Below are 83664 nucleotides of genomic sequence, written 5' to 3'. Positions count from 1 at the left end.
CTAGAAAGGACGATTTTTTTGTGCATTTTTTTTAAAAAGTGAAAAAATGAGGGGCTCCAAAAAGTCAGTTACCCTGACTTTTTGGACAGCCCCTTATTTTCTCCCTTCTTTTCCAACAGATACAGCAAATGTCTCCAGCGGCATGGATTCTGATTTTTGTTCTCCATACTTTCTGACATTGACCGTCTCATTTTCTGCTTCTTGATCACCGACAACGACCATGTACGGGATTTTTTGCATTTGTGCCTCACGAATTTTATAGCCGATTTTTTCATCCCGAATATCGACTTCAACACGCAAGCCTTCTTGCTGAAGACGCTGTTCTACTGTTTTGGCATAATCAAGATGCACTTCCGGCGAAACAGGGATGACTTTCACTTGCACAGGTGCAAGCCAAGTTGGGAAGGCGCCTTTATATTCCTCAATTAAGAAGGCAACAAACCGTTCCATCGTTGAAACAACTCCGCGGTGAATAACAACTGGCCGATGATGTTTGCCGTCTTCGCCAACATATGTTAAATCAAGCCGTTCCGGAAGGAGAAAATCTAGCTGAACAGTCGATAATGTTTCATCTTTTCCTAAAGCCGTCCGCACTTGTACATCCAATTTCGGTCCGTAAAATGCCGCTTCACCTTCCGCTTCATAATAATCCAGCCCGAGTTCGTCCATTGCGGCTTTCAGCATCGACTGGGCCTTTTCCCACATTTCATCATCATCATAATATTTTTCTTTATCCTCAGGATCGCGGTAAGATAATCGGAACGAATAATCTTTTATACCAAAATCCTCGTATACCTCTTCAATAAGGCGGACAACTCGGATGAATTCGTCTTTAATTTGATCCGGCCGCACGAAAATATGCGCATCGTTCAACGTCATCCCGCGAACACGCTGCAGCCCTGTCAATGCCCCTGACATTTCGTATCTGTGCATTGTTCCAAGTTCTGCAATGCGGATCGGCAATTCCCGATAGCTGTGAATTTCATTTTTGTAAATCATCATATGATGCGGGCAGTTCATCGGACGCAATACAAGCTCTTCGTTATCCATCTTCATTGGCGGAAACATATCATCTTGATAATGGTCCCAATGGCCGGAAGCTTTATAAAGATCGACGCTGCCGAGAACAGGTGTGTATACATGCTGGTATCCGAGTTTAATTTCTTTATCAACAATATAGCGTTCGATAATCCGGCGGATAGTTGCACCTTTTGGCAGCCAAAGCGGCAAGCCTTGTCCAACCTTTTGAGAAGTGGTAAACAGGTTTAATTCTTTTCCAAGCTTGCGATGATCCCGCTCTTTCGCTTCTTCAAGCATGCGGAGATGTTCTTTAAGCTCTTCTTTTGTAAAAAATGCTGTACCGTATATGCGTTGAAGCATTTTGTTTTTGCTGTCTCCACGCCAGTAGGCGCCGGCTACGCTGAGCAATTTAAATTCCTTTATTTTTCCGGTAGAAGGAACGTGGACTCCTCGGCATAGATCGAAAAATTCTCCTTGCTCATATATGGAAATGATTTCGCCTTCCGGAATATCATCGATAAGCTCAAGCTTTAAATGGTCGCCGATTTCCTCATACATTTTTTTTGCTTCATCGCGGCTTACTTCTTTACGAATAACCGGCAAATTTTCGCCGACAATTTTTTTCATTTCTTTTTCGATTTTAGGCAAATCTTCGTGAGAGATCGTTTCATCCATATCGATATCATAATAAAAACCGTTTTCAATGACGGGCCCAACTCCCAATTTTACATTTGGGTAAAGCCGTTTAATCGCTTGCGCCATTAAATGTGCTGTACTATGTCGTAAAATTTCTAACGCTTCTTTTGTATCAGGCGTCAAAATTTCAATCTGGCCGTCTTGTTCAATCGGGGTTTTTAAGTCAATAAGCTTTCCATTTATTTTACCTGCAATGGCTTTTTTCTTTAATCCAGGGCTGATGGATGCAGCGATTTCTTCCGTTGTTGTTCCGTACGGAAATTCTTTTACAGAACCGTCTGGAAAAGTAATTTTAATGGCTTCTTTCATCTTCTTTCCTCCTTTGTTTTTTCTCTTGCAAAAATAAACACCCGTCCCTAAAAGAAGGGACGAGTGTTGTATGTAAAACCCGTGGTTCCACCCTAGTTCCCGCTCAAAACTTTGAGCGGCTCATTTTGATAACGGAGCAATCCGCCAGCTATTACTTGGCAAAAGCCGTTCACAGCTGAAGTTTAGAGGTGGTAAGAGCATTACACGAGTTAGGAAGGTTTCAGCCTGTGCCTTCCCTCTCTTTGAACTGTGATAATACTCCCGTGTCCTCATCATAACCTTTTCGTGATGAATGATTTCAACCGTATTATAGACTGATTCGCCACCAAAAATCAAGGAGTACTGAAAGAAACTTATCGTTTTTGAAAGCTAGCCCTTGGAAAAAATCGAACCCGTTCCTGAAAGATGTTTTGGATCGTTTGAATCATTGCTTCCTCCTGTTGATCGGAGTATATATAAATTTCTAAAGGAGCAATGGATACAAGCGGGGCCAGCAAATGGGAATCAATATACATCGGGTGGCGATAAATAAATTCCCGATCAATCCACTTTTTCAATTCCAGCTCTTTTATTTCGATGAACTTTTCATTAAACACTTGAAAGGAAGTATCATGCAAAATATGAATCGTTGATAATTTCGGTTTTTTATTGAGAACATATTCCCGCAAGCTTTGAATAAAATTTTGGTATTCCTGCTCCATTTTATACTCTTCAATGGAGAAACCGACATATTCCGAAAGTCTTGATAAATAATCAGACAAGCGGAATTGAATAAATGATTCTATAGAAAAAGATTGGTTTGGCCGAAGGAAATTCGTTAAAGCAGAAATAATTAAGTTTTCTCTCGGCTCAAAATGTTTGATCATTGGAATTTCCGCCCGCTCTCCTTCCAAGATCGATTGAGCAATATGTAAAATTTGCTGTTTTTCATCTTCATCCTCAAAATAAAATTGTTTTTCAATTATAAAAAGAAGGAGACGGGGCTCTTTCACATTTAGAAAAAAATCAACAAATGATGGTACGAGCACATCAGATATAAATGTTTCCCAATCATCTGTTTCACATGTTAATACTGTGCCGTTCAGCAAGGCTGCTTGGAAATCAAAGTTTTCCTTCTCTGTATTAAGCAATTGATGCAGATAAGAAGCTTCTTTTTCCGTTTGAAAAGTTATTTCCAGCAAAAAAAGATCCCCCCCTTTATATAGCAAGTCCTGTTTCTATATATATGGGGGGATGGCATTATTTAGAAGTGTTTGCTGTCCAGCGGTTATTCTTGTCTGCGATTTTTTCCTTTCAATTCCACGGGAATGGCCAAAAAACGAATCCTTTCCATAATTCTTTTTGCCTTTAGCTGTTCTATTTCGCCTTTTTGTGAATAAGTCAGGTGGTGTTCCAATTCGCTAAAATTAAAGTTGGATGTAAAAAAGGTCGGTAAATTTTCAAGCATGCGGAATTGGAGAATCGAGCCTAAAATGTCGTCTCTCATCCAGCTCGACATCGATTCAGCACCAATATCATCAAGCATTAATACCGGAATTTTTTTAACCGCATCAATCTTTTCATTCAGTGAATGATCTTGAAGAGCGCTTTTTAACTCCCTGACAAACTCCGGAACATATACAAGCATGGAAGGAACGCCTTTTTCCGCCAGCTCATTCGCGATCGCTCCAAGAATAAATGTCTTTCCCACGCCGAAGGAACCGTATAAATACAATCCTTTTAACCGATCATTCTGACCGTATTGCTCAACAAAATCTTGCACGAGAGACACTGCCTTCAAACGGTTCGGTTCGTTTAAATCAATATCCTCAAGGTGTGCATTGAGGATTTCCTTTGGTACATACATGCATTTAATGAGCGATTCTTGTTTTTTTCGAGCATCATATGCTTCTTTTCTCGGGCATTTATCATATTTCAGGTCGATTGTTTTTCTTTCAATAATTAATGTAGGGTGATATCCTTTTAAAATATTTTTGCACTCATCTAAATTTCGGCATTCACGGCAAAACTTGCTCTGCGTTACAAATTCATACAGTTTGCCTAAGCTGCGGTCAATCATATGTTCATCGATTTGATTTTTATGCTTTTCTAAAAATAACCTGACATCTTTGTCCGATTTTATTTGCTGTTTCAAGTTCAAATACGTTTCCCGAAACCCTTTGCTGTTCATGAATTGTTTTAAATGATTTTGCAGGGATTCCATCTTCCTCCCTCCTTTCACCTAGTCCTTCTGTTTATTTTTATATTTTTTAATCCGCTCCTGCAGCTTTTGTTTTTCTTTTTCAAACGCTTCCGGATCGATGTTTTCTACCTGTTGATTTTCGTTTTCCAAAAGCCATGAAGGGAGTTTTTCTTTTCGAACGATTTTTTTGCTGACAGTCTTCTTATCCTTTGTTTCCGCCCAGGTTAAATATTTCTTATGTTCTTTTTTCGCCACATCCACTGCATCCTTCACAGTTTTAATTCCTAATCGAGCCCAGTGGCTGGCAATTTTCTCAACATACGCTCTTGACAATCTCATATTTGTTTTTAGCAGGACATAATAAATTAAAACGTTGACAACTCCGGGAAGCAGCTTTTGCTGAAACATGACATCTTCAATAATTTTCAAATCCGCTGCGGACGGTTCAATCCCGCCTGAAATATCTTTTAGAAACTGTCTTGGAGAGATGGATTCAAGCTGTCGAATTAATTCCTTATCTTTTGACTGTTCAATTTCTTCGTCTTTCACCCGCTGATTCAAAGGCTGAAGCCTATCAACAAGCTCTGGAAGACGGTTACCGTGATTCAGCTTATACCAATCCCTCGCCCATTTTCGCAGCTCGTCTAAATTAATTTGCTCATCATGATCCAAAGAACGGATGACCAGATTTTTCATTTCAATTGGATCAATTCCATAAACATATGCTAATTTCTCAACAGCTTCCTTAACCGCAGGCGTGATCGCTTTTTTGGGCACAATATGCTCTGATAAACCGGCATAAAACAATTGAAAATCAAAGGACTGGTTTTGAATCGAAATCGGTTTCCCAGGCGCATGATCAAAAAGCTCCTGATCGTTTTCCTCAGGTTCCATTGCAATATTGGCTGAAAGCTCAGATGGGTGGATCGATTGGTATACTTCATGAAATGATCTTGTCACATCTTTGGCGTTGCTATCAACCGATTTATCGGAAAAATAGCTTTTCAATCTTTGGTACACCGTTTTTCCAACTCTGTTATATAAATATATGTTCAACATTCCATCATAAAAAAATTGTTTGGGGGAAAGAGGTCGTTGAAGTTCATAAATATATTTTTTCGGTTCGCTTTCATCGACAAGGTATGTTTTTAAAAGACCTATTCCTTCTAATTTCAAACGGTCATGATAAATTTCATTTAATGGGGATTGAGTAACAGCCATTAAAAAATGGTGGGTCGATTCCGTCCCCCAAAGACGGTTTTGTTCAAGCTCGCTCCAAAGCGTCATGTATAAGTTTAACGTTCTTGGCCCGATTAAGGGCTGGTACAGTAATGTAAGAACTTTTCGGTCAAATTCATGAATCAAACTGCTCGTACATTTCACAACGTAGCGATCAACAGGCAGCAGCTCTTTCCAGTGATGATGTCCAATCATTTTTTCAAAACCTTCCCAAATAGCATGTCATAATCTCGCAGCTCTTTATGAACGTTCTTTTTTGATCAGTTCTTTCAATTCCTCAATAAAGACATTTATATCTTTAAATTGCCTGTAAACAGAAGCAAATCGAACGTATGCGACTTCATCAATTTCGGCTAGTCTGTCCATCACCATTTCGCCGATCGTTTCGCTTGATATTTCCGATGTACCTAGATTTCTTAGTTCTTTTTCAATATCATGCGCAGCATCTTCCAATTTTTTTAAAGAAACCGGTCTTTTCTCACAAGCTTTAATCATCCCGCGCAAAACTTTTTCCCTGCTGAACTCTTCTCGTGTTCCTTCCTTTTTCACAACGATGAGCGGAATTTCTTCCACTTTTTCAAACGTTGTGAACCGATATTGACATTCCTCACATTCCCTTCGCCTCCGAATTGATCTCCCTTCATCGACTGGACGCGAATCTAAAACACGTGTTCCAAAATGGTGGCAGGAAGGGCATTTCATATCACCAGCTCCAATCTTTTTAACTAAATCAAAAAAGCTCTACCTACATCTTATTAAATAGCATTGGATCAGACAAGAAACTTTCAAGTTCTTGTATTTTTGTTATAGATAATTCGACTGAATGAAATGGATTTCTGTCAGTCCGGTCCAATCAAATGATGTTCGAACCGCCAAACAGTGATGGCAGCCATGCCAATAAAAGATTTTTTATTTTTGCATCACTACAATGAATGATTTTAAAAACATCAAAGCCTCTTTTTCATAACGGCTTTGAAGGGGGTAGAATAACTCGGTCCTTTGAGGCCACAAATAAGATGCCTCTAAATACCATTCAATATGAAATATTATTCTTTATTATAATATAAAAAGAGGTGCAGTAAAAAGCTGACACCTCTTTGCATTTCCATTCAAATTTTATTCTGTTTTCACTTTAAAGTGCTTTTGCTTGACCCTGTTTGATTTGAACAGGACCCATACCGCGAGGAATTTCAATATTTTCGCGCGTTTGAGCACCTAAAGCTTCAGAAATGTAATCCGCTGCAATATTTGGATTTAAATCACCGCAAGTGTACACATCAATGCTAGCATATCCATGCTCTGGAAAACTATGAATTGTTAGGTGTGACTCTGAAATGATCACAACTCCGCTTACACCCTGAGGCGCAAACTTATGAAACGCAACCTCCCGGATTTCAGCACCTGATTTTAATGCTGCATTTACAAACGTTTTTTCAATAAATTCCAAGTCATTCAACTTATCAAAGTCGCATCCCCACAGCTCAGAGATAACGTGACGTCCCATTGTTTCCATAGCCATGGATCCCCCTTTATAAATTTTTATGAATTCTTCGCACTCTGGTATGTTTAACTACCACGGGGGAAAGTTAGTCCAAAGAGGTCCTAACCCTTTAAGTAGCCACATTACCTTGCGTTTAAGAAGTTCACGAAAAATAGTATATATGGTTTGATTTGTTTTTGCAACATACTTTGTCAAAAATTTTGCGCTGAAAAAAGTATCCAAACAAAAAGAAGAAGAGGGTCAATCTTTGTAAAGATCAACCCTCCCATCATTTTATACAGCTGCGGCCAATTTATTCAATTTGCTTGCTACAAGTTTTGCTAAATCCACAACGCGGCAAGAGTAGCCCCATTCATTATCATACCATGCAAGCACTTTTACCTTTCTTGTTCCCATAACCATTGTCGTTAAACCGTCGACAATAGCAGAGTGCGGGTTTGTGTTGTAGTCAACTGATACGAGCGGTTCTGAAGAAAAATCTAATATCCCCTTCAGCTTTCCTTGAGAAGCTTGGATAAACGCTTCATTTACCTCTTCAACGGTCACATCGCGTTTTAGATCTACAACAAAGTCTACGAGGGAGACGTTTGGTGTAGGCACTCTTAATGCAAGACCGTGCAATTTTCCTTTTAATTGCGGTAAAACTAAACCGATCGCTTTTGCTGCACCGGTAGTTGTCGGAATGATTGATTGGGCGCACGCTCGCGCTCTTCTTAAATCTTTATGCGGATTATCAATATTTCTTTGATCGTTCGTATATGCGTGGACAGTAGTCATTAAACCATATTCAATGCCAAACTGTTCATCAAGAACTTTTGCAACAGGCGCTAGACAGTTTGTTGTGCAAGAAGCATTCGAAATAATGACATGGTTGTCAGGATCATATTGTTCTTCGTTTACACCGATAACAATCGTTACATCTTCATTTTTTCCAGGTGCTGTTAAAATAACTTTCTTCGCCCCTGCCTCAACATGCATCATCGCTTTTTCACGGGAGTTAAATTTTCCTGTCGCTTCAATCACTATGTCCACATCTAGATCTTTCCAGGGAAGTTCAATAGGATTTCGATTGTTCAAAAGAAGCACTTTATGGCCATTTACAATTAAATGATCTTCTTTTGGAATGACTTCTCCTTCAAATTTCCCATGGTTTGTATCGTATTTAATTAAATGAGCCAATGTTTCTGCTGGATAGCTTGCATTGATTGCTACGATATTCAAATCTCCTTCTAAAATTGCTTTTCTGAATACCATTCGGCCAATTCGGCCGAAACCGTTAATGGCAACCTTAGCACTCATGTGAATATCCCCTTCCGGCATTATGTTACACTTTTTATCTCCTATTCTGTTAATTAGTATATCATATTTATAAAATAACGAAACAATTATTTTAATCGTTTCTTAAAAAAATATATACTAAAAATAAAAAAAACCGCTCTATTTGCGAGCGGATTAACCAATTCCCCAATTCATGAGAATGTTTTCCAATTGCTGTTCCGTTTCTTCTAATGTTCCATCATTGTTGATCACTGCATCGGCAAATTTTACTTTTTCTTTCAAAGGCATTTGTGCATTGATGCGTGATAAAGCTTCTTTCTTCGAAAAATTATTCCTTTTCATTAATCGTTCCAGTTGATTTTTTTCTCCCGTATAAACAACAATCACTTTATCCACTAAATGCTTCAAATTGCTTTCAAATAGAAGGGGAATATCAAGAACTACTGCTTTCGCACCTTCTGAGATCAATTGTTCCTGTCGCCTTTTCATTTCCAGCCTGACCTCAGGATGTACAATACTGTTTAGCTTCTCCCGCTTATCTTCGTTTTGAAATACAATGGAGCCTAATCGAGCTCGGTTGATCGTTAAGTCTTCGTTTAATATTTCCTTTCCGAAAGCATTTACGATCTCTGTATATGCTTTTTTGCCGACTTCTACCACTTCTCTTGCAATTAGATCTGCGTCAATAACTGGAATGCCTCTTTTTTTAAGCATTTCAGACACAGTGCTTTTTCCACTTGCTATGCCTCCAGTTAATCCAATAATCATTGTCATATCATCATTCTCCTTTATCCTTACATGGCCCAAACACCGATCATTATTAATAATAAACCCGGGATAAATGAAAACTTTTCAAAAAACGAATAGGATGAAGCAAATCGGCCGGATTTCATTCCAATATAAACAAACATCGTGCTCATACAAGTGACGAAAATAGCTGTTAAAAAAGGTTCATACCCTGCTAAAGCCGCACCGATTCCTGCTCCGAATGAATCGAGCGAAAGAGCGATCCCAAGCAGCAAAGCTTCCACGCCTGTAATCTCGCCAGATCGATCCATATCAACTGCAGCAGGCTTTTTCAATATATGAATGACAATGCCTAACGATTTTAATTCCATATTTAAAATCGTTTTTTCACTCTTTTCCTCATCTTTCTCATCCTCTGATTCATTGTTGCGGAAAAAGGAATATAACACAAACATGCCAAGCAAAATGAAAATAGCTCCGCCAAGCCTATCCGTAAAATAGGGAGGAAGAACACTTTGAGCTATTTGTCCGGCCATCATCGCAGCGAGCAACACAATCGCCGAACAGCATGAAATAGTGATAATCGATTTAATTGGAATTTTTACTTTACGCAAACCGAACGCTAAGCCAACAGAAAAACTATCAAGACTGACTGCCAACGCCAATATTAAAACCGATCCGATTTCCGTCATTTTATCAAATGCCCCTTCTTTCCTTTTATTGCTAACATAGTAATATGAAAACCGCCTAAAATGTGTTCGCTTCAGAAGGTGGCATAAATCTTTCTACACTTGGCAAGATGAACAAAAATGTGTGCCTCTTCCCCCAATTTTTATTTTTTGGATAGGGCTTCCGCAAATTTTACATTGTTCTTTTTCTCTTGCATAGACAAATAAGTCCAGTTGAAACATCCCGATTTGCCCTTGTGAATTGACGTAGGATCGGACAGTACTTCCTCCTTTTTCAACTGCTTCCTTCAGCGTTTGAATAATTTCCCGATGCAATATTTTCACTTTTTCCGCTGTCAAATCTTTTGCCAGCCGCTCCGGATGAATGCCTGATCGAAACAATACTTCATCAACGTAAATGTTTCCTAATCCCGCCACTATTTTTTGGTCAAGCAAAACCGTCTTGATGTTTCTAGAGGTAGACTGAAGCTTGCTCATAAGTCTTTCAGCAGTAAATTGTTCCGAAAAAGGCTCCATCCCTAACTGGGACAAAGGAGGATGCTTCTCCTCCTCGCCCTTTTGATACAGATGCATAGTGCCAAATTTGCGAACATCCCGATATCTTAATTCCGTTTCATCTTGAAAGCGAAAAATGACATGTGTGTGAGGTTCAATGGGCTTTATTTTTGGATACAGTCCATATCTTCCTTCCATTCGTAAATGTGATACAAGAACATATCGATCTAAATAAAATTTCAAAAATTTCCCTCTTCTTCCGATTTCATTGATTGTTTCCCCTTTCAAAACGCGGCAAAACTGCTCTGCGTCTTCGGGACGTTTGATGATTTTCGGCCATGATACGATAACTTCATCGATGACTTTTCCTATGACAAGCTCCCTTAATGTTTTTCGAATCGTTTCTACTTCAGGAAGCTCAGGCATTATGTTCACCCCTTATCTCCACTCGAAAAAGGCGGGGGAGCTTCCCTTTCCGCCTTTTTCAAATTATTTCGCTTCATACCACGTAGAACCGTAAGAATAATCAACCTTTAACGGCACTTTTAGCTGAATGGCATTTTCCATTACTTCCGGAACAAGCTTTTCTAAAATTTCAATTTCATCCTTTGGCGCTTCAAACACCAATTCGTCATGAACTTGAAGCAGCAGCCTCGTTTGCAAATTTCGTTTTTCAATTTCTTGCGCCATATCGATCATCGCTTTTTTGATAATATCCGCTGCACTTCCTTGAATCGGAGTATTCATGGCTGTTCGCTCGGCAAAACTTCTGATATTGAAATTTCTGCTCGTAATTTCCGGAATATATCTCCGACGCTGCATTAGTGTCGTTACATAGCCTTTTTGCTTCGCCTCTTGGATTATGCCATCCATATATTCTTTAACACCTTTATAAATTTCAAAATATTTTTTAATAAATTCACCAGCTTCTTTTCGGGTAATTCCTAAGTTTTGCGACAATCCGTAATCGCTGATTCCGTAAACAATCCCGAAATTAACTGCTTTTGCCTGTCTTCTCATGTTGGAGGTCACTTTATCTTCTTCGACATGGAACACATCGATCGCCGTTTTTGTATGAATATCAAGATCTTGTTTAAACGCTTCAATCAATTTTTCATCTCCAGATATATGCGCAAGCACTCGCAGTTCAATCTGGGAATAGTCCGCTGCAAAAATGACCCAATCTTTTTCAGAAGGGATAAATGCTTGACGAATTTTGCGGCCTTCCTCAAGGCGAATCGGAATGTTTTGCAAATTCGGGTCTGTGGAGCTTAATCTTCCGGTTTGCGTTAATGCTTGATTAAATCGGGTGTGGATTTTATGCGTATCACGATGGACAACCTTCAGCAGCCCTTCAATATACGTCGATTGAAGCTTTCCGAGCTGCCGGTAATGCAAAATTTTCTCCACAATTTCGTGCTGTCCTCTCAATTTTTCTAAAACGTCCGCAGAGGTCGAATACCCCGTTTTGGTCTTTTTCAAAACCGGTAGATTGAGCTTTTCAAATAAAATCGGCCCAAGCTGCTTCGGAGAATTAATGTTAAATGACACTCCAGCTAGACGATGAATATCCTTTTCTAATTGCTTCAGCTGTTCATCAAGCTCTTTTCCCATTTCTTTCAGACGGTTGACGTCTATCTTTACTCCTGTTGTTTCCATGTCAGATAAAATGGCTGACAGCGGAAGCTCCAATTCGCTGAATAAATGAAATTGTTCATTTTCTTCTAATTCTTGTATTAATAATTCTTCCAGCTCATAAATGGCTAACGCTTTTCTGGCAAGATGTTCGCCTAAAATGTCTTCATCAGGGATATGACGTTTAGCGCCTTTTCCGTAAATCACTTCATCCTTTTGAACTAAATGTTTATTTTTTGCCTTTGCAAGCTCGGCTATGTCGTCAATCGTTTCAGACGGGTTTAAAATGTATGAGGCAATGAGAACATCAAACTCAATACCTGCTAAATCAATGTTTCGCCAGCGCAGCGCCACAATTGATTTTTTCGCATCATACACCACTTTCCGCTTTGTTTCATCCTTCACCCATTCTATGAACTCTTTTGAATGTAGCGCAATTTCGGCTGGAATATAAAAACATCCATTTTCGTTTGCGATAGAAAACCCGATGATTTCTCCAGTATGATAATTTTCATCAATGATTTCCACTAAAAGAGCTGCCTTCTCTGATAAAACCTTGTCTGACAGCTTTTCAACTTTTTCGAACTTAATCGTCGGCATTTCATCCGCTTCTTCATTCTCATGCTCTCCCATTTTGTCTAGGAGCGATTGGAAGCCTAGATCCTTAAAAATTTTCACTACTTTTTCTTTGTCATAGCCTTTATACTCAAGGTCTTGAATTTTTATTTCGACAGGAGCTTCACAATGAATTGTCGCAAGCTGTTTGCTCATTAATGCTTGCTCTTTATAGTTTTGTAAGTTTTCCTTTAATTTTTTTCCATTTACTTCTTCAATCGAATTTAAAATATTTTCGACTGTCTCAAACTGTTTCAGCAATTTAATCGCGGTTTTCTCTCCAACGCCGGGCACACCTGGGATATTATCTGATTGATCGCCCATCAATCCTTTCAAATCAATAATTTGTGCCGGGCTTAGCCCATACTTCTCTTGAATCGATTCAGGCGTGTGCGGTTCAACATCCGTAATTCCTTTTTTCGTGATGGAAACGGTCGTTTTTTCAGTTGCCAGCTGTGTTAAATCCTTATCTCCGGAAATAATTTTCACTTCAAAATCTTGCTTCTCAGCTTGTCTCGCAACTGTTCCAATAATATCATCAGCCTCATAATTTTCGAGTTCATATGTTGTAATTTTGTAGGCATCAAGCAAATCCCGTATAAATGGTAGCTGCTCCGACAATTCAGGCGGGGTTTTTTGCCGAGTTCCTTTATATTCTTTAAAAGTTTTATGCCGGAACGTTGTTTTCCCTGCATCAAATGCAACAAGGATATGTGTCGGTTTTTCTTCCTCCAGTATTTTTAACAGCATATTTGTAAAGCCGTAAATTGCATTCGTATAAATCCCCTTATCATTATTTAAAAGCGGCAAAGCGAAAAACGCTCTGTAAGCAATACTGTTTCCATCAATTAAAACTAGCTTCTTTGTCACTACTACTAGCCTCCTTCAACTAAAAAAGCCATGCCTTCCTTCTATTCTACCATTACTTTCAGCAGAAGAAAAAACATGGCTTATCGATTTTATTCTGTTTCTCCCATTAATATTTTGGCGTATGGAGAATCGAACGGGAGAACGATGACTGTTTCACCGTCGATTGTTTTCTTGTAGGATTGAAGTGTTCTATATAATTCATAAAATTTAGGATCTTTTGAATAAGCCTGGTTATAGAGCTTCGCCGCCTCCGCCTCTCCACGACCGCGGATGGTTTCAGCTTGAGCTTCAGCTTTTGCCAGCATTTCTTTTACTTGTCTGTCCGTTTCAGCAACAATTCGATTTTTCTCTGCATCCCCCATCGATAAATATTCTTGGGCTTTTGATTCCCGCTCTGATATCATCCTAGTAAATACCGATTTTTCATTTGCTTCCGGCAAATCCGTCCGTTTAATTCTTACATCAACCACCTTAATGCCGAAATGATTTTGTTCAAGCAGGTTATTAACAATATTTGTGATTTTGTCATTGAGGCTCCCGCGGGAAGACTTTTCATCATTAATAATTTCATCATAATTCAGTTTTCCAAGCTCCGATCTCACAGTGGAAAAGATAAATTCCGACATTTTTGCCTCTGCATTGACAACTGTTCTTGCATTGGCGATCATCTCTTTCGGATCTTCGATTCTCCAAACCGCATAGTTGTCAATTAATATTCGTTTTTTATCCTTTGTATTGATTTCCGCTTCCTCCACATCATACGTTAATTGATGCTTTGGAAGACTTTCAACTGTTTGTATGAAAGGAATTTTTAAATGGAGGCCAGGCTTCTCTATAATTTTTACAACTTCGCCAAATTGGCGAACGACTTTATATTCATTTTCTTTCACAACAAAAACGTTGCTGAATAAAAATAGCAAACACGCAAATAAACCGGCTATAACAGACCCTAGGCGTATGTATTTCTTCCATTCAAAATTAATTTTCTTTTCATTCTTGTCCATTGTTTTCACCTCTTTTTTGCGTGTTCTCGCTCGATTGATCAGCTTTTTGCTGACTTTGCTGATCATTAGGCAGCACTTGCTGCATAGGCTGAACAGGAAAATACTTCATTGTATTTCCATCATCCTTCATAATGTAAATTTGCGCATTTGGCAGCACGCTGTCTATCGTTTCTAAAATTAGACGTTTTTCTGTGATTTCTTTTGAATTTTTGTATTCATTGTATAAAGAATTAAATAGTGCGACTTCCCCTTTCGCTTGTTCAATTCTGGACGCTCTGTCACCTTCAGCTTTGGAGATGATTGCATCGCGCTCTCCTTCTGCCTCTTTTGTTCGTTTATTCCTATATTTATTGGCTTCGTTTATTTTCGTATTCATCATTTCTCTTGCATCCGTAACGTTTGTAAACGCCTTTCGAACTTCTTCGTTCGGCAAATCAACATCCTGCAATTTGACCGCAATGATTGAAATGCCAATATCATACTTTTTCATCAACGAGCTTAATAATTCTTGCACTTGAGCTTCAATTTCCACTTTTCCGCTCGTTAAAGCATTGTCAATTTTTGTGCTTCCAATAATGCTTCTTAACGAAGCAGATGTTGCATCCCGCAAAATTTCCTTTGGATTTTCTGCATTGAACAAATATTTTGCCGGATTCGTTATTTTCCATTGAACGACCATATCTGCTAACACAATGTTTTCGTCGCCTGTAATCATTTTTGTTTCCTTTGGAAAAGATTCAACTTTTCCATCTTTCTCTTTATATCCAAATTGTAAACTGAATGTTTCTTTGGATAGTTTTTTTACCGATTGAATCGGCCATGGCCATTTAAAATGAAGCCCAGGCTCAGTTATACCCTCTTCCACTTTTCCAAATGTAGTAATAACCGCTTGTTCCGACTCGTCTACAGTATACCAGGAAGTAATCGCAGCAAGACCGAGAATGCTGATCAGAAAAATAAATCCAATAATTGTTAATAATCTTCTTATGCTTACCATTATATCCCCCCATCTCTCTCTATTTATTATTTCATACGAAAAAAGTACGATTTTGTTTCATTTAAAAAACGCAGCCATAAAAAAAAGACGGAAACGTAATTGTTTCCATCTGCAAATGGGCTCCTTGGATGAAGGGGTTTTCGAATGCCATTTTAACAATCAAATGTTAACTTAGCATAAATTGGATGTAAATCTTATGTTAAACTATTCATTGTATCTTTGAAAAGTCACAGTAAAAGTCGTTCCAACACCAACGGTGCTTTTGACTGTCAAATTTGCTTGGTGGGCTTCTACTAAATGTTTTACGATCGCAAGCCCTAAACCAGTTCCACCTGAGTTTCTGCTTCTAGCTTTATCAACTCTATAAAAACGCTCAAAAATTCTAGGAATTTCCTCTTCTCTAATTCCAATTCCGGTGTCTTGAACAGAAATGGCTACTTCATCATGTCCAGCCTTAACAGAAAGGGTCACTTTTCCGCCAGCTGGCGTATACATAATTCCGTTGCTGGCTAAGTTTATAAAAATTTGCTTCAGCCGATGAGGATCGCCTTCAATAAAAACAGGCTCGTCTGGAACATCCAATATAAAATCAATATTTTTTTCTTTCGCTTTTCTATCTAGCAAATGATGAATTTCTTTTAAAAACTCGTTTACATTGCATTTTCTAAGCTCCAGCTGAAAGCCCTGCTGCTCGATTTTTGATAAATCTAATAAATCTTGAATTAAAGATTGCATTCGTTCGCTTTCTTTTAAAATGATGGATAAAAAAAAATGCAATGTTTGTTCATCTTTCATGGCGCCATCCAGCAATGTTTCAGAAAACCCTTTGATGGAGGTGATCGGTGTTTTTAATTCATGAGATACATTTGCTACAAAATCTTTTCGTATTTGTTCAAGCTTTTTCAATTCGGTAATATCGTGAAAAACAAGAACGACGCCTTTCCATACTTCACTTTTTCCAATGATCGGAGCACCGTAAACTTCAAAATGCTTTCTTTCGATGTTAACAGGAAGCATAATATGCTTTCTTATATTTGATTCCGTCAAAAAAATTTCTTCGACCATTTGAATAATTTCTTTATATGCGATCGCTTCTTGGTAAGATTTATATAAATAATCCTCTTGATTAATTTGAAAAATTTCTTTAAAGGCTTTATTCATCAGGCTAATATAGCCACGTTCATCGATGAAAAGAAGACCGCTTCCCATGTTTTCAATCAATGTTTGCAGCCTTTCCTGGTGCAATTCCTGGGTTCTTGTCATGTCTTGAAGGTTGCGTGCCAAAATGTTGATGGATTTGCTTAACATACTCGTTTCGTCGCCTGATGAATTTTCATATGTTCTCGCTTTGTAATTTCCTTTTGCAAGCTCCATCGCCACTTCTGTCGCCGATTCGATCGGTTTCGTATACTGCTTCATAATGCGGGTGCCAAAAATTAAAATGATCGTTAATGCCGCAATAAGACTCCCTATAATGAAAAACCAAATTTCTTTATTCATCGCTTCGAAATATTTGATGGAAGTCCCGAAAACTAAAAATCCCTTTCGTTCATCTTGTTGAAAGATGGGAATACCGTAAAATAACAAATCAGCTTGATCGAGATCTAGGCGAAATCCTTCCTTTGCATTTCGGTGGTTGGTCAAGATCAGTTCTGATAACCTTTCGTCGCTTTGATGAAAGCTAGGACCTGTTTTAAAAACGATGTTTCCGTCCATATCCATAAAAAGAAGGAGTGAGTTTAACTTTTCGCTCATTTCCTCCATTTTATGCTTCATTTCGGTAGAACCGATCTTTTCATTCTCAATGACCAGCTTGATCAACTCGGCTTCTTTTTTAAATTGCTTCTCATAATTGATGAAGTAAAACGATTGAAATAATTGTCCTAAAATAAATCCAAAACCAAGCAGAACAGTAATAATTAATGCTGTAAACGCAAGAAGCAGTTTTGAACGGAACTTACTCATTTAGCTTTGGATCCTCCAGTTTGTAGCCTAGACCTCTGATCGTTTTAATATATTCAGGCTTTTTCGTATTCCGTTCAATTTTTTCTCTTAGATGGCTGATATGAACATCCACAATTCTTGTATCACCGGCAAAATCATAATTCCAAACAGCGCTTAATAACTGATCCCTTGTCAAAACTCGGCCTTTATGTTTCGCAAGATAAAGAAGCAGTTCAAACTCTTTCGGTGTAAAGTCAAGTCTTTCTTGTTCAAAATAAGCTTCATATCGTTCAGGCATAATTTTTAAATCACCGATAATAATGTTGTTTTCTTCCGCTTCTTTTTTTACATGCATGTGAGCATCTTCTGATCTGACACGCCGCAGGATTGCTTTTACCCGAGCGATAATTTCTCTTGGACTGAACGGTTTTGTCATGTAATCGTCCGCACCTAACTCAAGCCCAAGCACCTTATCAAATTCATCATCTTTTGCCGTAAGCATTAAAATGGGCGTCATCACTTTGCGCTGTCTAAGCTGTTTACAAATTTCCATACCATCTATACTCGGGAGCATTAAATCAAGCACAATTAAATCCGGTGCATCTGTAATTGCTTTTTCAAATCCTTCGCTTCCATCCTGAGCAGTAATGACTTCATAGCCTGCTTGTTCAAGATTATACTGAAGAAGAGTGACAATCGATTGTTCATCATCCACTACTAATATTTTTTTACTCATAAAATCCTCCAATAATTTTCTCCTACTGTTCTTATTATTCTTTATTATTATTATAGTCCACGAAGCAGAAAGAACCAATACAAGAAAAGCTGCTTTCAGAAGATTTTAAAGAATCGATAGAAACATGATGGAGCGGTTTTGAAGCGGAAATTGAAAAAGCGGACGAATTTTCTATGCAAACTCTCTTTTTTCTTTTATAAGAAAAAGGAGGAACATAACATGTCCTCCTTTTTCGATCATGCACTATATTAATGCTTTCATAACATTTCTTACAGATTCTGCAGATTTTTCCAAAGCTGATTTTTCTTCATCCGTCAGTTCAAGCTCAATAATTTGCTCTAAGCCATTGCCTCCAAGAATTGTTGGAACGCCTAAATAAATACCTTCAAAACCGTACTCTCCTTCTAAATATGCAATGGCAGGCAATACGCGGCGCTGATCTTTAACAATCGCTTCCACCATTTCTACAAGAGATGCGGCTGGTGCGTAGTATGCGCTTCCGTTTCCAAGCAGGTTAACAATTTCTCCCCCGCCTTTTCTAGTTCTTTCAACAATCGCATCCAAGCGCTCTTTCGGGATTAATTTTTCTAACGGAATGCCCCCTGCGTATGAATAGCGAACTAATGGCACCATATCATCTCCGTGGCCGCCTAACACAAATCCTGTAATGTCTTTGACTGATAAATTCAATTCTTGAGCAACAAATGTGCGGAATCTTGCGGTATCTAAAACTCCAGATTGACCGATGACGCGGTGTTTTGGAAATCCGGATTCTTTATAAACAGTGTAAGTCATTGCATCAACCGGATTTGTCAGCACAATGATAATGGAATTTGGGGAATATTTTACAACTTCTTTTGTGACGCTTTTCATTACTTTTTGGTTGGTCTGCACTAAATCGTCTCGACTCATTCCAGGTTTTCTTGCAATTCCTGCCGTGATCACAACAATATCGGAATCAGCCGTTTCCTCATAGTTTGATGTTCCGATAATGTTCGCATCAAATCCAAGAACAGGGCTTGATTCAAGCATGTCCAACGCTTTCCCTTTTGTCGGATTCTCTGCTTGCGGAATGTCAACGAGCACAACATCTCCCAGCTCTTTTTTTGCCAGCAAAAAAGCTGTTGTCGCACCAGTAAATCCAGCACCAATGACAGAAATTTTCTTTCTTTTAATCGCCATTTCAAGCATCCATCCTCTCTTTTATGTAAGTGATTTTTCAAAAATGAATCTAAATGGAGAGCTACTTCGTAAAGAAGCAGCTCTCAGTTCTTTGTTTAACCCATGTTTTTAATCAATTCATTGCCGAATTCAGAGCATTTTACTTCCGTAGCTCCGTCCATGAGGCGTGCAAAGTCATAGGTGACAACTTTTGAAGCGATCGTTTTTTCCATTGCTTGAATGATTAAATCAGCTGCTTCTTTCCAGCCTAGATGTTCGAGCATAAGCACTCCAGAAAGAATTACGGAAGATGGATTCACTTTATCAAGTCCGGCGTATTTTGGTGCTGTACCGTGTGTTGCTTCAAAAATCGCATGCCCTGTCTCGTAGTTAATGTTTGCTCCTGGAGCAATACCGATTCCGCCTACTTGTGCAGCCAAAGCATCCGAAATGTAGTCTCCATTTAAATTCATCGTTGCTACTACATCAAACTCGCGCGGACGAGTAAGAATTTGCTGTAGGAAAATATCTGCAATTGCATCTTTAATAATAATTTTTCCAGCTTTTTCTGCTTCTTCTTGCGCTTTGTTAGCCGCTTCTTTTCCTTCTTTTTCAACAATGCGGTCATACTCAGCCCATGTGAATACTTTATCGCCAAACTCTTGCTCAGCCAATTCATATCCCCAATTTTTAAACGCGCCTTCTGTAAATTTCATAATGTTCCCTTTATGAACAAGGGTGACAGATTTTCTTCCGTGTTCAATTGCATAGTTAATGGCCGCACGGACAAGCCGTTTCGTTCCTTCTTCAGAAATAGGCTTAATGCCGATTCCGGACGTTTCAGGGAAACGGATTTTGTTTACTCCCAGCTCTTTTTGTAAAAATTCAATGACTTTTTTTACTTCTTCTGTCCCTTTTGCATACTCTATGCCGGCATAGATGTCTTCGGTATTTTCACGGAAAATTACCATGTCTGTATCTTGAGGACGTTTTACAGGGGAAGGAACTCCATTGAAATAACGGACAGGTCTTAAGCACACAAATAAATCCAGCTCTTGGCGAAGAGCAACGTTTAAAGAACGGATTCCTCCACCTACAGGAGTTGTTAACGGACCTTTGATCGCAATCATATACTCGCGTATCACATCAAGCGTTTCTTGAGGAAGCCATTCCCCAGTCTCTTTAAAAGCTTTTTCACCAGCAAGCACTTCTTTCCAAACGATTTTCTTTTCGCCATTGTATGCTTTTTCTACAGCTGCTTCCAGCACTTTTGACGCAGCTCTCCAAATATCAGGACCAGTGCCGTCTCCTTCAATAAACGGAATTATAGGATCATTTGGAACGTTTAAAGTACCATTTGTCATTGTAATTTTTTGACCTTCTGCCACAATCATTACCTCCTAAATATGTATTCTCTATTTGTGTATAAAAGCATGGCCATGCTTAACAGGGAAGAAAAAGGAATCCCTTTTCTATTTTACCTGTTAGCTGCGCTTTTCGATAGGGATAAATACTTGTTTTTCTGGTCCTGTATATTCCGCACGAGGACGAATCAATCGATTGTTTTCATATTGCTCTAAAATATGGGCTAACCATCCAGATGTGCGGCTTATTGCAAAAATCGGCGTAAATAAATCATGATCAATACCTAAGCAATGGTATACAGACGCTGAATAAAAATCAACATTCGGCGGTAAAGATTTTTCAGATGTTACGATTTCCTCAATTTTAGTTGACATTTCATACCATTTCGTTTCACCGGTGATTTCTGTTAGTCTGCGGGACATTTCTTTTAAATGTTTGGCACGAGGATCCCCTTTGCGATAAACTCGATGACCAAATCCCATAATTTTTTCTTTGTTTGCTAATTTTTCGCGAATGTAAGATTCTACATTTTCAGGTTCACCAATTTCTGTTAACATTCGCATAACGCGTTCGTTCGCACCGCCATGCAACGGTCCTTTCAATGCTCCAATTGCCGCAGTAATTCCGGAATAAATGTCCGAAAGCGTTGCCACACATACTCTTGCAGTAAATGTCGAAGCATTCAATTCATGGTCTGCATGAAGGACGAGCGCTTTGTTGAAGGCTTCAATGGAAGTTTGATCAGGTTCTTCACCTTTTAACATATATAAGAAATTAGCGGCAAAGCCTAAATCTGTTCTCGGTTGAACAGGCTCCAATCCTTTGCGGATGCGGGCAAAAGCAGCGACAATTGTAGAAATTTTCGCCTGCAATCGAATTGCTTTTCGATAATTTGCCTCATCAGACATGTTGTCCGCTTCTTCGTCATACAATCCAAGCAAAGATACAGCTGTTCTCAAAGCTGCCATCGGATGTACTTTATCAATCGGATAAGTTTTAAAATGTTCTAATATTTCATTCGGTATCGACGCATTCTCAGCAAGCTGCTTTCTTAATTCCTCTAATTGCTCCTTATTCGGAAGCTTTCGATGCCAAAGCAGGTAAACAACTTCTTCAAAGCTTGCGTTTTGAGCTAAATCGTCAATATTGTAACCAACATATGTCAATGTATCATCAATAATAGAACTTATTGATGAAGTTGTGGCTACCACGCCCTCTAGTCCACGCGTTGCTGTCATGGCTATCTCCCCTTTACATAAAAATTTTGAACTGCAATTCAAATAGAAATAAACAAAATTCATAAAACTTTCATTTTTTCACAAAAAGAAAATGCTTTCATTTCTTTTGTGAAATATTTTTTATCAGTGAAATGATCACCAAACATATGAATTAAAAAATACACCTCTATTATAAACAATTATCAGACTTTTGTGAATCAGATAAATAAGATATTTTTTACGGAATTCTTTTTTTTAATAAAAAAATCTTATAGAATTGAATAAGAATTACTTATTTCAGCATAATAAATCTTTTATTGAATTATGGCCGAATAATATGGATCGTATGTTTATCAATCCATTTTTTTATGAATTGAATAAGAAAAGGCTTTACCCAATTTCTTGTGATTGGAAATAAAAGAAACAAACCGACGATATCCGAAATAAATCCCGGCGTCAATAGCATGATTCCTCCGACTAAAATAGCCATTGCATCCAAAATGGCATTGCTTGGAATGCGCCCATATTGAATTTCCTTTTGAAGATTTCGCACAGCCTGAATTCCTTGTTTTTTCGCCAAATAAGCCCCAACAAAGCCTGTTAAGATAATCAATAGCACAGTCGGAAGCACCCCGATCGTCTTTCCAGATAAAAGCAAAACCCCTATTTCACAAGCCGGTGCAACAATAAAAAAAATCAATAATGTTCGCATATGCTATCTCCTCCATATATAAAATACCCGTTCCCTACTCTTTACTATACAAAAGAGAGATGTAAAATACTCGTTTCTTAATCTTTACTATACAAAAAAAGAGAAGGAACTGAAATCCTTCTCCTTTCAATCAAAATTATAGAACGCTCGCATGTCCTTTATATATCATCCCTTGTATTGCATCCACAGTGACTTCCATACCATCCTTCAAAATTTCTGTTGCATTTTCTACCCCGACAATGACTGGAATGCCAAGGCTCAAACCGACTACGGCCGCATGGCACGTTAAGCCGCCTTCTTCCGTAACAAGTGCAGCTGCTTTTTCAATCGCTTCCATCATGTCTTTGTCGGTCCCATTCGTAACGAGAATTGAACCTTTCACCATTTTCTCAACAGCTTCTTTACTATTCTTTGCAACGATAACCTTTCCAAATGCCGATGCTCGTCCAATCCCTTGACCTTTTCCTAAAACATCGCCAACAACATGGACTTTCATCAGATTTGTGGAACCTGTTTCTCCTACAGGTACTCCGGCTGTAATAATCACTCGATCTCCATGTGTAATAATTCCAGTGTTTATAGATTCACGCACAGCTATGTCAAGCATTTCATCTGTTGTTGTAGCAATTTGTCCTATTGTTGGATGCACACCCCATACAAGGGCAAGCTTACGGCATACTTTACTGCTGGATGTTACTGCAATAATCGGCGCTTTTGGCCGATATTTCGAAATCATTTTGGCCGTATAGCCGCTGACTGTTGGCGTGATAATGGCCGAAACGTCCAAATTAATCGCCGTATAAGCTACTGATTGTCCAATTGCATTTGTGATCGTTGAATCAGCAACTTTCGTATGTTTCGTTAAGGCTTGGCGATAATCTAAAGCTTGTTCAACGCGGGAAGCAATTTTATGCATCGTCTCCACTGCTTCTACCGGATATAAACCGGCAGCTGTCTCGCCTGAAAGCATAATTGCATCGGTTCCATCAAAAATAGCGTTTGCTACATCGCTGGCTTCCGCCCGGGTAGGTCTTGGGTTTCGCTGCATCGAATCAAGCATTTGAGTAGCAGTAATAACAGGTTTTCCTAATTGATTGCATTTGCGAATCAGTTCCTTTTGGACAAGCGGAACATCTTCAGCGGGAATTTCTACTCCTAAATCTCCTCGAGCAACCATTAGCCCGTCGGAAACTTCCAAAATTTGATCAATATTGTCAACGCCTTCTTGATTTTCTATTTTCGGGATAATTTGAATATCGTCAGCTTGGTGCTCCTCCAGCAGTTGGCGAATTTCCAATACATCGGAAGCGCGGCGAACAAATGATGCAGCGATAAAATCGACTCCCTGCTCAATGCCAAACAAAATATCTTTTGCATCTTTCTCCGTAATTCCAGGAAGATTGACACTAACTCCAGGAACATTGACTCCTTTTTTATTTTTCAAAATTCCGCTGTTTAATACCTTCGTTTCAATTTCCTGTTTTTCTTTATCAATCTTTGTAACTTCTAAACCAATTAATCCGTCATCAAGCAATATTTTAGAACCAATGGAAACATCATTGATTAATCCTTTATATGTAACCGAAATTTTTTCTTTCGTGCCGACAACCTCTTCCATTGAAATAAGAAGGCGGGATCCTGCTTCTAATTGTATCTCTCCGTTTTCCATTGTATGCGTTCGAATCTCAGGGCCTTTTGTGTCCAATAATATTGCAACACTTTTGCCCAAGCGCTTCGCTGCCTCCCGAATGTTTTGAATTCTCGCTTTATGCTCCTCATGATCTCCATGCGAAAAATTGAGCCGTGCCACATTCATGCCGGCTTTAATTAGTTTTTCCAACATTTCGATGCTCTCGCTTGCAGGACCTATTGTACAAACAATTTTCGTTTTTCGCATAAATTGGCATACCTCCTAAACATTATGAAAACGATCCCATGTTCATACTTTATATAGAAAGTTCTTTTGAAAGCTTGTACATTGACTTATCAACCGTATGAGGCTGATCCAAAATTTCTAAAATGTCATGATCCACAAGCTGATTATTTTGGATGCCTACACATCGTCCGCCTTTACCATTAAGAAGCAGTTCCACCGCATAAGCGCCTAGTCTGCTTGCCAATACTCTATCAAATGCGGTAGGCGATCCGCCGCGTTGAATGTGGCCTAATACAGAAACACGCGTTTCAAAGTTTGTCATCTCTTTGATCTTTTGGCCTATTTCGACGCCGCTTCCCACACCTTCAGCGACAATAATAATACTATGTTTTTTCCCTCTTTCATGGCCTCGTTTTAATCGATCGATGATTTCCTCTATTTTGAAATCTGCTTCCGGAATTAAAATGGTTTCCGCACCTCCGGCAAGCCCGGACCATAAAGCGATGTCACCGGCATCCCGACCCATTACTTCTATTACGTATGTACGCTCATGGGAGGTAGCTGTATCACGAATTTTATCAATTGCCTGTATCACCGTATTAAGTGCTGTATCAAAACCGATCGTATAGTCAGTTCCAGGTATGTCATTGTCGATGGTGCCCGGCACCCCAACGCATGGATATCCATGTTCAGTCAACTTTTTTGCGCCCATGTAGGAGCCGTTTCCGCCAATAACGACAAGACCTTCAATCCCGAATTTCTTCAATTGTTCAATTCCTTTTTTTTGTCCTTCGATTGTTTTAAATTCTTCGCACCGTGCCGTATAGAGCATCGTTCCACCGCGATGAATGATGTCACCTACTGAACCAAGTTCAAGCTTTTGAATTTTTCCCGAAATAAGACCTGAGTAACCATTATAAATTCCATAAACTTCTAATCCATGAAAAATTCCTTTGCGGACAACGGCACGAATTGCAGCGTTCATACCGGGAGAATCGCCGCCGCTCGTTAAAACGCCGATTTTTTTCATAATTTCACCTCTCTTGGACTGCTCAAACAAAGCTTACATAAAATAATGATCATATTATCTGATAATCGCTGAGCATAGTAAGCTTAGAATAGTTAAATTCTTTATTATTATACACAAAAAGAAGCGATGCGAAAGATAAAAATAAAAAAATAACGTGCAGCTCCATCAAGGAGCGCACGTTACTGCGTATTTGTCACTTGTTCGTCAATAACGGCCCCAATACTATTAAATTTTTCGTACCGATGCCTGATCAGCTCTTCTCCGCTCATATTGGTCAATTCTTTTAATGAACGTTTTAAAGCCTGTTCAATGTGTTTAGCTTGCAATTGGACATCCCTATGTGCCCCGCCTTTTACTTCCGGAATGATATCATCAATAACACCAAGCTCTTTTAAATCTTGGGCAGTGATCTTCATTGTTTCTGCCGCTTTTTTAGCTAAGCCGGCATCCTTCCATAATAGGGCGGCAGCCCCTTCGGGAGAAATAACTGAATAAGTAGAATTTTCCAACATATATATATGATTTCCTACTCCTAATGCTAATGCGCCGCCGCTTCCTCCTTCTCCAATGACAATACATATAATTGGAACAGAAAAACCGGCCATTTCAAACAAATTTCTGGCAATTGCTTCACTTTGTCCCCGCTCTTCTGCAGCTTTTCCTGGGTAAGCTCCTTTTGTATCGATAAATGTAATAATAGGGCGGTTAAACTTGTTCGCCTGTTTCATAAGGCGCAATGCTTTACGGTAACCTTCAGGATGCGGCATACCAAAATTTCTTCGGATATTGTCTTTCGTATCTTTTCCTCTTTGCTGCCCGATTACCGTTACAGGGATCCCATGAAATTTTGCAACGCCTCCTACAATCGCTTCGTCATCACCAAAATATCTGTCTCCGTGGCATTCGAAAAAATTTTCAAATAACAGCTCAATATAATCAAGCGTTGTAGGGCGATTCGGGTGGCGTGCGATTTGGACGCGATTCCACGGGGAGAGGTGATCATATATTTCCTTTTCTAAATTTTTTAGTCTTGTTTCCAGCTTTTCAATTTCAGCCGACAAATCTACATCCGCTGTTTTTGTAAATTCCTTTAATTCATGAATTTTTTTCTTTAATTCTATAATCGGCTTTTCAAATTCCAGTTCTCCTACCAATCTACATCCCCCTTTGCTTGGTGTATATCCAAGAGGTTGATTAACGTATCCCGCAGTTGGTGGCGGTGCAATACAGAATCAAGCTGCCCATGCTTCAGCAGAAATTCAGCAGTTTGGAAATCTTCCGGAAGCTCTTCTCTGATCGTTTGTTCTATGATTCTGCGCCCTGCAAAACCGATTAATGCACCAGGCTCGGCAAAATTGTAGTCACCTAAAGAAGCGAAGCTAGCCGATACTCCCCCTGTAGTCGGATGGGTCATAACCGAAATAATGAGTCCGCCTTCATCGCTGAATAATTTTAAAGCAGCGCTAGTTTTCGCCATCTGCATTAAACTGAGGACGCCTTCTTGCATACGAGCACCGCCTGAAGCTGTGAAAATAATAAAGGGGATGTTTTTTTTCTTCGCTTTTTCAATTGCCCTTGTAATTTTTTCTCCAACTACCGAACCCATGCTCCCCATGCGAAAACTCGCATCCATAACGGCAATTACTACTGGAAATCCGCCGATTGTTCCTTCGCCTGTCACAACAGCTTCATTTAGCTTCGTTTTCTCTTTGTCTTTTTCTAGCTTTTCTAAATACCCTTCAAAATTAAGAGGGTTTTCAGAACGCATATCGCTGTCATATTCTAAAAAGCTGCCATGATCTAAAAGGCTGGCAATTCTTTCTCTCGCTCCCATTTGAAAATGGTAGCCGCAGTTGTTGCACACTTTTAAATTTTTTTCAATTTCTTTTGAGTACATAATCTTTTTACATTTTGGACATTTTGTCATAATACCTTCAGGAACATCATATTTTGCATGTCCGGAAGGGATCGATGCATATTTTTTCTTTTTTGAAAAAATGTTTTTTATCAAAATAGAACCTCCCTTTTTGGCTGAATAATGTCTTCATTGCAAGGGATGACACCTTCAATCAATCTTAAATCTTCCGGATCTTCTTCCTATATCTTTTGAGAGGTATTCAAATATTATAAATATATCATATTTTTCTTTCTCCCAACAGCAGAGAAGAGAGGTTTCTCATTCTTTCGCCATTTGTAGCCGCTTTTATTTTCCAATAATAGCAAGCTTTCTTGTTTTTTCCGCAACTTCTTCCGGATCTACTTTTATGCGTGCAACACCTGTTTCCATTGCCGTTTTCGCAACAGCTGCAGCAACACATGGTGCAACCCTTGGATCAAACGGCGCCGGAATAACATAATCTGGACGAAGCTCATCTTCCTTAATAAGAGAAGCAATCGCTTCAGCAGCAGCCATTTTCATCTGTTCATTTATATGTGTTGCTCTTACATCCAATGCTCCACGGAAAATCCCTGGAAATGCTAAAACGTTATTCACCTGGTTAGGGAAATCTGAACGTCCTGTTCCAATGACTTTTGCTCCAGCTTCTTTCGCATCGTCAGGCATAATTTCCGGATCTGGATTGGCCATAGCGAAAATGATCGGATTATCCGCCATTAATTTTACCATTTCTTTTGTTAGTGCTCCTGCGACTGACACACCGATAAAAACATCCGCTCCTTCGATTACATCGGCCAAAGAGCCCTCTAAGCGATCATGATTTGTATATTTAGCCACTTCAGCTTTTATGCTGTTCATTCCGTAAGGGCGTCCATCGAAAATGGCTCCTTTTGAATCGCACAAAATAATGTCACGAACACCATAGCGATATAATAATTTTATAATAGCTATTCCAGCCGCTCCTGCTCCGTTTGCGACAACTTTAATATTTGACATCTCTTTGCCGACCAGCTTCAATGCATTTAATAAACCAGCGACAGTTACAATGGCGGTTCCGTGTTGATCGTCATGGAAAATCGGAATGTTCGTTTCCTTTTTTAAACGCTCTTCAATTTCGAAGCAATTTGGTGCGGCAATATCTTCCAAGTTTATGCCGCCAAAAGTCGGCTCAAGAAGCTTTACTGTCTCAATAATTTTTTCCACATCTGTCGTATCTATACAAATCGGAAACGCATCGACACCTGCAAAGCTTTTAAATAAAACAGCTTTTCCTTCCATGACAGGGAGAGCTGCCTCCGGTCCGATGTTTCCAAGCCCTAAAACGGCTGTTCCATCAGAGACAACCGCCACCATATTCCCCTTCATCGTATACTCATACACTTTGCTTTTATCATCATAAATTGCCTTGCACGGCTCAGCCACTCCAGGAGAGTATGCTAAACTTAAATCTTTTGCATTTCTTACCGGAATTTTTGATTTTGTTTCAAGTTTTCCCTTCTGAACACTATGAATATGTAATGCTTCTTCTCTTAATGACAACCTTTATCACTCCTTAACAACATGGATAATCGTCAAAATGGAAAGACCACTTTTTAGATATTTCTAAAATATTATACATGCAATCCGTTGTAAAGAAAAAGACATGTTTATTCTCTCAAGGCGACATTCCTTTCTCCGAGCAATGCCCGCAATCGATTCAAACATTGTTCAGACGGTTGTACACCAAATGTTTCGGGAAGCTTGACCGCTTTCTTTTTTCGTTCATGGTAAATAAATACAGGTATGCTGCCTGGATAATCCTGCAATACTTTTTTTATTTCGAGAAGCTTTTGTTTCTCTGATGCTTCATCTGCAATTTTTAAAAATAAAGCACGCTGCCGTTTAAATTCCGAGATGTCTTTTACGTCTTGAATTATATATTGAACATGTTCATTTCTAATTTCCGGTTTTCCGGTCAACAAATATACATTCCCTTTCTTTATTTTTCCGCTGAACTTTGCGTATTCATTAGGAAACAAGACCGCTTCTACATCCCCGCTTTGATCGCTTATATTGAGAAAAGCCATCGCCTGGCCGCTTTTTGTGCGAATTGCCTTTACGTTCGTCACATACGCGCCCACATGAACTTTTTTTTCAATCCATTGCGATAAATCCATTAATCGAACTGCCCCCAGCTGCTTCAAAACCGAATCGTAAGGCTGAATCGGATGGCTTGATAAATAAAATCCTAATGTTTCCTTTTCGAATTTTAATTTTTCTTCAATGGTGAACGGTTCCACTTCCACATACTTTGGTTTAATCGCAGCAAGATCGTCAAGCGGAAAAACGATTTGCTCTTTTTCATCCATTTTGAACAATTCTGCATGCTCGAGCGCAACATCAATACTAGCAAGCAACGTTGCCCGATCTTGCCCAAAATCATCCATCGCACCAGAAAAAATGAGCGCTTCTATTGTTCGGCGATTGACTGCCTTTGAAGACATCCTGATACAAAAATCAAACAAATCTTCAAAAGGCTTCTTTTTTCTTTCCTTTGCAATTTCTTTCATGGCGGCAATGCCAACATTTTTAATCGAGGCAAGTCCGAATCGGATAGATCCGTTTTCCACTAAAAAAGAAAAACCGCTTTTATGAATGGACGGCGGCAGGATTGTAATTCCCATTTCTGAAGCTTCTCGAACATATTGCGCTAATTTTTCTTGATTTCCTCCGATGCTCGACATTAACGCAGCCATAAAATATAAAGGATAGTGGGCTTTTAAATAAGCAAGCTGATAGGCAATCATGCTGTAGGCAACAGCGTGGCTGCGGTTAAAACCGTAGTTGGCAAATTTAACAATGAGATCGTATACTTTATTCGCGGTTTTTTCGTCGTATCCTTTTTTTAAACAACCTATAATAAAGCGATTTCTGTTTTCATCCAAAATCGTTTTAATTTTTTTGCCGACGGCTCGTCTCAACAGGTCTGCTTCCCCTAACGAAAAACCGGCCATTTTCGCTGCGATTTCCATTATTTGCTCTTGATACACAATGACTCCGTATGTCTTTTCTAAAATAGGCTGCAAATCTTTATGCAAATATTCTACCGGCATCCGGCCGTGCTTCCGTTCGATATAGACAGGAATGTTTTCCATCGGTCCTGGACGATACAAAGCATTAACCGCAACCAAATCTTCCAAATTAGTAGGTTTTAGCTTTTGTAAAACTTTCCTCATTCCTTCTGACTCAAATTGGAACACACCTGTCGTATTTCCTTCCGATAAAAGGGAAAACGTTTTTTCATCATCATAATTTGTAAAGTGAACAGAGAGCTTTGTTCCCTCGTAACGTTCAATTAAACGTTTGATATCTTCTATTAACGTTAAATTTCGCAGACCTAAAAAATCGATTTTCAACAGCCCGATTTCTTCTAAAAAATCCATTGAATATTGTGTTAAATATATATTGTGATGACCATTTTGAATCGGAATGACTTCAGTCAGCGGATAATCGCTTAGCACCACTCCCGCAGCATGCGTCGATACATGGCGTGGCAAGCCTTCCAGCTTTAAAGCCGTTTCAAAAATTTCCTTTCCTTTTTCCATTGAATGAAGGATGTTTCGAAATGCTGCCGATTGTTCAAATGCTTCTCTTAAAGTAATTCCAAGCTTTGAAGGTATGTGCTTTGCGAGCACATCCACCTCTTTATTCGAAGCTCCAAGCGCTTTTGCCACATCTCGAATAGCAGCTTTGGCCGCAAAAGTACCGAAAGTGATGATTTGAGCCACATGCCCTTTTCCGTATTTTCGCGCAACATATTCAATCATTTCATCCCGTCTTGTATCCGGAAAATCAATATCGATATCTGGCATAGAAACACGTTCAGGATTTAAAAAACGCTCAAACAATAGATTATAGCGAATTGGATCTACATTCGTAATATCTAGTACATATGCCACTAAAGAGCCGGCTGCTGAACCGCGGCCTGGACCGGTTACAATACCTTTTTCATGCGCGTATTTCATAAAATCCCAAACGATTAAAAAATAATCGCTAAAATTCATTTTTTTTATAACAGACAGCTCATACGAAAGCCTTTTGACATACTCGTCCGAAGGGGATGTTACTTTTTTTCTTAATCCTTCAAAGCACAGCTGTTCAAGAAAATCATCGCTGCTCAATCCTCCAGAAAAGGGGTATTTAGGCAATTTTGTTTTGCCTAATTCTATTTCAACATGGCATTCGGAGGCGATCCGAACAGTATTCTCAATGGAATCAGGAAAGTTCGCGAAATTGTTTATCATTTCCGCCGGGGATTTTAAATAATATTCGCAAGCAAACGCTGCGTCTTGTTCTTCTACAGTCGTTCCGTCTTTAATCGCCAGCAAACAGCGGTGTGCAAATGCATCATCCTTTTCAACATATAAAACATCGTTCGTTGCGACAATCGGAACTTTGATCGTTTCTCTCAGCTCCGCAATTTTTTCATTTAATTGCTGCTCTTCCGGCAAGCCGTGATTTTGTAAGGATATGTAAAAAGAATTGGGATCGAGCATGCTTTGAAAAAACTCCACCGCTTTTCCTGCCTCTGCAATCTGTCCGTTTATAAGCAGCTGCTCAATCAAGCCTTGTCTGCCAGGTGTGATCACAAAAAGATCCCTGCTGTATTGTTTAAAAAAAGAAAGCGGAAGTCCTTTCGGAAACTTTGTTTGCAGCAAACTGCTTAATTTAAGCAAATTGCGGTATCCGCTGTTATTTTTAGCAAGCAAAACAAAAGGATACGGTTCGTTTTTTATGATAACGGTAGCAGTTAAACCGAAAATCGGTTTAATCCCGTGTTCTTTACAAATTTTATAAAAAGAGAGCGCTCCATACATGACATGATGGTCTGTCAAGGCTAGAGCTGTTTGACCAGTTTTTTTCGCATAGCGGACAAGCTTGTCCAATCCCGCAGCACTAGTCAGCAAACTATAGGCGCTCTTCACTTGTAGGTGAACAAAAGGCAATGAAGACCCCACCTTTTTTCAATGATTTCTTAAAACAATTATAGTCATTGTTTTCAATGAAAGACAAACTTCATACTTTTATCTTCCCATCCATATACATATAAAGAAAGAGAATAAAACAAGCCTTTTCACTGCTTGCTGAAACCGGCTATTTAGCAAGTTTATTATAATCATATTTCACCAATGAACGGAAGAAAGGATGGTGGAAGCTCAATGGAAACAGATACTTTTATTGCAACCTTTATTAAAGTGTATTTTATTGCGTTAGGAGTCATTTTCGGCGGCTCGTTAATCGGCGGTATTGGCGCATATATTACAGGCGATGCTCCTCTCACCTCCATTTTCAGAATGGCAAACAAATTGAAAATTTGGGCTCTTGTTGCAGCTATTGGAGGGACGTTTGATGCGTTTTACAGCTTTGAACGAGGGATTTTTGAAGGAGCGACAAAGGACATTGTGAAACAGATTTTGTTAATCATTTCCGCCATGGGTGGTTCTCAAACAGGCTGGCTCTTAATCTCTTGGTTCACACAGGAGCATGTTTCGCAATGAGAATCCCGCCTTATTATAAAAAGCCTTCATGGCAGCGTTTTTTTGCCGGAGTTGCCGTAGGAGCTCTTATTAGCTGGGGGTTTTTTCTATATTCCTTTGGCTATTACCAAGAAAAACAAGTAAAAATCATTTCAACGCAGCAAGAAACGATCGAACAATTAAAAAATGACATTCAAATTTGGCAGAGGGATTACAAAGAGCTAAATAAGAGAAACTTAGAATTATTGACTGTACAGGATGTCAAAATCGAAATTAAAAATGCGGAAAAATATAAGCTGGATGAATTAATGAAATATTCGATTGAAAATACGATCAAAAACGATTTAGCTGATTTAATTGCAAAAGATATTGACAGTGTTGTGAAAACAAGGCATTTAATTGCCAAAACGATTGAAAATAGAAAATATAAAATAGATGACAAAGAATACAACGCTACTGTCGTGGAGCTTGTCATTACACCGACCATTATTGTTGAAGTAGAATTGAAATTGAGCAAATAATAATGGCAACTTTTCTCCTATTATGAGGAGGGAAAAAGCGCCCTCCTTAAGATGCTTTACATAAAGCGACCAGCTCTTGAATGATTAGATCCGCAGTTTCCCAGCTGTCGATCGTAGCTCCGGCCGCAAGCGGATGGCCTCCGCCTTTAAAGCGTTTTGCAAGCTCATTGATCACGATTCCCTTCGAGCGGAATCTGACCCGAATTTCGTTGTTTTCCTCGACAAACAGCACCCACGCCTTGATCCCTTCAATATTTCCTAAAGCACCGACGAGCTGTGAAGCTTCGGAAGGAGTGACGCGGTATTCGTCCAATAGTTCTTTTGGAAGCTTTATATAAGCGGCCCCTGAATCAGTCAAAACAAAATTTTGCAGGACGTAACCGTTCAGCTTCGCCACATTAAGTTTCGTTTTATACATTTCGTCGTATATTTGCGTAAATGAAAACCCATAGTCTATAATCTCGCTTGCATATTGGAACGTTTTTTTCGTCGTATTTGAAAACAAAAATCTTCCTGTATCCCCAACAATTCCGGCATAAATGAGACTGGCTGCTTTTTTCGATAACGTTAAGCCTTGATCTTTGCCAAATAGATAAAATTCATAAATCATTTCGCTGACAGAGCTGGCAGATGTGTCTACCCAGACTATATCTCCATAAGGATCTTCATTTGGATGATGATCGATTTTGATCAATTTTTTCCCTTTATCATATCTTTGATCGCAAATTCGTTCTTGGTTAGCTGTGTCACATACGATGACGAGCGCTTCTTGATAGACGTCATCTTGAATTTCATCCATTTTGTATAAAAACGTTAAAGAAGGCTCATCGTTGCCGACTACATATATGTTTTTTTCAGGAAACGATTCTTTTAACAATTCCGCAAGCCCGCACTGAGAACCGTATGCATCAGGATCCGGCCGGACATGTCTATGTATAATAATCGTATCGAATGCTTTTATTTCATTTAAAATCTGTTGTTTCATTTCAGCTCTCCTTTATCATCATAAATGTTTTATTTCATCATTTACTAATGGTAAAATGATATACGATACTTAGATGGAGGTTGACATCATGCCTGTTTTAGCTATCCTAACGGTCATTTCTTTATCTTTTTATGTTTTTTACAAAATCAAATATTTTCGCACGAAACGTCCGATGGAAAGAAGCTGGATTTCATCTAAATCTAGCATTTCTCTAGGATTGTTTGTCTTCTTTTTCGGATTAAACCAAATGTTTTTAAACCGATCCACTGTTGCGCTCATCGTCGGTGTTGTTTTTATTATAACAGGTTGTCTGAGCATTTGGGCAGGATATAAAGCTTACAAATATTATTTGCCTTTGGCAATCAAAGAAAGCGAAAATGCCCGCTAAGAAAATTATATGGGAGAGACTGTCCTTATTTTTCAGACAGTCTTTTTTTAATTACGATCCATGATTTGCACCATTAACATAGCTTTGCCGACTAAAGTGTTTTCGTGGAATACTTCCACATCAATTTTCCCGAATTTTCGACCCACGTCTAATATTTTCGGATGAATTTCAATCATACTTTCCATTTGAACAGGTTTCAAAAAATAAATCGTCATATTCTCAACGACAAGCTCGCCTTTCTTTTTCTGTCTCAAATGATAATTGGCCGCTTCTGTAACTAGAGTTGTGAAGGCACCGTATGAAATGGTACCGAACTGGTTTGTCATTTGCGGTGTTACTTCACATTTAAAAATGTTTGATTCTTTTGCTTCATCAGAAAGATTGATCATCTGCCTCGTGATGATGTCATCAATTTTTTCACCTGTGTGCGGCTGCCGTTCAATTGAATGGAGAGCCTTTAAAACGTCCTGTCTGGAAATCATACCTGATAGGCGGCCGTTTCCGTCCACAACAGGCAATACTTCAATTCCTTCCCAAACCATTATTTGCGCAGCTGAAGCGACAGATGTTTTTCCTGTAACGGTTATCGGGCTTTTTGTCATCACTTTTTCAATGGATGTTTTTCGATCTGACGTCATAATATCCTTTGCCGTGACAATTCCAACAACCTTCAAACCTTGATCAATGACCGGGAATCGTCCGTGTCCAGTTTGCCGGTTGTATTCAAACCAGCGTTCAATCGGATCATTCGGGGTTAACGTGACAGTTTTTTCTAATGGGGTCAAAATGTCTTCCACTAACACGATTTCCTTTTTGATCAGCTGGTCATATATCGCTCTGTTTATCATCGTAGCCACTGTAAAAGTATCGTAGCTAGTTGATATTATCGGGAGCTCGAGCTCATCCGCCAGTTTTTTTACATAATCATCTGTGTCAAATCCCCCGGTTATTAAAACGGCGGCACCTGCTTCCAAAGCCGACTGCTGAGCTTTTGTCCTGTTGCCGACAATGAGCAAGTTTCCAGCACCTGTATATCTCATCATCGCTTCCAATTTCATGGCGCCGATAACGAATTTATTTAATGTTTTATGAAGACCGGCCCTGCCGCCTAACACTTGTCCGTCGACAATATTGACAACCTCCGCAAATGTCAGCTTTTCAATATTGTCTTTTTTCTTTTTTTCAATTCGAATGGTGCCGACCCTTTCGATTGTGCTGACAAAGCCTTTATTTTCCGCATCTTTAATCGCACGATAGGCAGTTCCTTCACTGACATTCATAACTTTGGCAATTTGTCTGACAGAAATTTTATCTCCGACGGGCAGAGACTCAATATAGTTCAAAATTTGTTCATGCTTTGTCGCCAATTTCTTCCCTCCTTTTAAGTTACACGATTGGCAAATTCTTCAAACATTTACTTATTTTTTCCTAAAATTTACTGTTTAACAAACAAATGCTTGGAACTCATAATACGTAAAATGAACGGCTAAAAGCCGTCCATCAACAATCTCACAGTTCGATTGTTTCTCCTGGTTTCAATAGGAGACCGACACCGTCTGGAAGCTTGGAAACAAAATCTTCAGGGTTTTGCTGGATCACTGGGAACGTGTTGTAATGAATCGGCACGACTTTTTTAGCTCGAATCCATTCTGCTGCTGTAAGAGCATCCTCCGGCCCCATTGTATAATTATCGCCAATCGGCAAAAAGGCTAAATCAATTTCATTGCGTTCTCCAATTAATTTCATATCAGAAAACAATGCTGTATCGCCTGCATGATAAATCGTTTTGTCCTCAGTTGTCAACAAAATTCCTGCTGGCATGCCAGTATACACAATGTTTTGGTTATCTTCCGTATAGCTGGAGCCATGGAAAGCCTGAGTCAGCTTTACTTTTCCAAACTCAAACTCATATGCTCCCCCGATGCTCATTCCATGGGTTTTAATCCCTTTCCAGCTCAAGTATGTAGCCAGCTCTGCAATCGCCACGACTAACGAATCATTTCTTTTTGCAATCTCAACCGTATCCCCTACATGATCATTATGGCCGTGTGTCAACAAAATGACATCTGCTTTCACATCTTCTACCTTCAAATCGGTTTGCCCGTTCCCATTAATGAACGGATCAATGATAATGTTTTTCCCATTTGTTTCAATTTGAACGATGGAATGACCGTGAAAGGAAACCTTCATAAAAAACCCCTCCTTTTTGAATCTACTTTCATTTTACTGGAAACTTATGCTTTTGAAAACGTTTTATCGTTATTGATGAAATCGATGAATGACATTAGCGGCTCCCGTCGCTTCAATTATGGCGCCTGTAATAAAATCTGACTGTTCATCGCACAAAAAGGTTATAATTCTTGCGATATCTTCCCCTGTACCTGATCTTCCAATCGGCGTGTTCACGTCAATATGTTTTCTAGCTTCTTCAATGGTCGCCTCTTTCATTTCCGCCGTAATGTTTCCTGGACAAACCATATTTGCTGTGATGCCGTTTTCCGCCTCTTCAATAGCAATCGTTTTTGTCAAAGAGACTAGTCCGGTCTTAGCCGCGCTGAACGCCGAGCGGTGAAGCCAGCCTGAAGCATCCCCGGCACCTTGGAAGCCGTAGGTAATGATTCGGCCATACTTTTGTTTCCTCATAATCGGGATTGTTCGTTTCACTAAATGAAACACCGAGCTTAAATTTCCTTCAATCATTTCATACCATTCCTGATCAGAATAATCAGCAAGCTTTTTCCTCTCAAATATATACGGACCCGCATTATTAACTAAACAGTCAATACGGCCAAAGCACTGATAAGTTTGATCAATCAGCCGAATTAAATCTTCCTTTTTCGTCACATCACATCGTATAAACAGCAAACGGTCGCGCATAGAAGCATATTTTTCCTGCAGTTGTTCAACTCCTGTTTGATTATTGTGATAACTGACCGTCACGCTGTACCCCTTTTCCAAAAATAATTCGGTCACCTTTCTTCCAAGACCTCTTGAGCCTGCCGTAACAATTGCATGGCGCACCCATCAATTCCTCCCTTTATTTACTACAATCATTTTACAATAATTTTTTAAAATGCAAAAACGGAATAGCTTCCACGATTTTTATCAGCAAGAGGTTGGAATGCAAGTGCAAGGCGGCCTTTCCATACAAAAAAGCGGGCACAATGAGTACCCGCCTGTTTCAGCTTATGCGCAGAAGACCGATTTTTCATTGAAGGTCTTGATTCAATTAAAACAAATGGAGTTGGATTTATATAATCGCCTTTGCTTTATTGATTTGCTCCTTTACTTCCTTAAATCCGGTTCCACCTAAGCTGTTTCGTTTGTTGACCGCTTCGTATGGGTTCAGAACTTCATATACATCATTTTCAAACAGAGAGGATGCTTCCTTATACTCTTCTAATGGCAAGTCAAGTAAATAGATTCCTTTTTGAATGCATTTATATACAAGTTTTCCGACTACTTCATGAGCTTCGCGGAAAGGAAGACCTTTTTTCGCCAAATAGTCAGCGAGTTCAGTAGCGTTTGAAAAATCCTGCTTCACCGATTTTTCCATCTGCTCTTTATTTACTTTCAGCGTTTCGATCATTCCCGTCATAATTTGCAAACAGCCCTCTACTGTTTTTACAGTATCGAACATGCCCTCTTTATCTTCCTGCAAGTCTTTGTTATAGGCAAGAGGGAGACCTTTTAAAACCGTAAGCAAACCGACGAGATTGCCGACGACGCGGCCGCTCTTCCCTCGAATTAATTCCGCCATATCCGGATTTTTCTTTTGTGGCATGATGCTGCTGCCGGTCGAATAAGCGTCATCCATTTCAACGAACTGGAATTCCTGCGAGCACCATAAAATTAATTCTTCGCAAAATCTTGAGAGATGAATCATCAACAGCGAGCTGTTGCTCATAAATTCAACAATAAAATCCCTGTCGCTCACCGCATCCAGGCTGTTTAAATAAACTTCATCGAAGCCTAAAAGCTCAGCCGTATATTTCCGGTCAATCGGAAAGGTTGTCCCAGCTAATGCGGCAGCGCCAAGCGGACTGATATTAATCCGTTTCAAAGACTCTGTAAATCTAGATTTGTCACGCTCAAGCATCCAAAAATAAGCCAATAAATGATGGGCGAATGAAATCGGCTGCGCCCGCTGCAAATGTGTATATCCCGGCAAAATTGTCTCAATATGCTGTTCAGCTTTGTTTACAAGCGCTTTTTGCAATTCTCTGATCAGTTCCACAATGGCTTCAACATGTTTTTTTAAGTATAGATGCATATCGGTCGCCACTTGGTCGTTGCGGCTTCTTGATGTATGCAGCTTTCCGCCGATCGGTCCGATTTCATCTATTAACATTTTTTCAATGTTTAAATGAATATCTTCATATTGAACGGAGTATTCAAGCTCCCCATTTTTTGCTTTTTCCAAAAGACGGTGCAGCCCTTTTTCAATCGCTTCTCCTTCCTCTTTTGTTAAAATGCCGCACTTGGCAAGCATTTTAACATGGGCGAGGCTCCCTTGAATGTCTTCCTCTACGAGCTGTTTGTCAAACGTGATCGACGCATTGAATTCGTCGACCCATGCTTCGGGCGTCTTTTGAAAACGGCCGCCCCAAAGTTTTTTCATATTGTCACCTTCTTGTTTTTCACGATGCTGTTCACCGCTGTTGGAAGGCCGAACAGTTTAATAAAGCCGACTGCTGCTTCATGATCAAATGAATCTTCTTGCGTGTAGGTGGCCAGCTTTTCATCATAAAGCGAGTACGGAGATTTTCTTCCTTCAACAATTGCGTGCCCTTTATACAATTTTACGCGCACTGTCCCTGTTACATATTTTTGAGTTTCTTTCAAAAATGCTTCCAATGCGCTTTTCAGCGGAGAGAACCAAAGACCGTTGTAAATAAGCTCGGCAAGCTTTTGTTCGATCAGCGGTTTAAAATGCGCTACTTCTTTAACCTGTGTTAAATCTTCCAATTCTTTATGCGCTTTGATCAATGTCATAGCCGCAGGGCATTCGTACACTTCGCGCGATTTAATGCCGACAAGTCTGTTTTCCACATGATCGATTCTGCCGACGCCATGTTTTCCAGCGAGCGCATTCAGCTTCAAAATTAGTTCATCTAACTGCATTCTTTGACCGTTCACTGCTACCGGTACGCCTTGTTCAAATTCAATTTCGATGATGTCCGCTTCATCCGGTGCATTTTCAATGGAAGAAGTCAGTTCATAGGCATCCTCAGGCGGTGCAGCCCATGGATCTTCTAAAACTCCGCATTCATTGCTTCTTCCCCATAAGTTTTGATCGATGGAATATGGGCTGTCCAGATCAATCGGAATTGGAATGTCATGCTGTTTCGCATATTCAATTTCCTCTTCACGCGACCATTTCCATTCCCGAACAGGTGCCAAAACCTCCAGCTCAGGATTTAACGCTTTTATGGAAACTTCAAAGCGCACTTGGTCGTTTCCTTTTCCGGTACAACCGTGAGCAACTGCGACAGCGCCGGTCTTTTCCGCTATTTCCACTAATTTTTTGGCAATGAGCGGTCTTGAAAGAGCGGAAACAAGAGGATATTTACCTTCATAAAGGGTGTGTGCCTGAAGGGCGATCAACGCATATTCTTCCGCAAACTCTTTTTTCGCATCTATAATATAAGATTGTACAGCACCGACTTTTAGTGCTTTTTCTTTAATAAACTCTAAATCCTTCCCTTCCCCAACGTCCAGACAGCAGGCAACGACGTCGTATCCTTTTTCTTGCAGCCACTTGATGGCGACAGATGTATCTAAACCTCCAGAATAGGCCAATACTACTTTTGGTTTTGACATGTTCATTCTCCTCTCCGATGTATACAAAATGAATAAAAATACTTTTTTATTCATAAAAATGCAATCATTAATTAAAAATGTAACAGTTTTGCTGACTTTTTTCAATAGTTTTTTTAAAAAAGCATTATTTGTTTATGATATAATTTGCATAATAAAAAATGGAGGAATGGAAATGTTTGAATATAACGAAAGATTGGGGATTCCTCTTCCTGCATTCAGCAAGCATTGGGAGGAATATCCAAATGAGGTTCAACAGCAAATTTTATCGGATTGGGAATGTATACGTGGACAAATCCCTGACCGCATTAAACATTTAGAAGCGATAATAAATAAAAAGCAAGAGCAGTTGAATGACGAAGAGGATTTTGATCTTTCGTGCAGACTAAATGAAGAAATCAGTGAGATTGCTTCCATCATCAATGATTTATGGCTTTGGTACCGGATTGATCCGCATATAACAAAAGCTTGAGAAATTATATTTTCATCTCAAGCTCATCCCTTCATAATGATGTCTATATTGATAAAATTTATGTGCAAACTCAATGGCCACTTTCATAGAACGATAGCGAATGCCGCCTCCGATCATTAAGCTTAAAATCGGTTTTCCCCGAATTGTTTTATATTTGAATGTTTGCACGGCAATGCATTTTAAGATTTGGTTTACAGTTTGATGGTTGACAAATGGTTCGTTCTGCTCATAAAAATAAGCATCATCTCCATTTTGTAATTCCTCTTTTAGTTGATTCCACGCTTCAAATTTTAAATGTTTCGGCATTAAAGAGCTGTGAAAAACCTTTAGAGACAGCATCATTTCATAAGGTGACGAAACTTCATAACCATACGCAAGAGATAATGTTTGCACAGCCCGCATATGAAAAATTATTTGCAGCACAATATCTGTACTTAGCGAAAAAACACCACCGGAAGATGCGATTCCTCCTTGAATAAAGGAATACAGCCGCTGCTTCGCCATTTCCTTCTCAGCCAATTGATAGCATTCTTCTAAAGGGAGCTTTTTTAAATCAGTGATCGTTTGAACTTGATCGGAAATAACACGTGCAAATGAGAGGATCCGCTTCCGTGTTTCTGAATAGAAGATCGAGCTTTGCAAAATCGAATGCATATGAAACAAAACGTAATCGACCTTCTCAAACATTTCTTTTTGAATATGCTCAGGAAGGTCATTCAATCTTGTTTCCAGCCATTTGTCAAATGGAAGCGTGCATTTACATGCACATTTTTCCAACTCTTCCTCCCAGCATTTCATTTGATTTTCCCAGCTTTCTTCCAAAATGGCCCCCAAAAATGCACCGCCTTTCTTTTTAAACAAATGCTCGCAAATATTCAATGATATTATATCACGGAATTGATATAACTCTTAAGAGTCGAGCATTGATAAAATCCAATCCTTTACATCTATCATCCGATTATACTTCGGCAATCGCTCTGTCCCTGAAACGATGATTGCTGCTAAAGAGTCATGCTGGTGTAAACCGCCATGACTCGCACCGCCCACATGCACTGGAGATGACCCGTACTTGAATTCAAAGCCAGGATAAGCGCTAATCATAAGAAATTGTCCTTTATGTGACAAAGCGGCTGCATGTAATCTTGCCAGCGCATCCGGATATTCCCCGTACTTAATTCGGCTTCCTTCCGTGAAAATATCCAACACTTCAATGTCTCCGTTTAAAGTCCACATACTTCCATACGGATCTTCCCATTGACCTCCTTTTTTAAACATCAGCATTCCTTCCCGCCGCCCTGAAACAACTTTTATTTTTTCCTCTTCCCGCCAAGCGATGACATCGATGCGTGCATCTGTTTTCAAAATGTTTGCAATTTCTTCAAGCGAATGGTTCGGCTGTAATAAATATACGAACGCCATGCGTTGATTGACCGCAAGTACGAGATCATCATCCTTCCGTACACCTTTTGACAGCTTGGTAATACGATATGGGCTGAGTAGCTTTTCTAAATGGATCAGAGGATTTTGATTTCTCGGGCGGACAGCCGCTTGGCCGTTATCGCCCATAATGATCCAAACATTGTTCTCCAGCGCTTCCTCCCATGAATGAAAGCTGTCTAACACTTTTTGCAATTCACGATCTGTTTTTACGATTCCTGACAGATCCTCAACTCCTTTTTTATGTATAATTTGATCCATATCAGGAAAATAGACCATTGTAAAAGGAGGCAAAGAATGATTTTTAATAAGATAAATAAGCTCCTGAGCAGAAAATCGATTATTAAAGCCAAATCTTTGCCAGAAGTGTCCATACTTTGCAAATGGGTTTTGTTTAATGAAGGAGCCGTAAGTTAACAAATCCGGTCCCTTAACAGTAAGGCTTCTATGAAAAGTAGGCAGCAAAGATAATAAAAACGGAAGCTGCATTACTTTTTCCTGACTTCCTCGATAGAGAAGTCCATTAATAGACGCGGAATTTTTCCCCTTTTTGCTCAGTTCTTCAAAAATGGTTGCGGCCTTTTTGTTTAAATGCTCATGATTTATATTGTACAGCGGATCCTTTAATGAAGTTGCGAGCCCCAGCTGTAAAAGCTCAGATGCATTTGTTCCATAATTAATAAGACGCTTTTCTTCATCATGAAACCAGACTAATCCTGGAACGTGATGCACATCTGAGTAATGCCCGGTAAGCAGACTGCTTTCCACATTGACGGACATCGTCGGAAAAGGACTGATAATTTCTGAAGCAGTACCATGCTTCATGAAAAAGGCGAAAGCCGGCGCCATTTTATTGTCTACTGCTTTTTTCAAAAAAGGGAGCATGAGAGTATCGATAATCAACAATATCACATTTTTTTTAGCCATTTTGTTCCATCCTCATCGTTTATTTGCTATTAGAATTTGTCTAGAAGGTGAAAATCATGCAAAAAACTCCGGTTTTTTAAACCGGAGCAATATTCAACGCTATTATCATTCTCATCCCCCCAATCATCACTTAAGAAATGTTGGAGGGAATGAATCATTTTAGTTCCCATGCATCGTTCATCATATAAATAGATTATTTCCACTTTTTATTGGTAAAAAAAACAACCTCCTTTCATATCCATTTCGGAATATGAAAAAAGGTTGCGTTGGTTACGAGTTCAGGTTTTGCTGTTACCTTATAAATTCGCTATTCTCATTACATCTCTTGCAATCATCACTTCTTCATTTGTCGGTATAACTAGAACTTTTACTGGTGAGTGTGGATAGTTAATAAACGCTTCTTTTCCACGTACTTTGTTTAAGGCAGGATCCCAATAAACGCCCATAAATTCCAATCCCCGCAGCACTCGTTCGCGGACAACGTCACTGTTTTCACCAATGCCGGCGGTAAAGATAATCGCATCCACACCGCACATCCGCGCCGCATAAGATCCGATATATTTATGAATGCGGTCAGCAAAAACCGCCAATGCCAATTCGGCGCGAGCATTCCCCTTCGCTGCAGCATCTTCGATATCGCGCAAATCGCTTGAGAAACCGGATATTCCTAAAAGTCCGCTCTTTTTATTTAATACATTAATAACTTCATCAGCGGTTTTACCTGTTTTTTCCATGATATATGGGATAAGCGCTGGATCAATACTTCCGGAACGAGTTCCCATCGCAACACCTTCAAGAGGCGTAAATCCCATCGATGTATCGATTGATTTTCCGCCTTCAACTGCTGCAATGCTGGCACCATTTCCTAGATGGCAGGAAATAAGCCGCAAATGCTTTAAAGGTCTTTCAAGCAATTGAGCTGCCCGTTCCGTTACATATTTATGAGACGTTCCATGGAAGCCGTATTTGCGAATTCCGTATTTTTCATAATAATCATATGGCAAACTGTATAAGTAAGATTGTTCCGGCATCGATTGGTGAAAGGCAGTATCGAACACCGCTACCGCTGGAACGTCCGGAAGCACCTTTTGGAAGGCGCGAATGCCAAGCACATTGACTGGATTATGCAAAGGCGCCAAATGAGAGAGTTCTTCAATTTTCTTTAAAGTTCCATCCGTAATAAGCGCTGAGTCACTGAAGATCTCTCCTCCATGTACAACCCTATGACCGATTCCGTCAATATCATTTAACGTCCGGATAATTCCATATTCAGTTAATTTATTTAGCACAAGCTGTACCGCTATTGAAAAATCGGTAATTTGACAACTTTCTTTCTTTTCTTCTCCGTTAACATATATCTTAAAAAATGATTGGTCCAAACCAATCCTTTCAACTACCCCTTTTGTTAAAACTTCTTCATTCGGCATTTCAAACAATTTAAACTTTAATGAAGAGCTTCCAGCATTTACAGCTAAAATCTTAGGCATGTATTTTCATTCTCTCCTTCTTTTTGTTGATGAAACTTTTTTAAAAATTCCTGCATGTGACATAGAAATTAGCAAAATATGTGAAACACCAGACTTGTCTAATTTTAAAAAGAGAGATGATCGCTCTATACATTTAAACATTGATAAAGCAACATTTCAAGTGAAAAATAAATGTTTATCTGTATACAAAAATTTCTAAAAATAAAAAGCGCTTCCATCCACTTCCTAAATGAAACGGAAAGCCACTATTCGCTAAAACCGAAGATTTCTTTTCTCTAGTTTAGTTTTTATGAAAAATAGAAGAAATAAACCGAATCCTAAAAAAAAGGCGACATGGCTGTCACCTTTTAGTGTTTTCATCTTTTCATTTATTTGTCCGGAGCCACTCATCAATTTGATCCATAATCGAAGCAAGAGCTTTTTTATTCGAAAATTTCGGTAGATCAACAAGCATAACCCGTTTGGGCGGTACAATTCCTTCTCCCTTTTTTTGCAAAATAAAGATGCTTTTTCGACTATTTTCCGATTTAAACATGGAGCGCGGGAGCTGCAACAGGCCTTGGATCACTGTATTTTCTTTTAAATATCGATTCAATTTTGGAGCTTCAGGCGTCTCAAAAAGATGGTTTGGTATAAGGAAAAACAAATAACCGCCTTCTTTTGTATAGCGGATGCTCTGCTCAATAAAAAGATGATGGGCGTAAGAATGGCCTTCATCAGCCTTCAATTCAAAATGCTTTGCGACGTCATGATCGGGATAATAGCCGACTGGCAGGTCGCACACCACCGCATCCACAGGGTCGATAAAAAGGTTTTTTAAGCTATCCTGATTATAAAAGTCAATAGAATGCTTCTGCAAATTTGCATTCACATAAGCGATTTTAACTAACAAATCATTTATATCGATTCCAATGCTTTCAACTTGCTTTGCTTCCAGTTGGTTTAAGACAGCCGAGAGTAAATTACCCGAACCTACAGCAGGGTCTAAAATCATTAAATTTTTTTCATCTTGAAAAAATTTTTGCACAAGATAGCCGAGCAATATGCAAACACTGTCAGGGGTCATTTGGTGGATTTGCTGATTATCTTCCTTTAATCCTTTTAAAACAGCGAGCTGAAAAGCTCTCCGAATTTCTTCATTTGAGTAGTGATCCAAATGAAACGTCCGGTATATATTGTTCAGTTTTTTACTTGTAATTTCGCTAATGGAATCTTGAACTGCAGTTCCGTGAAACAGGTTTTCTCCTGTATTCGCTACCGCTTCAATGTATGTACAATTCATTTCGTTTTTAATGATTTCTGCCGTCTCATTAATGAGTGAAAACAGTTTTTCAACATTTGAAAATCCTTGCATAAAGGCTTCCTCCTTTAAGCTCGTCACATCCTTTCATTTTAGCGTTTCATTGTTTTATAAGCAAGAAAAAAAGGACCTTGCATCAGGTCCTTAATTTGCTGCTTTTGCAGCTTCAATCGCCGCTTCATAGTTTGGATGATTTGTCGCCTCGCTGACATATTCTACATATGTTACATTATCGTTTGAATCAACAACAAAAACAGCGCGAGCAAGCAGACGCAATTCTTTGATTAATACTCCGTACGCCTGTCCGAAAGAAGCGTCGCGATGGTCAGATAACAATTGTACATTTTCAATTCCGTTCGCACCGCACCAACGTTTTTGCGCAAAAGGAAGATCCATGCTGATTGTTAAAATTTTAACATTATCCAGCTTGGAAGCTTCTTCATTAAAGCGGCGTGTTTGTGCATCACATACGCCAGTATCGATCGAAGGAACAACAGAAATGATTCGGACCTGCCCTTTTGTATCAGCTAAAGTAACTTCCGACAAATCATTCGCAAGCACTTTGAAATCAGGCGCTTTATCTCCAACCTTCACTTCATTTCCTAAAAGAGTTACCGGATTTCCTTTAAATGTTACGTTTGCCATTTTATCCCCTCCAAATCTATGTATAGTTTAACTATAGCTTGTTTTTGAAGACTTTTCAAAGAAAAAGTGTTTGAAAATTTCAAAAAGCTGCCAAAGCAGCTTTAAATGTCAAAATCAATTTTTTCTTTTTCATTGTTATCGTCTTGTATATGTTTTTTCTTTCGAAACAGTTCTTGAATTTTTTCTACCGTTTGAGGGGTTGCATCTAAAATTTTTTCATAAAGATGGGTATTTTCATCTAAATGAAGAATTTTGATTCCATTTGTTCCAACAATAAGAAATGCGATTGGCGTAATCGATACACCGCCTCCGCTTCCTCCGCCGAAAGGAAGTTTTCCTTTTTCACCTGTAGTGCTGCTTCCATAAGGACTGCTTGAATGTTTTTCACCTGTCGGTCCGTAAAATTCACTGCCACCTGCCGCAAATCCGAATCCCACTTTTGAAACGGTTAGTATAACACTCCCATCAGGAGTTTCAACTGGATCGCCAATTATGGTATTGACATCGATCATTTGCTGCAAGTTTTCCATTGCCGTTTTCATTAACCCTTGAATCGGATGATCGCTCATACTTTTGCCTCCTCTAAACTATGTTCATTCTTCTTGTTTTTCTTGGCAAACGGTAAGTTTCGCCATAATGCTGTTTTTGATCTCGACCATTTTACGAGACGCAATCCTGCTATGATAGCATTCCCAAGTCGGAATTGCATCATACATACAAATGTCGTTTTCAAAACCATTCGGTTGAAATTAGGAAAGATTGAAACAACTGGATAACCTATTAATGTAAAGTATCGGGAAGCGAAATAAATAATAGAGCTTTTCATCCCCCATAGTGTACCCGCCGACATTCCTGTTGAGGCAGCTTCTCCCGTTCCGATTTCAGTACGCCACTCCCATTTCACAATCCGAACCTTCTTCAGAAATTTCCGAATAATAAAGGAAAAGTGGATAACATTTTCCAATATTTCTTTAAAATTTTGCAGCTTCTCAAACAGCTCTTCAGGAGTCACTTTTTCGGACGATTTTTGAGTTGAATGTTTCGTTTCTTTTTCTTGTTTATAAACGATATTTGGACCTTCTTGATCCAGTTTTATAAAAGGGATTTTGATTGTGTAGCGAATAAGGCCGAAAAACAATAGAAATGTCACTCTTAGCCGATCGTCATATTTATCGTGTTTATATGAAAGTACAATCGTTAATTTTGTCATTGCAACTAGAAGCACAAATATCAAAAATAGGACAAAGACCATTGCAAGCCAAAATGGCATAATTTCACATCCTTTCAGTGAACCATTATCACCTCTCTATAAAAAAATAAACCTGCCTTTTCGGCAGGTCATCTTGAAAACCATTCATCATGAATAACTGTTGTATCGCTGAATAAATCGTGCAGCCCTTGTTTCTTTTTTGTAAAAGCAACGATCAAATATCCAATCCACGTAACCTTGGAGATGTACCGTCCGATCCATTCCCTGAAGAAAACATCGGTCCATGTAAGCTTATCATTTTTTAAAGATATAACACGCAGGCCAAAAACCATTTTCCCGAGCGTTTGTCCTAAAAACTTCGTCATAAGAATAAAGTAGGAAAAGAAAAACAAGGCGCTTAAAATTCGATAAGGTGAAAAAATAAAATCGCTTTTTTCCAATCCGATCAGTAAAAAAAGCGGATTGACAACAATTCGGATGACGCTTGAAACAACAATGAGGTCAAGCAAGTATGCCCAAAACCGCATCCAAAATCCCGCAAAGTGATAAGAGATGTCTGTTTGAACCTCACGCTTTTGTTCAATTTGATTTATTTCTTCAAATGTTCCATCCATGTTGGCACCTCCTACTCCGAATATAAATACATCAGGCGGGGAGAATTCGGTTGTGAAAACAATTTGTATAGTCCCTGCATTTCCAGGTCTTTAGAGATCACCTTCCCAGCCATCATGGAAAGGAACGATTCAAATCCAAAGCTCGATTTATATTTGAATACATATGGATCTGATAAGTCTAAGTCTTTTTTCATCATTTCCACCGCATCATCAAAATAGCCTAGCTCGTCAACTAAATGGAGCTGCTTCGCCTGCCGGCCGTCATAAATTCGTCCATCGGCAATTTTCCGCACTTCCCCTTCATCCATCTTTCTTCCTTGCGAGATTACGTCTACAAAGCCTTCATAAGCGTTATTCACCATTTTTTGAAGAATTTCTCTTTCCTCTTTTGTCATATCTCTTGTTGAAGAAAAAATGTCTTTATATGGACCGCTTTTGATCGTTTCTACTTTCACCCCAAAGTTTTTTGCCAATTCACTGTAGTTTATTCCTTGCATAATGACCCCTAGCGAGCCTGTCATCGTATCCGGTGCTGCAATAATTTTATCGGCAGGAGTTGAAATATAATATCCTCCTGAAGCTGCCATGGTTCCCATCGAAACATAAATCGGCTTTTTCGCCTTTTCTTTAACTTCCATTAGTTTTTTATGAATTTCTGCACTTTCCACTACTCCCCCGCCAGGAGAGTTGACTCGCAAAATTATTCCTTTTACGCTTTTATCCTCGCCGGCCTTTTCAATCAATTTCAAAAATTCTTTATGATTGTAGCCTTCACTGGCAAAAATCGATGTAACATCTTCTCCCGTATCTTGAATCACTCCATTTACTTCCAGCACCGCAATTTTTTCATCCGGCATTCCTTCTTCAAGGACTTCCTCGGAAAACTGCGATTCAAAAAAATTCTCAGACAATTTTTCTGCATTTGAAACAGCCATAGAAGTAAAGCTAATGATCATCGAAAAAACAAATAATGCTGCGGCAATTCCTAACGCAGCCCACCTTTTTCCACTCAAGATGTTTACCTCCTTGATTCAATTTCACCTTTTTTGACATGTTCCATTATAAAAATGTTAAACTATATATCATAGTGTATTTTAACATTTATTTATATAATTGTGGAGAATCTTCCAAAAAGAGGAGGTTTTTTTGATGGATCCACGCCGAAATATCTACTTCTTTTACAAACATAGCGATCACCTTGAACAGAAAATAGCTTCGTTGATTGACTTGGCGAAGCAGTATGATTTTCGTCCTGTTGAAGATTGGAGACATGCGAACATTATCGTAGCAATCGGAGGGGACGGAACATTTTTGCAAGCGGTTAGAAAAACGCAATTTCGCGACGACTGTCTGTACATAGGCATCGCAACTGAAGGGCATATCAGTTTTTATTGTGATTTCCATATAGATCAAAAAGACAAATTAGTTGAAGCTTTTCAGCTGGAAAAGGTCGAGGTAAGAAGATATCCAACCATCGATGTCACCGTCGACCATGAAGTAAAGATTTCCTGCTTAAATGAATGCAGTGTCAGATCAGCAATTATTAAAACATTTGTTCTGGATGTATTTATTGATGATATGCATTTTGAAACGTTCCGAGGCGATGGAATGATTATTGCCACTCCAACAGGGAGCACAGCCTACAATAAATCTGTGAAGGGAGCTGTCGTCGATCCGCTCATAGACTGTTTACAAGTAACTGAACTTGCATCTTTGAACAATAATCTATATCGGACGTTAGGATCCTCTTTTATTTTAAGCGGAAATCGAAAGCTTACATTAAAAGTAGTGCAGGACGGCAACGATTATCCGATTATCGGAATGGACAACGAAGCTCTAAGCATTCGTCATGTCAACCAGCTGGATATTGAATTAGGAAAGAAAAAAATTAAAACTGTTAAATTAAAAGATAATTCTTTCTGGGATAAAGTGAAAAGAACCTTTTTATAAAATGAAAATGAGCGAAAAGGATCACCTTTTCGCTCAAAAGCCAAAATATTCATTTATTGAAATGTTCCGCCACCGCCAGATAGTTGCTGCTGAGCAAAAGATACAAGCCGCTTTGTAATTTCTCCTCCAACGGAGCCGTTCGCGCGGGATGTAGTATCAGGACCTAAGTTTACACCGAATTCTGATGCGATTTCAGTTTTTAATTGCTCAAGTGCTTGTTCAGCACCAGGAACTAAAATTTGGTTAGAGTTGCTAGATCTGTTTTGAGCCATGTGTCATTCACCTCCTTGTGGATATAGAATGTGAAAAAACACATGGCTTCATGCATAAAACGAAATGGTAATTGTTTTGAACTTGTGGAATATTATAGTAAATTTTCAAAATCCTCTTCTATTTTTTCTTGTATATCATGTTTTCTTGGAAATTCAATTGTTACTGTTTCCTCAATCGCCTTCTGAATGAGAGGTTGAAAATCTACATAGCTTTCAAGCTTTAATATTTTCTCCCTTTTCGGCTTCGTTTTCGGTGAAGCTGGTGTAAAAATAGTACAGCAGTCTTCATAAGGTCTGTTTGAAATCTCAAACGTATCAATTTTTTCGGCAATTTCAATGATTTCATTTTTATCCATTGAAATTAAAGGTCTCAGTATAGGAGTTGTCGTCACTTCATTAATAGCATACATGCTCTCAAGCGTTTGGCTTGCTACCTGCCCTAGACTTTCGCCTGTTACAATGGCTAAGGCGCCTCGGTTTTTCCGAATTTCATCGGCAATTTTTAACATCATTCTTCTAGTCGATGTCATTGTATAATTTTCTAATATTTTTTGCTGAATGGTCACTTGAATTTCTGTAAACGGAACGATGTGAAGCACGATTTTGCCGCCAAATTCGGTTAATTTTTCTACGAGATCCATAACCTTTTGCTTCGCTCTTTCATTCGTATATGGAGGGCTGAAGAAATGGATCGCTTCAATCTCCAAGCCTCTTTTCATTGACAAATACCCAGCGACAGGGCTGTCAATTCCTCCAGAAAGCATCAGCATCGCCTTTCCGCTTGAACCAACCGGAAGCCCTCCCGCCCCTTTAAAATCTTTGCACATTATATATGTGGCATGCGGACGGACCTCTACGCGCACGTTTATGTCCGGATGATGAACATCTACTTTCAAACCGTCAGTATGAATAAGTATATGCCGACCAATTTCATAATTGAGTTGGTCTGAAGTTAACGGAAACGATTTATCTGCTCTTTTGGCCGACACTTTAAAAGTGTCTCCGTTTTTATACAATTGCTTGACTGCCTGTAAAGCCGTGTCCTTTATGGCTTCGATGTCGCTTTTCGTTCTGATTGCCAAACTGAAGGACTGTATGCCAAAAACTGTTTGCAATTTTTCCGCTACCTTTTCCCCGTCTTCTCCATTTAATTTGATGAAAAGACGATCTCTGTTCGCTGTATACTCTAAAGACGAAAAGGAAGACAATGCAAGTTTTATATTGTTCTTTAAATGGTTAATAAAATGTTTGCGATTTTTTCCCTTTAAAGACATTTCACCATATCTGACTAAAATATGATCATATTGCATGTTTATAACCCCATTATATTTTTTAATTTTTGTATAGATGATGGCAGGACGTCAATCAACGGCTTGACATCATCGATCGTCTGCCCAATTGAAAGGCTTATGCGGATGGCGCTTTCGGTGATGCTGCTTTTTTTGCCCATCGCCTTCAATACTTTGCTTTCTCCCTTTTTCCTTGAAGAACAAGCTGAAGTAGTGGAGACATAAATATTCTCCTCTTCAAGCATATGAACTAAAACTTCCGCTTTTATACCAGGTACAGAAAAGTTGATAATATGAGGGGCGGAAGATTCCTTTGGTGTGTTGATAATAATGCCATCTATTTTTTCAAGCTCATTTATAAGATAGTTTTTCGTATTAATCAGACGATCGATCTTCTCTTCATAGTCGTTGAATGCCAGCCTTAAACCTTTCGCTAGGGACACGTTGCCCGCTAAATTTTCGGTGCCTGATCTAATTCTTGCTTCCTGGCCACCCCCTGATAAAAGAGTGAGAATTGGTGTATTTTTTCTAATGTACAACACTCCTGTACCGTTTAGGGCATGAAATTTATGGCCAGATATTGTACATAAATCAATTCCCGCTTTTTTTATATTTAAAGGAACCTTCCCGACTCCTTGCACGTGATCGACATGATAAACGATGTTCGGATAGTTTTTAAGTATTTCGCCAATCTCTTCAATTGGCTGAATCGCTCCGATTTCATTGTTGACATGCATAACGGACACTAAGATTGTATCGTTACGTACAGCCTTTTGTATGTCAGCTGGAGACACAATGCCATTTTCATTTACAGGAATCCACGTCACTTCAAACCCGAATTCTTTTTCAAGCTGTTCAAATGCTTCGCTGACAGAAGGGTGTTCAATAACAGTCGTAATCAAATGCTTTCCTTTATGTCTTTGTGCAAAAGCCGCGCCTTTAATCGCCAAATTATTTCCTTCCGTTGCTCCAGACGTAAATATGATTTCCTGTCCGCTTACACCTAGCAAATCGGCTACTTGTTCTCTTGCTTTTGTTAAAAGTCTTTCCGCTTGAACACCCAAATGATGAAGAGATGATGGGTTCCCGAAAAACTTTTCCGCCACTTGCCGGTACGTATCAAGTACATCAGGGTAAGGCTTTGTAGTTGCACTATTATCCAAGTAAAGCATCGGTTGTATACCCCTTTGAATTATATTTTCTAACACTTTGCAATGCAATATTAACATAAGTAAATTGAAATGAAAAAGAAAAGATCATAACATAAACGGGCTCATTCAGACGAAAGCCTTTGTCCACGCACGTAAGCCGCTTTTTTTGTGAATTCAACAACGTCATCTTCGATCATCGTCGTCTTCCCGCATCCGCCGATCCCAAGCAGCGTGTAAAACTTCCGCGTTCAATCTTAAAAACTGACATCATCAAGCACGACTAACCTCGCTCAAAACGGAAGATTTCCCCTTTCTTCGTCAGTCGTTCCCCATTTCTTGAACCGCAAATAAAATTGAGATCAATCTCTTCCTCATTCCTATCAATCACTTTTAGAACACAGAGTAAAGAAATAAAAAAACTCGTTACTCCTCTAGCATTTTGCTTTAGAGAAACGAGAATTAGCTGATTTTCTCAGCTGTTCATTATGCCATAAAAAGTTGATAAAAGCATCGGCTTCTATTTTTCAAAATAACCGGACTATCGTGAATTACTTTTTAAGCAGCTCATAAAACGCCTATAGCGCAAAGCGTAATGTCGTTCCAAAAGACTGCCGGAATCCTGCCACAGCTGCCAGCAGGTGCAATAGTTTAAGCCGCTGATGATTCGCTTCTTGAATCCGTTCATTCATCATGTCCTTTAGCTGCCCTTTTTGTATGCTCCTTGCCTGCCTGAGCTAAATCGGGAAACGTCAATCCTTGAAAAAAGTTTTCATTGACTGCCTTCGTTTCTATTTCCTTTTAATGAAGGGGCTGTCTAATAAGTCGTTTTTTCGGGTTATTGACCCCTTTAATGTTTTAGAAACTTTGATATATCGGTGTTTATGATTTTTTGTTTTCGATGGGAGCTTGACTTTCTGGACAACTCCAGCGTATTACCGAATATTGCTTCAGCAACATGTTAAATGATATCCAAAGGCACTTTTTTACGAGGTTTTGGAAATGCCTCATCAAGTCTTCTTGGGTTAATTCAATAGCAGCAGCTTCAGCATTCTCCAGCACATGCTGCTCTTGCCCAGCTTTTGGAATAGCAATGACATCATTCGTGCGTATCGTCCAAGCAAGTGCAATTTGTAATGGTTTTACATTGTATTTTTTGGCAATTTCATTAACAGTTGGATCCGTCAACAACTGCTTTCTTAATGTACCTCCTTGGGCAAGGGGGCTGTACGCCATAATCGGTATATGATGTTCCCGGTGCCAAGGCAGCAGATCAAAATCAATTCCTCTCGAACCTATATGGTATAACACTTGGTTTGTCGCACAGTTTGATCCGTTGAGCGTGTTCCATAGCTCTTCCATATCGTCTGTGTCAAAATTGGAGACTCCCCATCTTAATATTTTTCCTTCTTTTCGCAGATTTTCCATACCTTCGATTGTTTCTTCTAAAGGAATGCGGCCTCGCCAATGTAAAAGATATAAATCTAAATAGTCCGTCCCCAGCCGTTTTAAGCTGTTTTCACATGCAACGGAAATCTTGTCTAGTCCTGCATTATGCGGATACACTTTAGAGACTAAAAACACATCATCTCTGCGCCCTTTGATTGCTTCGCCGACTAAGCGTTCAGAAGCGCCATTTCCGTACATCTCAGCAGTGTCAATTACTTTCATGCCCAATTCTATTCCAAGTTGTAAGGCTTTTATTTCTTTAGCTTTCTCCTGTGGCTTATCTCCCATGTACCATGTTCCTTGACCTATACATGGAACAGTCGTGCCATCAGGCAGCTTCACTACTCGTTTTTCAACATGACTTCTTATTTCCATGATTTTATTACTGTCCAATAATCCCATCCACTCTCGACCCTTTCCGTTATATTGTGAATTTCCCATTCTATAAAATTCCGCTTTCATACCTTTTCGACTTCAAAAATATGTACGTGCTTTCGAAACTTGTTTTTAGTGTTTGTTTGATTGCTATTGTTTCCCTTTTACACCTTTATAACAAATGTGGCAATGAATTACAATAAAAAAGCCCTTCACAGCGGCAAGCGCCTAGATGGGACAAATAAAAATAAGGAAAGGGCGATTCACAAAATCATCCGGCTGTGGAATTTCATTATCTTATAGATAACAAGCTCTGCAATTGCTCATGTTTGTACGAGTGGAGTTTCAATTTCTTATAGGTTTTCTCATGTTAAGTGAAAAAATATACTCTCCAAACCGACATTTCGCACAGCATTATTGCTTCAACTCCTCATAGTTAAATAAAAATGCTTACTGACTATAGTCCATATGGGAGCATGGGCAATAAAAATGCCCGTCTTTCAAACGAAGACAGGCATAAATCATAGATCTTTCAATTCATTTTCAACAAGCTTCTGTATTCTTTTCATCGCTTCCGAATCGATTTCCTCTATGGCAGCAGCCGCTTGCTCCAAAGATTTGCTGTATTCATAATTTCTGAACAACTGTTCAGCTTCTTTTAATTTTTTATCAAGGCCCGAATACGTGCTGCGGTATCGATTACCGTATTGTATTAATCTTTCGACTAAACAAACTTGGGCAATGATCTCATCTGTGTTTTCTTTTAATTGTTCGATGATGCTCACAGCATCGTTTAAATACGTTTGGACTCGATCCATATCGAGCGGAATTTCTTCAAGCGCATTGCTGACCTTTTCAAACGATTGCTGAGCAGTTTGTAATTGCTCCACGAAGCTTTCCGGAAGGCCGGGAATGTTGTTTTTTCGAATCGCCCGTTTAATCTCAGCCATCATTCGCTTTAGTTCTGCTAATTTGTCGCGCGCGTTTAATTCATCCTTTCTCAATGCCTGAAGCATCGAATGCCATTCGTTGTATTTTTCCTTTGCTTGATCAATTTGCTTATTAAAACTTTCCAGTTCCTCCTGTAAAACGGAATACGCAATATTGGAGTTCTCTATGCTTGCCAAAATATGCTTGTAATGATTTTTCAGTTGGTTCATCAGTTTATCCAACTCTTTTAGCTTGTCGACATCATCATTTGACAGCTGGTAGCTCTGCTGTACAAGACTGACTTGTTCTTTTAAATCATTTTTTTCCTCTAATAAAGATTGCAGCTTTTCCCCGGTTTTTTCCGCTTCTTGTCTTACATATTGGCTCGCATACACTTCCTTCTCAAGCATTTCGTAAATGTTATCAATCGTTTCTTTTATGGAATCAAGACCCATTTTCACGTCTTCTGTCTCTGCTTCACTTAGCTTCTTTTTCAAGCCCTGCATTTTTTCCTCAATATGCGAAATTTCTTTTTCCACTTCCAAATGCTCAAGCTTGTAGCCATCCTCGAGCAGTTTTTTATACCCTTCTTTCAATTCGGAAATCTCGTTCGGCACAATCATTTGACATTCAGTTAAAAGCTTTGGAATCTCCTCTACTTTTAATTGGAGTGCTTCAAGCTTCTGTTTTTGTTCATCCAAAATTTCCTTCGCTGTTACGTAATTTCCTGAGTTCATTTCCTCATCAAATTTTTCCATTGTATGTAACATTTCATATAACTCTTTTTCCAGCCGTTCATACGCAGTTCCAAATGTATGGCGATGGGAGAGCAGTGTTTTTTTCAACTCTTTTAGCTGTTGTTTGACTGCTTCACCTTCTGTCTTATTATTGCTTTCTGTTGCAACAAGATCGTTAATGTGCTGAACAATGCCGGCTATTTGTTCTTCTATTTCTTTTAAAACCGATTCAATATGTAATAAAACTTCTTTTGACTTTTTAAAGCGGTATTTTTCAGCATATTCCTCCGCTTCAAACAGAAGCTCTTCCACCTTCGGAAGCCTGCTAGTGACAATATCGTCCCAATCTTTTCGCCAGCGTTCAAACAATTCTTCTGTTTCTCCACTCATTATTAATTCTTTTACTTTGGACAGTTCATCTGTTATGGACTGATTCATAATGTCTATTTTCCAAGCTTCAAGACGGTCTACTTCTTTATAAATATTTTTTCGAAATCCATAACCGATTCCAAATAGAAGGAAAATCAATAAAATTAATACGATCACAACTTCCATTATGAGCCCCCTCGGTCCGTTTCACTTTCTTAAAGGGTATGTATATTTTAAACGACGTTGTCGAAAAAACTTTCAAAAGAAAATAATGTGTTCTCAATGTATTTATGATACCATGATAACGACATTTTTTGAGCAAAATTTTTAATTTTTTCACATAAATCTCGACAAACTTGAGGTGATTTCTATGAAAAAAGATGGACATGTTCACACCCCTTTTTGCCCCCACGGTACGGACGATTCATTTGAATTGTATATTGAAACTGCCATAAAAAAAGGATTTTCTGCTATAACCTTTACAGAACATGCTCCATTGCCGGAAGGGTTTGTTGATCCAACTCCCGATAAGGACAGCGCAATGCCCTTCAGTGATATCGACCGCTACTTGTCTATTTTGCTAGACTTAAAAAAACAATATAAACGCGATATCGATATTCATATCGGTTTAGAAGTAGACTATATTAACGGTTTTGAAAGAGAAACAGCGCAATTTTTGGACAAATACGGTCCTTTTCTTGATGACAGCATTTTGTCCGTACATTTTTTAAAATTAAATGGACAATATTATTGTGTAGATTTTGATGAACATACGTTTCAAAAAATGGCGGAGCTTTCAGGCGGCATCAATCATTTATACGAATTATATTATGCGACAGTATTAAAAGGGGTTGTTTCAGATCTTGGAAAGTATAAGCCGAAGCGGCTTGGACATATTACGCTAATACACAAATTTCAAAAGCTTTTCCAAGCCACATTTGATGAAAAGCCTTATATTGAACAGATTTTTGCTGAAATGAACAAAAGGGGGATGGAACTGGACGTCAACACTTCCGGTTTACGAAAAGCCTTTTGCGGAGAAATTTACCCGCCAGAGGATATTATACAAGCGGCCAAAAAACAAAGCATCCCTCTCGTTTATGGTTCTGATGCCCATAGCGCGAAGGATGTAGGCAGCGATTTTTCACTTTTTGAAAAAATGGTTTAGTCATTTGATTGTTTTTCGTTTTTCTGAAAAAGTATTTGTTCCAGCCATGAAACCAGCTGTTTACTATATTGCTTGACAAAATATTCTTCGTACGGATTAATATGTAAAACTTCATACATGTATTGAGGCTGTAAAAACGGCATATTTATTAAGCTTTTGAATTGTACTAAAAAATGGGGAATGTCTACTTGTTTAAATTGGTTCGCTCGCATCCCTCGTTCAAGCAGGTTAAGCAAATAATATTTTTCTTTCGCTAAATAAGTCATCATCACCTGGCGAATGAGAGTCGAATCAAGCGTTACTTCTCGGTGGACAAAACGGGCAAGCCGGCGGTTTTCATATTGATAGCGGAGAAGTTCTTCAACGATTGCCATAAGAGAGAGTTTTGGAGATTCTGTACATTTTTGATAGCATTGATCGATTACGTCTAAATAACCTTCATAAAACTTGGACACTAAATGTTCCAATAATCCGTTTTTTCCTTTAAAATAGTAAGAAATATGGGCGATATTTGCATTGGCCCGTTTGGCAATTTCCCTAACCGATGTTCCGGTGTAACCTTTTGTATTAAAAAGGAAAATTGCTGCATCAACGATATTTTCTTTCGTAACAGTGTTCGTTTTCGTTTGCAAGTGGATCACTCCTTTTGTTGATGGCTGTTAGAAGTTTTCTACCCGCAACGATATTTTCCTGCTATAATTTCTCGACAAAGTTCGTACTTACTTGTCATTTTGAAAAAGAAAGTGAGGAATTTCCATGTTTGTCGTCGAAAGCTATAATGGAACAAAAGAAGAAAATTATGAGCTTGTGTTAAAACAGCTTACAGCATTGATTGAAGGGGAACAAAATGTCATAGCGAATTTAGCTAATGCATCCGCCTTGTTGAATCAATTTTTGTCAGAAATCAATTGGGTTGGTTTTTATGTAAAAGACGGAGATGAGCTTGTTCTCGGACCTTTTCAGGGGCTGCCGGCATGCGTTCGAATTCCTATTGGCAAAGGTGTATGCGGAACGGCTGCTTTCGAAAAAAGAACGGTGAGAGTGGCTGATGTAAATGAGTTCCCTGGACACATCGCCTGCGACGCGCGATCACAATCGGAAATCGTTGTCCCGCTTATTAAGAACGATGAGGTAATCGGTGTGTTAGATATTGACAGCCCGATTAAAAACCGATTTGATGAAATAGACCAAAGATATTTAGAAAAATTCACGAATATTCTTACAGAATACCTTTAATAGCCTTGTTTTTCAAACGCCGGAAGTCGTGAACAGGTGGAAATGAGCATTCAACTTTTGAACCCTTTCAAATGATATAAAAAAGGGTCCCTAGTTACGATCTGTCAAACGATTTTAACAAATCAGAGCAATACCTAGGAACCCTTTATGCTCTTTCTTGGTCTAAAACCGATACTTGATTTTTTCCATTGCGCTTTGCCTGATACAAGGCATCATCTGCTCTTTTAAAAAGAAGGGCAGGCGAATCATTTTTATGGGCTGCATCCCAACAGGAAACACCGCATGAAACTGTTACAGGCGGTTTCGTTGATTTCCGCACAGCTGAAACAATTCTGTTTGCCACTTCACATCCGATTTTTAAACCCACTTTAGGAAGATAAATGGCCAGCTCTTCTCCGCCCCATCTAGCTCCTACATCTTCCTCCCGTATGTTGTTCCTTATCGTTTTAGCAATTTGAATAAGCACTTTATCGCCTACTTGGTGGCCATACGTATCATTGATTTGTTTAAAATTGTCTACGTCTATTAAAATTAATGTGCCTCTTTGGTCTTCTTTAAACGATTGATGAACAACCTCGTCAAAATATTTTCTATTAAAAAGATTTGTAAGCGGATCTGTGATCACGAGCAATTCCAGCTTTTCCCGAAGCATGGAGTTCGTAAAGGCGAGTGTAGAATGAGACACAAGCGATTCCATTAATTTGTACATATCAAACGTGAAGGAATACGGTTCTTTACGCAGCACAACAGCAAATCCGATGATTTTTTCACTGTCGATCATCGGAACAGCCATTATTGATTTATAAACGGCTTCCCCGAGAATGGAATTGGAAATATCGCCAGTGAATACACTATTTTGCTCCAATATATTTTGTGCAACCCAATCAACGTAAGCCTTCGATTCATCTGAATGGAAAAACGATGTACTTTCTGAAAGCATGTTCCATTTTTTATTTTCATCAAAAATAAAAAAAGCGGCCTCATCTGCAGAAAATGAACGAAGCATTCTTTTAACCATGTATTTCATCGTATCTGAAATCCGCAAGTTTTTATTAATTTTTCGAGCCGTATCATTAATGAGCTGCAAATCGTTTACATGCTGCTTCGACTGTTCATACAGCTTGGCATTTTCCAGCGCTTTGCCGCCGGCCTTTGCCACTTTTTCGATCATATCGATTACGTCATCGATTTGTTCAATATGAAGTGGGATATGTACATCAATTAATCCATACACACCCTGTCTACCTGCAATCGGGACATAAATATAGAGCCCGTTTGACGAGCTTCTTACGACCATATCGCCTTTCAAAAAGGCTGTCATAGCTTCCTCATACTGATCTATTTCCTGCTCCAAATTTTTCACAGGAATTTCATGTCCTAATGAATAATCCATTGGCAAAATGAAATGGCATAATAGGTCGGGATACATTTGCCTCAAAGTGTTATAAAGCTTGTTTAACACTTCTTCTTCTTTCATAATGGAATAAAGTTCATCAGTTAATAAAAACAATTGATAATATTTTTCTTTAAGCGTTTTTTGCAAATATAATTTTTTTCCGTGAAAAAACATGGCAAAACATATTTTGGAAATTTTTTCTAGTTGTTGATTAGAAAGTTTGTGAAGTACACGGCCTCCTCTGAATTCCAACAGCATTTTTGGAGAGGATTCTGCCGAATACTGCAAAAACAATCGTCCTTTTTCTTTGTAAACTACAAATTGTTCATCGTCTTTGAAGCTAAATGATTTCGAAGCACCTTTTACATCGTCATTGCTCGAGTATTGGCATAAAAAAAGATTCGAACCGATCTCTTTCCAAATCGACACATTTTGAAGATTAAATGCTTTGATTAAAATGGCAAACATTTCATTAATAAATTCATCGAAATGCTGTCTGTCCGAATCACTCATAAGTAATCGGAAAAATAAGTTTTCAAAATGATCCCAATCCATACTCCACCACCTATAACCGGGAAAATAGACCTTATTACTTTAATAGTATTATAACATGAAGCACAATTTTTTTTGTGAAATAATTGGTATTTTTTTCACAAAAAATAGAAATGAATGTGTGAAGTTCGTCGGATTAAATATTCCTTTTCGCTGACAGCAAAGGAAATAATCTTGACACCGCTCATTTAAAATCATATAATGATCGTTGTGTAAAATATAGCAGCCTAAGGATTCGACAATTATGATGTCATTTTGTTCCTCAAATCTGAGGTGTACCGTGTAACTCTCTGCTGCTGGAGCGAAGGTACATGAAAACAAAATGTGCATAATTGAGAGAATCAGTCTGTTTGTATTTTACAATCGAAAATACAAAAGGAGGAGCAATATGTCTCGTTATACAGGTCCTACATGGAAAATTTCCCGCCGTTTAGGCATTTCTTTGAGCGGCACAGGCAAAGAGCTTGAAAAACGCCCGTATGCACCTGGTCAGCATGGTCCAGGCCAACGGAAAAAACTTTCTGAATACGGCTTACAATTGCAAGAAAAACAAAAGCTTCGCCATATGTACGGAGTTAACGAACGTCAATTCCGCAATACTTTCGTAAAGGCGGGCAAAATGCCGGGTATTCACGGTGAAAACTTCATGATCCTTTTAGAGTCTCGTTTAGATAACATTGTTTATCGTCTTGGCTTGGCTCGCACTCGCCGTCAAGCACGCCAATTGGTTAACCACGGCCATATTTTAGTGGATGGAAGCCGCGTGGACATTCCGTCTTACCAAGTAAAACCAGGCCAAACGATTTCTGTCCGTGAAAAATCCCGCAACCTTCAAATCATTAAAGAAGCGGTTGAATTAAACAACTTTGTTCCTGAATATTTAACATTTGATCCGGAAAAGCTTGAAGGAACATACACTCGTCTGCCTGAACGCTCTGAATTGCCTGCGGAAATTAACGAATCGCTCATCGTTGAGTTCTACTCTCGTTAATAAAATTAGATTGTATAATTCAGTATTTAAAAACCCTGAAACCCTTGAGAAGAAAGGATTTCAGGGTTTTTTTGTTTCAATTTAGGTTTGATCACAATTTGATCATAATGTATTATTTTGGGGCAAGTGGGGCTGCTTTTGGAGCTACTTTTTATAAAAATGCGGACAGATGCTGAATTATTTTTATATACACGAAAGTACAAAAATGAGATTTAGAACCTGTGGAAATCTTGAAATCGTATCAGTAAATTCAGATCTATCACGATTCATAAAATGTATGTGCATAGTAAAACGTTTTTATAACTTAAAATTTTCCCTATTTTTAACTAATTCTTTTTACTCACATAAAATACACGGGACATTTGCTCTATTGAATTTAAATTGTTTAGTTTTGTGCCTGCATGCCATATCGTTGCAGAAAAAAGCTTGAAGACTCACTTCTTAAAACAAAAAAAGGAATTGAGTGCATAATGAAGAATATTTATATACGGCAATATTCTATTAGATTTAGTTGTAAAATCCCAATAACGAATGCTTTCACAGCTGGTGAAATAATATCGATTAACGATCTTCTAATGAAATAGATGCTGATACATCGGATGACGAAGCAAAATTTGAGGTAGGAATTTAGTTCTTTACTCAAATTTAAAATTAAAAGTTGATGATGAGTAAGAAATCAATTTTTTAAAGGGTCTGCCTGATGAGTCCCTAAAATGAAGGATTTTGAAGAATTACTACTGTGAAGGACAAAAATAATTGAATAAAATTTGTAAATGTCCTTCATAGAGGCAATGAAGCCCAACAAGAAGCAATTATATGTGCTGAATGTCCGTCAGAAAACTTTTGAAGAACCAATTCAGAAAGAGGGAGCATAAGAAAAGTCCTTCATAAGACTTCTGAAGGATATAAAAAGATAGAAAAAATGGTCTGCCCGATAAGTCCCTAAAATGAAGGGGCTCGAAAAAGTCAGTTAACCCTGACCTTTTGGACAGCTCCTAGTTTCTTTAAATATTACAGTATTTCACGCAGGGGGGGACGATATATTGGATGATTTTAATTTGATTATATTCTTATGGAGAACTTCATTTGTTATTTCAATAATTACATTTATAATTGGTTTACTCCATCGTTCTTGGCTGTTTATGCTTATTAGTACTGTAACATTTTTACCAGTTGCATATTATTTTCTCGGTGCGTTAAACGCATGGCGGTTAGTTGGATATATACCAATTTTATTATTTTCACTTACAGTCCTGTTCTGGTTTCTTAAAAAAAGAAATAAAAGCGGAGAGAAAATAAAACGATAAGATCTTCCTCTTCAACAAAAGTATTTGAATAGATAAATGAAAAGATTGACCATAAAATTTGGCCAATCTTTTTTGCATAACCGTGTTATGAAAAAACAAGTGGAATATTGAAAAATCCAAGATTTAACATTCAATTGTCTTTCCTTTTCCCAAAGCCTACCGCAAGTCCTAGAAAAATATACGCATAGGACAGGATGATTAATTCCAAAAAGCCAAATTTATGAAAAATAAGTGAATCCGGAGCTTTTTCATCGATATAATCCCCCTTGCCAACCATATAAACCCCGACCAAGAGATAGATCACAATGGATATTGCCAAAAATAATTTACCGAATATAGTAAAACGAAATTTAGAAACAACTAACGCAATTATCATCCAATATCCTAATCCAAGTAAGACTAAAAAAATTGAAATATAATATGGCTCGTAAACAGCCAATTCACTAATTTTCATTGTTATCGTTCTCCTTGATTCCTTTATTATGGATTACATCCTTATATCACGTCTCCACGGCTCCAAATTCCTTGGGGATTTCCAATTTCAATTCTCTTTCCTTTTCCCAAACCCTACTGCAAGTCCTAAAAAAATGTACGCATAGGACAGGATGATTAATTCCAAAAAGCCAAATTTATGAAAAACAAGCGCATCAGGTGCCTCCTCATCGATATAATATCCTGTTCCTACCATATAAGCTCCGACCAATAAATAAATTACAATGGATATTATCAAAAAAATTTTACCGGAAATCTTAAATTGATATTTAGAAATAGCTAATCCTATTAAAAATAAATAACCTAAACCGAGTAAGATTAACAAGATGGTTATATATGTAGGTTCATAAACACTTGGCTCAATATTCATAATCATCTACACTCCTTCTTACAAACAAAAGTGCTACATCATCCTCTAAGTTTGGGGCATCGACAGAACCGATAGCTCCGAGCCCGCTTCTTGATCGTCTATGTCAATTTTCACTTCAAATCCATCTTGCCGAGAGATCACCTCTTCTCCCTTCTCCGCAGTCGGAACTGTTTCTAAATCTTCAATCACAGGGCAATTCGTCATATAATCAGGCGATGATAATTGTCTGAAGATTACTTTGTGCATTTACTGGAAAACTCGTATAAAAATAAGGACAAAAAAGTGCAATGAAACCAAACAAATATTTTTAATTTTCATATAATTACCTATATAACTAGTATTTTACAATTAAAATAAAATTTGACAAGCTTTTCTTTATTAAAAAACCCACTCCCAAAGAGGGTGGGATGCTATGGATGAAGGTTATTCTTGCACATGTATTGGACATGCACTGTTAGTATTTAACTGTAGATGAGTGAATTTCATTACATTTATTACCATCTTCAAAAAGTAAACAAAGATACCCTTATGCCACTCGTAACTGGTGTTTAATGGAATCTAGTGGCACTCCTCGTTGAGCTTCGTAATAAATAAACTCAATGAGATTGTGAATTTTTCTCGATCTCACACTCGCAAGACCGGTTGAAAAATCACTTGAATGTTCTGTCATGCAATAGATATACGTAAATTGTACGATGACCCAAAATCGTTTAATGCCTCGCTCATGTCGGGGCTGTCTAATAAGTCGATTTTCCGGCTTATAGACGTCCCTTTAATGTTTTAGAAATGTTGATATATCAATGTTTATGATGTTTCGTTTTCAATGGATTTTGACTTTCTGGACAGCCCCTAATGTTTCTTTCGTTTGCCGAAAGTAGATTTCGATCGACCAGCGTTTCGCATAGTATTCAAGAATAGCCTGAAGCTCAGTTTTTATGTCTGTACTCAAAAAACTACGCAAATGCTCGCTCGTTATCGGTTGATCGGTTTTACAACAAAACAATATTATCATAGGTGTTTATTACATAATAAAAATACAGAGGAGATGTCCGATAAGTCCCTAAATCAAAACCACCCGTGTGAACGGATGGTTTGTTCTACGGCTGAAAGCCTTTGTTACTGGCCAGCCCCTAAAAGAATATGAAAGGTTCGCCAACCGCACTTCTCTTCCGGCAGCCCTCAAATGGTTACTTTTTATCTCTTTCCCCGTGAACGGATCTATCTTATTTGATCTGTAACTATATCATCCTGTATTTGATTCCGTATATATTCTTCAATTACTTTCTTATTTCTTCCTACCGCATCCACATAAAAACCTCTGCACCAAAATTTTCTGTTGCCATACCGATATTTTAAATGTACATGTCTATCAAATATCATTAAACTACTTTTCTCTTTTAAATATCCCACAAACGAGGAAACACTCATTTTTGGCGGGATATTTACTAACATATGAATTTATGAAGAAAGATACGAAACTTTATTTACTTTCCATATAAGCTGCGTTTCTTTTTCTAAAAAAGTTACAGCCCACCCAAAATGATGTAAATGATCGGTAAATGTTACCTTATGATTTAGTGTCCATGTTAAATCACCTAAATATCTCCAATAAAAAGATTCGTGTGGTCTGTCTACTCTTACCAATCTTTCTTTTTTTAAAACCTTATTTCCTTTTCGACGTTTTATTTCTAAATATATATCTACATAAGAGACTTCGTGTTCACATATAATGCTACATATATATCTACGATTAGGGCTGCTTTTTTTCTTATAGATAAATGTATTTTTGTAATTTAATTCTTTTATCTTGTTGTATATTTCACGAAAAATTTGCTTATCCCATCCTCGCTCATCAGCAAGTTTTTCCATACCCTCTTGTAACACTTCTAATACCATTTTCTTTTTTTCCAAGTCATCCGTAAGAGAGAAGTATTGATTATAATCCATTTCAACATAAACAGTAATAAAATCGGGTACCATTTCCATTTCAATTTCTTTCTCGCTTAATTTAGATAGCTCCGGTACGCATTGGATGATAACCCCCTTTTCCCCATCTGTATGAATTTCGGGCAAAAGACAAGTATAAAGTGATGTAATACATCTTGTTTCATAATGAAAGATGGCGGACTTGCTTTGCCTATAATCGGTAAAGGGGCTTGTCTCACCAGTATCATAGTCAACTATTACAGTATGATCAAAATAGTTTATATCACTTGGAATAGAAAGTTGAATATCCCTTATAACAGTCATTTTTTCACTTCCTTTTATTAAATTTATGGACGATAGTGAAATGGAGGTGATAATTTGTTGTTAGGCTGGATTCTATTAATGTATTCCTTATGCCTTTTTTCCATCTCAGTGCATTATACCTACCACGTATGTTAGTTTTTACTATTCGTGAAGCATACCGATCTGTCCTGTATTGCCTATTCCACTTTCTAACTTGTCTTTCAGCGCGATATGATTTTCCCTTTTTAGAAATCCTTCCACTACTAATACCAACTTTAACTACTTTATTAGTAATTTCATATCCATGATGTATCGCAGAATTTCTTTTACGATTCGAATGATATTTTTTTGAAATTTTTTTATACTTCTTGTAGACCTTATAAATCTTATAAGCTCTATAAGCCCCCATTCCAGCTATAATAACAATATGAGCATAATGCCCATCCGGATCGACCAGCATCACCGGGTTGTTGTTTGCATACGTATAGCCGTTCTGCGTCAAGATATCGTCCGAATCTCCCAGATCAGGGTCCATGGACAAGAACACGCCATGAGTTGGATGGTAGTATCGGGCGATCAGGTAGTATAGACCCGTTTCTTGGTCATATTTGGTATCCCGCATAGCGATAGGGTTTTTTCTTCTGTTTCCCGAATTCTGAGATGGTTTCCCCAAACCTCGTAATTGAAAAGGCAGATTTCCCCTAGCTAAGAAACCTGCCTTTCTCTCTTATAAAATTTCTTACATAGTCTATAACTTCTTATCTTTTTGAGGTGGATTTAAAAACATATCATCATCAATGTCATATCCTTCTGGAGCCCAATAAGTTTCAGGATAACCATATTCATTAAACAACTTCCTCAAATACCTTATCGTTTCACTCCATGTCAGAAAAGTAACAAAACTATAAGGTGGATCTCCTTCATTATTCCATACTGCCCAAGTTCTATTTGGCAATTCAGTAACATACCATCCCCCGTCTTCTGGAATATGAAACATAAAGAATGTATTATCACTAGCCTCAGACCATGTACGATAGCCAAGCTCTTTAGCAAACTGTTCATATTTGCTAAAGAAAATCTTTTTAAAAAAATTCATTTTTCCCTCCACATATAAACATTTTACAAAATATATAAGCTATTTTTTCCTGTTCTTCACTTTCCATATTGTAATCCTCCAGGCTTCTCCACTTCTATAAAATTTACCTTTAAAATGAGGATGATTTTTAGTAAACTTGTTACTTTGTAAATGATAACCATGGTTATTATGCGGAGGATGGAGTTCTATAGTTCTATAGATCTATATTTCCTTTTACCTTTATTATTTTTAGTAGAATAAAGAACTCCCCAATATCCTTTACTCGAATCGTTTGCCCCCTTTATCCGTCCTATTTTGTAAATTTTAAAGCCTGTTTTCTTTATCTTTTGAAATATGTCTTTAAATAATTTAGCCCTGTGCCTATCCGGATCGACCAACATCACCAGGTCGTTGTTTGCATACGTATACCCGTTTTGCGTGAGGATGTCATCGTCATCCCTCGGTCGGGATCTAAAGATAGGAACACGCCACGCTCTGGGTGGTAGTATCGGGCGATCAGGTAGTATAGACCCGTTTCGTTGTCATATTGATATCCTGCATATCGTATGGGTTTTCCGCTGCCATATCCCCCGATTGGGAAAGAATCTTGCCCCATGTATCGTATTGATAGCGCGCGGCAATGTTTCCTTGGGCATCGGTTAAAGCGATGACATCGCCATGCGCGTTGTAGTGGTAGAAGTAGGTGGCACTACCTTTTTTCATCGCCAAGAGCTGGCCGTTTTCTCCGTATATATACGATCTTACCACATTTCCGCTTGCATCGGTTTCATACAGAACGTTGAGGCTGTCGCCTTGATAATGGTAGTTGGTCACAACCCCATTTACTTTCTTTTGAATGCGCCGGCCATCTTCATCGTATTTGTAGGTGACAAACGGCGTGCTTTCTCCTTTTCTTGTAACGGAAACCAATTGATCGGCTTCGTTCCATTCATATCGATACTGGCCGTCTTCCAATCGGTTGCAGTTGGCATCGTACCTCATCGTTTCGCTGCCAAACCGAATAAGCTGATTGGCCCGTTATAATCGGCATTTGTCGTCGTCGACTGTCCATCCTTTGTTTTCGCAACTTTCTTTCAACTAATTAAATCCGTCATAAGTATAGTTGTTGTTCATTGTAACTAAAGGCTGTTTAAACGAACCTATGTCTTCAAAGGTTAATCTAGCTAAAATTAGGCTAAACGATGTTTATAAATAATCCTCAAAAATTTAACTATAAAAAAAGGGGGTGATTCCCCCTTTTAAACGATAAATTTCCCTCTCATATTTAAGTTTTTAATTTCTTTCTAATAAAATTCTGTCAATACCATCTGAAGTTGAAGTAATGATTAACTCTTGTAGAGTACAACAAAAAATTTTTCGTGCTCTTCTAACAAAATAGCCATCCTCAATTCAAAATCAAATAATAAATTATTTTTTTATATTTATTATTTTTCCATCTAAAGAAATTTTTCTTGTCTCAATCAACAAAATTGAATCCCAAATTTCTATTATAATATTTACTTTAGAATGATATTGTTTACTCCATTCCTCCTCATTTGGTAAGCAAAAATGTAGTTCACCTAAAGGTTCGTTTTGATAATGGATGGAGGTTAACTCCAAAAAATCCACTTTTTCCCTATCATAAAAATTAAATCTAAATTCTTCACTATCCTTCACAAAGTAAAATGAAGAAACATCAATAAAAGCTATTTCATGAAATTTTACAACCTTATCATCCGTAATCTTAATCTTAAATTTTATAATGTCATTTAGTAAGTCTACTTGTGTATCTAAAATTTCAGCGCCCCATAGCTTATCAAGTATTTTCTGTATATCAGCGTTCCCCATATTACTCCTTCTTTCTGTTCTAATATTTTTTATTTAAAATACGGCTTATTTCTTTATAAGATTTCCTTGAAAGATTAATATGTGTGTGTAGCCTATCACTACTTTTGTTGCCATACCTATCGAATGAACCATATTTGGAATGACTTATTCGATAATATGCTTTCTTTCTATTACCAGAGCCAGCATTCATCACTCTAACCCGATAGGAGTGCTTTCCATCAGGAATAGATACTTTCCATCCATTGCCCTTAGCTCTTTCCAAAGTACCTCCATGTTTTTTTGCAACTTTTTTCGCTAGCCTATAAGTTCTTGAAAATTTACCTGCTTTATATGCTCTATATGCAATTTTGGCACCTTTAAACGCAGCACCACCAACAAGCCCTACGCCTACTGCAATCGCCGCCGCTTTCCAACCACCTTTTTTAAAGGCTTTATACCCATCATACGCCGCAAATCCCGCATTAATAGCCATCCACACAAAATGCCCATCCGGATCGACCAACATGACTGGGTTGTTGTTCGCGTACGTATATCCGTTTTGCGTGAGGATATCGTCCGCATCCCCCTGATCTGGATCTAGGGATAGGAACACGCCATGCGTTGGATGATAGTATCGGGCAATCAAATAGTGCAGTCCAGTCTCTTCGTCATATTGGTATCCGGCGTAGCGATATGGGTTTTCCGCTGCCATATCCCCCAATTGGGAAAGAATCTTGCCCCATGTATCGTATTGATAGCGCGCGGCAATGTTTCCTTGTGCATCCGTTAAAGCAATGACATCGCCATGCGCGTTGTAGTGGTAGAATGTAGGTGGCATTGCCCTTTTTCATCGCCAACAGCTGGCCGTTTTCTCCGTATACATACGATCTTACCACATTTCCGCTCGCATCCGTTTCGTACAGAACATTCAAGCTGTCGCCTTGGTAATGGTAGTTTGTAATTACGCTATTAATGTTCTTTTGAATTCGTTAACTATCTTCACTGTATAATAAAAAAGGTTATTCCTTAAATCATGGGATAACCTTAAAGAAGCTAATTACTATTTTCTCGTTTGCTTTTCATAGTAAGATTTTACAAGCATTTCCACTATATTATTACTACCAATCAGACCAATTGGATTTTTTATTTTTTCCCCTTCCTCTTTAGAAATAGGCTCTAATTCTGCTATTGGTGTATTCGCATCCCCTCGACTCACAAAATATTCCTTACCATTGTAAAACACAAAATCAGGTAACTCATATTCTTCAGGATTGAATTTTCCTTTAGACAATTTCCCAATAATTTTCCATTCTTTATTAACGATTCCATATATTCCACTGTTAATAGTATATAGAACAGAAAGTTTTTCAAATTGATTACTAAAGTTTTTTATATCTAATATTTCATTAGTGAAGATATCAAAATATTGTATATAAATGTCATCCTTTAGACCTTCTCCTTTTACTACTAAACCATAAGCATATTTTTCAATTTCTTTAAGCGGGATTGCAAATACAATGCCTGGTTCAATGTTAGGAACCTTTTTTCTCTTTTTCAACTTAAATTTTACATCGGAGATTTCCATTTCCTCCAATTGTTCAGCTATATTTGAATCAAGTTGTATAGCCTCCATAATCAATGCTTCTAATTCAGCCACCGTTGGTTTTCTTTCTAAATCTTCTTCATAAATTTTTTTGATTTCTAATAGCGTATCACTTAACAAATCGATTGCATCATCACTTAAAATAATTGTTTCCTTGTTCTTTATGCTTTCCCAGAATGACATACAATCACCAACCGTATCTTCTTATTACTTCTTTATAAATCCTTCTAGATTCGCTCATATATTTTCTATACTTTTTATTTCTTTTACTAATAGGTCTTATCTTGTTTCTAAGCTTACTTTTTCCACCGTGTTTCAAATATAGGCGGTGTTCTAATCCACGCGCTTGTCCCCAGGACAGATTGCTAGCAACTTCTTCAAAATCTAAATTAGAATGGTTTTTACTATGGACATATCTTCTCTTCTTAATATTTTTAGTTCTTCCGACATATTTTACTACATTTCCTTTCTTTAAGACATAAACAGAGTGTTTTGCCGCTTTGAGTCTTCCTCCACCAACAAAACCAATAGCTGCAGCAGCCGCGACACCTTTCCATCCTTTTCCTGACTTATATGCCTTATACCCGTCATAAACCGCAAACCCTGCATTGATGGCCAGCCATACCCAATGCCCATCCGGATCGACCAGCATCACCGGGTTGTTATTTGCGTACGTATAACCGTTTTGTGTGAGGATATCATCGTCATCCCCCGGGTCGGGATCTAAAGATAAGAACACGCCATGCTCTGGGTGATAGTATCGGGCAATCAAATAGTGCAGTCCGGTCTCTTCGTCATATTGGTATCCTGCGTAGCGATATGGGTTTTCCGCTGCCATATCCCCCGATTGGGAAAGAATCTTGCCCCATGTATCGTATTGATAGCGCGCGGCAATGTTTCCTTGCGCATCCGTCAAAGCAATGACATCGCCATGCGCGTTATAGTGGTAAAAGTAGGTGGCATTGCCCTTTTTCATCGCCAAGAGCTGGCCGTTTTCTCCGTATATATACGATCTTACCACATTTCCGCTTGCATCGGTTTCATACAGAACGTTGAGGCTGTCGCCTTGATAATGGTAGTTGGTCACAACCCCATTTACTTTCTTTTGAATGCGCCGGCCATCTTCATCGTATTTGTAGGTGACAAACGGCGTGCTTTCTCCTTTTCTTGTAACGGAAACCAATTGATCGGCTTCGTTCCATTCATATCGATACTGGCCGTCTTCTAATCGGTTGCCGTTGGCATCGTACGTGATCGTTTCACTGCCAAACCGAATAAGCTGATTGGCCTCGTTATAATCGGCATTTGTCGTCGTCGACTGCCCACCCTTTGTTTTCACGACTTTCGTCCGGTTGCCGAATCCATCATACGTATACTCGATCTTCGTTCCATCTGGAAGCTCTTCTTCCACTAATTGATCCAGCTCATCATAACGGTAATCGATTGCTTTTCCTGTTGGGAATTCCACTTTCGTCCGATTGCCGTTTTCATCATAACGGTACGTTTCGGACAGTATTTCTTTTCCGTCCGCTGTACCAACCGATACGTTTTCGACGAGGCCGCGATCATCATATATAAAGGTTGAACCGGCTCCGTTTCCTGTCGTGAAGGTGCGGATGTTTCCTTTCTCGTCGTAGTCAAAGCGGTACGTATACGTCCCGTCTGTCACAATTGTATTTTGGTCCAAGGCATTATATTGAAAATTCACTGTTTGGCTAAAGGAGCCGTGGGAAAACATAAACTGCTGCAATTTATCCGATGTCGTTGGATATTGCCATTTTTGCAGTCCACCGCGATCGGATTGTTCGATAACACGGTTCGCCGAATCAAATTTTCTTGTCTTCGTCGTGCCGTCTTTTAGATATTGGACGGAAAGTTCGTTTCCATTTTTATCGTAGCTGAATTCGTAATATGGGACGTTATTGTAGGAAATTGTTTTGACTCTTTCCGTTCCGTCATAAGACCATTGAATCGTGTTTCCCTTCGGAAGGACTGTTTTAGTTTTATTTCCATTTGCATCATATTCATTCGTCGTCGTATCTTTGAGCGGACCAACAGTTTTAATGAGTTTATCAGCTGCATCATACGAGTAGGTAAAGGTTTGCGACCGGCCGCCGCTTGTCCGAATGACTTTTGATGTCATATTTCCGTTCGCGTCATAATCATAATTGACGGAAGTGCCGTTCGCTAACAGCAGCTGTTTTAAGCGATTCGATAAATCATACGTGTATTCTTTCTTGTTTCCTTTCTCATCGAACTCGCTCAATATATTACCAACGGCATCATAATTCTTTTTCGTAACATATCCGGCTTCATCAGTTTCTTGAATAACATAATTTCCGCTAGAATCATACTTATTTTTCGTCACGACGTTTCCTTCCATCAAACGGATCGCGTCAAACCACACTGTTCCCGTGTAATTGCCTCGAAACACAACGGATACATCGATTTTATCGATGGGCTTCGAAGGATTGATGGAAACGGCGGCACGGTTCCATTCTTGGGTTCCGATCGGAAAGTCTGCAGTATACGTTTGAGTTGCCCCGTCTGTAAAATACGCTTTAGCCGTTATGGAATAGTCGCTCGGGCTCACCGTACCGTTTGCTTTGACATCCTGCGCTTTCGAAAGACCTGTGAGTGTCAAACGAAGCGGTGTATCATTTGATGTTTGGCCAACAATCACCGTCTGTTTATATTCGCCGGCCGATTGCGTAGTGCTTGTTCTTGAAAATTTTAAAGAGGATCCTCCGTCAAAGGATTGCGTAGAATCCACACTTCCTCCTGTTCCGTTCCAATTCGCAATGGTCCCTTCAAAACTGCTATTGATAACTGGGTTATAACTCGAAGAAACCTGTGCCTCTTCCAATTGGATGCTATCAAACCAGGCTTCTCCGGAAGCATCTGGAGACTTATGATCGACCTCTAAATACACGCGAATTTTGACGGTACTCGGTGGAGTAGTAAACGTCACTTGCCGTTCTGTCCATGGTCTCGTACCGGTTAGTTGGCTGTAGCGATTGTCAGCCCAAGAAATCCGGCGATTTTGACTGTCTAAAAATTCGATATTAAAGAACGCATTGGCCTTCGTCAAATTCGTTTTGATCTTCCCGCTTAACGTATACGTCGTGTTCGGTTTCACGGCAATTTCTTGGGTAGCCGCCACATAGCCAAGTTCCGTTCCAGGCGAACTTGAGGCAGTGACGATTTTTAAAGTTTTTCTTCCAAGCGACCGATGATGACGATTCGTGTCTTCAAACAATTGTCCGGAATCGTTAGAACGAAGAAGATTCCAAGCTGTGATTCCCTGTTCGAAGCCGCTATTTGAGAGTAAGTTCGCTGCACTGCCTAATGTATTGCTTTCTTCAATAATATTCCCATAGGTATCGTATTTTGCTATAGAAGATGTTTTTCCGGATTGATCAGTTTCGGATACAGGATTTAAGCCATCGTAGGCAATCGTAGTGGTATCGCCTTCCGTATCTGTCTCGGAGATGACATCATTATTTTTGTTATACTTGTATGTTTCTGTACCGTACTGATCTTTCACCGTTAACACATTCCCGTTTGCATCATACGTATATGTTTCAGTAGGTTTCACAGCATTTTGATCATTCGGATCCCGTGATTCTACTAGATTATTTCCCTCATACACGTAGCTTGTCGTAATGTTTAACCCGCCTGCATCTTCGATTATTTGAATGGGGTTCGCTGCTTCATTAAAGGTATACTGAATTTTGCGGCCATTCGGCTGGATCACGACGAGCTGCCGTTTCGTTTGATCATAATTCAACTTATAAATGCGGTTCTCGGGATCTATTACTTGACTGATCCTGTCTCCATTGTAAATGAATTGATTGACAACAGCTTTAGCTTCTGTATGCGTCGGTTCATATACTTTCTCTAGACGGCCATGTTCATTATATTCGTATCTCGTGGTTTCTTTGCCCGCCTTGGTGACTTTTGTTAACAAACCATTCTGATACTCAAACGTGATCGAACGGTTTAGTGGATCGGTAATCTTTTGAATTTTGCCGCTTGCGTTATACTCCATAGTCAGTTTTCTTCCTGATGCATCAATAATGGACACAAGCTTTCCATTCGCATAACTATAAGTCGTTGTATTTCCATGACCGTTGACCATTTTGGTTAACTTTCCGTCGCTTTTTCGGAAGTGAATTTTCGTTTGATCTTTGTCGGTCAATATATATTCATCGGCTGTTTCGCTTAATTCCAAATAAACACCTGTCGGAGCTTTATACGTACCATCGGATAGCTTCGTGAATATATGGAGCGTACCATCTTCATCTGTAAATCTCGCTTCTTTACCCTGAGCAATGATGCTTATTTCCGCATCACTCTGCCATCCTTTTCCAAATAATCCATCCGAAGTAGATAGACTATTGTAAGTTCTTGTCATTCCTAGCCCCGGTCCTCTTCCAGAAATCGATACATCATCTTCGTCGACGATGAGGTTACCGGTAGCGGCATTCACGCTTGCATAAGGAACATCAATGATGGACCAGTATTCCTCCTTTCCTAAATACTCATTCCCCTCCGGAATTTTTACCGTCAATGCCTGATTGGAATATATTGTTTCCCCATCTGCATCGTATGCACTGAGTCTAAACCAGTAATTGGTGCTTGTCGCGTAATTTGTCCCCATTTTTGCATATAATGGGGAAGGATCCTTCGGAAGCTCCAATCCCTTTCCATCATGATGCAGCGTTAAAGATCCGGAAGCCCCTTTTTGGATTTCCTCTGAAGTAGGCCAGATTCCTTTATTTTGGGTCGTCCAATGGTCCACATCTCCTACATCAAATGCTTCATAGTACTGGCCGTTAAATATCCACACTTTGTAACCTGTTGCACCGGGAATTTTTTCCAATCCAGCATAACATAACCGGATTTGCTTCCTAATTGGTTGGCGTAAGCAAATCCAGAAGGAGCTGACGGCACAGGTAAATCCGAAATGCTCGGCTTATACGCATCCGAGTAGACGGTTTCCCCTTGAGCGTTATAGGCACTGACACGAATCCAGTAGTTGGTCGCCGTTGCATATTTTGTTCCTGCATTTTCATAGACTGGGGAAGGATCAACGGCCAATTCTGCGCCAAGACCATCATGTAAATGGAGTTTATAGCGGCCAGTATTTATTTCTGCAGCAGTTGGCCAATATTTTTTGTTTTTCGTTGTCCAAGAAGTGACGTTCCCGACATCAAGCGATTCATAGTTTGAACCGTTAAAAAGCCAAATTTTATACCCCGTCGCTCCGCTCACCGGTTTCCATTTGAAATCGATATATCCTGTTCCGTTGCCATTGGTATAACTAACCCCCGTTGGTGCAGATGGTTTCTTCAAATTAGGAATGGTTGGCATAAAGGCTCCAGACATGGCGCTTTCGCCTTGGGGAAAAATCGCGCTTACTCGGAACCAGTAGTTCTTGTTATTCGGATAACTTCCTCCTGAATTTCGATAGACTGGGGAAGGATCGACAGCCAGCTCCGTTCCTTTCTGATCTTGGTGCAGGTCGTATTTTCCGGCGTTAATTTCAGAAGAAGTCGGCCAAATTTTCTTTCCATTAGTGCTCCAAGAGGTAACATTGCCTACCTCAAAGGCTTCGTATGATTTACCGTTATATATCCATACTTTATAGCCCTTTGCCCCAGGAACCGGATCCCATGATACATTCACATATCCTGTGCCGTCTCCATTGCTAAAAACTGTTCCTTTAGGAGTTTGGGGAGCAGGGATCGTATACGTCACCGACAAATACGGTTTATAATTACTATTCGTAGAAGAAACGACTTTTTTCCAATAGGTTTTTCCATTTCCATTCGTATGAAGTTTGAAACCATACTGTTGCTTCTTGCCAGAAGCCCATTCTTTAACTGTATTCGTTACATTAAATTCCGCCCATTGATCTCTGGCCACATCAACTTTCCCAATATTAGTTGAAGAGGGCTTATTATTCCAATTCAATGCACTAGCTGACCATGAACCATTCACAGCATCTAACCATAACCCCGTTTTGGTGGTAGAGGAGTATGAATGGGTTACATAAACATTAAAAGTGGCATTCGTAATATTCATATTCTGTATACTTGATAGATTGTGATTTAAGAAAGCATAGCAAGTGCCGGTTGTGTTATCATAATAACCAACTTTTAAAACATACTGTCCTTGTACTGAATCCCATTTACTGGATGAAGAACTGTAATTAGTCGTTGGATATGCACTCATCACAAATGTATCCGTTGACACATTTATTGAAGTGCTTGGATCAATATAAACTGGATATACGCGTTTAGGATCTTTCAACCATTCAGGATCAGCTTTGATCGTTAAAACATATCCTTGCGCTTCTTTTTGCAATTCGTATGTTACATCTTCTGAACGCTCTACTTCACCAGAGTATTCATCGACATTGGAATCTACCATAAACGGCTTCGGCAGTTCAAAAACCTTTTCTTTTTCTTGATTCATAAACAGTATTGAACCATCATTTTGGACTTCAGCCTTTAAATCCGTTTTCAAATAAAATTTAAATATATGATAACCGGTAAATGAGTGAAGAACTAAATCTTCTTTTGTCGCTTGATTGAATGTAATATTCTGTAAATCTATAAAAGGAAAAATATTTTTGTGAAAAATTTTATTATCTTTTTTCTTATAAATAGCAGAAACATCCTTCGCCTTTATTGGCTGTACACCATTGCCGGCTGCTTCTAAAATGGAAAAGGAAATTGAATGTCCATTATAATGGAAAGTGGCATATTCTCCTTTGACCATTTTTTTATGAAAGTTTGTCTCGATAATAGTATTCTCTGTTTTGACAGAATTCGACTGATCGGTGCTTTCTGTTAGATTAGGAGAAATTTCCTCAAATGGCTTCCCCTTCTTTTTCCTTATATGGATCGGCTCAAAATAAATCTTTTTGGTAAATGTGCCATCACCATTGTAAAAAACTTTTGTATTCTCTGTCCGTTCCTCAATGATTTCCCCTCGTTTAAGGTTAATTTTAGGGGTCGGGACTTTTGACGGTAAATGACTTTCAGTAGAGTTGTTGTCTTTAGAATGAATGGTTTCTGCGAAAACGTCTAAAGGAACGGATGAGAAAAATAACAGATTTACAATTGCCCATATCAACCATTTTTTTAAACGACTAATTTTCATATAATTCCTCCTTTTCAATAATTTGTTAAATTGATTATACTTTATAAAAACTAGATTTAGGTACATTTTTTGACATACAAAATTCTGTATTTTTCGACAATTTTCGCTTCTTTTGTACGAAAAAACCCCCCTTCAATGAATAAATTAATCCATTCAATTGAAGGGGGGATGCTTTTGACCTATTTAATAGAATACGGGTATGAGCGGTGGTCGTTTAGAATCACTCGCCCGTATATTTTCCAATTGATTTTAATAGGCCCCTAAAGTGTGAGCAGAGGCATATGATTATTTGAAATGAATTAAGAAATATTTCTTTTTGCCCCGGCGGATCACAGCAAATTGACCTTCGATGGTGTCTTTTTCAGACACAATATAATCAAGCTCCTGCACCCGTTCGCCGTTAATGTAAATCGCACCGTTTCCGATGTCTTCTCTTGCCTGCCGTTTCGATGGAGAAATTTTCGCCTGAACCAATAAATCGACTAATCCGATTTCATTTTCGGTCGTTTCATACGAAGGCACATCTTTAAAGCCTTGTTTTATTTCTTCTGCTGTTAAAGCTTTTATATTGCCGCTGAACAGCGCTTCGGAAATTTTGACAGCCTGTTTGAGTGCTTCTTCGCCATGGACAAGTTTTGTCACTTCTTCCGCTAACGCTTTTTGCGCAGACCGTTTTTCAGGAGCATTTTTCACTTCTTCTGCCAATTGTTCAATTTCTTCTTTTGATAAGAAAGTAAAATATTTTAAATATTTGATGACATCCCGGTCATCGGTATTGATCCAAAATTGATAAAATTCGTAAGGCGATGTTTTTTCTTTATCGAGCCAGATGGCTCCTCCTTCCGTTTTGCCGAATTTTGTGCCGTCGGCTTTCGTGACGAGCTGGAGTGTAAGACCGTATGCTTTCGCATTTTCTTCCGTTTTTCGAATTAGTTCAAGTCCTGACGTAATATTTCCCCATTGGTCGCTTCCGCCGATTTGCAAGCGGCAATCATAGGTTTGGTACAGCTTTAAAAAATCGTACGATTGCAAAATCATGTAGCTGAATTCTGTAAAGGAAATGCCCGTTTCAATTCTTGACTGCACGGTTTCTTTCGCCAGCATGTAGTTTATGCCAAAGCTTTTGCCGATATCTCGCAAAAATGTGATGACATCCAATGGCCCGATCCAATCGTAGTTGTTGGCCAAAATGGCCGGATTCCCTTCTTTTTCAAAATCCAAAAAGCGGGAAAGCTGTTCCTTAATGCGTTCTGACCACTGCTTCACCGTTTCTTTTTCATTTAATGTTCTTTCCTGTTTTTTTCCGCTTGGATCGCCGATCAAGCCTGTTGCGCCGCCAACAAGAGCAATCGGTTGATGACCAGCCTCTTGAAATCTTTTTAACGTTAAAATCGGCAGCAAATGCCCGATATGAAGGCTGTCTGCCGTCGGGTCAAAACCGCAGTACAGCTTCACCTGTTCCTCTGACAACAATTTATCTAATCCTTCTTCATCCGTTACTTGATTAATGAGTCCGCGATATTTTAAATCTTCTAGCAAAGCATTCATCAAACCCACTCCTTTTCAAATTTTATCCAAATAAAAAACGCCCCTTCATGAAGGGACGTATAATTACGCGGTACCACCCTGCTTAAGAACATTTGCATGTTCTTCACTCATTCTGATAACGGCTAAAACCGTCCTTTGCTACTTCACTTTCACAAAGAATGCTCATGGAGGTAATTCACAAAGCATTTATGTGCTGATTCGCACCGGCCATCAGCTCTCTGAAACAGGGAAATGCCTGCTACTTTCTCCAATCAACGCTCAAGTATTTTTTTCATTAATAAACATTTTTAGCATAATTGACATCCTTTGTCAACTAAGATTAGAACAGAGGGCGTCAACCGGAGAAAAAAATATGCTATAATAAACTAGATTTTGTAGAGGGATGATGAAAAATGGAGAAATGGTACGAATTTTTTAGGAAGGTAAGCTCCTTTTATCATAAGCACCAGCAAAAAATGGTCATTGCCTATAACGTAACATGGAACTTATTTCTTTTACTATTGGTTATCGGTTTAATAGGCTTCTCCTTTATCGGAGGATTAGGAGCTGGTTATTTTGCATCGCTTGTAAAAGATGAGCCGATCCGTTCCGAAAAAGAATTGGAAAAAGACATTTACGATTATTCTGAAACAACGAAAGTGTACTTTGCAGACAATGTCTATTTAGGGAAAATTCGCACAGATCTTGAACGTGAAAAAATCAAAATTGATCAAATTTCCGAGCATTTAAAACATGCAATTGTTGCAGTGGAGGACGAATATTTTTACGAGCATAAAGGGATTGTCCCAAAGGCGATCATGCGGGCGATTTTCCAGGAGTTCTCAAACTCTCCTGTCAGAACCGGCGGAAGCACCCTCACACAGCAATTAATTAAAAACCAAATATTGACCAACGAAGTGTCATTTGAAAGAAAAGCAAAAGAAATCCTGCTAGCATTGAGATTAGAAAAATATTTTACGAAAGATCAAATATTAGAAGCCTATTTAAATGTATCATCATTTGGACGAAACAGCTCCGGAAGAAACATTGCAGGCGTGCAGGCTGCAGCGCAGGGGATTTTTGGCATAGATGCGAAAGACTTATCGATACCGCAGGCAGCTTTTATCGCTGGTCTCCCTCAAAATCCTTTTGCTTATACACCGTTCACAAAGGACGGAGAAGTAAAAGAAGATTTACAGCCTGGTATAAACCGAATGAAAACCGTCCTAAGAAAAATGTTTGCAGAAGGATATATTACAAAAAAAGAATATGAAGAAGCACTTAAGTTTGATTTAAAGGCTCATTTAGCCAAAAAGAAAAAACCTGATATTGAGCAATATCCTTGGATTATATACGAAGTTGAAAAAAGAGTGAAGGATATACTGGCTGAGCAGCTAGCGAAAAAAGACGGTCACAAGCTGGAGGATCTCCGAAAAAATAATAAAGAGCTGTTTAATCGATACATGGCGCTGGCCGATCAAGACATGAGACAAAACGGCTACAACATTCATACGACCATTAACAAGAAAATTTATGACAAAATGCAAGAGGTTGTCAAAAACTACGAGTATTACGGAAGTCCAAAGCTTGAAAAGAAAAAAGATCCTGAAACAGGCAAGACCGTAACCATCGAGGAACCAGTTGAAGTCGGCGCTGTTTTAATCGAAAACAAAACTGGAAAAATTATCTCCTTTGTTGGCGGCCGTGATCATAACAGGGAGCAGACAAACCATGCTACAAGAGCATTAAGACCAAACGGTTCAACAATGAAACCGCTCGCTGTCTATGCACCCGCGATGGAAATGGGCATCGTCCAGCCGGGAACTGTTGTGGCAGATCTTCCATTTTCAATCGGGAAATATCAGCCGAAAAACTACGGAGGCGGCTATCACGGATTAACAAGTATTCGAACAGCATTGAAACATTCATATAACATTCCGGCGGTAAAAACCTATGCAAAAATTATTTCGCAAAATCCGGTATCCTATTTAGAAAAAATGGGATTTAGTTCACTTGCTCAAGAAGATTACAGTTCATTCTCCCTCGCTCTTGGGGCAATGACTTACGGAGTAACCGTGGAGGAAAACGTAAACGCCTTCGCAACATTTGCCAATAACGGTGAATTTGTCGACGCCTACATGATTGAAAAAATTGAAACACAAGACGGAAAAGTTATATATCAACATAACAGCAAGAAAGAGAAGGTCTTTTCCCCTCAAACAGCCTATTTAATGATTGATATGATGCGGGATGTCATTCAAAGCGGAACGGCTTCCTCTTTAAAAAGGTATCTATCATTTCAATCTGATTGGGCTGGAAAAACAGGAACTGGGCAAGATTATCGGGATGCATGGTTTGTTGCTGTAAATCCTAATGTATCCTTCGGCACATGGATCGGTTATGACACGCCGAAAAGGCTGGAAACGACCTACAAAGGTTTGACCTACAGCAATAGAAATATATTGCTTTGGGCAAAATTAATGAACGCCGCATACAGCGTCAAACCTGACTTAATAGATCCTAACACTTCCTTTAAAATGCCTAAAGGAATTGTTTCAAGATCGTATTGCGCCCTCTCTGGGGATCTGCCTTCTGAATTATGTAAGAAAGCTGGACTCGTTCAAACTGACTTGTATAACGCTAAATTTCTCCCGAATAAAGTGGATAAAAGCTTGGCGTACGGCAAATTTGTTTTAGTAGACAACGTAGCCTATCAAGTGCCGGCAAATGCACCGGCTGAATTCGTCCAGGAAGGGCCTCTGCTGAAAAAAGAAGTATTGAATAATCTTGGGATTTCAGACGTGTCCCAATTGACTAAACTTCTTCCTAGCGGAGTTAATTTAGAGGCTTTGACGTTGACCGGCAATAGGGTTCTTCAGGATAATGGCAAAGCTCCTTCTAAAGTGCCTGCTGTAAAGCTTAGCGGAACAACATTATCCTGGAGCAAAAGCGGTGAATATGATGTTATCGGGTACAGAGTTTATGCAGCTCCATCTAATTCAAATAGTTTCAAAAAAATTGCCAGCATACCTGCAAAAAATAACTTAAGCATCTCAGTCGGAAAATCTCCTGCCTCCTATTACGTCGTTGCAGTTGATGTGGCAGGAAAAGCGTCTCCTCCTTCAGCCATTGTAAAAACGGCGCAATCTGGAAAAACAGAGCCGCAGCAAAAACCGAAGCAGACGGCAAATGCAAGACAATAGGCGAATGGAAAAGATGCATTAAACGATCAATAAAGTAGACGAAACAGAAAAAACAGCCCAGCAAAACATGCTTTCACCCAATAAATATTTTAAAAAGGACCGCACGTGGTCCTTTTTATCTTTTACTGGCTAGTGTGACGGCAGCTTTTTTAAGAAAACATAGCTTACTTTATTGTATCGCATTTTTTCTTCATAGAAGCGGTGTGCGTCAACGCGCTGCAAGCCGGAAGATAAAGAAACAATATTATAGCCATTTTCTACAGCATATTGATGAACATACGTTAAAAGCTTTTCACCGTATCCTTTTGATCGTTCTTCAGGCAATGTCACTAAATCACAAACCCAAATGAAACGCCCGTAGTATTGTAAATTAGCACACTATTTTAGAACCACTTTTTTCAAATTATTTTGGACTAAAATCGGAAATACCTCGCAAAATGTTTGCGAATTCTCTCCGAT

General features: G+C 38.8%; 66 protein-coding genes, 5 pseudogenes and 2 other annotated features. Of the genes and pseudogenes, 9 read left to right on the top strand and 62 right to left on the bottom strand.

The window, feature by feature from the left end; translation table 11 throughout:
* Positions 1-93 precede the first annotated feature (93 nt).
* The 25 genes from thrS to dnaE form a co-directional block, all read right to left on the bottom strand.
* Positions 94-2025, bottom strand: a complete 1932-nt coding sequence (gene thrS, locus FB379_RS09985) for a threonine--tRNA ligase (protein ID WP_066247800.1) — start codon at positions 2023-2025, stop codon at positions 94-96.
* A gap of 52 nt (positions 2026-2077) precedes the next feature.
* Positions 2078-2310: a binding site (T-box leader), on the bottom strand.
* 68 nt (positions 2311-2378) lie between these two features.
* Complete coding sequence (gene ytxC, locus FB379_RS09980) at positions 2379-3206, bottom strand: putative sporulation protein YtxC (protein WP_158640182.1); 828 nt, start codon at positions 3204-3206, stop codon at positions 2379-2381.
* Between the two features lie 86 nt (positions 3207-3292).
* Positions 3293-4228, bottom strand: a complete 936-nt coding sequence (gene dnaI, locus FB379_RS09975) for a primosomal protein DnaI (protein WP_063387413.1) — start codon at positions 4226-4228, stop codon at positions 3293-3295.
* An 18-nt stretch (positions 4229-4246) separates the two neighbouring features.
* Positions 4247-5641 (bottom strand): replication initiation and membrane attachment family protein, encoded by a 1395-nt coding sequence (locus FB379_RS09970; RefSeq protein ID WP_063387412.1) that lies wholly within the window; start codon positions 5639-5641, stop codon positions 4247-4249.
* Positions 5642-5686: 45 nt separating this feature from the next.
* Positions 5687-6148: a transcriptional regulator NrdR gene (nrdR, locus tag FB379_RS09965; protein WP_063387411.1), complete on the bottom strand. Its 462-nt coding sequence runs from the start codon at positions 6146-6148 to the stop codon at positions 5687-5689.
* 430 nt (positions 6149-6578) lie between these two features.
* Positions 6579-6959, bottom strand: coding sequence for an adenosylmethionine decarboxylase (gene speD / locus FB379_RS09960; protein WP_063387410.1), 381 nt, complete (start codon positions 6957-6959; stop codon positions 6579-6581).
* A gap of 261 nt (positions 6960-7220) precedes the next feature.
* Positions 7221-8246 carry a glyceraldehyde-3-phosphate dehydrogenase gene (locus tag FB379_RS09955; RefSeq protein ID WP_063387490.1) on the bottom strand — a complete coding sequence of 342 codons (1026 nt, stop codon included), beginning with the start codon at positions 8244-8246 and terminating at the stop codon, positions 7221-7223.
* Positions 8247-8399: 153 nt separating this feature from the next.
* Complete coding sequence (gene coaE, locus FB379_RS09950) at positions 8400-8999, bottom strand: dephospho-CoA kinase (protein WP_063387409.1); 600 nt, start codon at positions 8997-8999, stop codon at positions 8400-8402.
* A 20-nt stretch (positions 9000-9019) separates the two neighbouring features.
* Positions 9020-9739, bottom strand: coding sequence for a sporulation membrane protein YtaF (ytaF, locus tag FB379_RS09945; RefSeq protein ID WP_261308730.1), 720 nt, complete (start codon positions 9737-9739; stop codon positions 9020-9022).
* 18 nt (positions 9740-9757) lie between these two features.
* On the bottom strand, positions 9758-10582 hold the full coding sequence (gene mutM, locus FB379_RS09940; RefSeq protein ID WP_063387407.1) for a DNA-formamidopyrimidine glycosylase: 825 nt from the start codon (positions 10580-10582) through the stop codon (positions 9758-9760).
* Positions 10583-10645: 63 nt separating this feature from the next.
* Positions 10646-13276, bottom strand: coding sequence for a DNA polymerase I (gene polA / locus FB379_RS09935; RefSeq protein WP_144597850.1), 2631 nt, complete (start codon positions 13274-13276; stop codon positions 10646-10648).
* Positions 13277-13365: 89 nt separating this feature from the next.
* Positions 13366-14280, bottom strand: coding sequence for a protease modulator HflC (gene hflC, locus FB379_RS09930; RefSeq protein WP_130156141.1), 915 nt, complete (start codon positions 14278-14280; stop codon positions 13366-13368).
* Positions 14267-15277 carry an FtsH protease activity modulator HflK gene (gene hflK, locus FB379_RS09925; RefSeq protein WP_066247808.1) on the bottom strand — a complete coding sequence of 337 codons (1011 nt, stop codon included), beginning with the start codon at positions 15275-15277 and terminating at the stop codon, positions 14267-14269. Before hflK ends, hflC begins: the two co-directional genes overlap by 14 nt.
* A 204-nt stretch (positions 15278-15481) precedes the next feature.
* On the bottom strand, positions 15482-17242 hold the full coding sequence (gene pnpS / locus FB379_RS09920; protein WP_066247809.1) for a two-component system histidine kinase PnpS: 1761 nt from the start codon (positions 17240-17242) through the stop codon (positions 15482-15484).
* Positions 17235-17957 carry a response regulator transcription factor gene (locus FB379_RS09915; protein WP_063387489.1) on the bottom strand — a complete coding sequence of 241 codons (723 nt, stop codon included), beginning with the start codon at positions 17955-17957 and terminating at the stop codon, positions 17235-17237. Before FB379_RS09915 ends, pnpS begins: the two co-directional genes overlap by 8 nt.
* A gap of 243 nt (positions 17958-18200) precedes the next feature.
* Positions 18201-19139 carry a malate dehydrogenase gene (gene mdh, locus FB379_RS09910; protein ID WP_094246539.1) on the bottom strand — a complete coding sequence of 313 codons (939 nt, stop codon included), beginning with the start codon at positions 19137-19139 and terminating at the stop codon, positions 18201-18203.
* 95 nt (positions 19140-19234) lie between these two features.
* The gene (icd, locus tag FB379_RS09905) at positions 19235-20506 is read right to left on the bottom strand and encodes an NADP-dependent isocitrate dehydrogenase (RefSeq protein ID WP_066247811.1); all 1272 of its coding nucleotides are present in this window, start codon (positions 20504-20506) and stop codon (positions 19235-19237) included.
* Positions 20507-20602: 96 nt separating this feature from the next.
* Positions 20603-21721 (bottom strand): citrate synthase, encoded by a 1119-nt coding sequence (citZ, locus tag FB379_RS09900; protein ID WP_063387400.1) that lies wholly within the window; start codon positions 21719-21721, stop codon positions 20603-20605.
* Positions 21722-22022: 301 nt separating this feature from the next.
* Positions 22023-22412, bottom strand: coding sequence for an FxsA family protein (locus FB379_RS09895; RefSeq protein WP_144597848.1), 390 nt, complete (start codon positions 22410-22412; stop codon positions 22023-22025).
* Positions 22413-22548: 136 nt separating this feature from the next.
* Positions 22549-24309 (bottom strand): pyruvate kinase, encoded by a 1761-nt coding sequence (gene pyk / locus FB379_RS09890; RefSeq protein WP_144597847.1) that lies wholly within the window; start codon positions 24307-24309, stop codon positions 22549-22551.
* A gap of 49 nt (positions 24310-24358) precedes the next feature.
* Positions 24359-25318 carry a 6-phosphofructokinase gene (gene pfkA, locus FB379_RS09885; protein WP_063387397.1) on the bottom strand — a complete coding sequence of 320 codons (960 nt, stop codon included), beginning with the start codon at positions 25316-25318 and terminating at the stop codon, positions 24359-24361.
* A 179-nt stretch (positions 25319-25497) separates the two neighbouring features.
* On the bottom strand, positions 25498-26472 hold the full coding sequence (accA, locus tag FB379_RS09880; RefSeq protein WP_144597846.1) for an acetyl-CoA carboxylase carboxyl transferase subunit alpha: 975 nt from the start codon (positions 26470-26472) through the stop codon (positions 25498-25500).
* Positions 26466-27329 carry an acetyl-CoA carboxylase, carboxyltransferase subunit beta gene (accD, locus tag FB379_RS09875; RefSeq protein ID WP_066247816.1) on the bottom strand — a complete coding sequence of 288 codons (864 nt, stop codon included), beginning with the start codon at positions 27327-27329 and terminating at the stop codon, positions 26466-26468. The genes accA and accD overlap by 7 nt, the downstream gene beginning before the upstream one ends.
* Before the next feature lie 192 nt (positions 27330-27521).
* Positions 27522-28754, bottom strand: coding sequence for an NADP-dependent malic enzyme (gene ystJ, locus FB379_RS09870; protein ID WP_066247817.1), 1233 nt, complete (start codon positions 28752-28754; stop codon positions 27522-27524).
* 107 nt (positions 28755-28861) lie between these two features.
* Positions 28862-32200, bottom strand: coding sequence for a DNA polymerase III subunit alpha (dnaE, locus tag FB379_RS09865; protein ID WP_144597844.1), 3339 nt, complete (start codon positions 32198-32200; stop codon positions 28862-28864).
* Positions 32201-32413: 213 nt separating this feature from the next.
* Here dnaE and ytrH point away from each other — a divergent pair, with 213 nt between their 5' ends.
* Both ytrH and ytrI read left to right on the top strand, forming a co-directional pair.
* Positions 32414-32752 carry a sporulation membrane protein YtrH gene (gene ytrH, locus FB379_RS09860; RefSeq protein WP_063387392.1) on the top strand — a complete coding sequence of 113 codons (339 nt, stop codon included), beginning with the start codon at positions 32414-32416 and terminating at the stop codon, positions 32750-32752.
* Positions 32749-33252: a sporulation membrane protein YtrI gene (ytrI, locus tag FB379_RS09855; RefSeq protein ID WP_066247820.1), complete on the top strand. Its 504-nt coding sequence runs from the start codon at positions 32749-32751 to the stop codon at positions 33250-33252. The genes ytrH and ytrI overlap by 4 nt, the downstream gene beginning before the upstream one ends.
* 46 nt (positions 33253-33298) lie before the next feature.
* On the opposite strand, the gene FB379_RS09850 is transcribed toward ytrI, so the two are convergent.
* A complete protein-coding gene (locus FB379_RS09850) occupies positions 33299-34237 on the bottom strand; it encodes a DHH family phosphoesterase (RefSeq protein WP_144597843.1) in 939 nt (312 codons plus the stop codon).
* An 88-nt stretch (positions 34238-34325) separates the two neighbouring features.
* Between FB379_RS09850 and FB379_RS09845 the strand changes: the two genes are divergently transcribed.
* Positions 34326-34625, top strand: a complete 300-nt coding sequence (locus FB379_RS09845; RefSeq protein ID WP_063387389.1) for a YtpI family protein — start codon at positions 34326-34328, stop codon at positions 34623-34625.
* A 47-nt stretch (positions 34626-34672) separates the two neighbouring features.
* Here FB379_RS09845 and FB379_RS09840 read toward each other — a convergent pair whose 3' ends face one another.
* The 5 genes from FB379_RS09840 to FB379_RS09820 all read right to left on the bottom strand — a co-directional run bounded on the left by FB379_RS09840 (position 34673) and on the right by FB379_RS09820 (position 40448).
* On the bottom strand, positions 34673-35992 hold the full coding sequence (locus FB379_RS09840) for a CBS domain-containing protein (RefSeq protein ID WP_066247825.1): 1320 nt from the start codon (positions 35990-35992) through the stop codon (positions 34673-34675).
* Positions 35993-36134: 142 nt separating this feature from the next.
* Positions 36135-36815, bottom strand: coding sequence for a metal-dependent hydrolase (locus FB379_RS09835; RefSeq protein ID WP_144597842.1), 681 nt, complete (start codon positions 36813-36815; stop codon positions 36135-36137).
* Positions 36816-36884: 69 nt separating this feature from the next.
* On the bottom strand, positions 36885-37646 hold the full coding sequence (locus tag FB379_RS09830) for an SDR family oxidoreductase (RefSeq protein WP_063387386.1): 762 nt from the start codon (positions 37644-37646) through the stop codon (positions 36885-36887).
* A gap of 229 nt (positions 37647-37875) precedes the next feature.
* Entirely contained in the window at positions 37876-39246 is a 1371-nt protein-coding gene (gene argH, locus FB379_RS09825) for an argininosuccinate lyase (protein WP_066247830.1), read from the bottom strand.
* Entirely contained in the window at positions 39243-40448 is a 1206-nt protein-coding gene (locus FB379_RS09820; RefSeq protein ID WP_063387384.1) for an argininosuccinate synthase, read from the bottom strand. The genes argH and FB379_RS09820 overlap by 4 nt, the downstream gene beginning before the upstream one ends.
* A gap of 172 nt (positions 40449-40620) precedes the next feature.
* On the opposite strand from FB379_RS09820, the gene FB379_RS09815 reads away from it, so the two are divergent.
* Entirely contained in the window at positions 40621-40917 is a 297-nt protein-coding gene (locus FB379_RS09815; protein WP_422386928.1) for a hypothetical protein, read from the top strand.
* Between the two features lie 12 nt (positions 40918-40929).
* Here the strand turns inward: FB379_RS09815 and FB379_RS09810 are convergent, their stop codons facing one another.
* The 9 genes from FB379_RS09810 to sppA all read right to left on the bottom strand — a co-directional run bounded on the left by FB379_RS09810 (position 40930) and on the right by sppA (position 49550).
* Complete coding sequence (locus tag FB379_RS09810) at positions 40930-41751, bottom strand: EcsC family protein (RefSeq protein ID WP_144597840.1); 822 nt, start codon at positions 41749-41751, stop codon at positions 40930-40932.
* Between the two features lie 75 nt (positions 41752-41826).
* The gene (locus FB379_RS09805; RefSeq protein ID WP_144597839.1) at positions 41827-43281 is read right to left on the bottom strand and encodes an alkaline phosphatase family protein; all 1455 of its coding nucleotides are present in this window, start codon (positions 43279-43281) and stop codon (positions 41827-41829) included.
* A gap of 296 nt (positions 43282-43577) precedes the next feature.
* Complete coding sequence (locus FB379_RS09800) at positions 43578-44768, bottom strand: acetate kinase (protein ID WP_063387378.1); 1191 nt, start codon at positions 44766-44768, stop codon at positions 43578-43580.
* 364 nt (positions 44769-45132) lie between these two features.
* Positions 45133-46122 (bottom strand): class I SAM-dependent methyltransferase, encoded by a 990-nt coding sequence (locus FB379_RS09795; protein WP_144597838.1) that lies wholly within the window; start codon positions 46120-46122, stop codon positions 45133-45135.
* A 90-nt stretch (positions 46123-46212) separates the two neighbouring features.
* A complete protein-coding gene (gene tpx / locus FB379_RS09790; protein WP_063387376.1) occupies positions 46213-46713 on the bottom strand; it encodes a thiol peroxidase in 501 nt (166 codons plus the stop codon).
* Between the two features lie 101 nt (positions 46714-46814).
* Positions 46815-47282 (bottom strand): GerW family sporulation protein, encoded by a 468-nt coding sequence (ytfJ, locus tag FB379_RS09785; RefSeq protein ID WP_066247839.1) that lies wholly within the window; start codon positions 47280-47282, stop codon positions 46815-46817.
* Positions 47279-47983 carry a DUF2953 domain-containing protein gene (locus tag FB379_RS09780; protein WP_144597837.1) on the bottom strand — a complete coding sequence of 235 codons (705 nt, stop codon included), beginning with the start codon at positions 47981-47983 and terminating at the stop codon, positions 47279-47281. The genes ytfJ and FB379_RS09780 overlap by 4 nt, the downstream gene beginning before the upstream one ends.
* A gap of 68 nt (positions 47984-48051) precedes the next feature.
* Positions 48052-48537, bottom strand: a complete 486-nt coding sequence (locus tag FB379_RS09775) for an RDD family protein (protein WP_144597836.1) — start codon at positions 48535-48537, stop codon at positions 48052-48054.
* Positions 48538-48548: 11 nt separating this feature from the next.
* Positions 48549-49550, bottom strand: a complete 1002-nt coding sequence (gene sppA, locus FB379_RS09770) for a signal peptide peptidase SppA (RefSeq protein WP_063387372.1) — start codon at positions 49548-49550, stop codon at positions 48549-48551.
* A gap of 136 nt (positions 49551-49686) precedes the next feature.
* On the opposite strand from sppA, the gene FB379_RS09765 reads away from it, so the two are divergent.
* A complete protein-coding gene (locus FB379_RS09765; RefSeq protein WP_094246343.1) occupies positions 49687-50487 on the top strand; it encodes an NAD kinase in 801 nt (266 codons plus the stop codon).
* Between the two features lie 53 nt (positions 50488-50540).
* On the opposite strand, the gene FB379_RS09760 is transcribed toward FB379_RS09765, so the two are convergent.
* The 5 genes and pseudogenes from FB379_RS09760 to ezrA all read right to left on the bottom strand — a co-directional run bounded on the left by FB379_RS09760 (position 50541) and on the right by ezrA (position 57242).
* A complete protein-coding gene (locus FB379_RS09760; protein WP_063387370.1) occupies positions 50541-50759 on the bottom strand; it encodes an alpha/beta-type small acid-soluble spore protein in 219 nt (72 codons plus the stop codon).
* A 92-nt stretch (positions 50760-50851) separates the two neighbouring features.
* Positions 50852-52069 (bottom strand): tRNA uracil 4-sulfurtransferase ThiI, encoded by a 1218-nt coding sequence (thiI, locus tag FB379_RS09755; protein ID WP_066247844.1) that lies wholly within the window; start codon positions 52067-52069, stop codon positions 50852-50854.
* 2 nt (positions 52070-52071) lie between these two features.
* Positions 52072-53220: a cysteine desulfurase family protein gene (locus FB379_RS09750; protein ID WP_066247845.1), complete on the bottom strand. Its 1149-nt coding sequence runs from the start codon at positions 53218-53220 to the stop codon at positions 52072-52074.
* A gap of 937 nt (positions 53221-54157) precedes the next feature.
* Positions 54158-55047: pseudogene (locus FB379_RS09745) on the bottom strand (aldo/keto reductase).
* Positions 55048-55541: 494 nt separating this feature from the next.
* A complete protein-coding gene (ezrA, locus tag FB379_RS09740) occupies positions 55542-57242 on the bottom strand; it encodes a septation ring formation regulator EzrA (protein WP_066247847.1) in 1701 nt (566 codons plus the stop codon).
* Between the two features lie 184 nt (positions 57243-57426).
* Between ezrA and hisJ the strand changes: the two genes are divergently transcribed.
* Positions 57427-58224 carry a histidinol-phosphatase HisJ gene (hisJ, locus tag FB379_RS09735; RefSeq protein ID WP_063387365.1) on the top strand — a complete coding sequence of 266 codons (798 nt, stop codon included), beginning with the start codon at positions 57427-57429 and terminating at the stop codon, positions 58222-58224.
* Here hisJ and refZ read toward each other — a convergent pair.
* Positions 58221-58856: a forespore capture DNA-binding protein RefZ gene (refZ, locus tag FB379_RS09730; protein ID WP_063387364.1), complete on the bottom strand. Its 636-nt coding sequence runs from the start codon at positions 58854-58856 to the stop codon at positions 58221-58223. The genes hisJ and refZ overlap by 4 nt on opposite strands.
* A gap of 124 nt (positions 58857-58980) precedes the next feature.
* Between refZ and FB379_RS09725 the strand changes: the two genes are divergently transcribed.
* Positions 58981-59460 (top strand): GAF domain-containing protein, encoded by a 480-nt coding sequence (locus FB379_RS09725; RefSeq protein ID WP_144597835.1) that lies wholly within the window; start codon positions 58981-58983, stop codon positions 59458-59460.
* Between the two features lie 145 nt (positions 59461-59605).
* Here FB379_RS09725 and FB379_RS09720 read toward each other — a convergent pair whose 3' ends face one another.
* Complete coding sequence (locus FB379_RS09720; protein ID WP_144597834.1) at positions 59606-61411, bottom strand: sensor domain-containing diguanylate cyclase; 1806 nt, start codon at positions 61409-61411, stop codon at positions 59606-59608.
* Between the two features lie 385 nt (positions 61412-61796).
* Between FB379_RS09720 and rpsD the strand changes: the two genes are divergently transcribed.
* Positions 61797-62399 carry a 30S ribosomal protein S4 gene (rpsD, locus tag FB379_RS09715; RefSeq protein ID WP_063387361.1) on the top strand — a complete coding sequence of 201 codons (603 nt, stop codon included), beginning with the start codon at positions 61797-61799 and terminating at the stop codon, positions 62397-62399.
* Between the two features lie 1437 nt (positions 62400-63836).
* Here rpsD and FB379_RS09710 read toward each other — a convergent pair.
* From FB379_RS09710 to tyrS, 14 genes and pseudogenes are all read right to left on the bottom strand, one after another.
* Entirely contained in the window at positions 63837-64160 is a 324-nt protein-coding gene (locus FB379_RS09710) for a hypothetical protein (protein WP_144597833.1), read from the bottom strand.
* Positions 64161-64247: 87 nt separating this feature from the next.
* Positions 64248-64568 (bottom strand): hypothetical protein, encoded by a 321-nt coding sequence (locus tag FB379_RS09705; protein WP_158640181.1) that lies wholly within the window; start codon positions 64566-64568, stop codon positions 64248-64250.
* A 45-nt stretch (positions 64569-64613) separates the two neighbouring features.
* Positions 64614-64814 carry a hypothetical protein gene (locus tag FB379_RS09700; protein WP_144597831.1) on the bottom strand — a complete coding sequence of 67 codons (201 nt, stop codon included), beginning with the start codon at positions 64812-64814 and terminating at the stop codon, positions 64614-64616.
* Positions 64815-65760: 946 nt separating this feature from the next.
* Positions 65761-66026, bottom strand: a pseudogene (gene tnpA, locus FB379_RS09695) (IS200/IS605 family transposase); the annotation flags it as partial.
* The gene (locus tag FB379_RS09690; RefSeq protein ID WP_144597830.1) at positions 66027-66818 is read right to left on the bottom strand and encodes a hypothetical protein; all 792 of its coding nucleotides are present in this window, start codon (positions 66816-66818) and stop codon (positions 66027-66029) included. It lies immediately after the preceding pseudogene.
* A gap of 4 nt (positions 66819-66822) precedes the next feature.
* Complete coding sequence (locus FB379_RS09685; RefSeq protein WP_144597853.1) at positions 66823-67419, bottom strand: RHS repeat-associated core domain-containing protein; 597 nt, start codon at positions 67417-67419, stop codon at positions 66823-66825.
* Between the two features lie 126 nt (positions 67420-67545).
* Complete coding sequence (locus tag FB379_RS09680; protein WP_144597829.1) at positions 67546-67893, bottom strand: hypothetical protein; 348 nt, start codon at positions 67891-67893, stop codon at positions 67546-67548.
* A gap of 39 nt (positions 67894-67932) precedes the next feature.
* Positions 67933-68966, bottom strand: a pseudogene (locus FB379_RS09675) (RHS repeat domain-containing protein); the annotation flags it as partial.
* 334 nt (positions 68967-69300) lie between these two features.
* Positions 69301-69720, bottom strand: a complete 420-nt coding sequence (locus FB379_RS09670; protein ID WP_130158295.1) for a YxiG family protein — start codon at positions 69718-69720, stop codon at positions 69301-69303.
* 19 nt (positions 69721-69739) lie between these two features.
* Positions 69740-70688 (bottom strand): annotated as a pseudogene (locus FB379_RS19100) (RHS repeat domain-containing protein); the annotation flags it as partial.
* Positions 70689-70759: 71 nt separating this feature from the next.
* Entirely contained in the window at positions 70760-71485 is a 726-nt protein-coding gene (locus FB379_RS09660; RefSeq protein WP_144597828.1) for an immunity 26/phosphotriesterase HocA family protein, read from the bottom strand.
* 4 nt (positions 71486-71489) lie between these two features.
* Positions 71490-76154 carry an RHS repeat-associated core domain-containing protein gene (locus FB379_RS09655; protein ID WP_338420494.1) on the bottom strand — a complete coding sequence of 1555 codons (4665 nt, stop codon included), beginning with the start codon at positions 76152-76154 and terminating at the stop codon, positions 71490-71492.
* Positions 76112-78475, bottom strand: a complete 2364-nt coding sequence (locus FB379_RS19380) for a DNRLRE domain-containing protein (RefSeq protein ID WP_338420493.1) — start codon at positions 78473-78475, stop codon at positions 76112-76114. The genes FB379_RS09655 and FB379_RS19380 overlap by 43 nt, the downstream gene beginning before the upstream one ends.
* A gap of 285 nt (positions 78476-78760) precedes the next feature.
* Entirely contained in the window at positions 78761-80023 is a 1263-nt protein-coding gene (gene tyrS / locus FB379_RS09650; RefSeq protein ID WP_066248876.1) for a tyrosine--tRNA ligase, read from the bottom strand.
* Positions 80024-80071: 48 nt separating this feature from the next.
* Positions 80072-80287, bottom strand: a binding site (T-box leader).
* Between the two features lie 128 nt (positions 80288-80415).
* On the opposite strand from tyrS, the gene FB379_RS09645 reads away from it, so the two are divergent.
* A complete protein-coding gene (locus FB379_RS09645) occupies positions 80416-83205 on the top strand; it encodes a transglycosylase domain-containing protein (RefSeq protein WP_144597827.1) in 2790 nt (929 codons plus the stop codon).
* Between the two features lie 129 nt (positions 83206-83334).
* Here FB379_RS09645 and FB379_RS09640 read toward each other — a convergent pair.
* Positions 83335-83568 (bottom strand): annotated as a pseudogene (locus tag FB379_RS09640) (GNAT family N-acetyltransferase); the annotation flags it as partial.
* Positions 83569-83664: the final 96 nt, after the last annotated feature.

Source organism: Aeribacillus composti (assembly GCF_007827555.1).
Taxonomy (GTDB): domain Bacteria; phylum Bacillota; class Bacilli; order Bacillales; family Aeribacillaceae; genus Aeribacillus; species Aeribacillus composti.
The sequence above is the reverse complement of the archived record's forward strand: the minus strand, read 5'-3'. Positions and strand labels throughout refer to the sequence as shown.

Excerpts from the sequence above, each read along its gene's own strand:
- thrS (WP_066247800.1), bottom strand. The coding sequence starts at position 2,025 with ATGAAAGAAGCCATTAAAATTACTTTTCCAGACGGTTCTGTAAAAGAA.
- dnaI (WP_063387413.1), bottom strand. The coding sequence starts at position 4,228 with ATGGAATCCCTGCAAAATCATTTAAAACAATTCATGAACAGCAAAGGG.
- FB379_RS09970 (WP_063387412.1), bottom strand. The coding sequence starts at position 5,641 with ATGATTGGACATCATCACTGGAAAGAGCTGCTGCCTGTTGATCGCTAC.
- nrdR (WP_063387411.1), bottom strand. The coding sequence starts at position 6,148 with ATGAAATGCCCTTCCTGCCACCATTTTGGAACACGTGTTTTAGATTCG.
- speD (WP_063387410.1), bottom strand. The coding sequence starts at position 6,959 with ATGGAAACAATGGGACGTCACGTTATCTCTGAGCTGTGGGGATGCGAC.
- FB379_RS09955 (WP_063387490.1), bottom strand. The coding sequence starts at position 8,246 with ATGAGTGCTAAGGTTGCCATTAACGGTTTCGGCCGAATTGGCCGAATG.
- coaE (WP_063387409.1), bottom strand. The coding sequence starts at position 8,999 with ATGACAATGATTATTGGATTAACTGGAGGCATAGCAAGTGGAAAAAGC.
- mutM (WP_063387407.1), bottom strand. The coding sequence starts at position 10,582 with ATGCCTGAGCTTCCTGAAGTAGAAACGATTCGAAAAACATTAAGGGAG.
- hflC (WP_130156141.1), bottom strand. The coding sequence starts at position 14,280 with ATGGACAAGAATGAAAAGAAAATTAATTTTGAATGGAAGAAATACATA.
- hflK (WP_066247808.1), bottom strand. The coding sequence starts at position 15,277 with ATGGTAAGCATAAGAAGATTATTAACAATTATTGGATTTATTTTTCTG.
- pnpS (WP_066247809.1), bottom strand. The coding sequence starts at position 17,242 with ATGAGTAAGTTCCGTTCAAAACTGCTTCTTGCGTTTACAGCATTAATT.
- FB379_RS09915 (WP_063387489.1), bottom strand. The coding sequence starts at position 17,957 with ATGAGTAAAAAAATATTAGTAGTGGATGATGAACAATCGATTGTCACT.
- mdh (WP_094246539.1), bottom strand. The coding sequence starts at position 19,139 with ATGGCGATTAAAAGAAAGAAAATTTCTGTCATTGGTGCTGGATTTACT.
- citZ (WP_063387400.1), bottom strand. The coding sequence starts at position 21,721 with ATGACAGCAACGCGTGGACTAGAGGGCGTGGTAGCCACAACTTCATCA.
- FB379_RS09895 (WP_144597848.1), bottom strand. The coding sequence starts at position 22,412 with ATGCGAACATTATTGATTTTTTTTATTGTTGCACCGGCTTGTGAAATA.
- pyk (WP_144597847.1), bottom strand. The coding sequence starts at position 24,309 with ATGCGAAAAACGAAAATTGTTTGTACAATAGGTCCTGCAAGCGAGAGC.
- pfkA (WP_063387397.1), bottom strand. The coding sequence starts at position 25,318 with ATGAAAAAAATCGGCGTTTTAACGAGCGGCGGCGATTCTCCCGGTATG.
- ytrH (WP_063387392.1), top strand. The coding sequence starts at position 32,414 with ATGGAAACAGATACTTTTATTGCAACCTTTATTAAAGTGTATTTTATT.
- ytrI (WP_066247820.1), top strand. The coding sequence starts at position 32,749 with ATGAGAATCCCGCCTTATTATAAAAAGCCTTCATGGCAGCGTTTTTTT.
- FB379_RS09850 (WP_144597843.1), bottom strand. The coding sequence starts at position 34,237 with ATGAAACAACAGATTTTAAATGAAATAAAAGCATTCGATACGATTATT.
- FB379_RS09845 (WP_063387389.1), top strand. The coding sequence starts at position 34,326 with ATGCCTGTTTTAGCTATCCTAACGGTCATTTCTTTATCTTTTTATGTT.
- FB379_RS09835 (WP_144597842.1), bottom strand. The coding sequence starts at position 36,815 with ATGAAGGTTTCCTTTCACGGTCATTCCATCGTTCAAATTGAAACAAAT.
- argH (WP_066247830.1), bottom strand. The coding sequence starts at position 39,246 with ATGAAAAAACTTTGGGGCGGCCGTTTTCAAAAGACGCCCGAAGCATGG.
- FB379_RS09820 (WP_063387384.1), bottom strand. The coding sequence starts at position 40,448 with ATGTCAAAACCAAAAGTAGTATTGGCCTATTCTGGAGGTTTAGATACA.
- FB379_RS09815 (WP_422386928.1), top strand. The coding sequence starts at position 40,621 with ATGTTTGAATATAACGAAAGATTGGGGATTCCTCTTCCTGCATTCAGC.
- FB379_RS09805 (WP_144597839.1), bottom strand. The coding sequence starts at position 43,281 with ATGGCTAAAAAAAATGTGATATTGTTGATTATCGATACTCTCATGCTC.
- FB379_RS09800 (WP_063387378.1), bottom strand. The coding sequence starts at position 44,768 with ATGCCTAAGATTTTAGCTGTAAATGCTGGAAGCTCTTCATTAAAGTTT.
- FB379_RS09795 (WP_144597838.1), bottom strand. The coding sequence starts at position 46,122 with ATGCAAGGATTTTCAAATGTTGAAAAACTGTTTTCACTCATTAATGAG.
- tpx (WP_063387376.1), bottom strand. The coding sequence starts at position 46,713 with ATGGCAAACGTAACATTTAAAGGAAATCCGGTAACTCTTTTAGGAAAT.
- ytfJ (WP_066247839.1), bottom strand. The coding sequence starts at position 47,282 with ATGAGCGATCATCCGATTCAAGGGTTAATGAAAACGGCAATGGAAAAC.
- FB379_RS09780 (WP_144597837.1), bottom strand. The coding sequence starts at position 47,983 with ATGCCATTTTGGCTTGCAATGGTCTTTGTCCTATTTTTGATATTTGTG.
- FB379_RS09775 (WP_144597836.1), bottom strand. The coding sequence starts at position 48,537 with ATGGATGGAACATTTGAAGAAATAAATCAAATTGAACAAAAGCGTGAG.
- FB379_RS09765 (WP_094246343.1), top strand. The coding sequence starts at position 49,687 with ATGGATCCACGCCGAAATATCTACTTCTTTTACAAACATAGCGATCAC.
- FB379_RS09760 (WP_063387370.1), bottom strand. The coding sequence starts at position 50,759 with ATGGCTCAAAACAGATCTAGCAACTCTAACCAAATTTTAGTTCCTGGT.
- thiI (WP_066247844.1), bottom strand. The coding sequence starts at position 52,069 with ATGCAATATGATCATATTTTAGTCAGATATGGTGAAATGTCTTTAAAG.
- FB379_RS09750 (WP_066247845.1), bottom strand. The coding sequence starts at position 53,220 with ATGCTTTACTTGGATAATAGTGCAACTACAAAGCCTTACCCTGATGTA.
- ezrA (WP_066247847.1), bottom strand. The coding sequence starts at position 57,242 with ATGGAAGTTGTGATCGTATTAATTTTATTGATTTTCCTTCTATTTGGA.
- hisJ (WP_063387365.1), top strand. The coding sequence starts at position 57,427 with ATGAAAAAAGATGGACATGTTCACACCCCTTTTTGCCCCCACGGTACG.
- FB379_RS09725 (WP_144597835.1), top strand. The coding sequence starts at position 58,981 with ATGTTTGTCGTCGAAAGCTATAATGGAACAAAAGAAGAAAATTATGAG.
- FB379_RS09720 (WP_144597834.1), bottom strand. The coding sequence starts at position 61,411 with ATGGATTGGGATCATTTTGAAAACTTATTTTTCCGATTACTTATGAGT.
- rpsD (WP_063387361.1), top strand. The coding sequence starts at position 61,797 with ATGTCTCGTTATACAGGTCCTACATGGAAAATTTCCCGCCGTTTAGGC.
- FB379_RS09710 (WP_144597833.1), bottom strand. The coding sequence starts at position 64,160 with ATGAAAATTAGTGAATTGGCTGTTTACGAGCCATATTATATTTCAATT.
- FB379_RS09705 (WP_158640181.1), bottom strand. The coding sequence starts at position 64,568 with ATGAATATTGAGCCAAGTGTTTATGAACCTACATATATAACCATCTTG.
- FB379_RS09700 (WP_144597831.1), bottom strand. The coding sequence starts at position 64,814 with ATGCACAAAGTAATCTTCAGACAATTATCATCGCCTGATTATATGACG.
- FB379_RS09690 (WP_144597830.1), bottom strand. The coding sequence starts at position 66,818 with ATGACTGTTATAAGGGATATTCAACTTTCTATTCCAAGTGATATAAAC.
- FB379_RS09685 (WP_144597853.1), bottom strand. The coding sequence starts at position 67,419 with ATGCGGGATACCAAATATGACCAAGAAACGGGTCTATACTACCTGATC.
- FB379_RS09680 (WP_144597829.1), bottom strand. The coding sequence starts at position 67,893 with ATGAATTTTTTTAAAAAGATTTTCTTTAGCAAATATGAACAGTTTGCT.
- FB379_RS09670 (WP_130158295.1), bottom strand. The coding sequence starts at position 69,720 with ATGGGGAACGCTGATATACAGAAAATACTTGATAAGCTATGGGGCGCT.
- FB379_RS09660 (WP_144597828.1), bottom strand. The coding sequence starts at position 71,485 with ATGTCATTCTGGGAAAGCATAAAGAACAAGGAAACAATTATTTTAAGT.
- FB379_RS19380 (WP_338420493.1), bottom strand. The coding sequence starts at position 78,475 with ATGAAAATTAGTCGTTTAAAAAAATGGTTGATATGGGCAATTGTAAAT.
- tyrS (WP_066248876.1), bottom strand. The coding sequence starts at position 80,023 with ATGAATGCTTTGCTAGAAGATTTAAAATATCGCGGACTCATTAATCAA.
- FB379_RS09645 (WP_144597827.1), top strand. The coding sequence starts at position 80,416 with ATGGAGAAATGGTACGAATTTTTTAGGAAGGTAAGCTCCTTTTATCAT.